General features: G+C 50.6%; 88 protein-coding genes and 29 pseudogenes (2 of these 117 only partly in view). 33 read left to right on the top strand and 84 right to left on the bottom strand.

All coding sequences use genetic code 11. The features are described 5' to 3' along the window. Positions 1–23: pseudogene (locus LU633_RS02305) on the top strand (IS91 family transposase) (it extends 1,177 nt beyond the left edge of the window). Positions 24–493: 470 nt separating this feature from the next. On the opposite strand, the gene LU633_RS02300 reads toward LU633_RS02305, so the two are convergent. Then, positions 494–871, bottom strand: coding sequence for a type II toxin-antitoxin system VapC family toxin (locus LU633_RS02300; RefSeq protein WP_020322906.1), 378 nt, complete (start codon positions 869–871; stop codon positions 494–496). Then, positions 868–1,074 carry a type II toxin-antitoxin system VapB family antitoxin gene (locus LU633_RS02295; RefSeq protein ID WP_020322907.1) on the bottom strand — a complete coding sequence of 69 codons (207 nt, stop codon included), beginning with the start codon at positions 1,072–1,074 and terminating at the stop codon, positions 868–870. Before LU633_RS02295 ends, LU633_RS02300 begins: the two co-directional genes overlap by 4 nt. A 348-nt stretch (positions 1,075–1,422) precedes the next feature. Here LU633_RS02295 and LU633_RS02280 point away from each other — a divergent pair. Both LU633_RS02280 and LU633_RS02270 read left to right on the top strand, forming a co-directional pair. Next, positions 1,423–2,422 (top strand): annotated as a pseudogene (locus tag LU633_RS02280) (IS91 family transposase); the annotation flags it as partial. 513 nt (positions 2,423–2,935) lie between these two features. Further along, a protein-coding gene (locus tag LU633_RS02270; RefSeq protein WP_152664244.1) for an IS1 family transposase occupies positions 2,936–3,633 on the top strand; the annotation gives its coding sequence in 2 pieces (ribosomal slippage) (positions 2,936–3,197 and positions 3,197–3,633; 699 coding nt in all). A 7-nt stretch (positions 3,634–3,640) separates the two neighbouring features. Here the strand turns inward: LU633_RS02270 and LU633_RS02265 are convergent. From LU633_RS02265 to LU633_RS26425, 17 genes and pseudogenes are all read right to left on the bottom strand, one after another. Then, on the bottom strand, positions 3,641–5,491 hold the full coding sequence (locus LU633_RS02265; RefSeq protein WP_233485081.1) for a hypothetical protein: 1,851 nt from the start codon (positions 5,489–5,491) through the stop codon (positions 3,641–3,643). 36 nt (positions 5,492–5,527) lie between these two features. Next, positions 5,528–6,748 carry a hypothetical protein gene (locus LU633_RS02260; RefSeq protein ID WP_051124356.1) on the bottom strand — a complete coding sequence of 407 codons (1,221 nt, stop codon included), beginning with the start codon at positions 6,746–6,748 and terminating at the stop codon, positions 5,528–5,530. Positions 6,749–7,008: 260 nt separating this feature from the next. Further along, positions 7,009–7,915: pseudogene (locus tag LU633_RS02255) on the bottom strand (Rpn family recombination-promoting nuclease/putative transposase). 281 nt (positions 7,916–8,196) lie between these two features. Then, positions 8,197–8,852 (bottom strand): annotated as a pseudogene (locus LU633_RS02250) (transposase). An 8-nt stretch (positions 8,853–8,860) separates the two neighbouring features. Continuing rightward, positions 8,861–8,986 (bottom strand): annotated as a pseudogene (locus tag LU633_RS02245) (hypothetical protein); the annotation flags it as partial. Next, positions 8,980–9,090: pseudogene (locus tag LU633_RS02240) on the bottom strand (IS6 family transposase); the annotation flags it as partial. The pseudogenes LU633_RS02240 and LU633_RS02245, both read right to left, overlap by 7 nt. A gap of 101 nt (positions 9,091–9,191) precedes the next feature. Continuing rightward, positions 9,192–10,241 (bottom strand): type 2 isopentenyl-diphosphate Delta-isomerase, encoded by a 1,050-nt coding sequence (fni, locus tag LU633_RS02235; protein ID WP_020322916.1) that lies wholly within the window; start codon positions 10,239–10,241, stop codon positions 9,192–9,194. After that, positions 10,228–11,178 carry a terpene synthase family protein gene (locus tag LU633_RS02230; protein WP_020322918.1) on the bottom strand — a complete coding sequence of 317 codons (951 nt, stop codon included), beginning with the start codon at positions 11,176–11,178 and terminating at the stop codon, positions 10,228–10,230. Before LU633_RS02230 ends, fni begins: the two co-directional genes overlap by 14 nt. After that, a complete protein-coding gene (locus LU633_RS02225) occupies positions 11,175–12,746 on the bottom strand; it encodes an ent-copalyl diphosphate synthase (protein ID WP_020322919.1) in 1,572 nt (523 codons plus the stop codon). Before LU633_RS02225 ends, LU633_RS02230 begins: the two co-directional genes overlap by 4 nt. A gap of 51 nt (positions 12,747–12,797) precedes the next feature. Next, the gene (locus tag LU633_RS02220; RefSeq protein ID WP_020322920.1) at positions 12,798–13,781 is read right to left on the bottom strand and encodes a polyprenyl synthetase family protein; all 984 of its coding nucleotides are present in this window, start codon (positions 13,779–13,781) and stop codon (positions 12,798–12,800) included. A 147-nt stretch (positions 13,782–13,928) separates the two neighbouring features. Next, entirely contained in the window at positions 13,929–15,242 is a 1,314-nt protein-coding gene (locus LU633_RS02215) for a cytochrome P450 (protein WP_198292516.1), read from the bottom strand. A gap of 64 nt (positions 15,243–15,306) precedes the next feature. After that, on the bottom strand, positions 15,307–16,143 hold the full coding sequence (locus LU633_RS02210) for an SDR family oxidoreductase (protein ID WP_020322922.1): 837 nt from the start codon (positions 16,141–16,143) through the stop codon (positions 15,307–15,309). Then, a complete protein-coding gene (locus tag LU633_RS02205; RefSeq protein WP_020322923.1) occupies positions 16,140–16,409 on the bottom strand; it encodes a ferredoxin in 270 nt (89 codons plus the stop codon). Before LU633_RS02205 ends, LU633_RS02210 begins: the two co-directional genes overlap by 4 nt. A 1-nt stretch (position 16,410) precedes the next feature. Further along, positions 16,411–17,712, bottom strand: coding sequence for a cytochrome P450 (locus tag LU633_RS02200; RefSeq protein ID WP_020322924.1), 1,302 nt, complete (start codon positions 17,710–17,712; stop codon positions 16,411–16,413). Positions 17,713–17,795: 83 nt separating this feature from the next. Continuing rightward, positions 17,796–18,998 carry a cytochrome P450 gene (locus LU633_RS02195; protein WP_020322925.1) on the bottom strand — a complete coding sequence of 401 codons (1,203 nt, stop codon included), beginning with the start codon at positions 18,996–18,998 and terminating at the stop codon, positions 17,796–17,798. Further along, positions 18,991–20,250, bottom strand: a complete 1,260-nt coding sequence (locus tag LU633_RS02190; protein ID WP_020322926.1) for a cytochrome P450 family protein — start codon at positions 20,248–20,250, stop codon at positions 18,991–18,993. Before LU633_RS02190 ends, LU633_RS02195 begins: the two co-directional genes overlap by 8 nt. A 281-nt stretch (positions 20,251–20,531) precedes the next feature. Next, positions 20,532–20,784, bottom strand: a pseudogene (locus tag LU633_RS26425) (transposase); the annotation flags it as partial. Between the two features lie 228 nt (positions 20,785–21,012). Between LU633_RS26425 and LU633_RS02185 the strand changes: the two are divergent. Beyond that, positions 21,013–21,240: an FAD-dependent oxidoreductase gene (locus LU633_RS02185; RefSeq protein ID WP_071598894.1), complete on the top strand. Its 228-nt coding sequence runs from the start codon at positions 21,013–21,015 to the stop codon at positions 21,238–21,240. 382 nt (positions 21,241–21,622) lie between these two features. Beyond that, positions 21,623–22,180: pseudogene (locus LU633_RS02180) on the top strand (IS110 family transposase); the annotation flags it as partial. A 282-nt stretch (positions 22,181–22,462) separates the two neighbouring features. Here LU633_RS02180 and LU633_RS02175 read toward each other — a convergent pair. The 4 genes and pseudogenes from LU633_RS02175 to LU633_RS02160 all read right to left on the bottom strand — a co-directional run bounded on the left by LU633_RS02175 (position 22,463) and on the right by LU633_RS02160 (position 25,235). Further along, positions 22,463–22,753, bottom strand: a complete 291-nt coding sequence (locus LU633_RS02175; protein ID WP_232426838.1) for a transcription termination/antitermination NusG family protein — start codon at positions 22,751–22,753, stop codon at positions 22,463–22,465. Positions 22,754–22,775: 22 nt separating this feature from the next. Beyond that, positions 22,776–23,980, bottom strand: a pseudogene (locus tag LU633_RS02170) (IS256 family transposase). Positions 23,981–24,105: 125 nt separating this feature from the next. After that, positions 24,106–24,537 carry a hypothetical protein gene (locus tag LU633_RS02165; protein WP_020322931.1) on the bottom strand — a complete coding sequence of 144 codons (432 nt, stop codon included), beginning with the start codon at positions 24,535–24,537 and terminating at the stop codon, positions 24,106–24,108. Then, the gene (locus LU633_RS02160; protein WP_020322933.1) at positions 24,534–25,235 is read right to left on the bottom strand and encodes a hypothetical protein; all 702 of its coding nucleotides are present in this window, start codon (positions 25,233–25,235) and stop codon (positions 24,534–24,536) included. The genes LU633_RS02165 and LU633_RS02160 overlap by 4 nt, the downstream gene beginning before the upstream one ends. A 169-nt stretch (positions 25,236–25,404) precedes the next feature. On the opposite strand from LU633_RS02160, the pseudogene LU633_RS02155 reads away from it, so the two are divergent. The 3 genes and pseudogenes from LU633_RS02155 to LU633_RS02145 form a co-directional block, all read left to right on the top strand. Continuing rightward, positions 25,405–25,826: pseudogene (locus LU633_RS02155) on the top strand (helix-turn-helix domain-containing protein); the annotation flags it as partial. Between the two features lie 116 nt (positions 25,827–25,942). Then, complete coding sequence (locus LU633_RS02150) at positions 25,943–26,131, top strand: hypothetical protein (RefSeq protein WP_020322936.1); 189 nt, start codon at positions 25,943–25,945, stop codon at positions 26,129–26,131. 8 nt (positions 26,132–26,139) lie between these two features. Then, the gene (locus LU633_RS02145; protein ID WP_046372110.1) at positions 26,140–27,339 is read left to right on the top strand and encodes an IS91 family transposase; all 1,200 of its coding nucleotides are present in this window, start codon (positions 26,140–26,142) and stop codon (positions 27,337–27,339) included. Here the strand turns inward: LU633_RS02145 and LU633_RS02140 are convergent. Beyond that, entirely contained in the window at positions 27,252–28,922 is a 1,671-nt protein-coding gene (locus tag LU633_RS02140; protein WP_046372164.1) for a putative adhesin, read from the bottom strand. The genes LU633_RS02145 and LU633_RS02140 overlap by 88 nt on opposite strands. Before the next feature lie 62 nt (positions 28,923–28,984). Continuing rightward, positions 28,985–29,500: a hypothetical protein gene (locus LU633_RS02135; RefSeq protein ID WP_046372163.1), complete on the bottom strand. Its 516-nt coding sequence runs from the start codon at positions 29,498–29,500 to the stop codon at positions 28,985–28,987. A gap of 35 nt (positions 29,501–29,535) precedes the next feature. Between LU633_RS02135 and LU633_RS02130 the strand changes: the two genes are divergently transcribed. Further along, positions 29,536–30,756 carry an ISL3 family transposase gene (locus LU633_RS02130; RefSeq protein WP_046371806.1) on the top strand — a complete coding sequence of 407 codons (1,221 nt, stop codon included), beginning with the start codon at positions 29,536–29,538 and terminating at the stop codon, positions 30,754–30,756. Here LU633_RS02130 and LU633_RS02125 read toward each other — a convergent pair. From LU633_RS02125 to LU633_RS02115, 3 genes and pseudogenes are all read right to left on the bottom strand, one after another. Next, positions 30,707–31,276 (bottom strand): hypothetical protein, encoded by a 570-nt coding sequence (locus tag LU633_RS02125; RefSeq protein WP_152664243.1) that lies wholly within the window; start codon positions 31,274–31,276, stop codon positions 30,707–30,709. The genes LU633_RS02130 and LU633_RS02125 overlap by 50 nt on opposite strands. 476 nt (positions 31,277–31,752) lie before the next feature. Further along, complete coding sequence (locus LU633_RS02120) at positions 31,753–33,222, bottom strand: hypothetical protein (RefSeq protein WP_051124358.1); 1,470 nt, start codon at positions 33,220–33,222, stop codon at positions 31,753–31,755. A 507-nt stretch (positions 33,223–33,729) separates the two neighbouring features. After that, positions 33,730–34,426 (bottom strand): annotated as a pseudogene (locus tag LU633_RS02115) (IS6 family transposase). A 489-nt stretch (positions 34,427–34,915) separates the two neighbouring features. Here LU633_RS02115 and LU633_RS02110 point away from each other — a divergent pair. Continuing rightward, positions 34,916–36,124 carry an IS256 family transposase gene (locus tag LU633_RS02110; RefSeq protein ID WP_046372161.1) on the top strand — a complete coding sequence of 403 codons (1,209 nt, stop codon included), beginning with the start codon at positions 34,916–34,918 and terminating at the stop codon, positions 36,122–36,124. Between the two features lie 174 nt (positions 36,125–36,298). Here the strand turns inward: LU633_RS02110 and LU633_RS02105 are convergent. The 3 genes and pseudogenes from LU633_RS02105 to LU633_RS02095 all read right to left on the bottom strand — a co-directional run bounded on the left by LU633_RS02105 (position 36,299) and on the right by LU633_RS02095 (position 38,275). Next, a pseudogene (locus LU633_RS02105) lies at positions 36,299–37,112 on the bottom strand (DUF4225 domain-containing protein). Positions 37,113–37,406: 294 nt separating this feature from the next. Beyond that, the gene (locus LU633_RS02100; protein WP_051124360.1) at positions 37,407–37,850 is read right to left on the bottom strand and encodes a trehalase family glycosidase; all 444 of its coding nucleotides are present in this window, start codon (positions 37,848–37,850) and stop codon (positions 37,407–37,409) included. A gap of 125 nt (positions 37,851–37,975) precedes the next feature. Beyond that, entirely contained in the window at positions 37,976–38,275 is a 300-nt protein-coding gene (locus tag LU633_RS02095; protein ID WP_071598895.1) for a trehalase family glycosidase, read from the bottom strand. Positions 38,276–39,181: 906 nt separating this feature from the next. Between LU633_RS02095 and LU633_RS02090 the strand changes: the two are divergent. After that, positions 39,182–40,389 (top strand): annotated as a pseudogene (locus LU633_RS02090) (MFS transporter). A 120-nt stretch (positions 40,390–40,509) separates the two neighbouring features. Next, positions 40,510–41,406 (top strand): LysR family transcriptional regulator, encoded by an 897-nt coding sequence (locus LU633_RS02085; protein ID WP_020322952.1) that lies wholly within the window; start codon positions 40,510–40,512, stop codon positions 41,404–41,406. 32 nt (positions 41,407–41,438) lie between these two features. Here the strand turns inward: LU633_RS02085 and LU633_RS02080 are convergent, their stop codons facing one another. The 3 genes and pseudogenes from LU633_RS02080 to LU633_RS02070 all read right to left on the bottom strand — a co-directional run bounded on the left by LU633_RS02080 (position 41,439) and on the right by LU633_RS02070 (position 45,689). Continuing rightward, entirely contained in the window at positions 41,439–42,218 is a 780-nt protein-coding gene (locus tag LU633_RS02080) for an L-threonylcarbamoyladenylate synthase (protein WP_020322953.1), read from the bottom strand. A gap of 364 nt (positions 42,219–42,582) precedes the next feature. Further along, positions 42,583–44,691 (bottom strand): annotated as a pseudogene (locus LU633_RS02075) (EAL domain-containing protein); the annotation flags it as partial. A gap of 300 nt (positions 44,692–44,991) precedes the next feature. Beyond that, positions 44,992–45,689 (bottom strand): IS1 family transposase gene (locus LU633_RS02070; protein ID WP_233481984.1). Its coding sequence is split into 2 segments (ribosomal slippage): positions 44,992–45,440 and positions 45,440–45,689, totalling 699 coding nucleotides; the frame shifts between segments, so codons are not numbered across the junction. A gap of 677 nt (positions 45,690–46,366) precedes the next feature. Here LU633_RS02070 and sbmA point away from each other — a divergent pair. Next, positions 46,367–47,566, top strand: coding sequence for a peptide antibiotic transporter SbmA (gene sbmA, locus LU633_RS02065; RefSeq protein ID WP_020322954.1), 1,200 nt, complete (start codon positions 46,367–46,369; stop codon positions 47,564–47,566). 58 nt (positions 47,567–47,624) lie between these two features. Here the strand turns inward: sbmA and LU633_RS02060 are convergent, their stop codons facing one another. Next, on the bottom strand, positions 47,625–47,777 hold the full coding sequence (locus LU633_RS02060; protein ID WP_020322955.1) for a DAK2 domain-containing protein: 153 nt from the start codon (positions 47,775–47,777) through the stop codon (positions 47,625–47,627). On the opposite strand from LU633_RS02060, the gene LU633_RS02055 reads away from it, so the two are divergent. Further along, on the top strand, positions 47,770–47,940 hold the full coding sequence (locus LU633_RS02055; RefSeq protein WP_232426839.1) for a hypothetical protein: 171 nt from the start codon (positions 47,770–47,772) through the stop codon (positions 47,938–47,940). The genes LU633_RS02060 and LU633_RS02055 overlap by 8 nt on opposite strands. Before the next feature lie 9 nt (positions 47,941–47,949). Here the strand turns inward: LU633_RS02055 and LU633_RS02050 are convergent, their stop codons facing one another. The 4 genes and pseudogenes from LU633_RS02050 to gltP form a co-directional block, all read right to left on the bottom strand. Then, positions 47,950–48,843, bottom strand: a complete 894-nt coding sequence (locus LU633_RS02050) for a dihydroxyacetone kinase subunit DhaK (RefSeq protein ID WP_051124364.1) — start codon at positions 48,841–48,843, stop codon at positions 47,950–47,952. Next, positions 48,837–49,025: a hypothetical protein gene (locus LU633_RS02045; protein WP_051124365.1), complete on the bottom strand. Its 189-nt coding sequence runs from the start codon at positions 49,023–49,025 to the stop codon at positions 48,837–48,839. The genes LU633_RS02050 and LU633_RS02045 overlap by 7 nt, the downstream gene beginning before the upstream one ends. 600 nt (positions 49,026–49,625) lie before the next feature. Then, a pseudogene (locus LU633_RS25875) lies at positions 49,626–51,065 on the bottom strand (methyl-accepting chemotaxis protein). A 291-nt stretch (positions 51,066–51,356) separates the two neighbouring features. Continuing rightward, positions 51,357–52,655: a glutamate/aspartate:proton symporter GltP gene (gene gltP, locus LU633_RS02030; protein WP_020322961.1), complete on the bottom strand. Its 1,299-nt coding sequence runs from the start codon at positions 52,653–52,655 to the stop codon at positions 51,357–51,359. Between the two features lie 496 nt (positions 52,656–53,151). Here gltP and acs point away from each other — a divergent pair, with 496 nt between their 5' ends. Beyond that, entirely contained in the window at positions 53,152–55,107 is a 1,956-nt protein-coding gene (acs, locus tag LU633_RS02025) for an acetate--CoA ligase (RefSeq protein WP_020322963.1), read from the top strand. 63 nt (positions 55,108–55,170) lie between these two features. On the opposite strand, the gene LU633_RS02020 is transcribed toward acs, so the two are convergent. From LU633_RS02020 to LU633_RS02010, 3 genes and pseudogenes are all read right to left on the bottom strand, one after another. Then, positions 55,171–55,716 (bottom strand): YfaZ family outer membrane protein, encoded by a 546-nt coding sequence (locus LU633_RS02020; protein WP_040465519.1) that lies wholly within the window; start codon positions 55,714–55,716, stop codon positions 55,171–55,173. A 301-nt stretch (positions 55,717–56,017) separates the two neighbouring features. Continuing rightward, positions 56,018–56,257, bottom strand: a pseudogene (locus tag LU633_RS02015) (LrgB family protein); the annotation flags it as partial. 24 nt (positions 56,258–56,281) lie between these two features. Next, positions 56,282–56,555 (bottom strand): annotated as a pseudogene (locus tag LU633_RS02010) (CidA/LrgA family protein); the annotation flags it as partial. Positions 56,556–56,657: 102 nt separating this feature from the next. Between LU633_RS02010 and LU633_RS02005 the strand changes: the two are divergent. Further along, positions 56,658–57,562 (top strand): annotated as a pseudogene (locus tag LU633_RS02005) (LysR family transcriptional regulator). Between the two features lie 63 nt (positions 57,563–57,625). Here the strand turns inward: LU633_RS02005 and LU633_RS02000 are convergent. The 4 genes and pseudogenes from LU633_RS02000 to soxR form a co-directional block, all read right to left on the bottom strand. Further along, positions 57,626–59,275, bottom strand: coding sequence for a Na+/H+ antiporter (locus tag LU633_RS02000; protein WP_020322968.1), 1,650 nt, complete (start codon positions 59,273–59,275; stop codon positions 57,626–57,628). 171 nt (positions 59,276–59,446) lie between these two features. Further along, entirely contained in the window at positions 59,447–60,796 is a 1,350-nt protein-coding gene (locus LU633_RS01995) for an NCS2 family permease (protein ID WP_020322969.1), read from the bottom strand. A gap of 223 nt (positions 60,797–61,019) precedes the next feature. After that, positions 61,020–61,682, bottom strand: coding sequence for a glutathione S-transferase family protein (locus tag LU633_RS01990; RefSeq protein ID WP_020322971.1), 663 nt, complete (start codon positions 61,680–61,682; stop codon positions 61,020–61,022). A gap of 43 nt (positions 61,683–61,725) precedes the next feature. Then, positions 61,726–62,172: pseudogene (gene soxR, locus LU633_RS01985) on the bottom strand (redox-sensitive transcriptional activator SoxR). A 144-nt stretch (positions 62,173–62,316) separates the two neighbouring features. On the opposite strand from soxR, the pseudogene soxS reads away from it, so the two are divergent. Next, a pseudogene (gene soxS / locus LU633_RS01980) lies at positions 62,317–62,643 on the top strand (superoxide response transcriptional regulator SoxS); the annotation flags it as partial. A gap of 303 nt (positions 62,644–62,946) precedes the next feature. Beyond that, a pseudogene (locus LU633_RS01975) lies at positions 62,947–63,202 on the top strand (YjcB family protein). Between the two features lie 51 nt (positions 63,203–63,253). Here LU633_RS01975 and LU633_RS01970 read toward each other — a convergent pair. Both LU633_RS01970 and LU633_RS01965 read right to left on the bottom strand, forming a co-directional pair. Continuing rightward, the gene (locus tag LU633_RS01970; RefSeq protein WP_020322975.1) at positions 63,254–64,207 is read right to left on the bottom strand and encodes an ATP-grasp fold amidoligase family protein; all 954 of its coding nucleotides are present in this window, start codon (positions 64,205–64,207) and stop codon (positions 63,254–63,256) included. Further along, a complete protein-coding gene (locus LU633_RS01965) occupies positions 64,201–65,472 on the bottom strand; it encodes an MATE family efflux transporter (protein ID WP_040465459.1) in 1,272 nt (423 codons plus the stop codon). Before LU633_RS01965 ends, LU633_RS01970 begins: the two co-directional genes overlap by 7 nt. 514 nt (positions 65,473–65,986) lie before the next feature. Here LU633_RS01965 and LU633_RS01960 point away from each other — a divergent pair. The 5 genes and pseudogenes from LU633_RS01960 (at position 65,987) to LU633_RS25690 (ending at position 71,050) form a co-directional block, all read left to right on the top strand. Further along, complete coding sequence (locus tag LU633_RS01960; protein ID WP_020322977.1) at positions 65,987–66,382, top strand: IS3 family transposase; 396 nt, start codon at positions 65,987–65,989, stop codon at positions 66,380–66,382. Positions 66,383–68,044: 1,662 nt separating this feature from the next. Beyond that, on the top strand, positions 68,045–68,185 hold the full coding sequence (locus LU633_RS01955; protein WP_161796965.1) for a hypothetical protein: 141 nt from the start codon (positions 68,045–68,047) through the stop codon (positions 68,183–68,185). A gap of 8 nt (positions 68,186–68,193) precedes the next feature. Further along, positions 68,194–69,408: an IS91 family transposase gene (locus LU633_RS01950; protein WP_046371879.1), complete on the top strand. Its 1,215-nt coding sequence runs from the start codon at positions 68,194–68,196 to the stop codon at positions 69,406–69,408. Between the two features lie 1,029 nt (positions 69,409–70,437). Further along, positions 70,438–70,847: pseudogene (locus LU633_RS01945) on the top strand (DUF535 family protein). Beyond that, positions 70,745–71,050 carry a DUF535 family protein gene (locus LU633_RS25690; RefSeq protein WP_407647025.1) on the top strand — a complete coding sequence of 102 codons (306 nt, stop codon included), beginning with the start codon at positions 70,745–70,747 and terminating at the stop codon, positions 71,048–71,050. The pseudogene LU633_RS01945 and the gene LU633_RS25690 overlap by 103 nt, the downstream one beginning before the upstream one ends. On the opposite strand, the gene LU633_RS01935 is transcribed toward LU633_RS25690, so the two are convergent. The 5 genes and pseudogenes from LU633_RS01935 to LU633_RS01915 form a co-directional block, all read right to left on the bottom strand. After that, on the bottom strand, positions 71,047–71,493 hold the full coding sequence (locus LU633_RS01935; RefSeq protein WP_020322979.1) for a DUF3828 domain-containing protein: 447 nt from the start codon (positions 71,491–71,493) through the stop codon (positions 71,047–71,049). The two genes, LU633_RS25690 and LU633_RS01935, sit on opposite strands and share 4 nt — an antisense overlap. A 132-nt stretch (positions 71,494–71,625) precedes the next feature. Continuing rightward, complete coding sequence (locus LU633_RS01930) at positions 71,626–71,778, bottom strand: alpha/beta fold hydrolase (protein ID WP_161796994.1); 153 nt, start codon at positions 71,776–71,778, stop codon at positions 71,626–71,628. Further along, positions 71,771–72,259, bottom strand: coding sequence for a hypothetical protein (locus LU633_RS01925; protein WP_051124368.1), 489 nt, complete (start codon positions 72,257–72,259; stop codon positions 71,771–71,773). Before LU633_RS01925 ends, LU633_RS01930 begins: the two co-directional genes overlap by 8 nt. Before the next feature lie 95 nt (positions 72,260–72,354). Then, a complete protein-coding gene (locus LU633_RS01920) occupies positions 72,355–72,552 on the bottom strand; it encodes an amidohydrolase (protein WP_020322980.1) in 198 nt (65 codons plus the stop codon). A 155-nt stretch (positions 72,553–72,707) separates the two neighbouring features. Continuing rightward, positions 72,708–73,355: pseudogene (locus LU633_RS01915) on the bottom strand (IS6 family transposase). 428 nt (positions 73,356–73,783) lie between these two features. Here LU633_RS01915 and LU633_RS01910 point away from each other — a divergent pair. The 3 genes and pseudogenes from LU633_RS01910 to LU633_RS01900 form a co-directional block, all read left to right on the top strand. Beyond that, positions 73,784–74,773 (top strand): annotated as a pseudogene (locus LU633_RS01910) (IS256 family transposase); the annotation flags it as partial. A 103-nt stretch (positions 74,774–74,876) separates the two neighbouring features. Beyond that, the gene (locus LU633_RS01905; protein ID WP_046371791.1) at positions 74,877–75,917 is read left to right on the top strand and encodes an IS481 family transposase; all 1,041 of its coding nucleotides are present in this window, start codon (positions 74,877–74,879) and stop codon (positions 75,915–75,917) included. A gap of 58 nt (positions 75,918–75,975) precedes the next feature. After that, positions 75,976–76,200: pseudogene (locus LU633_RS01900) on the top strand (transposase); the annotation flags it as partial. A gap of 235 nt (positions 76,201–76,435) precedes the next feature. Here the strand turns inward: LU633_RS01900 and LU633_RS26060 are convergent. The 6 genes from LU633_RS26060 to ssb1 form a co-directional block, all read right to left on the bottom strand. Next, positions 76,436–76,522: a hypothetical protein gene (locus tag LU633_RS26060; RefSeq protein WP_407647024.1), complete on the bottom strand. Its 87-nt coding sequence runs from the start codon at positions 76,520–76,522 to the stop codon at positions 76,436–76,438. 53 nt (positions 76,523–76,575) lie between these two features. Continuing rightward, entirely contained in the window at positions 76,576–77,898 is a 1,323-nt protein-coding gene (locus tag LU633_RS01895) for an IS4 family transposase (protein WP_046371900.1), read from the bottom strand. Between the two features lie 84 nt (positions 77,899–77,982). Next, on the bottom strand, positions 77,983–79,191 hold the full coding sequence (locus LU633_RS01890; RefSeq protein WP_046371917.1) for an IS256 family transposase: 1,209 nt from the start codon (positions 79,189–79,191) through the stop codon (positions 77,983–77,985). A 110-nt stretch (positions 79,192–79,301) separates the two neighbouring features. Next, the gene (locus LU633_RS25685) at positions 79,302–79,895 is read right to left on the bottom strand and encodes a reverse transcriptase domain-containing protein (RefSeq protein ID WP_198292518.1); all 594 of its coding nucleotides are present in this window, start codon (positions 79,893–79,895) and stop codon (positions 79,302–79,304) included. Beyond that, the gene (locus LU633_RS25680; RefSeq protein ID WP_020322983.1) at positions 79,828–80,412 is read right to left on the bottom strand and encodes a reverse transcriptase domain-containing protein; all 585 of its coding nucleotides are present in this window, start codon (positions 80,410–80,412) and stop codon (positions 79,828–79,830) included. The genes LU633_RS25685 and LU633_RS25680 overlap by 68 nt, the downstream gene beginning before the upstream one ends. A gap of 563 nt (positions 80,413–80,975) precedes the next feature. After that, entirely contained in the window at positions 80,976–81,512 is a 537-nt protein-coding gene (ssb1, locus tag LU633_RS01880) for a single-stranded DNA-binding protein SSB1 (RefSeq protein WP_020322984.1), read from the bottom strand. A 302-nt stretch (positions 81,513–81,814) separates the two neighbouring features. Here ssb1 and uvrA point away from each other — a divergent pair, with 302 nt between their 5' ends. Both uvrA and LU633_RS01870 read left to right on the top strand, forming a co-directional pair. Then, positions 81,815–84,640, top strand: coding sequence for an excinuclease ABC subunit UvrA (gene uvrA / locus LU633_RS01875; protein WP_020322985.1), 2,826 nt, complete (start codon positions 81,815–81,817; stop codon positions 84,638–84,640). Positions 84,641–85,002: 362 nt separating this feature from the next. Next, on the top strand, positions 85,003–86,055 hold the full coding sequence (locus LU633_RS01870) for an NAD(P)-dependent alcohol dehydrogenase (RefSeq protein ID WP_020322986.1): 1,053 nt from the start codon (positions 85,003–85,005) through the stop codon (positions 86,053–86,055). 277 nt (positions 86,056–86,332) lie between these two features. On the opposite strand, the pseudogene LU633_RS01865 reads toward LU633_RS01870, so the two are convergent. The 10 genes and pseudogenes from LU633_RS01865 to dnaB all read right to left on the bottom strand — a co-directional run bounded on the left by LU633_RS01865 (position 86,333) and on the right by dnaB (position 96,065). After that, a pseudogene (locus LU633_RS01865) lies at positions 86,333–86,633 on the bottom strand (MmcQ/YjbR family DNA-binding protein). A 37-nt stretch (positions 86,634–86,670) separates the two neighbouring features. Next, positions 86,671–87,083 (bottom strand): annotated as a pseudogene (locus LU633_RS01860) (secondary thiamine-phosphate synthase enzyme YjbQ). Between the two features lie 300 nt (positions 87,084–87,383). Continuing rightward, positions 87,384–88,577, bottom strand: a complete 1,194-nt coding sequence (locus LU633_RS01855) for an amino acid aminotransferase (RefSeq protein ID WP_020322990.1) — start codon at positions 88,575–88,577, stop codon at positions 87,384–87,386. Between the two features lie 58 nt (positions 88,578–88,635). Continuing rightward, positions 88,636–89,242 (bottom strand): annotated as a pseudogene (locus LU633_RS01850) (YitT family protein). Positions 89,243–89,526: 284 nt separating this feature from the next. Continuing rightward, the gene (gene tnpA / locus LU633_RS01845) at positions 89,527–89,964 is read right to left on the bottom strand and encodes an IS200/IS605 family transposase (RefSeq protein ID WP_046372172.1); all 438 of its coding nucleotides are present in this window, start codon (positions 89,962–89,964) and stop codon (positions 89,527–89,529) included. Positions 89,965–90,133: 169 nt separating this feature from the next. Beyond that, a pseudogene (locus LU633_RS01840) lies at positions 90,134–90,539 on the bottom strand (Lrp/AsnC family transcriptional regulator). 471 nt (positions 90,540–91,010) lie between these two features. Then, the gene (locus LU633_RS01835; RefSeq protein ID WP_020322992.1) at positions 91,011–92,930 is read right to left on the bottom strand and encodes a S8 family serine peptidase; all 1,920 of its coding nucleotides are present in this window, start codon (positions 92,928–92,930) and stop codon (positions 91,011–91,013) included. Between the two features lie 151 nt (positions 92,931–93,081). Beyond that, a complete protein-coding gene (locus LU633_RS01830; RefSeq protein WP_020322993.1) occupies positions 93,082–93,582 on the bottom strand; it encodes an exochitinase in 501 nt (166 codons plus the stop codon). A gap of 277 nt (positions 93,583–93,859) precedes the next feature. Further along, positions 93,860–94,557 (bottom strand): IS1 family transposase gene (locus tag LU633_RS01825; RefSeq protein WP_233481983.1). Its coding sequence is split into 2 segments (ribosomal slippage): positions 93,860–94,308 and positions 94,308–94,557, totalling 699 coding nucleotides; the frame shifts between segments, so codons are not numbered across the junction. 92 nt (positions 94,558–94,649) lie between these two features. After that, positions 94,650–96,065 (bottom strand): replicative DNA helicase, encoded by a 1,416-nt coding sequence (gene dnaB / locus LU633_RS01820; protein ID WP_020322994.1) that lies wholly within the window; start codon positions 96,063–96,065, stop codon positions 94,650–94,652. Positions 96,066–96,166: 101 nt separating this feature from the next. On the opposite strand from dnaB, the gene LU633_RS01815 reads away from it, so the two are divergent. Beyond that, positions 96,167–97,147, top strand: coding sequence for a quinone oxidoreductase (locus LU633_RS01815; protein ID WP_020322995.1), 981 nt, complete (start codon positions 96,167–96,169; stop codon positions 97,145–97,147). A gap of 243 nt (positions 97,148–97,390) precedes the next feature. On the opposite strand, the gene pspG is transcribed toward LU633_RS01815, so the two are convergent. The 3 genes from pspG to dusA form a co-directional block, all read right to left on the bottom strand. After that, positions 97,391–97,603, bottom strand: a complete 213-nt coding sequence (pspG, locus tag LU633_RS01810) for an envelope stress response protein PspG (RefSeq protein ID WP_040465462.1) — start codon at positions 97,601–97,603, stop codon at positions 97,391–97,393. Positions 97,604–98,321: 718 nt separating this feature from the next. Then, positions 98,322–99,019 (bottom strand): IS1 family transposase gene (locus LU633_RS01805; protein ID WP_233481982.1). Its coding sequence is split into 2 segments (ribosomal slippage): positions 98,322–98,758 and positions 98,758–99,019, totalling 699 coding nucleotides; the frame shifts between segments, so codons are not numbered across the junction. 659 nt (positions 99,020–99,678) lie between these two features. Next, positions 99,679–100,728: a tRNA dihydrouridine(20/20a) synthase DusA gene (gene dusA / locus LU633_RS01800; RefSeq protein ID WP_020322999.1), complete on the bottom strand. Its 1,050-nt coding sequence runs from the start codon at positions 100,726–100,728 to the stop codon at positions 99,679–99,681. Between the two features lie 89 nt (positions 100,729–100,817). Between dusA and LU633_RS01795 the strand changes: the two genes are divergently transcribed. The 3 genes from LU633_RS01795 to LU633_RS01785 all read left to right on the top strand — a co-directional run bounded on the left by LU633_RS01795 (position 100,818) and on the right by LU633_RS01785 (position 102,747). Continuing rightward, on the top strand, positions 100,818–101,915 hold the full coding sequence (locus LU633_RS01795) for a tyrosine-type recombinase/integrase (protein WP_020323000.1): 1,098 nt from the start codon (positions 100,818–100,820) through the stop codon (positions 101,913–101,915). A gap of 65 nt (positions 101,916–101,980) precedes the next feature. Then, the gene (locus LU633_RS01790) at positions 101,981–102,427 is read left to right on the top strand and encodes an STM2901 family protein (protein WP_020323001.1); all 447 of its coding nucleotides are present in this window, start codon (positions 101,981–101,983) and stop codon (positions 102,425–102,427) included. Further along, positions 102,421–102,747 (top strand): DUF1493 family protein, encoded by a 327-nt coding sequence (locus LU633_RS01785; protein ID WP_016191793.1) that lies wholly within the window; start codon positions 102,421–102,423, stop codon positions 102,745–102,747. Before LU633_RS01790 ends, LU633_RS01785 begins: the two co-directional genes overlap by 7 nt. A gap of 29 nt (positions 102,748–102,776) precedes the next feature. Here LU633_RS01785 and LU633_RS01780 read toward each other — a convergent pair whose 3' ends face one another. Continuing rightward, positions 102,777–104,048 carry a phage tailspike protein gene (locus LU633_RS01780; RefSeq protein ID WP_052734726.1) on the bottom strand — a complete coding sequence of 424 codons (1,272 nt, stop codon included), beginning with the start codon at positions 104,046–104,048 and terminating at the stop codon, positions 102,777–102,779. A 145-nt stretch (positions 104,049–104,193) separates the two neighbouring features. After that, positions 104,194–104,340, bottom strand: a complete 147-nt coding sequence (locus tag LU633_RS01775) for a hypothetical protein (RefSeq protein WP_198292519.1) — start codon at positions 104,338–104,340, stop codon at positions 104,194–104,196. 55 nt (positions 104,341–104,395) lie between these two features. On the opposite strand from LU633_RS01775, the gene LU633_RS01770 reads away from it, so the two are divergent. Continuing rightward, entirely contained in the window at positions 104,396–105,193 is a 798-nt protein-coding gene (locus LU633_RS01770) for a BRO-N domain-containing protein (RefSeq protein ID WP_020323008.1), read from the top strand. A 714-nt stretch (positions 105,194–105,907) separates the two neighbouring features. Here the strand turns inward: LU633_RS01770 and LU633_RS01765 are convergent. The 10 genes in view from LU633_RS01765 to LU633_RS01720 are tightly spaced (at most 41 nt apart) and all read right to left on the bottom strand, a layout consistent with a single transcriptional unit that may run on beyond the window. Then, complete coding sequence (locus tag LU633_RS01765; protein ID WP_020323010.1) at positions 105,908–108,034, bottom strand: hypothetical protein; 2,127 nt, start codon at positions 108,032–108,034, stop codon at positions 105,908–105,910. After that, positions 108,034–109,323: a phage DNA ejection protein gene (locus LU633_RS01760; protein WP_020323011.1), complete on the bottom strand. Its 1,290-nt coding sequence runs from the start codon at positions 109,321–109,323 to the stop codon at positions 108,034–108,036. The genes LU633_RS01765 and LU633_RS01760 overlap by 1 nt, the downstream gene beginning before the upstream one ends. Continuing rightward, positions 109,323–109,907, bottom strand: coding sequence for a hypothetical protein (locus tag LU633_RS01755; protein WP_020323012.1), 585 nt, complete (start codon positions 109,905–109,907; stop codon positions 109,323–109,325). Before LU633_RS01755 ends, LU633_RS01760 begins: the two co-directional genes overlap by 1 nt. A gap of 1 nt (position 109,908) precedes the next feature. Next, the gene (locus LU633_RS01750) at positions 109,909–110,271 is read right to left on the bottom strand and encodes a hypothetical protein (protein WP_020323013.1); all 363 of its coding nucleotides are present in this window, start codon (positions 110,269–110,271) and stop codon (positions 109,909–109,911) included. A 2-nt stretch (positions 110,272–110,273) separates the two neighbouring features. After that, a complete protein-coding gene (locus tag LU633_RS01745) occupies positions 110,274–110,768 on the bottom strand; it encodes a hypothetical protein (RefSeq protein WP_046372156.1) in 495 nt (164 codons plus the stop codon). After that, positions 110,761–112,530, bottom strand: coding sequence for a packaged DNA stabilization protein (locus LU633_RS01740; RefSeq protein ID WP_407647023.1), 1,770 nt, complete (start codon positions 112,528–112,530; stop codon positions 110,761–110,763). Before LU633_RS01740 ends, LU633_RS01745 begins: the two co-directional genes overlap by 8 nt. Then, positions 112,508–112,993, bottom strand: a complete 486-nt coding sequence (locus LU633_RS01735; RefSeq protein ID WP_046372155.1) for a packaged DNA stabilization gp4 family protein — start codon at positions 112,991–112,993, stop codon at positions 112,508–112,510. The genes LU633_RS01740 and LU633_RS01735 overlap by 23 nt, the downstream gene beginning before the upstream one ends. Next, complete coding sequence (locus tag LU633_RS01730; protein WP_233485080.1) at positions 112,977–113,297, bottom strand: hypothetical protein; 321 nt, start codon at positions 113,295–113,297, stop codon at positions 112,977–112,979. Before LU633_RS01730 ends, LU633_RS01735 begins: the two co-directional genes overlap by 17 nt. 41 nt (positions 113,298–113,338) lie before the next feature. Beyond that, positions 113,339–114,634, bottom strand: coding sequence for a P22 phage major capsid protein family protein (locus LU633_RS01725; RefSeq protein ID WP_016193240.1), 1,296 nt, complete (start codon positions 114,632–114,634; stop codon positions 113,339–113,341). A gap of 11 nt (positions 114,635–114,645) precedes the next feature. Then, positions 114,646–115,343, bottom strand: partial view of a scaffolding protein gene (locus tag LU633_RS01720; protein WP_016193239.1) — the 3' portion only. 211 nt of this gene lie beyond the right edge of the window; 698 of the gene's 909 nt are visible here — the last part of the coding sequence; the start codon falls outside the window, past its right edge; its stop codon occupies positions 114,646–114,648.

Here is a 115,343-nt window from a genome sequence, read left to right as displayed (position 1 = left end):
TGATGAGGTACATCCCGGACTGATGCAGGGAAGATCCGCTTCGCGCACGCTGGCAGCCTGAAAAACAACCTGGAAAAGCACAAATCTTCACCAGGTTGCGGGGAGCAGACAGACCCTGCATCATACGAATCTAATGATGGTTGAATTTTAGTCAGTTCATTCCAGCGCAGAAATAGTTTCAATTTCCTATACGTGAACGTGATGCCCATGTGGCGTTACCGCATCACGGACCTGCTGCGCCGGGAATATTACCGCCTGGAGATACCTGTAGTGACGCACAATGATGATCGCCCAGACGCGCAATAAATACCCTTTCCCAAACCACATTACGTGAGAATGAAATCCCGTTTCAAATCACTGTATCTGAGAATCAAACCACATTAGCTGATTCTGAGCCACATTGCGGATTCGCTCACGCACTCTCTTTGAGAATACGCAGACCGCCAAAAAACAGGGCTGTTTTCTGGCGGTTTCCAGAGTGGTTTAAATTCTGTCAATGAACAGGCTGATAACTCACATTAAGACGTTTAGCCAGCTTCTCAAGTCGTTTATCCAGCGTCCAGAGCTTCGCTCCTGGTGTTATCAGGGTCGATGCCAGTAACGTAATATCAACCAGTCCACATCCAAGCCCGTACAGCTTTTCGTTTTCAATAAACGTCATAACTTCGGTAATATTAGCCTGATGGCACTGTGGTAACAGCCCCAGATCGCCAAGCGTTCGCAGTCTTGGAGCCGGTGGGGTTCCACAGGCTATCTCTGCCAGTATCATCGGGTGAATCAGAACCTGCTCCCCACTAAGCAGCTGAATCAACCCGTCATTTCTGTTTCTGAAATGGTCAACCCAGACAGACGTATCAACCAAAATAGTCATTTTGCGGATGGCTCCTCGCGGCGGCGAGGAACCATCTGCATTTCAGGTGATGAACCACCGAGCGAAGCCAGTCTTTTTGCTGCCTGCACCCGAACAAATGTTTTCACTGCTTCACGGAAAATATCAGCCTTATCCATACCGGGATCGGCCATTTCCAGCGCCTGCGCATACAGCACATCATCAATTGTGACTGTCGTTCTCATAATATCACCTCGTGAGACTCATATTTTGATGTTATTTTGAATCAAAATAAGCATCATCGCAACCAACAAGAAAAGATAAATGGCATAGAGCAATCTTGCGTTGATTTCCACAATGAGTTTTCTTGCGATGATTCAGATAGAAACGGTACCGATCTGTAACCATCAGAAAACCGGCCGTTTTTCTGATGGTCTGCTCATTCTCACAGAGGGTGCGCGGGCAAATCCGCAATGTGGCTCAGAATCAGCTAATGTGGTTTGATTCTCAGATACAGTGATTTGAAACGGGATTTCATTCTCACGTAATGTGGTTTGAAAAGGGACATTTATTGCACGCCGGAGTGATCATCATTGCGTGTCACTACAGCTAACCAGTGCTGGACGTCCTTCCTCGACGCCTGCGGTCTGCGCGATATCGAAGTGGAAGTCATCACTAAAATGCTCGCCTGCGGCACCCGCATCAGCGGCGTGAAGGAATATGGCTACGATAATCCCGGTTGTCAGCATGTTAAATACATCACCAACGTCTGCCACAGCAGGGTCTGTCCCTCCTGCGGTAAAAAGCCACCGACCTGTGGATATCGGCATTTTCTGCGTCATCCATACGTACGGAAGACGACTCAACTGGCATCCCCACGTTCATGTCTCTGTCACCTGCGGCGGCATCAATGCGCACGGAAAGTGGAAAAAAATCAGCTTCCGTAAGGATGCTATGCGCGCCCGCTGGATGTGGAATATCCGCCAGTTACTCCTGAGCATCTGGTCCGAAGGCGTCGCAATCCCCCCTTCGTTGCCACATATCAGCACCTAATCACAGTGGCGCAGCCTGATACTGACCGCCGGGAGCGATTACTGGCATGTGTACATGTCAAAAAAGACGGCGGGTGGAAAAAAACACCGTGAAATACCTGGGCCGCTACCTGAAAAAGCCACCGATAGCGGGTTCCCGGCTGGCGCACTATGCGGGCGGAGCCACGCTGAGCTTCCGCCACCATGACCACAACACCAGTGAGCAGGCGACGGAAACGCTGACGCGGCGTGACATAGTGGCACGGCTGAAACAGCACATCCCGGAGAAGTTCTTCCGGATGGTGCGTTATTTTGGCTTTCTGGCCAACAGGGTGTGCGGAGAAAAGCTGCCGGTGGTCTGCAGCGCGCCGGGGATGGAAAAGCCGGAGCCGGTGGCAAAGGTGTGCTACGCGCAGATGAGTAAGCAGTTCCTGCGGCGAGACCCGTTCGAATGTGTGCTGTGCGGCGGGCGAATGGCGTACCACCGTGCGGTTACGGGTCTGAATGTGCAGGGCTGAAAATCCACGCGCGGGAGATAAACCTGATGAGGTACATCCCGGCCCGACGCAGGGAAGAAGGTAGTGTGGCTGGCAATCCAGGCGGCCTCGCAAAAATGGACAATGCCGCTGAGAGACTGGCGCATGGCAATGAGCCGCTTTATTATCGAGTTCGGTGACCGCCTGGACGGCCACTACTGAGAAAAGGCATTTACACAGAATCGTGTACAGGGTCGAGAAACTCGTCAGCAAGCAAACTCCACCCGTCCCTGTCATCAAAAACCTTCTCCTGTGACAATATCCCAACTCCCTGAATCATCAATGGGTAATAGCTATAGTAACCATTTCACAGATGAGCAATTGTTACTCAGATCCAGTTCAAAAAAGCCAGATGTCGCATTTTGCAGCTTCGCTCCCACTAGGCCGAATTACAGTGGGTAAGGGGACGTTGCGATCTTCAGCGATCCATGCACCAACGCCATATAGGGTCAGTTATTTAGTCGTCCTGTATAAATATCAGAAGACGGTCGTGACGCAGACTTGCTGATCACGTATGCTTTGCGCTTTGGATGTAACATATGGCTAAAGTTGATGCCGTCTGCCCTCAGTGCAATGAAACTCATGCTGTACGATGTAACGGACATTCAGCATCCGGTGCCCAACGTTACATCTGCAAGCATTGTTCAAAGACCTTTCTGCTCAACTTTAGCTACTCCGGTGCCAAACCAGACACACACCAGACCATTGTTAATATGGCCATGAATGGTTACGGATGTCGCGATACCGCACGGGTTCTCGGTATCAGCCTCAATACGGTTCTGCGGCACTTAAAAAAATTTCGCCAAAGCAGGTAGCTGAGAATATCGACCCCGACACGGAGGTTGTTATCTGCTGTGAAGCCGGTGAACAATGGTCTTACGTGCGGTGTAAAAGCAATCCCCGATGGTTGTTCTATGCTTATGACCGTATCCGCAAACGTGCTCTGGCCCACGTCTTCGGCCCGAGAAATGCCCCGACCCTGCGACGATTGCTGGCCCTGTTAAGCAAATTTAACATTGCCTTTTATATGACAGATGCCTGGCCGGTTTATAAAGTTCTGTTAAGTGCAACAGGCCACGTGGTGAGCAAGAAATATACCCAACGGACAGAACGACATAATCTTAATCTTCGTACACATATCAAACGACTGACCCGCAGAACAATTTGCTTTTCGAAGTCAGAGGAAATGCACGATAAGATCATCGGTTGGTATCTTACTCTTCATCATTATCAATAAATCTGCGTCACGACCGAATTTTTGAATCTTCCCAGTGTTGTAATATTTTTTTACATTCATCGCGAGATCTCTTTTTCATAATAACACTAGAAAGTTCTATATCCGGTGAAGGAGAACGGGCAGAACACAGTTTGCTGGCCCCGGCACCTCTCTTGGCCCGGCCGCCTGTATAAGTAATATCATTGTCTGCCCGGTTACTTTCTGTCCATACCTCTCTGATGTTCCTGATTTTTTCCACCTTGGCGTGCAGGGGTTCAAGAACTCCATTTTTCTTACAGATAAATTTTTGCACTCCCGGCATACCGGTTTCGGGATTGACCCGCACGTAAACATTCCTGCCATCATGCAGCCTGTCGACGGCTTTTATCGGCACCGCCAGATCCGTGCCCGGCAGTTTCCCCTTAATCAACTCGCCTGATGTCGCCTGTGGGAGACGGGCAAGCCAGCCCTCACTGGCCATCTTTTGCGCCAGTACGGGCGTTTTTTTACTACCGGACAGCAGGGCAGCAACTCTTTTCGCAAAGTCCCTGCCAGGTCGCGCTGCTGCTGCCAGCAACTGGAAACCGGGGTCTGCAGCTTTCAGAGCGCCGTTCCCTAACGAGGCCAGCTCGGCGGTCGTTGGCATACTGGCGCTGGCGCCCCGGAGCGCATTTTTCCCCACTGCAACAACGCCTGTGCGGCCTGCAAAGAGAGCCTCTCTTGCCGCCACCATCCCAAACCTGGCACTCAGACTGACGGCTTCTCCGATCACTGGCAGGAAAGCAATGATATCTGTCAGGCACGAAGGCACCGCCAGGGCAGCATCATGGTTGATGCTGCCGTCAATACAGTCATAAAATGGAATGAAATGTTTAACCGTATGCCAGATTTTTTCAATTTCCGCTAGGTCATTTCCTGACTCATATAAGGAATTATAAAGTTTATTCCGGTGGACACCGCTCAGATGATCAATCAGTTGTGTCATATTACCACCCGCTGCAATCTGATCGGCGACCTCTATTTTACAGGTTATTTTTTCCCGGGAACCCGGCGTAAGATTCACAATTCTGCCGTCGATGGCGTTGAGAAGTTTCAAATCATTCCTGTCAAAAAGGTCATAATAGGTGTAACGATTTATATGATGATCGACCCGGTATATTTCGTAGCTTCCATCCGACTTGTTGGAGTTTTTCAGCGCATATATCTGTTCTGTTTCTCCCCGACGCGCGGCAAAAAAATCCTTGTTTTTCAGAGATATATTGGTGTTCATGTTCAGCAGTGCCAATCTGCTGCCGCTGTACCTGTTTGTTTTCATCTCAAAAAGGACCCTGTGCAGGATAGTATCGGCTGAAGAAATAAATGCCCGATCATCTTCGTGCAACGTGCTTAATGCTGAGAGGATCACATATCTGTCGATATCCTTAAATTTTTCAGCCACGTCAGTCGTCAGGGTATTGTATTCATCACTCAGACTGTCCGGTGCTCTCCTGCAGGGTTTTGACATGCCCAGCATATAAGACTCTTTTGCCTTTTTATCTTCTCTTTCCCGCCGAGGCTCCGGGCTGAGGATAGCATCGCCTATGGTAGGTAAGGCCGGAAAAAGGACATGGCACTCTGCTACAATCTTATCGGCCAGCTTGCCCTTACTGCGCCATTTTTTTGTTGCTGAAAGATAGTCATCGTATTTCTTTTTTATCTCCTGCCGTAGCTCAGTAACTGTTTCTCTGAACTGGACATAGCTGTTAACAGCCGCAGCAACATTATCCCCGGCCAGTTTACTGTTTCCGGGTGACTCAGAGGCAGTGAAAAACAGGGCGGGTGAGCCATAATAAACAATATTATCTTCCGTCACCCCTTCGCGAACGGCTAACTCCCACATTGACTCACCGACCGTCATCGCTTCTTCAGCGGTAAATTATTCATCTGACAGGTTTTTCAGAAAAAGGGAGCCGGTAAAGAGGTTGGCAAATTCACCGCTCCCGAGTTCCAGTGCGCTGACTGATTTTTCATTGCCGTAAGATTTATCTTCAGTGAATTTAAGAAAGGGCATATCTGCCCACAGGGCGGAATACCACATTGCATTAAAGACTCCCCTCTGTTTTTCGGGCATTTTTGTATAACTTATCTGACGGTTTTTAAACAATTCCTGTAAATCTAACAGGTGGAGGATACTGCTGACCGTGTAATAAGACGGATAAGGATCTGCTTCCATCCTGTCCAGAATATATTCTGTGGGTGTCTTTCCCAGAACGTTGCTGAACAGCCACTGACGAACCACGGCCTCTGCCCGTGCGAAGGAAAGTTCTTCGTCATTCTGTCCACCATACAGTCTGTTTGCAGCAAGCATCTTTCTGGCCAGATCCCTGAGCTGCTCCCTGTTACCCGCAATACCTGTCTCACCGCCGTACAGATAGCCGGCCACTTCGGACAACATGCGTTCTTTGCTGACCCTTCCCCTGTCCAGCAGACCCTGAGCGCGGAGCAGTTTTGTAACCTCGCTGTTTGCACGTTTTGTGGCAGTGGGGAACGCCATTTTTGCTTTATGGGACCTTTTTCTGCTCTTCATCTGTCGGGGACCGGTCGGGCCGCCCGTTACGTTTTCATCCGGCAGATGGCGACGGAAATGGGCATGTTCCGTTTCGTCATAAGAAGGAAGCGGTATGTGCAAGCGAAGAGGCCGGTCATCAGGAATGGTGTCCTGTTCCGTCTGATTTACTTTAATGGCAGGGTGAGGTGTGCTGTCCGGCGACGGGCGGTTTCCCAGGGCACCGTTATTAACGTTCGCGGCCCGACCGAATTTATATCCTGCCAACATTCCGATACCGAACACGCCACCTATCACCGCCCCGCCAAGCAGGGTATATATCCCGCATTTCTTAAGCCACCCGCCTTTAAAGGCGGGCATAACGGGATCATTGTTGCCGGAATGTCCAAGGCTTTGGGCAGCCTGATACAGTCTTTTGCCTTCTTCAAGCTTGTCCTTCAGCTCTTTATCCTGCAGGTCGTTCGTGCTGTTGCTGACGAAGTTTAAACGACTCAACAGGGGAGCTGACTCCACGCTGCCGTCATTCACGTTATATTTGACGTCGCTCTGACGTGGTACTGCAGAGGATATTGCAACTGTACTGATGGGCATTGCACAACTTCTTGTGAAAATAAAAAAAAGATGTGTTTGAATTATTATGTGTTTGTAAGCGTCACATCCAGACCGTATTGACGCTTATGCAGATGTGAGATCGACTTTCCACGGCAGCAGAACGCGCAGACGGTTTAGAACGTAGCACGCCTGCGGCGCTGCTACGTTCATCAGAGATGGCTGGCAGGCAGAGCCTGAAGGAATACCGCCCTGCCCTGCCAGTTTACGCTGATGGCCCGGCAGGGCGTGTCAGGAAAGGATTAGTGGCGGATCTGTGGCAGGTCGTCTTCAGTCAGACCGGTCATTTTCATGACGGTATTACGGTCAATGCCGTTCTGCAGCATGGTATGGGCAACTTCCAGCTTGCCTTCATTGCGACCTTCCTGCCTAGCTGGATACCCTTCTCGATGCCCTTCTGTTCAAGTTGTTGTGCGATGGTCATAAGTGCGTCTCCGTGTTGCGGCACACGCTGTGCCAGTTCGCGTACAAAGGCGTCGGCTGTTTCGCCTGCCTGTACTACATAGTGTACCAGAGAAATCACCTGCGATGAAGACAGATATCCCGCCAGCAAAATGGGCGCCAGCCGATCAACCAGTTCTGCCAGGTCCCGCTGATGAATATGTTTCTGCAGTAAGGTCAGGGCGGCCATGCTACGGTGGCCAGCAATTTCATCATCCGGAATGACCGTAACGTCTACCAGCGGGAAAGCGCTGCTGTAGAGTTTACCGGCCAGCACCGGATCGTCAAACTCATCCAGCCAGCGGGTGCTGTTCTATACGGGCTGCGCTTACCCGTATAGAACAGCACCGGTATCACCAGTGGCAGTTTTTTATGCCCTGCCTCCAGGTGGCGCTGCATGGCGGCCACCGCATAGCGTATCAGGCGGAAAGCCATATGTTTGTCCGGCGTTGACTGGTGCTCGACCAGAACATGAATATATCCGTCGCCGGCTGTGGTTTTCAGGCTGTAGAGGACGTCGCTGAAATACTGGCGGAGATCATCCTCAACGAACGAGCCGGATTCCAGCTTCAGCGTGCTGAGATCGCAGACTGCACGCAGCTCTGCGGGCAAGTGGATTTCCATAAAGTCCCGGGCAATGTCCGGTTGCGTCAGGAACTGCCTGAACGTGGCATCGTGGGGAGTGGGTGTGCTGTTTTTCTTTTTCATCAGCCCTGGCTCTGAAAAATGACCCTAAGATGTTATCACAGCCCGGAAAAAGCTGACATTGGCGGTGAACGGAATTGCCATTCCTTCAGGGGACTGTGCCGGGGTGGTTCACGTATAGGAAATTGAAACTATTTCTGCGCTGGAATGAACTGACTAAAATTCAACCATCATTAGATTCGTATGCTGCAGGGTCTGTCTGCTCCCCGCAACCTGGTGAAGATTTGTGCTTTTCCAGGTTGTTTTTCAGGCTGCCAGCGTGCGCGAAGGGGATCTTTCCTGCGTCAGGCCGGGATGTACCTCATCAGGCTTATCTCCCGGGCGTGGGTTTTCAGCCCCTGTACGCTCAGGCCTGTCACCGCGCGGCGGTACTCCATACGCCCGCCGCACAACACGCATTCAAACGGATCGCGCCGCAGGAACTGCTTACTCATCTGCGCGTAGCACACCTTCACCGCTGCCGCGGTTTTTTCCATCCCCGGCACCCTGTAAACCTGCGGCAGTTTTTCGCCGCATACCCGGTTGGCCAGAAAACCAAGATAACGCACCATCCAGAAGTGCTTCTCCGGGATATGCTACTTCAGGCGTCTCACCATCTCATGCTGCGTCAGTTTCTCAGTAGCCTGCTCACCCGTATTGTGGTCGTGATAACGGAAGTTCAGCGTGGCGCCGCCAGCGTAGTGCACCAGCCGGGAATCGGCTAAAGCTGCGCGGCAATCCACAGGTCAGTGGCTTTCTTACCGCAGGACGGACAGGCCCTGCTGTGGCAGGCGTTGGTGATATACCTGACGTGAGGATACTGCGCGTTGCCGCAGGCAAGCATTTTAGTGACGGCTTCGACTTCTATATCACGCAGGCCTGCAGCATCCAGGAAGGATGTCCGGCACTGGTTAGCAGTGAACAGCTTTTTGAGTGGGCGGGGACTGAAACCGGAAACCACGGAGCAGATTAATTCCCGGTTTCCTGGAGGTGGGTGAGCGCGGCAGTATCGTTGCGATGCTCCAGTATGGCGCTGGCGACCATTGCCGGAGGCGAGTCCATAGGCTTCATTAGCTTAATCCAGTCCCATTCACGCCACGTTCAGCCAGCATCTCCTGTCGTTCACGGTATTTGCAGTACCAGCGTACCGCCCACAGAATAATGTCACGACTGAAATGTCGGCCTTTTAATACGGTCATGGGTAGTGCTACTGATGAAAATATCAGCAAAGTTTATCAGCACAGCGATCTTTGCAACTGTGCCCTGGTTTCTCCCTGAAGGAGCTGTCTTGAATTCGGCGTTACACGGGGATAATGCCGGGAGGAGGCAACAGCCGAGCCTGTCGCAGCGCCGCGAGGTTACACGATCCCGTGCAGAAACAGGCGATTCTGAGCTGGCGAATGAGGATGTTGAAATGTTCGATCACCGCCTCGGTTGACCGGGTGGCGGCCTGAAGAACGCCCGCCGCCTGACCCACGATATCGGCGCCCAGCCGAATGGCTTTCGCCGCACTCACGCCGTTGTGAACGCCCCCGGAAGCGACGATCGTCGTCTCCGGCAACGCCTGCCGAACCTGTTGTAACGCGGTGGCGCCAGGGATGCCCCAGTCGGCAAACGCCATGGCCACCGCGCAGTCGGCGGGGTGGCGCGAGCGTTCTGCTTCCACTGCTGCCCAGTGGGTGCCGCCAGCGCCCGCAATATCGATGGCCTGTACGCCGGCATCGACCAGCATTCGTGCTACCTGCGCGGAAAGGCCAGTCCCGACTTCTTTCACCATCACCGGGACGCCGATGTGGACCGCCGCACGTGCAATGCAACCCAGTACCCCGCGCCAGTCACGATCTCCCTCCGGTTGGACAGCCTCCTGCAAGGGATTGAGGTGGATGATGAGGCCGTTGGCTTCCAGCGTTTCCACCGCGCGGCGAGCGAGCGTTAGCCCATCAGATTCCAGCAGTTGAGCTGCGCCGATATTGGCGAGTAACGGGACATCTGGCGCTATACGGCGCAATTCTCGCGTCAGCCCCTGACGGTGGTCGGTCCGCAGGCTCACTCGCTGTGAACCGACGCCCATGGCGATACGTAACGACTGCGCTGCTTCCGCCAGATGGCGGTTGATAGCCTCGGCGCGTTTAGCTCCTCCGGTCATGGAGCTGATCAGCAGAGGCGCTCGTAATTCAATACCCAGCAAAGCGCTGCTCAGATCGATCTCCTCGAGATTCAGTTCCGGCAGTGCGCAGTGTTCAAACTGTACGAAATCCCAGCCTGCGGTGGTGTGCGAGGTTGTCTTCTGCCTCAGGACGATATCCAGGTGGTCGTCCTTGCGTTGACTTAGAGTATCACTCGGTTTCATTCCCACTCCCTGTTACTGCCCCTGATGCGTGGCGCGTATCGCATGAGGGGGCGGTCGTTGCTGTGTCATCAATCCGGTAGCGCAGGGTCGATGTTGCGTAATATTGATCACTAACCGTTAGCATGGTTTCCATCAGTCGTACCCAGACAGGATCGAAATTCGCCGTCTCCAATAGCGGCCTCAGCATCCTTTCGTAGCCAGTGATCTCGGTCTGGAGAAACTCGACAGCGTCCAGCGTGGGATAGCGGCGCTCGAGCTGTACCGCCAGATTATCGGCTTCGCCCAAGGTGCGATCATTGGCGAGACCATGCAGATCGTTCTGCAGTCGGCCGATGGCGCAGAGAAAGCTCAGGGCGTTCTGAAAGGCTGGTTCGGTCCGCCAGCGGGGCATATCCAGTCCCCACAGCAGCGACAGGCACCCAAACACATTTTGGTAGCCGATGGAATCGACGCCGTTTCGGAGATGCTCGGAATAGGACCAGCGATCTGGGTCGCTCGCGAGGCGCTTGCCGTTACGCAACGCCGTGCTGTACGCCTGAGTGTCAGCCAGCAGCTGCGAATAATCGTGTTTATGGCTGGCCAGTTGTGCCAGACGATGGCGCAGGAAGGAACAGCCTACGGACGGTGTAGGTGCGTCCGGCATCCGGCCGACGAGGATACCTTCGACGACGGCATAGTCGTCGGGTGACATCACGCCGCGATCGTGACAGTCATCAATCCAGAATAGCAGAGCCATCTCTTGATAGAACGCAAGCTCTCGCGCTTCGTCGTCTGGATCGCGTCCGGTACGCGCGCTAATTGCGGCCAGTTCGGGCCGAATATGGCGGAGAATAAACTGTCCTCCCCGGACGGCCTCCACCGCATGTTCGTCAAGAAAGCCGAACAGCGTCTCACCCCAAACTTTCACCTGCTGGCAGGCGTCATCGTGCGAGGTCATATTCGTTCTCCCGGCGTTTCTGTTCGTGTGTCACTGACGTCAGAGTGGGAGGGGTTCCAGTTCAGCGCCAGCCAGAGTCCGGTCAGTTCAGTGACCCGCACCACGCGCTGCGGGCAGTACAGCTCTTTACCGATCCACAGCGGCGTGATGGGAAGCTGGTTCGACTGATAGCGCACCAGCAGCCACTCCCGCGCCCGTGCGACTGCCGACACCAGCTTCTCTCGTAGGGGGGCGTTTACCCTGTCGTTCATGACGTGCAGCGCGAAGAGTGCATAAGCGGTTTCTTCCTGCGTCGGTGCGGCCCCGGCACCCCAGCCGCCCGACAGGTGTTGCGCCTCCAGAATTTTGTACAGCACATCATTATCCCGCCACGACGGCATGCCGTGTGCCAGTGCGGCGACGGCGTGTGACGTAGGGTACAGCCAGGAGGCGTGCCACTTTTCGTTTTTCCATACGCCATCGGCGCTTTTGCTGTTCTCTATATAGGCCCGTGCGTCGGGCGCGGTTGTGCCGAGCAGACTCAGTGCGTGCACGGCATGGATCGTCGTCGAAAGCGACGGATTGCGTTCGCCGGGAAACGTCACGAACAGGTCGCCTTTTTCGAACTGGTGCAATGGATAGCAAGTGAGCGAGTGACCTGAAAGCTGTACGACCGCTGCAGCGATAGCGGTATCGTCAGCATCCGACGCAAAGGATAGTGCTGGCCCAAGCCCGAGCGGGGTAAGGATTGCCTGGATGTTGGTAGCGATGTTTTGCACCACGGTTGATAGCCCGGGATGAGAAAACAGGCCCGCGAGGTGAAGCGAGTACAGCGACCAGCACGGTTCGAAAACGTCGATGGGCCAGACGTTCGGCACCACGCCATCAATGCCGACGCCGGTCGCGCGCGAGGCATTGTGTAGATAGCGCGTGGCGTGTTCGGGAAGACAGGCCGGGTTTTCGGCACAGGCGCGTCCCAGCCAGACGGCGGTCGCGGATGGGCTGATGCCGATGCTGCCGAATACGTCGGGTGTGACCTCGGTCGAAGACCGTCCCCAGGATTCCCAGGAGTGAAGCAGAGGATGTCCGGACGGCACTGCCGTTAGCGATTCCACTTTCCCCAGCCGTGCGGCTTCCGCCTCATAGAGCGCGCCATAGCGTGGGTAGGCGAGATGGGGAAAAAGTGCGGCCGCCTGACGACATAACTGCGGCAGGATCAGTTCAGCGCCGATAGGCGCGTCGTCCGGAATTGTATCGGCATATAGATCCCTCTCCTGAGCCAGGTAGACGGCGGCGGCGGCGAGGGCAGCGGCGGCACCCTCTGGCTGAGGCTGTGCCTCATGCAGTGCCAGTATCGCCGCTACAGTCGGCACCTGACGATGCAGCGGAAAATCCGGGCTGCCCCATCCGCCGTCCTCGTGCTGTTGTTTAATTAGCCAGCGATATATGCCAGCTCGGTCGGGGGGGTTGGGATGAAAGCGTAACAGCTGCGCGGTGTCGTACACCGAGGGGCCGACGTAGCCGCCGTCGTCCATGTCGGAGAGCAGCGTGTTCAGTTCGGTCAGGATATTTTCAGCTAAAGCGTGCATGTTCAGTTCTCCTTCCTGGGCCACCCGTCAACGACGAGCATGTTCCGGAAATCAGGACAGTTGTTTGGCTACCAGTGCGATCAGCAGCGCCAGTTTTTCGGCACGCGGCCCCAGCGGCGCAATCGCCGTTTCGGCTTCGTGAAACAAATCTGAAGCCAGCGAGCGAGCGGCGTTTATCCCCATCAGGGATGCGCAGGTGGGTTTCTGCGCCGCTGCGTCTTTGCCTGCAGTTTTCCCCAGTGTGGCGGTGTCTGCGGTGGCATCGAGAATGTCGTCAGTGATCTGTAACGCCAGGCCGATGGCAGCGCTGTAGCGGTCCAGCGCGTCGTAAAGTTCGCGGTGTTCGGTGTCGTCGATTACCGTGCAGAACGCACCCATGCGTACCGACGCGCGAACCAGCGCGCCGCTTTTCATAGCGTGCATTTTTATGATGTGTTCCAGCGGCACGCTTTTGCCGACGATTGCCAAATCTATTGCCTGACCGCCTGCGGCTCCCTCGGTGGAAACGGCGCGTGCCAGCTCCTGAATTAGCGCGATGCGGTTTTCGGCGGGGATCGCCAGCTGCGTCAGAGTAAGAAAGGCGTGGGCCTGCAATGCATCCCCGACCAGGATTGCCGTCGCTTCGTCGAACTTCACATGTACTGTGGGCAGGCCCCGGCGCAGTACGTCGTCATCCATTGCGGGTAAATCATCATGAACAAGCGTGCAGGCGTGCATCATTTCGATAGCGGCACCGATCTCGTCCAGAAGGGACGCAGGCGTGTCGTTCAGCGCACCCACCGCTTTGGTCAGCAGTGCGCGGGTGCGCTTACCTCCCTGCAGCGTGGCATAACGCATCGCCTCGGACAGGCAGGTGCCATCGTCGTTGGCTGCGGGTAACAGTCGCGCCAGCGCCTGTTCGATGCGCTTGGTATTGGTTTTTATCCATACGTTCACGTTCTGCGTATGAAGGGAATGACGTCCGCGGGTGCCAGTTTCAGGGGCTCCGAGTGCGGACTTAAGGGCTTTGTGCCTGTTGGTGAGGATATTCATCATCTTCGATCCCATAGTTTCCGTGTCATCAATCAAGAACGTAGGTCAGTCCGTCTGGACACTGTCGACTCATTTTCCCAGGATAGCCGTCTCGATAGCAGGCTTCCCTCGCTATGTGTTGGCGGTCATCGTGACTCAGCCGCCCCTGAATCATATCGATAGGCTCCGGCCCGCATCTTTCGAAAAAGCGACGCGGATACCCATCGAGGGATGTGCAGTCGGATAGTAGTGAGTGCCCTGATCGGGGTCGTTCAAGAGTTGCGGTCGCCGCCCTGCCCGTCGCAAGGTCAGCGCCAGCGCCACGCTGAACTGCATCAGTTCCAGCCATGCCAGGTGATAGCCGATGCAGACATGAGGCCCTGTACCGAACTGCAGCGCGTCGATGGATTTGATCGACTCCGTCTTGTTCAGCCAGCGTTCCAGCCGGAATTCATCAGGCTGTTCGTGCATCCGGGAAGAGTGCGACAGGTGCAGAAGTGGAATGCACAAATTTGTGCCAGCCCGGATGCGGCGACCGGCGATATCGAGATCCTGCACGGCGCGTCTGGGCAAGAGCGTGGTGGGCGGATGCAGGCGCACCGTCTCCCGAAATATCGCCTCCGCGACCGGATATTTCGCCAGGTCGGTGTGCCGGGTGGGGATCTGTCCTTGTCTCTCCGCCTCCTCGCATAGTGACTCCCATACGTCGGGGCGACGCGCCAGTTCAATGGTGATCCATGCCATCGTCGATGCTGTGGTGTCATGGCCCGCCAGCACCAGCAGGCGCAGGTTGGCAATCAGCGTATCGTCGGGCTGCTGCTGTTCGTTCTGGTCAAACGATGTCACCAGTGCGCAGAACAGGCCTGGCTCATCAGGATGTGCGCGTGCATGCCGGATGTATTCCCGCAGCTGTCCGTCAATCCAGTCGCGCGCCGTGCGCCCGCGCCGTAGGGGCGTGCCGGGCAGGTTGATGGGGGGCGCGATAAGCAACCGGATTAGTTTTCGATATTGGCAATGCCATTGGGGAAGGTCGCGCGAAGGGATACCCAGCAGGCGGAAAATCAGCGTTAGCATCAGGTCGCTCGATTCGCGCAGAATCGGGATTTCCTCCAGCGCACACCACTGTTGAATGCGCTGGAGGATGAGGGGAGCGAAGGTTTCTCCGATAGCCGCCTGCGTCAGTCCCTTCGGTAGAAAGGTCGGCTTGATGGCGTCGCGGGCATGCCGGTGCATTACGCCGTCCTGCGCTACTACTGATCCGCCGAGCATATCTTTCGCCATTTCTTCAATCAGAGTCGATGAAGCATCTTTGTTTCTAAGCAGCGCGAACACGTCCGGGTGGGTGCTGGTCACAAAGTGCCCTGCAGGGCCGAAATCGAGCCAGAAATGGTCGCCGCAGGTCTTTTCTCCGTGGTGCAGCAGACCGGGCAGATTGCGTACGATGGCGGGGAGATGCCCCAGCACGGGAAAAGCGCCTGCCATCATTGGAATACCCTGTTCCGGACGGGGTCTGCGTTTGAACGGATTTAGTAGCATGTCGTCATCTCCATTACGAACGAGGAAGGTCGTGGCCTGGACTGGCGGGTGCGGGACGGAGAATATTGCCCCCGTCAGCGTAGGTCGGTACGTGTGACAACATACCTCCGTCGACGCGTATCACCTGACCGGTGATGAATGCGGCGTCATCGGAAAGGAGAAAAACCACCAGTGCCGCAACGTCTTCCGGAAGACCCGTACGTGGCAGTAACTGGTGCCGCATCAGGTGCTGTCGCATGGTATCGTTCAGCTTGGCAGCCAGACGTTCGGTGATAATCAGTCCCGGTGCCACAGCGTTGCAGCGTATGCCGCTCTGGCCGTACTGGGTCGCCAGTGACGCGGTTAGCATGTTTATACCGGCCTTCGATGCGGAGTAGGAGGTCAATGTCGTATCGCCGCTTAACCCCTGACAGGAAGTCATATTGATGATGGCACCGCCTCCTCGGGCGACCATGTGAGGGAGAGCCTGACGGCAGCACAGTAGCGTGCCGCGAAGATTGGTTGCGATAATCTGATCCCAGATGGCGAGATCCACCTCCAGAATATTGACATCGCGTGGCGTGAGATTCATGGCGCTGGCGTTATTGACCAACAGATCGACACAGCCGAAGTGATGTTCTGTCTGGGTGAACAGCGCAGCGACGCTACGTTCATCCGAGATATCCACGGACAGGGCGATCGCTTCGCCGCCCGCGGCGCGGATGTTCTCAGCCCAGGCCTCGGCGCTGTCGCCGTTGATGTCCGCCACCACCACATGCCCCCCTTCGTTGGCGATCGCGGCCGCACAGGCTTTTCCGATCCCCGCTCCGGCTCCGGTGACTACTGCGGTTTTACCGTTGAATTTACTCAATCGGGCACTCCTTGTCTTTGTACGTCAATGATATCCTCCTCGTGGATACCGAGAGGCTGTTCAGTCTCGTCGTCGTCGAGGATATGTATCGCCGCAACCGGGCATTGGCTGGCTGCCAACAACACCTTCTTGCGTAGCTCTTCCGGCACTTCGCCGGTATAAGCTTCTGCGATGCCATCTTCATCACGCTGCCGGAACATGCCAGGCAGCGTCAGCACGCACTGTCCTGTCGTTCCGCATAAGTCAGGGTTGACCTTCAATTTCATATTATCTCCCTGACGTATCCAGGCGGACCGGCAGAGAGCGGAAGGTCCTCAGGAAAGCGGAAGGTTCTCGCACGGGATCTCCGGCCAGCACAAGGTGTGGGAATCTTGCGTTGATGACGGGCAGGCACTCGGCTAACTGCACTCTGGCCAGCTGGGCACCGAGGCAGAAATGAATACCGTGACCGAAGCTCAGCAGGACGTGGCCGTAGGTGGACATACCTGGCGCGGTGCCGTGAAAACGTGACGGGTCGAAGCGGTCCGGATCGGGAAAGGCTGCCGGATCTCGGTTGCCTGAGGCGAGGAGTACGCGTACGTCGGCCCCTTCGGGGATGGTGACGTCGCCGATGGTGATGTCGTACTGCGCGATGCGCGGAATGGAACTGAACATGGCGGGGGCATCGTAGCGCAGCACTTCCTCGATAAAGGCTTTGACCGACGCCGCATCTCCCTCAAGCCAGCGGCGCTGTTCAGGAAACGCCAGCATGTCGAGAATGGCGTGATCGATCATCGCGGCAGTGGTGGCAAATCCGCCCAGCAGTATGCCCCACAACATGCTGATTAGCTCTGTGTCCGACAGTTTGTCGTCGTCATCGTCATGCGTGGATACCAGTACCGATACCAAGTCTGACTGCGGTTCGCGACGCTTTTTCTCTATCAGCCCTTCGAAATAGCGCTCTACCTCCAGACTTGCCGCATCCGATGCTGCGAGCTGTTCGTCGCTGGCGTGCGGGTTGAGGCCCTCCAGAATGGTACGGATACTGGCGGCAAGTTCGAAAATATCCGCCTGCGTCATGCCGAACAGCTCTGCGAAAATCAGCATGGGCAAGACGACGGAGAACACCTCATGCAGGTTGACGACGTGGCCTTTTTCCAGCGAGGAGGCGATATTGCCCAGCCGCGTCTGAGTCACTTGCACGATGCTTGGTCGCAGACTGTCGATCTGCCGCACCGTGAAGTCGCGAGAAATGAGCCGACGCAGGCGCGTGTGCGTCGGCGGCTCCTTCATGGCCAGCGTGGAGGCGAGCAGGTTCAGCGACCGGCTGATGGCCGCCCGAGGAAAAAGACGGGCCAAATCACCCGCTGATGGGCCGCGAAAGGTGTCTCCGGTTGCTTTAAGCGCCCAGTAAATATCGGCGTGGCGACTCAGCAGGAAAATTCCGGAGGCTGAACGATGGACAGGATCGTGCTCGCGCAGCCAGCGCATGTATTCATAGGGGTTCGAGTTGTTTTCCGGTGCTGCAAGTGCAGCGAATGCATCCCGGTAGTCGGTTGCAGACGGTGTCGAATGCTCTTGAGTGCTCATAAGTGATCTCACGCCTTTTCTGTAGGCATATGCTGGGAAACCGGACAAATTAATAACGGCCTAAAAGGCTTTAATTTTGGGCGTTACAGATACACGGGAAACTTCTCGAATCCGCCCGTGATGATTTCTTTGCGCAGCGTGAGCTGGTCAGAAGGAACCGCCAGACGTAGCTGAGGGAACCGCTGGAAAATATTGCCGAACACAATGCGCAATTCCAGCCGTGCCAGCGCTACCCCGACGCAGTAGTGCGGTCCATGGGAAAAGGCGAGATGAGGTTTTTTTTCTCGTCTTATATCAAACACTTCGGGGTTTTTGAATTGACGCATGTCGAAGGATGTTGCTGGCAGGCCGACCAGGACTTTGCTTTCTGCCGGGATGTGCACGCCCGCAATCATCACGTCCGTGCGCGGATAGCGCATGATACCGTCCCAGCCCGCGCCTGGGGGATACATACGCAGGATTTCTTCCACGGCTTGATCCACGATCGACGGATCGTCAATCAGCTGTTGACGTTGAGCGGGATGTTCAAAAAAGGCCAGAAGTCCGAATTCGATCTGCGCCACAGTGCTTTCATGGCCAGCCACCAGCATGCCCGCCGCCAGCCCCAGAGCTTCTTCTTCAGTGACATTTCCCTGATCGACCGCCGTCATGAGATCTGTGAGGAGATCGTCGTCGGACGTTTCCCGTTTAGCATGCATATTTCTGCGGATGTACTCGCGGAGTGCTTCCCATGCCACGCGGGAGTCGTCGCGCGCACCTGTTTCGTGCTGATGGGTCATGGCCTCGTCAGAGAGTCTTGCGAAGTAGGTATGGTCTTCGAACGGCACGCCCATCAACGCGCAGATCACCATCGCCGGAAGGGAGAATGACAGGTGTTTGCGCAGGTCTACTGGCTGCGGGCTGGACGCCATCTCGTCAAACAGACGAAAGGCGATGACTTCGATCTGTTGCGTCAGCATTTGTACGCGGCGAGGGCTGAAAGCCGGTCCGACAATGGCGCGCAGACGGCTGTGCTCGACGCCTTCGTGGGAAACCAGCCAGCCGGGAGAGCCCAGAATCACGGAGTCCGGTGTGAATTCGGCGGGCGGCATGCCAGCTGGACGAAAACGCTCGTCGGTCAGGATAGTCCTAGCTTCGTTGTACCCGGTGACCCACCAGCCTTCATGACCCGATGGAAAACGAACGCGGTGGATTGGACCGCGTGAGCGTAGCGCCAGCATCTCCGGTGACGGTTCGATATGGTTCACGCGCCACATCGGCAGCTGCACTGGGTTATTTTCAAACATGGATTCCCTCAATTTTCTGTGATGTGTTGCTGAAAGAGGCAGGTAAGGTCGACGGGCAACGGATGACGTAGGACGGCATATAGCCGATGTCCTCGTCGGCCGTCGCCAGCGTGAAATCGGTGAAATGTGTGAATAAGGCAGGAAGCGCGATCATTAGTTCCAGCCGTGCCAGCGCGGTGCCAAGACAAAAATGGGGCCCTTGCCCGAAAGATAAATGACGGTTTTTCTGGCGGGTAATATCGAACTGGCTGGCACTCGGACCGAACTCGTCCGGGTCACGATTAGCAGCGTGGAATGCCATCAGGATGGAGTCTCCCCGGCGGATGTGACGACCGCCGATATCCATATTTTCCATCGCATAACGGAAGGGGAGATAGGCGACGCTGCTGCCCCAGCGCAAAATTTCCTCGATAGCCTGTTCCCATAAGATGTCGCCGTTACGCAGCAACTGTAGCTGATCGGGATGGGTGAGTAATGCCCGCACGCCGTTGCCGATAACGCCGGAGACGGTGACAAACCCGGCCGAGAGAACCATGAACAGCATGTCGAGCAGCTCGGTATCAGACGTCAGCTCGCTGTCGTCGCGAGCAAGTATCAGCGCAGACGCCAGATCGTCTCTGAGATTAAGGCGTTTGGTTTCGACAAGCTGCTCGAAAAAACGAGGAATGCGTTCCCTTGTTGCACGGGCTTCTTCCGGCGTCGCCACGGTGCTGGCGAGACTGTTTGTTAAAGCGACGATTTCGGCTCGCTGGGGGGCCGGCAGGCCAAACAGTTCGGCTATAACGTTGGTGGGGAACGGGATGGCGAAACTGGCCATGAGATCGACCCGTGAGCCCTGCTGTTTCATCGCGTCAATCAGTTCGGTGACTAGCTGTTCTATGCACGGGCGCATCAGTGCAATGCGCTGCTGCGTGAAATTCTTCGACAGGACGCCCCTCAGTCGTTGGTGATTGGGACCATGGGCTGTGACCATATTATCGAGGCGGCACATGCCGATAAGGGGGTGATTTTCGGGAATTTCGCCCTCTTGCAAGGCGCGCCAGTGACGCCAGTCCCTGGTGAATCTCGGGTCGGCAAGTATTTGCCTGAGGGTGTGATGATGACTGATTACCCAGGTGTCGATGCTGCCAGGGAGTGAGACGCGTGCGATAGGACCATTTTGCAAAAGCCGGGTAGAGGCCGAGTCCAGATCTGCCGGATTTGATGAAATAGCGATGATGTCACTCCCGCTAAATCCACTTTCATTACGCATGCATTGATCCTGTGTATCGAAGAAAGACCTAAGCAATATTCAAAAAATTATTTAATAAATTTCATGTTTACGGGCGCTTACTTCGTCAGTACTTTACAGATATAAAAAATAAAATCAAAAAAAACATTAGAAATTCTGTATATAAAATTAAGAAAAATGCGCTGTAAAACATTTTTAAATGTGTGTGGGGGGGCTTGCGAAAGTTTGAAGCTCTGTCGCATTAAGTCGCTGTCAGGAATATTCTGTTTAACTGACCGTGTCTCTGAACCGAAAAGTCTGCAGCGCTTGCGGTTGGCCAGACAGCCGGAGTAACGCAGCATCTTAACATGCCGCGCCGAAACGTGGCCGATATAGTGCCCGAGCATCTCTTCCTGACTTAGAGCCTGGCGTCTATGCTTCCCCTTACGGTGATCGAGCTAGTGGTGGTCGCTTCAGTAGCGCCCCAGATATTTCACGTTGTGCCTGGTGCCCTTTTTCTTCCTGGCGAAGTGTACCCTTCCAGTAACGGCCATACTGTGCCTTCGGGTAACGCCTGCTACTCTCTGTCGCCCAACAGGCGGAAACGGCATCCCGCCAGATTGGCTCTGTTGCAAATAGACGATGGTGATCAGTTTACCTGTCTTCTCAGGGAGTTTAGTGTCCAGGATTCCCGGGGCGATTCACTTTTGAGATTTATCTTTTTTTTCATTCTGCATTATTTCTCTAAAGTTATACTTATGAATATCTGAGAAGATAAAATGATAATGAAGTCAATGTTTTTAGATGATTTATCGACAAATATTGACATGTTTTACGACTATCACCCCCTTTCTGCAGCAGAGCGTAGCGGAAGGAAGCATAGGTTTTTCCCCCGCCAGGTTCACACCTTCCCGGGTTGCTATTATTGGGGGCGGTATCAGCGGTCTTATCGCGGCAACTGAACTCCTGCGCGCTGGAGTAAGTGATGTAACCCTGTTCGAGACCCATGATCGCCTGGGGGGAAGGGACTGATCACAGTTGTTTGATCCACATTATTCCCATCTGATTGCTGAGATGGGGGCAATGCGCTTCCCTGCGAAAGCAACCGGACTGTTCATTATCTGAACAGGTCGACATATCCACATCGGCTTCTTTTCCCGATCCCCGTCATCTCTGGCGGAAGGGGGATATGCCCTCTCCTTCCTTGTATGTAATAGACATATGATGGTTAGCTACCATCACATGAAGCGGAGTGAGCTTGTCCCCTCCCGGAATGGCGAGAACCTTGATTGGCAGAAAAAGCCCTCCGCTTCACCTTTCACGCCAGCATTAACATTCAACGGTTGCCAGGAGCGATGACTCTGCATGTACAAGGGTAATAGGCGTGATGGTTCAGTGAAAGGAGAAAACATCTATGTTTCAGCTCGGTATCGATGTCAGCAAGAAAACCCTGGATTTATGTCTGCTGCGGGAAGGTGTCAAAGGCAAGGTAAAAACCCGCAAGCTTAAAAACGATTTCAATGCAGCCGATGCCGTGATCGGCTGGCTCAGCAAACAGCACTGTGAACCTGCCAATGTCCATATCATCATGGAGGCCACCGGGGTTTATCATGAATCGCTTGCATACGGCCTCTACAAGGCCGGAGCTAAAGTTTCGCTCGCCAACCCACATCGCAGCAGAGAATTTGCGCGTGGCATGGACATTCTGACAAAAAACGACCAGGTTGATGCTTATATGCTCGCCTGCTACGGTGCACTTAAGGTGCCGGAACCGTGGGTCCCCCCGCCTGAGAATGTCCGCCATCTCAGCGCACTTCTCCGCCGACGTGATGCACCTGTCACCGACAGCACCCGCGAAAAAAACAGGCTGGAAAAATGTCGGGCAACGGACACACCTCTTGCTGTCACTGAATCCATCGAAAATGTGCTTCGTAACCTGAGCGCAGAGCCTGAGCATCTGGACGCTCTGATCTAACTCAGAGGCCACACCGCGCCACCTGAGTATTAGGGGTTTGAAGTCCAACGAAACGAAAAGGTACGTTAAGAGCATAACCGTATGATTTTATGTCTATAAAGTCGTGGAGTTGTAGATAAGATTTATGTTGATTTGATTACCGGATTTATTAACGCTGAAAGTGCCGAAAACCGCATGGTTACTGGTATCAAAGGAAAGAGTAAAGAAAACGGCTGTTTTATTTACTCGTCAGATCTGCTCAAAAAATACACTTAGCGTACAGTTTCGTATGGTTGGGCTTCAAACCCCTTGGAGTGGAGACCTTATCAAAGACAGTTCTTGCACTTTAGCCAGCAAATCTGAGTCAATATTCCGGCATTCTATAGCATCTTCATTAGGATTGAGAGCTACCATACGGGAGCATTCAATGGCTGTTATTACTGATTTTGGGATAGTACATGGTGTTGCTCCAAAACTGACGAAACCATGCGCACCCGGAATGGATGTAATAGTAGATGTATGAGTGATGTTGATATCGAAGCAAAGGAAAAGGTAGTTGGGAAACAAAATTTTGTCTTCGAGCCTGTACACGATTCTGTGTAAATGCCTTTTCTCAGTAGTGTCCGTCCGGGCGGTCACCGAACCCGATAATAAAACGGCTCATCGCCATACTCCAGTCCCTCAGTGGCATCCTCCATTTCTGTGATGCGGCCTGGATTGCCAGCCACACCTCCTTTTTCACTGCGTCGTCAGTCGGGAACACCTTCCGTTTCTTGATGGCATCCCGGATCACGCTGTTCAGCGACTCGGTGGCGCTGGTCGTGTCGAGCGTCTTGCGGATGTCTGCCGGGTAAGCGAAGAACGTCGACAGGCTGGCCCGGTTTGCCTGCCAGCTCCGGCTTATCTGCGGGTAGCGGCTGTCCCGGGCACCGGCGAACGCTTCCCGCGCCTGCTGACCTGCTTCTTCCATGGGGGCCTGACAGATGGCTTTCAGGTCACGGGTGACGGCTTTGTAGTCCTCCCAGGAGACGAACCGCAGACTGTTGCACACCATATGCACGACGCACAGCTGGACGCGGGCCTGCGGATACACCGCGTTGATAGCGTCCGGGAAGCCCTTCAGACCATCAACACAGGCGATGAGGATATCGTTCAGGCCACTGTTTTTCAGCCCCACCAGCACGTTCAACCAGAACTTCGCGCCCTCGTTTTCGACCAGCCACATACCCGGCAGTTCTTTCTGTCCTCCGATGTTGATACCCGGGGCAAGGAACACGGATTTATTGATGACGCGACTGTCCTGCCGGACCTTCAGGACGATACAGTCAGGGTAAACGATGGGACAAACGGCATCCAGTGGCCGGTTTTGCCATCCGGTGACCTGCTCCATGACGGCATCAGCTACCTTTGAGACCAGCGCTGGCGAGACATCGGCGTCATACAGCTCTTTGAACGCGGCGCTCTCGCGGGTGGTCATCCCTTTGGCGTACAACGATAAGATCGGGTTATCCATCCCGGTGCTCCGGGTCTGGTTTTTCTTCACCCGTTGTGGTTCAAAGGAGCCATCACGATCGCGCGGTGTACGCAGCTCCGGCGGTCCATCGCCGGTGGTCACTGTCTTTGTGGAATAGCCGTTGCAGGCGTTGGTCGCCGGTCTGGGCTGATTTTTATCGCCGCCCAGATGGTGGGACATCTCGGCGTTGAGCGCCGCCCCGGCACTGATTTTTTCAGCAGGCGCTCAAACTGACTGATATCGTCAGGGGTTTTGAGATTTTTGGCCGGTTCGTTAGCCAGGGCCTGCGACTGTTTTTCGTCCATAAATCAACCTGCTTTTGATGCTGGATTGAACATATCAAAATCAGGCAATTACACAAATCTATGTACTGGCTCTTTCAATTTCCTATACGTCAAGAAGATCCTTTCCATTCCAGAGATATATTAATTTAATCAGCATGCTCACGTCGATAAATTTCGACACTAACCAAATCTAATTTAGACAAGCTGTAAAACGACACAACATCTTTATTCCGTGGAGATCGCCAACATTCAGCTTCTGTTTGACATTGTTTTTGCTGTTCATATCCTTCGGCTATCAGGTATTCACGAATTTTACTGGTATCGGTCGTGCCATTGAACTGAATGCCATAGACAAAAGCTTGTGGGCCACTGATATTGCTATAACTGAACTCGTAATTGTCAGAGATACGAGGGATTCTTTTCAATAAATCTGGCGTGTAATACTCGTACTCTCGAGTATCCATCTGGGTATAATGGGCGCTACTGGAAAACCCCATCTGTATATGCGGACATACGATAGCCAGCGCAAAAACACCAATGACAGCAACACTGAGCAGAATAATTATATTTCGTCTCATAACCCCATCCTGTTGTTACCAGAGCCTAAGACAACAAAAGTCTTATCGTGCTGAGGCAGAATGACGTTTCCAGACAGAAAATCGTTATAGGGGACTACCGTTCGCATAAAAGGCGGCAGCATCCCTTTACGAGGGCGAGAGTGCGGGAATTTTTCCGGATCGGGGAACAGTAGAGGCTGAAATGTTTCGTTCTTCCAGCTACCTATTTTGCCGTAGTCCCAGCGTTTTAGGGCTTCCTCCTTGCTAACAGGCCGGAGCTGAGGAAAAGGATTCTGAATCGATACTACCCGATAAAAACCCAGCAAATCAGAGACCAAATCCTCACCGCTGAAACCGCTGTCCGTCACTAAATTATTGGGAAACGATCCCTGAAACGCTTCAAATTTGCGAGCCATCGTCATCATCATCGCCAAGGCAATGCTCTTCTGTTCCCAGTGAGCTCTGCCGCGCCGTATCCGCCAAGTCATCACTTTTCCTGACCGAAGTTGCCCCCTTAGACCAGTCATTCCCTGTGCATACCTGACATCATAAAATTCCTTCCCTGATGATTCACCTTGAGCAATTAATCTCAAAAGCTCTCGGATATCCGTGCCCTGAGCATGCCCCAAATCCACCCATCCCAGAACTTCCGTATAAACAATACCTCTGTTTCCATAAGGTGCCTGAGCACCATCAATAATTTCTGATCGCTTACTCATCCTGAATATCCTATCTCGTATTGATCACTGTGACCTAATTTACCATAACATCCCTTTGCCGCACCCCCTGTGTAGCACCAATATAGTAGTGTCACTTTTCTCCCATTTAGAGATGTCACTTTTTACGGCATAAAGGATCACATCTTTCTGCCGTCGTAAGGACATCCGGATATTAGTGACCAAGTCAGATAAAGAGTTAAACCGTGTTAACGTTATTCAGGCCGTTGTCGAAAAGCGTCTGCGTCGCCGTGACGCTGCTGTTCAGCTAAAGCTAACTGAACGTCAGGTTCAGCGGCTGGTAAATCGTTTCAGAGATTCGGGTGCTTCCGGCCTTGCCAGTCTGCGCCGGGGTTCTCCCGGTAACCACAAACTGCCTGCATCACTTAAGTTAAGGGTTCTGGCATTACTGCATGAAAATTACAGTGATTTTGGCCCCACGCTGGCCGCTGAAAACTCAGGGAACGCCACGATATTACCGTTTCTGTTGAAACGCTCAGAAAATGGATGATAGATGACTGTCTCTGGCTTCCGTATTCCAGACGTAAACCACGAGTTTACCAGCCGCACTACCGCCGTGACTGCCTCGACGAACAGGGCAGGCTGACGGCCGCAAATTGAAAACCGTGCCGTCAGCCTGACCCGGAGTTGCCATTCACTGGTTCGAATATGTATGATCTGGCTACATATTTTGCTCAGAGACCACCACCATGATGACACGTAAAAGTATCGACACCGTCCTGCTCTCCGTTGCCGCTGATAAGCTTTCCCAGCGTGAATGGGACTGGATTAAGCTGATGAAGCCCATGGCTCCACCTCCGGCAATGGTCGCCAGCGCCATACTTGAGCATCGTCACGATGCAGCAGCACTCACCCGACTACAGGAAGCCGGAAATTAATCTGTCCCGTGGTTTCTGATTTCAGCCCCCGTCCGCTCAAAAAGCTCTTCACCACCAACCAGTGCTGGGCTTCCTTTCTGGATACCGGCGGCCTGCGTGATATCGAAGTTGAAGCCGTCACAAAAATGCTGGCCTGCGGCACCCGCATCAGCGGCGTGAAAGAGTATGCCTGCGACAACGCGCAGTGTCCTCACGTCAGGTACATTACCAACGCCTGTCACAGCCGTGCCTGTCCGTCCTGCGGTAAAAAGGCCACAGACCTGTGGATTGCCGCGCAGCTTAACCGCCTGCCGGACTGCGACTGGCAGCATCTGGTCTTCACCCTGCCCGACACGCTGTGGGCCCTGTTTGAAGCCAACCGCTGGCTGCTCAACGACCTCTGCCGCCTGGCCGTCGACAACCTGCTGTATGCGGCAGGAAAACGCGGGCTGGATATCGGTATATTCTGCGCCATTCATACGTACGGCCGCCGCCTTAACTGGCATCCCCATGTCCACGTCTCCGTCACCTGCGGCGGTATTGATGAGCACGGAAAGTGGCGAAAAATCAGCTTCCGTAAGGACGCCATGCGCACCCGATGGATGTGGAATGTCCGGCAGCGCCTGCTGGATGCCTGGTCAGAAGGCATTGCGCTTCCTGTGGAGCTGATGCATATCACCACAGACTCACAGTGGCGGACGCTGATACTGACTGCAGGCGGACAATGCTGGTACGTATACATGTCGAAAAAGACGGCGGGAAGTAAAAACACCGTAAGATACCTGGGCCGGTATCTGAAAAAGCCCCCGATAGCCGGTTCCCGGCTGGCGCACTACGCCGGCGGCGCCACGCTGAACTTCCGCTATCACGACCACAATACGGGTCAGCAGGCCACGGAAAGGCTGACGCAGCATGAAATGGTAAGACGTCTGAAGCAGCATATCCCGGAGAAACACTTCAGGATGGTGCGCTATTTTGGTTTTCTGTCCAACCGGGTGTGCGGTGAAAGACTGCCGCAGGTATACAGCGCGCTGGGTATGGATAAACCGGATCCGGCGGTGAAGATATGTTACGCGCAGCTGAGTAAGCAGTTCCTGCGGCGAGACCCGTTCGAATGCGTGCTGTGCGGCGGGCGAATGGTTTACCGTCGTGCGGTAGCTGGTCTGAATGTGCAGGGGCTGAAAATCCACGCACGGGATATCAGTCTGATGAGGTATATCCCGGCCTGACGCAGGGAAATTAGCTCATAAATAAAATAACCATCAAAGTTAATATCGTTCTCACAGTTAGAGCTATTAATACTTCTTTTTTTTCCTTTTGATTGTTTAGCGAAATCTTCTTCCGTAAATTTAATTTCATATCCGCTACCAAGTTTAACATCCTTTACTGATTGCCGTAGTACTCCTGGTGTTTTCTCTTCTCTGCAGGCTAAAAAAATTATCTTTTTATATGGTTTAAATGATTTATTGTTTTTGATTAAATTCATCAAATCCCGTAATGTTGGTTCTCTATAACGAGGGCTGTCTACTTTTTCATTAACTGTAATGACATCCATTTTTTCTTTGTTTTTATTAATCCTGTTAGATAGTAAAGATAACTGCACTTCCTCATTTGGTACTTTCTCATAATGGCTAAATTTATAATTCATAACTATTTCATCATTTGATATACTACCTCCTGGTTTATAGGATATAAGTTCTTTATTAGTTAATTTACTATAGATAAGCGGGTTCTTTTTTCCAGCCAACAGATTTTCCATTGGCAATAGATTTTCTACTTCGGGTGGTTCAAGTAATATTTCACCATGAGGCCCAAGAAATAACAGTTCTTGATTATCTGAAAGCGTTAATTGTGTTGAATCTTTAGTAAACCAACCATGGGCACTTAAAACAGCTGTATCCGCAGGCGAGTCCTTTACATAGTGAAGCGTAAATCGGTTATCGGAGACTGAATCCAATATATAAGAGTGGCTTCCCCGTAAACTTATCATTTTGTTTACTGCTATTAACTTCCTTCTCTGGTGCTCATCGGGCACATTCTTGCCAACATTAGCCATTTTTTCTAACACTCCTTTTTCTTGAATATATTTCCTCATGCTTTTGTCAAATTCTATTTTATTAAAAACACCATGTTCATTGGTAAAATCTGACATTTTAGGTTTAATGAGTTTAGGTCCCATCCCTCTGTAAGGTAAATTATTATCTTTAGCAAAAGCAGCGTGCTTCACTTTGTTTTTAAAGATAGCAGGGATCACCTTTTCAGATAATTTATTAATATTCTGATAATTCACTACTGCGTCTTTTATTAGATTTTGAGATCTTATTGGTGTACCAAACCGGGCTTGAGAGTTAAGAGACATAAAAGCGGATATCATTGCTTCTTTCATTAGTTCATTTGCATTTTTATCACCTTTTACGCTTGCGATACCAGCTTCTGTAAATGAAACCATTTCGTCCATCGCTGAAATAACAAATCCTAAGTACGCCGCCGTACTGGAAATTCCCGCCGCTGGAGCAATTATGAAACTTGCTACTGAAAAAAATATTTTTAGTACTCCAAATATTTTTTCTCTTTCCTGAGCATCCATTTCTTCTATTGAGAAATTCAACGCATCGATATCTCTTTCTAAACGCTCCATTAGTTGATTAACAAGTCTGGTTGGCATTTCTTTAATATTGAAAATTTGTTCTGAGTGGGTTAGGATCTCAACAGGCGAATATCCCAATAGTGCTTCATTGTTTATTGGATTGCTAAACGGTTTGGTTTTATCATCATATTCTGCCCTCTCTTTAATAGGTAGTTTACTTAACACCCACTCCTTAAATGCTGGATTATGAGGTGTTGATGTATATATTCCAGTATGGGGATGACCATTTATATAGAATATAGATTCAAAGCTATCCAGATTAAAAAATGTCGGCTCATCGACACTAAACAGCACACCTTTTGAAGCATTTTTCGCTGGTATAAAAAAACACCATTTAATTTTATACCATAAAAGAAAAACTCCCTTGCCTGTACCTCTCCATTAAGGAAGCCTGTAACATAAGAGGCATATTTATTATCTTTATTGGCGGGTGACAGATAATGCAAGCAACGATAGTCTATCATCTTACGATAATGTGTAGTCATTGCCTTTTCATTACCATCCTCGTTCTTATAATCAGATATCTCTTTCATCATTTTATTTTGCAAGTGCGTTTTTTTTAAAAATTCGATTAATGATTTAATTGAAGGGTCATAGGTAAGATACGGAATCTCTCCAAGCTCCATAACATACATATTTGTCACAATATCTCTAAGAGAAACATATACCGGAAAAGTCTGTACTGCGTTATTAAAAACACTGTATCTATGGGGGTCTTCCCCTGTTGTGGTGGCTAAGGGCATTATGATGGCAGTCTTGATTTTCTGAGGAGTCTGCCATGGACGAAAAGTCCCTCTATGCCCATATCCTTAACCTGTCCGCACCGTGGCAGGTAAAATCCCTTTCTCTTGATGAAAAATCTGGTTCAGTGACTGTGATTGTCGGCATTGTCGGGCACACTCAACTGACCTGTCCAACATGCGGTAAATCCTGCCCCATACATGACCACCGGCGTCGCAAATGGCGTCACCTCGATACCTGTCAATTCACCACGCTGGTTGAAGCTGATGTACCCCGCATTGACTGCCCCGAGCACGGTTGCCAGACACTGCCGGTTCCGTGGGCGGGGCCAGGCAGCCGCTACACCCTGTTGTTCGAAGCCTTTGTTCTTTCATGGCTGAAAATTAGCACCGTGGATGCTGTCAGAAAGCAGCTCAAACTCAGTTGGAATGCCGTGGACGGCATCATGATGCGCGCAGTAAAACGAGGCCTGGCCCGGATAAAACAACCCTTATCGGCCCGTCATCTCTGCGTGGATGAAGTCGGGTTCAAAAAAGGACACCAGTACGTCACCGTTATCTCTGACAGGCAGGGACGCGCTTTGCAACTGACCGACGATCGCGGTGTAGAAAGTCTTGCCAGTTATCTGCGTAGCCTGAGAGATCACCAGCTTGAAGAGATAAAAACGCTGTCTATGGACATGAACACGGCCTATATCAGTGCTGCACGCATCCATCTCCCCAATGCCGTGGATAAAATCGCCTTCGATCACTTCCATGTGGCAAAAATGTTGTGCGCCATCGTTGATAAAACCCGTCAGGCTGAGATGAAACAGATCCCGTCGTCAGACAGGAAAGACGCCCACCGCTCACGCTACTTATGGTTTTACAGCAAACAAAATCGCTTTGGGCGCCGCGCTGAGAGGTTAGAAGTTGCCCGGCTGGTGTTACCGCAAACGAACCAGTGCTGGGTAATGAAAGAGCTTGCCCGCGATCTGTGGCACCGCCGCTATGACGACCATAGCCGTAAGTTGTGGCAGGAATGGATGGCGATGGCTAAAGACACCGGCATACCACTCATGGTCAGCATTGCCCGCATGGTGGCAAAGCGGCTTTACGGCATTCTGAATGCGATGAAAAACCGGGTATCGAACGGCAATGCGGAGTCTCTGAACAGTAAAATACGGTTGCTGAGGATCAAGTCACGGGGCTTCAGGAATAAAGAACGGTTCAAGCTGGGCGTAATGTTCCACTACGGGAAGCTGAACATGGCGTTCTGAGTCTCCCACCATGATCGGGGAAGTCCCATCTATGGACATGGCGAGTAGCATGAATAATGCTATACGGTTTCAAACCCAGTTTTTTACCGCTTATTTTCTCAAATTCTTTAATCCCATTATCTATAAAATTATCTATATATGAGTTAGGATCAAAAATTGGAGGGAACAGGTTTTCAATCATACTTAGCACCTCCCCTCCGGATTGTACCAGCTGTCTATACTCTACAAACTTCCTTATTTTAGATTGACTACTTAATTCAGGTAAAGAATCAGCCAGATTCCAGAGTTTTTTAATCAACTTCACACTCAATTTATATGATTTGCTTACCCCGTGCGTCATATGAAAATCAGTAGCGAACTCGGTAAGCAATGAAATATGCTCCATAAGTAAATGGATTTTTTTATCATCCTCTGCATAACCAGCTACTTTATCTAATGATGCATATATTTTTTCTGAAATAGATTTCACCTCACGTTTAAATGAAACATTTTTTATATTATTAATGACAAAGTTTAACATCTCAGGTATATCATCAACCGTTGATGTAATAAAGATCATATTTGCATAGATTTTATCTATTAACTTTATATATTGAGCAGGAAAGGTCCCTCTCCTGAATAAAGTCCAGAATGATATGATTGTATCACGACCTTCTGAGAATTGATTATCACTAATTGTATTTTTGTTATTTAGCAGGAAAATAATAATATCATCCAGACTTAAAAGTAAAGCCCTGAGATTTTCACTACCTTTAACCTTCCCTGATGAATTTTTATTATTAGTGAATATTTCCTGAAAGATCTCTTTAATTTTTGCATCTCGTATTTATTTGAGTATTGAGTCTATAAAAAATGGAATGTTTTCCTCATTGAAATCCAGGGTGATTTCTTCTTGTTGTCGATTATCTCGCTTCATTCTTATAGCCGATGTTAAAGTAACATTACTATCTGCAAAAATAAAATCAAGATCACTTACTTCAAGAGAATTAATTAACTCTATAGCTTGATTATATTCTTCATTTCCAATCCCTTCCTTCCTATAACCACACCTTTTTCAATATCATCAACGCTTCCTTCCGGATTGTGTGTGGACAATTTATCCCACAGCAATTTTCCCGCAATGCCCGCCCCGGTCAGGGCCGCAGTGGCTCCGGCTGCAATGACCGGTTTATTTTTCAGGGCCTGCATATAAGACGTTGCCACGGGCACCGCTACTGCCCCCGTCATCACCAGGGGAAGCAAAGCATCCCCGCCACTCCGGCTTGTTGCTGCCGAGGATACCTGTGTTTCCGTTATGTCTGTGTGAACAGGTATGCTATCAGCCCCTTTCGTCAACGGTTCAGGATAATCGGTGGCATCACATTTTGTATTGAAATACGTGCTGGTAATAATATTTTCGTTTGTTTGCTGGCGGCTCTCAGTTTTACTGGTCGCACAATATAACAGGTCTGAAAGACCGCTTTCCTGCCGGAGTTTCTCCACAGCCAGATAATGTGTCTGTTCAGGTACAGAGATACGGGTATTTTTCCCGGACGCAGGAGCGGGCCTGTTCTGTACCGTCGCATGGGTGTAAGCCTCAGGACGGGCAGTTGAATTTGACGAGAATGCGGTGAGCCGTGGTGCTGAGGTGCCGGAAGCTGTGGCATCACATACATCTTCGGTCATTTCCATCTGCGTATCGACCTCAAAAGCGGGAGCGGGTTGTGATGTGCCGGTATTTTCCGGGATTGCTGTGCCGGATGGGAGACTGCCCGCCATATTTCCCAGCGCTGTCCAGTAATGACTGGCGCGGATAAAAATATTAGCCATAAAGGCCGGGACCTTCAGAACACCGCGCTGCGGGGGCCCTTCGTCTTTCATCCAGCGTCCTGCCACAATGGCCGTTATCGCAAGGGCTGTAAACAGGTGGGTGGATGTGTGATTTTCTTCGTTTCCCAGAAACTGCTGCAGAAAAGTCTCATCTGTCCACCCGGTAACGGTATCCCTGAGAAAGGATGCCAGCCGGGATACAATATTAATATTCTCAGGAAGGTAACAGGATGCCAGCCCGAGAGTATGCAGTACTGCAGTATCAATATTCCGTCGTTCAGTCACTGCGGTATACAGACTGTTTGCTGCGATAACGAGACTAGTCGGGGTGCCGGGAAGTATTTTAGAAAGGCAGGCAGAAAGCATTCTGCTCTCCCCGTATTCTCCCAGGGTACGAACAAGCTGCTGAACGCCGCGGCGACAGTCTTCCGTGAACGGAACCCGGGAATCTGCGGCTTCTCCGGCAGAAGATGACGGGGCAGTCTGATGTTCTTCATGAATGTCAAAGGCTTCAGCCCCCTCAAACCAGGCCTCTTCCATTTCAATGTGGTCGATGGCGTCAAACCAGATATCCTGGTCTTCCGGATTTGAACTATCCCTGGATACCCAGGATATATTGTTTGATGAGGTGGGGTTTGGTGGGTTTACAGGGGGCATAGGATTCCTTTCGTATTCGTAACTGGCTTTTAACCCCCTTTTTTATCATCATCAAAAAAAATTTCTGTTAGAAAATGACTTTATTTCTGTAGAGTGCCTGAATTCGGCATATCTGGGAACAACTGTACCTGTAGTGACGCACAATGATGATCACTACACCTACCCGGCAACTGGCGCCAGTCAGCGGTGAGGTATACCGGGAGCATCCCGATCAGATGAACCGACGACTGGTGGAACTCGATGACAAACATCAGTGCTGAAGGACAGCCCCTGGGCTGGTGATGAAATGAGAAATATGGAAAAAACGGGCACCTGGCATGGTGTGCTCTGGTCGCTACAATTTCAAGAAAAGTAACGGGGAACTTGATGTTGACGCCATGTCGTTGATGCTGGAAGCGCACGTGAAGCAACATTTCTGGCACGATACAGATAAGTGATCCCGTACTCGTCATTTTGGCTCTGTCGCGTTAACGGAGTGAAGATGATGAAATCTGCGCTGCCTGTTTTTCAGGCAGCCAGCAGATAAAATGGTTCTGCAGACGACAATCCTTCACCAACTGGATGATGAAGCTGTCCTTTACGGATCATGTTTACCAGTTCAATACCCGCAAGTATGGTCTGTGCCCGCCTGAATGATTTGAATCCCGGCATCGCCCGCGTCCGTCGTTTGATGTTCCGGTGAGCCTGCTCCACAAGGTTGTTCAGATATTTGTTCTGCCTGATAGTGATACTTTCCTCTGCGGGTTTGTCGGCATTGAGTGTGGTCCGCGCTGCCGTACTGGCACCAACTTTTATCGATGGTTATCATTTCCGGCTCACCGTGGTGGCGAACGGCCTTACGAAAGAAACACAGTGCTGCGGCGGCATCCCGTCTGGCAGTCAGCAGGAAATCAATGCTCTACCCTGTAATATCGACGGCCTGCTACAGGTATTTCCACTGCCCTCTGACTCTGATGTAGGTTTCGTCCATTCACCAGCGGCGACCCGTCGGGCGTTCAGGCAGTCGGAACGCCTTATCCAGCACCGGCACCAGGCGGATGACCCGGCGGTGAAGCGTGGAGTGATCAACAATAATGCCCCGCTCAACCATCATCTCTTCGAGGTTGCACAGGCTGAGTGAGTACGCCAGGTACCAGCGGACACACCGGGCGATAACATCAGTGGGGTAATGGAGGCGTCGGAAAGATTTTCGGATCAGGGACATAGTCGGCAACATTATAAAAAAACAGCATGTTACCTGCCCCCGGCTTAATGCGACAGAACCGATTATTTTGTATACTCGTCATGAGTAATCTATAATTATATCGATGAAAGGTGTAAACACTATGAAAATGAGTGAATATACGCTATTGAAGTCAGGATTAAACCATGCATACCTACAAAAATCGAATAACAAGCGCCGGGTTGATTAGGATAAGGAAGTTGATGAAATGACTATGGATTTTAGTAAAGATCGTCTTCTGGTATCGGGTTTTACGATGAAGGAATTACAGAAACTTCAGAATAATATCGATAACTTTGGCGGAACATTTGACGAAGTTATCAGCGATTTAGCCAAAAGATTTAAAATTTTTCTGTGGGTCCTTTGTTGTTGTGTTGCGTGTTTTTTGTTCCTTATTTATGAGACTGTAATTAAAATTGTGTAATTGCCTGTTTTTGATATGTTCACTCCAACAATGGAGACAGGCAAATTATGGACGAGAAGAAACTTAAGGCCCTTGCTGCTGAACTGGCCAAAGGCCTCAAAACTGAGGCCGGCCTTAATCAGTTTTCCCGCATGCTCACGAAGCTGACCGTTGAAACGGCACTCAATGCAGAACTGACTGACCACCTCGGGCATGAGAAAAATGCCCCTAAAACCGGCACCAATACCCGCAACGGCTACTCTTCGAAAACGCTGCTGTGCAACGACGGTGAAATCGGGCTAAACACGCCGCGCGACCGGGAAAATACCTTTGAACCTCAGCTGATTAAGAAGAATCAGACGCGTATCACGCAGATGGACAGCCAGATTTTATCCTTGTATGCCAAAGGCATGACCACGCGGGAAATCGTCGATACGTTCAAAGAGATGTACGATGCTGATGTGTCACCGCCCCTGATATCAAAAGTCACGGATGCCGTTAAAGAGCAGGTCGCCGAATGGCAGAATCGCCAGCTGGATGCGCTCTATCCCATTGTTTATCTGGACTGTATTGTTGTTAAGGTTCGTCAGAATGGCAGCGTGATTAACAAAGCGGTGTTCCTGGCACCGGGCATCAATACCGAAGGCCGGAAAGAGCTTCCGGGGATGTGGCTGGCTGAAAATGAAGGTGCAAAGTTCTGGCTGAACGTGCTGACGGAACTTAAAAATCGCGGCCTTCAGGACATCCTGATTGCCTGCGTGGATGGCCTGAAGGGCTTCCCGGATGCGATAAACAGCGTCTATCTGCAGACTCACATCCAGCTGTGCATCATCCACATGGTGCGTAACCGCCTGAAATACGTGGCGTGGAAGGACTACAAAGCGGTCACGGGCGGGCTGAAAACCGTTTATCAGGCACCAACAGAAGCGGCCGCACGGATGGCGCTGGCTGCGTTCGCCGAAGAATGGGATGACAAATATCCACAAATCAGCAAAAGCTGGCGTGCGCACGGGGAAAACCTCAATACGTTCTTCGGCTATCCGTCTGACATCCGAAAAGCTATCTACACCACGAATGCCATTGAGTCGCTGAACAGCGTGATCCGTGCCGCCATTAAGAAACGCAAGGTATTCCCGACGGATGACTCAGTGCGAAAGGTTATTTACCTGGCAATCCAGTCGGCATCGAAAAAATGGAGTATGCCGATCCAGAACTGTCGGCTGGCGATGAGCCGCTTTATTATTGAGTTCGGTGACCGCCTGAGCGTTCACCTTTGACGTGGTGGCAGTTACACAGAATTATTTACAGGGTCTTATTTATTCAAAGATTGATGACATCGGATATGCTTTTGGTGGTGGTATATCGTTACTTTTTGCTGTATGCATAATTGGATTTTCTCAACCACCAATCATTTCATTTAAATGCTGGCGGTTTTGTCGGGTAAATAAAATTTAGTTATTGTCTGTGCTGATAAGATCAAATATCACTTTGGCCTTAACCCCATATCCGGCTATCTTCATAGTTAGTTTTGGTTTACTCATGGTATTTACTTTCCTGTAAAAGTCACCAGGCAGGTAACGGAAAAGCCGCCATGCCTCCGGTCTTCTGGATAACCCAACTATACTGTAAATACTGGACGCCAGTGATATAGAGTTGTAGACCGCCAGTCCAGACTCAGGTTTGAAACCCATGAATTTTGCTATTTCCATCGTCTGATCTGCAATTATACTCTCTGATTTTGAATCGGAGATTTTCGACAGGTTTATTGTCTCTTTCGATATTTGATTTATTCCATCGGTAATAAGAATTGCGCCAGAAAGTATTCCAAGAGGGGTTCCTGTAGCTATCATCACCCCACCGCCGAAAATAGCCATTCCGGAAACAACAATCTTAACGGCACTGATTACATACCCGATAATTTTGTTATTTTCCCGGACGAACTCCACTTTGGCATAAAGTTTCGCCGCTTTCGTGCGCAGCATTCGACCCTGTTCTTCAAGATTTTCGGTCTCTGCCCTGAGGCTTTTTACACAGGCCATGCATTCTTCATCAGACTTTGCGCGTCATGCGGCTGCAAACTGCTGCTCAACAACCTCTTTTATTTCCTGGACAAACCTCATCCGGGTCAGACCATCCCGAAGATGGAAGGAGGACAACGTATTCGCTGTATTAATCAGCTTTCTGGCCTCGAGATTAACCATTTTTTTCGGCCCAGGCTTTATTTCTTCCGCCAGAGCGCATCATATCAAGCAATGCCGCATCCATTTTTTTCTCCCTGTATATTATTACATCGCCGATGATACCTCTTTATTTTCAACTGTAAACCGCCGTTTCAGCCGGAAATAAGTGGTTCTTGATATGCCTGTTTTTTCCGATACCACTTTAAATGGCAGTCCCTGTCAGATCAGCGCTGCGTTTGAGAAACGAACAATATTGTACGGTTGCGTTATGTTATCGCAGTAGTGTGTACTCCCGCGCTATACGCCGTTTTTCCGTGAATTTTTTCTAATCAGATAACCTAAATGCGATACAGATTAGTCGATAATTTAAAAGCGATAGCTACTTCCTATAAATCAATACTTTACGAGTGAAGTCGGTTAAATAATACGCTAAAAGTAGAATAATTTTCGATATCCAAACTGACCCCTGTATTGGCACCCAGCCGTTTGGCCTGTCCCATTGTTCACCGCTCTCCTTGACTGTGGAAAGCAGCCCACAGGGCGCGATCAGGTGTGAACGAAGCGCAGCAGCCGTGTCTGTCGCCTGTTCAAGGCTGGACATGCCGACATACAGCGGCGTCACCGCAGCAGCGGAGAACACCGCTTTTTGCCGCTCGCACCAGTTATAATCGCGATAAGGACGCGCGTCATTATCCCACAGATATTTATCGACGCTTGTACGACGACGCACCGCTTTCTGCTGAAACTGCTCTGCCGTGTGAGCATCATTGCGTCGTGCAGCGAGGCGCGCAATGGTTGGTTTCCAGCTTGTAGAGAAACGCATTCATGTCAATCGGGCACGATACGAGTGGTATGGATACTCTCAAGGCCGCGCTGAGTTTCTCACCGTTTCCACATCGTCAACCCAGGATTCATCACGCGGCGTGTCGCGATCATCACAATAAAGGTTCAGTACCGAGCCGCCTTCCAGCATAACCACATGGCGATACGCCTCATTGGGCACAAAGCGGTCGGCACCATCCAGAAAGCATATTCACACTTAAGCTGTTTTAAATAGCGGCGCACCGCGTTAACGCCACCCTTCTCAAAAAGCTCCACCATCAGGGCAAACACCGACTGCTGCGGGTGGCTGAGATAGTAGGTACGACTACCGTTCGGAATATGGCCCCAAGTATCAATTATCCACGCGAAGTTGTCCGCCATCTTTCTCAACAGGGAGGGTTGCCCTCCTGCGGCAACCCCTAACATACTGAAGCAGGAATCCCAGTAATACGCCTCACCAAAGCACCCTCAGGGCACCACGTAAGGTTCGGGCAGAGGTAATAACGAAGAGAATTCAGCCTGTTTTTCAGGTTGACGCGTTAATATCAGCCACAGCGAATCTATATGTTCCGCTATATTTTTTTCCGGGATCGGAAACATAGCGGCTGTCATGCACTTTCGGCAGATTAAAATGCTCAAGAACGAAATGTAGCAAATTAAAATCGTGCTGCTCACGCTGAATATAATAACGATATAAAATACGTTCAGGTTCATATTTAGGCGCGCAGTCAGCAAAGATCCGGGAAGCCTGAACGGCCTCAAAGAGATCCTGATAGCGGCCAGCGGGGGGTCAGAATATCGGAAGCAGGAAGGCCACGGATATTTTCAGGTCCCGCTCCAGCCACGCATTCCCACCTTGTTTCATCATCTTGATACCAGGCTTCATACTCGGTCAGGTTAATGTCAGCAGTCAGGTCGTTTCGTTCAGAAGCGATAAGAACCTCCAGATGCCAATAACATTCGATAATATCAACGTACAGATTTCAGAATAAGCGCTCAGTATAGTATCGTCATCTCACAATGCAACCCAATGATTTTATTGCTGGAGATGATATAATACTTCAGAAAATTAATATCTGAGACCGGGAAATGTCAGGTGGTAAGTTTTTTTAATTTCCAATTAACGTGCTTAATAAAATTCATTGCTCTGCGACAGTTATTTCTTAACGAAAAATATTTCACTTACCATTTACATTGATTTTAAACAGTCCGATACTTGCGCCGCCAGATGCGGCGAGCAGACTGCCCGGGCTGGGAAAAATAAGGTTATCTTATGTCGTGTTATTATCATAAGGAACTCTCGTAGCATCGATAGTAAATAAACCCGTGGCGTTGCACCCGGAAAATCTCACTGAAGAAGATGACAGTTTAGTTTTACCCGCTAATACAGATAATACGTCCATAAATAAAAGTTATATTACCCGTGGCACCCACAGATTTATGCATACCACTCTCGCGCTGTTCTGCGTCGGGTTTTCCACCTTTGCTGTACTTTATTGCATTCAGCCTATCCTTCCGGTTTTTTCAAGCAGCTTCCATCTCAACCCCGCACAAAGCAGCCTTTCCCTTTCAGTGACAACCGTGATGATGGTACTGGGTTTGCTGATCACCGGTCCGCTGTCAGACGCCATCGGGCGTAAATCGGTCATGTCCGTCTCACTGCTGCTGGCAGCGCTTTTCACGCTGATATAAGCGGCGATGCGCGCCCTGGCCGGGCTGGCACTCAGCGGCGTGGCAGCGGTGGCCATGACCTAGCTCAGTGAAGAGGTCCATCCGGTGTTTCTATCCTTTTCGATGGACTTGAATATCAGTGGCAACTCAATTGGCGGGCTGACGGGCCGCCTGTCCAGAGGAATACTGGGCGGACCATTTCTCGTGGAATGTGTCACTTATGATAGTCGGCCTGTTTGCACTTGCCGCCGCAGAGGCTGTTTTTCCGTTTATTATCGGCTTCGCAATATTTTCGGTCCAGTTCGCTGCGGCCACGTAACTTCCTGATCAACTTTATGTTTCAGTGGCGGGATATGGGTCCACCCATGCTATTCATAGTCGGCTTCATTTTGATGGGCAGCTTCGTTTTCTGGCTGCCCCTTTTTCTCTCAGCCAGACCGTCGTCGGTTTGCTGTCGGTGGTCTATCTGACTGGTACGTACAATTCAACGCGTGCTGGCGAGATGACTGCCCGTCATGGTCGTGGCTACTGATGGGCACACTCTGTTTGATGCTGCCCGGCCTGCTTACCACCCAGTTCACTACCTTGATTCTGGTGCTGCCAGGACTGATGCTGTTTGCTACGTTTTTTTGCCGCCCATTCGGTTGCCAGTAGCTGGGTCGGCCAGCGTGCCAGAGGAGAGGCGTCTTCACTTTATCTGTTCTTTTACTATCTGGGGTTCCAGCGTCGCAGGCACGCTGGGCGACACCTTCTGGGCTGGTTCCGGCTGGTCTGGCGTATCGGCTTTTATTGCCGTGATGCTGGCAGCGGCCCTGCTGCTCGCTAATCAGCTACGTAAGATCCCGGTACTGGTGAAGAAAGTTCGATGAACCTGCAGAGCGGCACAGGATGCTGCTCTGTATCTGCACCACGCGAATGATTTACTTCCCTTTGATCAACCCTTACTCTGTCGCCTTTCCGATCACCTGACGTTCCCGCCCGGAGCCGCCATGAGCGACCTAGAAAATCTGCACGCGATGATTATTTTCGCCAAAGTGGTGGAAACGCTGAGTTATACCGAAGCAGCCAGGTTACTGGGGCTGTCCAAGTCATCGGTCAGTAAAACGATTTCCGCACTTGAGGTGCGCTTTGGCACAACGCTTTTGCAACGCACTACCCGCAAGATCGTCGTGACCGATGTGGGCATGACATGGTATCACTATTGCGCACGTATTCTCAGCGAGGTGAAAAATGCCGACCTGTTTATCCGCCAGTTGCACGAAGAGTCCACCGGCAGCCTGCGTCTGGTTGCACCAGTAACCTTCGGCTGCCAGTGCATTGTCCCGGTGCTGAGTAAGTTTATTGCCAGCAACCTGCACGTCAGTGTCGATCTTGATCTCACTGATCGGCAGGTCAATCTGGTCGACGACAATATTGACCTGGCCATCGTGGTGCGCCGCGAGCGCCCGGAACACAGTTACTGCCAGCCGCTGATCGATATCAGCTGGGGGCTATATGCCTCACCTGATTATCTGGGAAAAATGCCTGCTATCAGCAGTCCCGATGATCTGCCGTGCCATGATTTCATTCTGTTTCGCGGCCCGGCTCACACCCTCTTCCTGCCGTTTCGTAAAGAAAAACAAAAACGGAATATCGACGTGCGCAGCCGCTTTCGCGCCAACAACAGCACCGCGCTGGTGAATTCCGCCATTGCCTGTATCGGCATTGCCTACCTCCCTGACTACAGCGCGCAGGAGGCGGTTAAAGCAGGCAAGCTGGTTCGCATCCTGCCAGAATGGCAGATGGATCTTTTTCAGTCGTGGATTTTAAGCAGGGACGACAGCATTGTTTCGCCGCGCATCAGGCTGTTTGTTGAAGCCTTGCAGAAGGCGTTACAGCAGAAATAACAGAGGGCGGAACAGCTTCCGCCCTCTGTTTATTAATAGTAATTACCGTGGCGGTAATCCCAGGTGGTAAAGGTGTCTGACAGTATTGACATGATTTTGTCCATGTCCAGACCTTTACGGATCAGCACCGGGCAAGGCGTAATATCACGCTGGCCTTTCTGCTCGGGTACCAGCTTACCGCTCTCATCAACCATCGCCACCATCACACCCTGCTCGTAACGGGTTTTCTCGGACTCATTAGGCTGGATAGATTTCACGTAGTCATTCGCTTCAATAATCAGATCAGCCTGCGATTCAATGCGCTCACCGATGCCTTCAACCAGACCGCGGTTACCTTTCCCTGAGGGATTGGCCGAGCTGGCAAAGGAAAATTTACCGTGCTTCTCCCACAGCTCTTTTGCTAGTTTTTCACCGGGGATACCAAATTTAATAACAAAGCAGCTGGTCTGGCGGCGATCCATCATCAGATCTTTAGAACCATCCTCAGGGATACGCGCAACGGCCTCTTCTTTCCACGGCAGAATGCAGCCCAGCAGCACATCCTTGTCCCAGTGCTGCTGATACAGGGATTCGATTTCAGGATTCAGCTGCGCCAGCTCTTTCAACTGCTCCAGTGAGCCACACAGCACCACGCCCGGCTTGTTGCGGTTACGCTGCTTGGCATCAAATTTGCGCTCCAGCCCTTTTGCATCCGAAGTCATAATGATATAGCCTACTTTCGTTGGACAAACAATCATGCCGCCGTCGGCTGACAGGATATTAACCGCTTCTGGCTGTAAGCCACCGTTCCAGTGAATCGTCTTGTTACTCATAATTGTACCTTGCCTTAAAGGATTAACGTATGGTTCAGGGGTCAGACTGCCAGCCCTTGATAGCCAATGGCAACCATCCTAACCTGATAGCTTTTTTAAGCAACAATAAAGCTTCACATAACTTAATTGTTTCCTACATGAAACAAATGTTGCCGCTGGTTTAAAATCGGGCGCTTTTCTTTTTACTTTGTGAACCACGCAATAAAGCATCCAGCATGCTTTAATAACTAAAAGTGCAGAGACTGCCTGAACGCATGATGGGGCCAGCTGCGTGATTTCGTCTGGCACCACAGGAAGCGGCGCATAGCGAAATGAATATGTCACTGTCCGCACGGGAGAAAGATATGGGGGCGCGTCGGTTCTGTTACTTCTCCGACACTGGATTTTCCGCCACGGGGGGCACTGATACCACCGGGCTGAACAGGCGAAGTCGGTTTTCCGCCGGATGTGGACGACCAAAGTAATATCCCTGAAACAGCGTGCAGCCTTCGCTTTTCAATTGTTCATACTGTTCGCTGTTCTCCACTCCTTCAGCGGTAATCTGAATATCCAGGCTGCGGCTCATGCCGGTAATCGTGCGAATAATCGCCAGCGCCTCACGGCTGTCCTTCATATCATTAATAAAGGACTTATCTATTTTGATCTTATCGAAGGGAAAGGAACGCAGATAACTGAGCGAAGAGTAACCGGTGCCAAAGTCATCCAGCACGATACGCACGCCCATTTTCTTCAATTCCTGCAGAGTACAGATATTATACAGCAAGACTGATTCGGTAATTTCCACTTCCAGTCGGTGAGGCGGCAACCCGGAATTTCTTAACGCTTCTTCCACGACCGACACCAGAGAACTGTTCTTAAATTGCAACGGCGAGAGATTAACCGCCACACTCTGCTGTTCCGGCCAGGCTTCGGCCTCGCGGCAGGCCTCAAACAGGGCATAAGCGCCCAGTGCGTGGATCAGACCGGTTTCCTCAGCAACGGGGATAAAATTGATCGGCATGATTATCCCCCTGACCGGATGATGCCAGCGCATCAGCGCTTCATAACTGATAATCTCACGGCCACGATCTTCGGTAATCGGCTGATAGTAAAGCTTAAGATGGTGGTCCGTTATCGCTTCGCGCAGGTCTGTTTCGATCATCCGCCGCTTGCTGGCTGCCTCGCCCATTGCCTAGGTGAAATGCTCAAGCCGGTTACGTCCGTTACGCTTGCCTTAATAAAGTGCCATATCCGCGCGCCGTAACAGTTCATCCAGCGCGGCATATTGCTGGCGCCAATCGCGATACCAACGCTTAGTCCAACTGAAAGGGCGAGCCCATCAATATGGAAAGGCGGCTGAATAACATCAATTAACTTTTGTGCAAGATTTTCAGCCTGCGTGGCGCTGTCAAGCGCGGGCAAAACGACAGAAAACTCATCCCCTCCGAGCCGTGCCAGCGTATCCTGTTCATGGACGACACTACATAATCGGCGGGAAACGGCCCGAAGCAGGCCATCACCCACCTGATGGCCCAGCGCATCATTCACGTTCTTGAAGTTATCCAAATCCAGACAAAGCACCGCCGTAAGCTGGTTCGAATCCAGGTCATGGCGCAGGGCTTCTTTCAGAAGCTGATTGAACAACGCACGGTTAGGCAGGCCAGTAAGATTGTCATAATGTGCCATGTGATGAATGCGCGCATCGGCAGTGCGCTGATCTGTCACATCGTCGGCAATCAACAGGATATAGTCGCTGCGCACATCATTGCCACGAATGATAGACACCGAAACATGAATGATTTTCTCGCCCCCGCAGGTGGCCAGCAGCTGTTCTCCCTGGGTAATACCGCCGCTGCGCTGTTGCCTCCAGCTGCGCAAAATAGCGCCCCACTTCAGGCGTGGTGCAGTCGGTCAGTTTTTTCCCTCTGCTTTGTGCTTGCCGGATACCCAATAATTTTTCCGCTTTGCTGTTAACCAGCAACATTTCCTGAGACACCAGATCTTCCACAATCACGCAAGAAGGGATATTGACAATGATGGTATCAAGAAAGCCAGAAAGCGAGGCCATGCGTGTACTGTTCTGTTCGGCACGTTCTTTTGCCAGCAAAATTTCCTGTTCGTATTCGTGAAATTCGGTGCAATCGCGGGTGATTTTTGCATACCCAATCAGCTGGCCATCATCATTATGCACCGCATCAATCACCACATACGCCCAGAAAGCACTGCCATCTTTACGATAACGCCAGCCTTCAACTTCATAGCGGCCCGTGCCTTGCGCGATGTGCAATCCATGCTGCGTCAGACCTCTGGCCTGATCTTCAGCGCTATAAAAACAGGCGAAGTTTTTGCCGATAATCTCGTGGGGCTTATAGCCTTTAGTTCGTTCTGCACCGGCATTCCAGTTTGCTACAGTGCCGTCCGGTTCCAGCATATAAATGGCGTAATCAACCACGCTTTGCACAAGTAAGCGGTACATCTCATCACGTTTGTTTTTCATTTTTTCCGCCTTAGGGGGGCTGTCACCACGCAAAAGATGGCTGTTACGTATAAAGAACCCCTTATGGGTCGTTGCTATCACAACCTTTCAACAGCAGGTTGTGCGATTTCCTGGACGGCCGCAGGATCAAAAAAATCATTAACGGATAACGCTTCTTCGGTTATCGGCCTGTTGGAAATAATATTCAGGATTAATTTTTCGAAGAAACGGTGAGAAGAGGAAAATAGTGCTGTATTCAGACGCTAATGATTAGCATCCGTCGAAAAAATTACTGAAAAATTTGGTCGTGACGCAGATTTATTGATAATGATGAAGAGTAAGATACCAACCGATGATCTTATCGTGCATTTCCTCTGACTTCGAAAAGCAAATTGTTCTGCGGGTCAGTCGTTTGATATGTGTGCGAAGATTAAGATTATGCCGTTCTGTCCGTTGGGTATATTTCTTGCTCACCACGTGGCCTGTTGCACTTAACCGAACTTTATAAACCGGCCACGCATCTGTCATATAAAAGGCAAGGTTAAATTTGCTTAACAGGGCCAGCAATCGTCGCAGGGTCGGGGCATTTCTCGGGCCGAAGACGTGGGCCAGAGCACGTTTGCGGATACGGTCATAAGCATAGAACAACCACCGGGGATTGCTTTTACACCGCACGTAAGGCCATTGTTCACCGGCTTCACAGCAGATAACAACCTCCGTTTCGGGGTCGATATTCTCAGCTACCTGCTTTGGGGAAATTTTTTTACGTGCCGCAGAACCGTATTGAGGCTGATACCGAGAACCCGTGGGGTATCGCGACATCCGTAACCATTCATGGCCATATTAACAATGGTCTGGTGTGTGTCTGGTTTGGCACCGGAGTAGCTAAAATTGAGCAGAAAGGTCTTTGAACAATGCTTGCAGATGTAACGTTGGGCGCCGGATGCTGAATGTCCGTTACATCGTACAGCATGAGTTTCATTGCACTGAGGGCAGACGACATCAACTTTAGCCATATATTACATCCAAAGCGCAAAGCATACGTGATCAGCAAGTCTGCGTCACGACCAAAAATTTGGATTTAATATCTCTTCAGCACTGTAAATACAGCATCACTTATTTTGCTCACTGATACCCCAGCTATTAGAATTATTATTTTTCAGTTATAAGGATTTAACTTATGGTGACGTAACGTTGCTGACGATTTAACTTCAGGCATAGTGGTTTCCTTAACTGAGTATTTATCTGGCCACCAGATCATATTTTAGAAACAAGATAATATTATATTCTTCATATAGTTAATCTTATTTATACTCATCATAAATTATCGCCATCTGATATATAAGACTCTCATCTGGCTACACCGCCGCCAATTGGTTCAGGCCACCGCTTTTTCTGGATGCAAATAAGAGACAACTCACCGTTGAAGAAAGAGATCATACTCAATACGCTGGGGTTTCACACCATCTGTTTTTAATCACTAACCAAAAATATTATCACCTGTGCAAACACCGATTAATGGCCGCGTTAGTTTGTCTCACCGACATATCAGACCAATTGACTATGCCATGCACTTGTCAGAAAAAAACATAAATGTTACAAACAGTCCCAAATGACACCTGTTGATACAACCGCATCAAGATCATTAACACTTTATCGCGTTATATGAATACGTTATCGGTGTGGAGCGACTATGTTTAAATCCTTTTTCCCAAGACCTGGGTTGTTTTTTGGCAGCGCTGCCGTCTGGTGCTTGATGGCCGTATTGTTGTGGTTTGAAGGCGGCAAAACCTGGTTATCCCATTTTTCAGCGTTTACACATCCTGCGCCGCTCCCGAACAATGCCCTGCGTTTTATCGCACCAGGGGAAATGGCTTTCTACCTGTATTATTTTGCCGCCTTTTTACTGTTTGCCGGTTTCTGGCGGTGGTTTAGTCCTCATCCCTGGCAACGCTGGTCAGTCGCAGGTTCAGCGCTGATTATTTTTGCCACCTGGTTTTCGGTTCAGGTAGGCGTGGCGGTCAACGCCTGGTACGATCCTTTTTATAATCTGGTTCAACAGGCGATGGGCCACCCCAACACCGTGAAGATTGATGCTTTCTACACTCAGCTGAAAGAATTTCTAAGTATTGCGCTGACAGGCGTGGTGATTGATGTACTGAATATGTTCTTTATCAGCCACTACGTTTTCCGCTGGCGTACGGCAATGAACCATTACTATATGGCGCACTGGCCTGAACTACGTGGGGTTGAAGGTGCCTCCCAACGAGTCCAGGAAGACACCATGCGTTTCTCTTCCACACTTGAGGATATGGGCGTTAGCTTTATTAATGCGATCATGACCCTGATTGCCTTTTTACCCGTACTGGTTACCCTGTCGGTGCATGTCAAAAGCGTGCCGATCCTTGGGACAATTCCTTATGCCCTGGTCATTGCTGCCGTGCTCTGGTCATTACTGGGTACCGGCATGCTGGCAGCAATTGGTATCAGACTACCCGGACTGTCATTTCGGAATCAGCGGGTGGAAGCGGCTTACCGAAAAGAACTGGTCTATGGCGAAGACGATGCACGGCGGGCCACTCCCCCGACCGTGAAAGACCTGTTCAACAACGTGCGTAAAAATTACTTCCGCCTGTATTTCCACTATCTCTACTTCAATATCGCCCGAATTCTTTATCTGCAGCTCGACGTCGTGTTCAGCATTATTGTGTTGCTCCCCTCCATTATCACTGGCGCCATTACACTGGGGCTGATGACGCAGATTACTAATGTGTTCGATCAGGTGCGCGGCTCTTTTCAATATTTGATTAACTCGTGGTCAACGCTGGTAGAACTGCTGTCCATTTATAAACGTTTACGTACCTTTGAGCAGCGGATAAACACTACCGTGTAACATCACCGTCAGCACACACGTATTGAAAGGAGCATTATCCTGCCATCGAATCACCACGCTACAGCGCGGTAAACGCTGGCATCAGCGCATCGATCATTGTCCGGTGCCCTGGTCTGGCACCACCGTAGTATTGCATACGTTCCAGCCCCCAGCAGAACCCTTCCGCCAGCGATACGCCCTGCTGCAACGTCTGGCCCGCCGCCGTGAACATAATCGACAAAAGTACACCACCTGGCCCGCCCATCACCAACCCGCATCAGCAACTGGTGCAGGTCATTGAGGAGCAGCGTTTTGTCCCGCAGCGCCTGCTGTATTTTTCCCGCGCCAGGAGCGAAAGTGAACCCCGCATCACCATCCGCGACTTTGGCATCTAACTGATTCAACTAGTTTTCCAGTACCAATGAGGTTCGGCGGATGGTCTCCACGACATTGGCAACGCTGCTGTTTTCCGACGGCATACCACGCGGCAGAATCGGGATCTTTTTTCCTTCAGTCACCTGGGCGAATTGCAAAGCAATCGGCATTTGCCAACCGCTGGCCTCGACAGGTGAGCACAGCATCTCCTTAAAATAATCGGATAAAGCCAGTATGGAGAGCGAGAACCCTTTCATGTCCAAAGCGCTGACCAGGGTTGCCGGAGCAATGAGCTGCTGTACGTTATGGCCTAAGGGCGAATGCAATACTTCACGCGCCAGTACCCCCATTTCCAGTGACGAAAAACCACCAAGATTGTTGATCAGCAGCACGACTTCACGATCTTTGTCATGTGCCTGCAGTTTTTCACTTAACAGGGTGACAATCTGCTGACTGCTTTGTGTGCCCAGCGTTGTGACTCCCGGCTCACCGTGAATGCCCATACCGGGTTCACTTCGCCCTGGTTTCACCTGTTGATCACCCGGCAGATGACAGGATGAGAAAGCAACGCCGATGCTGGATGTCGCCTCAATTACCGCTCTGGCCGCGTTCGCCACCTCCTGCAATGATTTTACCTCCGCCGCAGCATAACCGACAATTTTGTGTACCAGTGCCGTTCCGGCGATACCACGGGGCTGAGGATTATCCGACAAAACGATATCATCGCTTACCGTGACCCATTCCACGCTATAGCCAAGTGCTCTGGCTTTTTCCGCCGCCAGTCCAAAATTAAGGCTATCGCCCGTGTAATTTTTCACGATCAGCAGACATCCTTTATCGCCGCTGACGTTAATGATGGCGGTAAGAATCGCATCCACGCCGGGTGAAGCAAAAATATCGCCACACACTGCGGTGGTCAGCATCCCTTTTCCCACAAACCCGGTATGAGCCGGCTCATGCCCGGGCCTCCCACGGAAATCAGTGCAACCTCCTGTTTATTCCAGTCGTTGCGCACAACAATACGCATAGCCGGCCTGACATTCAGCAGGCTGATATTATGGTAGCGACTGCTGAGAATCGCGCCTTCAATGGCTTCATTAACCAAATGACTTTTCTTATTTCATAAAAAATGGACTCATGATGCTGGCTCTCAGTCGTTACAGGGATAAAAATAGGAATAACATTTACTTCAGATGTATTTATCATAGCGGGTGACGCGGACTTACTGCGGCCCGCTGGGAAAAATGTGATGGGGTTTTCAATATATTTAAATTAAGACAATATCTGAACAGAAACTGCAACAGGCATAACATTAATTATATTTAATTTACCTGAATGCCCGATAAAAAATATGATTTCTACTCACAGCAGCATGTTATGAAAAACCTTAAAAGAAAGCAGGGTTAACAGGGCGATTAAAACAGCATTTATCTTATTTTAACATTATATTGCCATAAGTAATTGCAGGAATAATGACATTTATTATAAAGTCGAATCACTGCTTAAAATGAATGTAATGAATAAGGTTATTTCGCCTGAGCATTCCGATAAAAACTTTAATATTAAGGAAAAATAAATAAAAACAGCATTATTTTAGCACCAAAAATAGTTATATTTTTTGCTTACGTCACCACCAGGGCGTTACTCCAGGCAGGTCGCAAGACCTGCTTTTTTTTATTTTTCATCCATCATCAAAACACGATAATTAACGAAATACATTAATAGTGTCCACCAGCCGCGTCGCCTGATTAGCCATCAGCACCGATACCTATATGCCCTCTTCCATTCGTGCTGTATTTTTATGCGTGATGCTATCAAGTTCTTCTATTGCTACGCTGACTTCACCCAACGCACGGCCCTGCCCGGCTGTGGCGGTACTGATTTGTGCAATCAGTGAGGTCACATTTTTTACTTCACTGGCAATATTTTCCACGGTTGAACCCGCATCATTAACGTGACGGCTACCTGATTGCACTTTGCTGACACGGGTGTCGATCAGCTGCTTAATCTCATTGGCCGCTGCAGCACTCCGCCGGGCCAGACCACGCACTTCCCCTGCCACCACGGCAAAGCCTTTGCCCTGTTCCACAGCTCTGGCAGCCTCTACGGCAGCATTTAATGCCAGAATATTGGTTTGAAATGCGATGGTATCGATAACATCGGTAATATTGGTAATTTTCTTCGGATTTTCAGTAAGTTTGGCCATTACATTTACCATGTCCTGCATCATCCTGCCGCCCTCCATTGCCGCATCGCGGGTGCAGGCAGAGAGACTGTTCATCTGCTGTGCTGTGTCGGTGTTACTTTTCACCACGGCGGTCATTTCATTCATGGTTGAGGCCGTTCGCTGCACATTGGCCGCGGCCTGTTCCGCATGGTGACTCAGTTCGCTGTTACCCCTGGCAATTGCGTCACTGGCCTTGAGTACACTGACGGCCTGTCCGCTGATATCATCCACCAACCAGCGAAACATCAGACCCAGCTGCGCTATCGCACGCAGAGTGGTCTCCATCTCATCGACTCTGTCTGGTCAACAGTGTGCCTTTCACCTGTTGCAACCTGTAACTCAAGCAATGCAGACACGGCCAACAGCGCTATCATCAGCCCGACAATTATCATTCCAAGGGCTGTACCCGTTATCCCCATGGCGCAGCCGCATGGTTTTAGCTAGGGTAGCCCGGCGCATTATACCTGTGCGTACCAGCCCCCTTTGTGAAAACGCCAGTCTTTTCGTTTACCCTCTTTAAAATCGCGATACAACACCTCGACCTGCTGAATCTCCTGCTGACCGGGCCGGGTGCGAACGGACATATATCCCTGAATCGTACCGCTGCGTATCACCGGTACGGCATTCGCCCGCACCCAATAATGATCACCATTCTTGCGGCGGTTTTTTTACCAGAGCGGACCAGGGCTCCCCCTGCTGCAATGTCGACCATATATCCGCAAAAGCTTCCCCGGGCATGTCCGGGTGGCGCATGATATTGTGAGGCTGACCATTCAGCTCGTTCTGTGTGAAACCGCTGATGGCGATGAAGGCATCATTTGCGTAGGTGATATGGCTGTTAATGTCGGTGGTAGATATCAATGTGGCCTGTTCGTCAAACACACACTCCTGTTGTGTAACGGGTAAATTGGTGCGCATTTTAAGCGTCCTTGATGCGATTGCCTGAATTGACAGCACATGAATAATTCATGGTTCTACAGTTTTCGGCGAATATGCAACGATTTTTAGAGCAGTACCCAGTTAATATCTCAATAGCCTTAAGTCAGAAATAACAAGGCCTGTGACTATTTATCAGGCAGAAAAGACAAAAATACCCTTGAAACAATCAAGTCATTATTAATTTAACTTTAATGAGGCTTTGTGCTTTGCGAGGAGAGGATCCCGGCTCACGCCGGGATCGGTATAACCGGGGGTAAGTTTCAGAAAGAATCAGGAAGCGGTGCGCCTGAGCTTCGCTTCGTAAGCTCTCGCCTTGTCATTATCAAACTGATTTTCCCACTTGGCGATAACCAACACTGCTAGCGCATTACCCACCACGTTGAGTGCAGTACGGGCCATATCCATAATACGGTCAACGCCAGCGATAAATGCCAGCCCTTCCAGCGGAATACCGACGCTACCCAGCGTCGCCAGCAGGACAACAAAGGAAACACCTGGTACGCCAGCAATCCCTTTTGACGTCACCATCAACGTCAGGACCAGCACGATTTCCTGGCTAATTGAAAGGTTAATGCCATACAGCTGGGCAATGAAAATCGCCGCGATGCTCTGATAAAGTGTGGAACCGTCAAGATTAAATGAGTAGCCGGTAGGCACAACAAAGCTGGTAATGGAAATTGGCGCACCATAGGCTTCCATCTTCTCCATAATACGCGGCAGTACCGTTTCCGAGCTGGACGTGGAGTAGGACAGGATCAACTCATCTTTCAGAATGTGCATCAGGGTGGTGATTCGCAGATTGCATATACGGGCTACGATACCCAGCACCACAAAGGCGAACAACAGGATAGCGGCATAAACCAGCAGCACCAGCTTGGCCAGCGGCCATAGTGAGGCGAAGCCAAAGTTGGCAATGGTCACTGCTATCAGCGCAAACACCCCAACCGGCGCATAACGCATAATCATATGCGTCACCTTGAACATGGTTTCAGAGGTGGAGCGGAATACATTCAGCAAGGGTTCACGCTGTTCAGACGGCAGAGAAGACAGCGCAAGGCCAAACAGCACGGAGAAAAAGATAATCGGCAGCATGTCGCCCCTGGCCAGCGTCGCAAAAATATTCTGCGGGATCAGCGACAAAATGGTGGCAACCAGGCTGTGTGTACCGCTCTCAACCTGAACAGTGGTGGCTTCATATTTAGAGATGTCCACCGTTGCCAGCGTTGACATATCAATGCCGTAACCAGGCTGGAACACATTTGCCAGGGTAATCCCTATTACAATGGCAATGGTGGTAATCACTTCGAAATAGATGATAGTTTTGAGGCCAATACGCCCGAGTTTTTTTGCGTCACCTACGCCGGCGATACCGACAACAAGCGTAGAGATGACAATGGGTACCACAATCATCTTGATCAGATGAATAAAGATATCACCGGCAGGACTCAGAATGTTAGTGATTAACCATTCACGTTCAGAAGGTTCATTATGCAGTATCGCCCCAACGACAATCCCCAGCACCAATGCCGTCAATATTTGCCAGGCAAGGCTAAATTTTACAGCTTTCATCATATTCTTTTCCTTTATAAAATCCGTTTCCCGCATAATGAATTACTCTCAGGGAGGGCAGGCCGAAACCGGCTAATTCGCGGATAATGGATGGTTAATGACTAATTTTAAGTCTCCTGTATCTACCATTTTATCAGGCAAAAATGCAAGCCCATGTAATGTAAAGCTTAAATAGTCTTTATTCACAGGATAAAAATCCAGAATTCTTAACAAGGACTAATTTTTAGTTATAATTGGCAATATTTTACTTTTATTTCGCATATTTATGCAATAAGTGCTTTACTTTCCTGCTCACAAATAAGATTTGATTGATTTTTGATCTGCTGTATTTCTGTGCATTACCAGCGGCTGCATGAAAATAGCAAACGCTCTCCTCCCGAAGATAGCTCGCGTGTTGCATGACGTGATCCGAGACGCAAAAAGGAAACAAAGGCAGCCTGCTCGCTGTATTTAACCTTTGACTGACATATCATCAACAACTTCAAGGAGATCTGCCATGAGTCTACTACACCGTCATCCTGTCCCCGCCAATATTGCGGAAAACACGCTGGTCAATGCACAACAGTACGCATCCATGTATCAACAGTCCGTTCAGGACCCCGATGGGTTTTGGGGCGAACAGGGAAAAATTCTCGACTGGATCAAACCTTACTCCACGGTGAAAAATACCTCTTTTGCACCGGGTAATATTGCTATCCGCTGGTTTGAGGACGGTACGCTAAATCTTGCCGCTAACTGCCTCGATCGACATTTGCTTGCTCGCGGTGAATGTCCCGCACTCATTTGGGAAGGTGACGATGCCAACGAAAGCAAAACCCTGACCTTTCGCGAACTGCATCACGACGTCTGTCGCTTTGCCAACGCCCTGATCTCAATAGGCATTGGTAAAGGTGACGTGGTGGCTATTTATATGCCGATGGTGCCGGAAGCCGCCGTGGCGATGCTGGCCTGCGCGCGTATTGGCGCAGTTCACTCCGTGATCTTCGGCGGCTTTTCGCCAGAGGCGGTGGCCGGACGGATTATTGACTCCAGCGCGAAGCTGGTCATAACAGCGGATGAAGGCGTACGCGCAGGGCGAACTATTCCGCTGAAAAAGAATGTCGATGACGCGCTGGCGAACCCGGACGTAAAAACCATTACCAACGTGGTCGTGTTTCGCCGCACCGGAAACGAAACGGGCTGGCAGTCCGGCAGGGACATCTGGTGGCACGAGCTACTGAACAGTGCCAGCACCGACCACCAGCCAGAGGAGATGAACGCCGAAGACCCGCTGTTTATCCTGTATACCTCCGGCTCCACGGGAAAACCCAAAGGAGTGCTGCATACCACGGGCGGCTACCTGGTGTATGCTGCCGTGACATTTAAATATGTCTTTGATTATCATCCTGAAGATATTTACTGGTGCACGGCTGATGTCGGCTGGATCACCGGTCACAGCTATCTCCTCTATGGACCGCTGGCCTGTGGTGCCACCACGTTAATGTTTGAAGGCGTGCCCAACTGGCCAAAACCAAGCCGCATGGCCGAAGTGGTGGATAAACACCGCGTTACCCTGCTTTATACCGCACCTACTGCTATCCGTGCGCTTATGGCAGAAGGCGATAAAGCCATTGCCGGAACAGACCGCTCCAGCCTGCGTATCATGGGTTCCGTTGGCGAGCCCATTAATCCTGAAGCCTGGAAGTGGTACTACAATAAAATCGGTAACGGTCGTTGCCCGATCGTGGATACCTGGTGGCAGACGGAAACCGGTGGCTTTATGATCGCACCGCTACCTGGTGCAACGGAGCTGAAGGCAGGCTCGGCCACCCGGCCCTTTTTCGGCGTTCAGCCTGCGTTAGTCGATAACGAAGGTCATCCGCTGGAGGGTGCCAACGAAGGTAATCTGGTGATTGCCGATTCCTGGCCGGGACAGGCACGCACGCTGTTTGGCGATCATGAGCGCTTTGAACAAACCTACTTTTCAACCTTCAGTAATATGTACTTCAGTGGCGACGGCGCACGACGTGACGAAGAGGGGTATTACTGGATCACCGGGCGTGTGGATGATGTGCTGAATGTTTCCGGCCACCGTCTGGGGACGGCTGAAATTGAGTCCGCGCTGATTTCTCACCGCAAAATTGCGGAAGCCGCAGTAGTCGGCATTCCTCACGCTATTAAAGGACAGGCAATTTACGCCTACATCACGCTGAACAGCGGTGAAGAACCTTCACCTGAGCTGTACACTGAAGTTCGTCACTGGGTGAGAAAAGAAATTGGCGCGATTGCCACCCCGGATGTGCTGCACTGGACCGATTCGTTGCCCAAAACCCGCTCGGGAAAAATTATGCGCCGCATTCTGCGAAAAATCGCGGCGGGTGAGACCAGTAACCTCGGAGATACCTCCACGCTTGCTGACCCGGGCGTTGTAGAAAAACTGCTGGAAGAAAAACAGGCCATCAACCTGTCCTGACAGCAAATGCGGCAGTCACACCGAAAAAAAAGATCAGGGCGGAATCATCATCCGCCCTGAGCCTTAGAAATGTAGCGACGCGCCCACGTAAGGGCCATCTGCCAGCACGTTATCTTTACGCCCGTTTTTACCGTTCAGCGCCATATACTGATAACCCACATGCACGTCGACCAGTGAAATCGGCTGGAAACTGACGCCTGCAGAAGCTTCCTGATAATTATCAATATGGCTGGAGAACGTATCCGGCGAATAATAATACTGACCGTAAACATTAAACATATTCGTGACCGGCACGCTGGTACCCAGACCAACGGCAACAGCGTAACCATCTTTGCTGTTGCGTGGATTAGTGGAAATTACCTTCGCGCCTGGCGTCAAAAACACATCGCCTAACACCACGTTGTAGCCCATCCCGACGCTGCCCATGCTACCGTCATGGTCACTGCGCAACCAGTTACCGGTCAGTGCAAACCCCGGAGAAGTGTTACCCAACCCGGCATGCAGATTGGTGTATTGACGGCCCACATCCACGCCACCTTCAATTGCCTGCGCCGATCCTGCCAGCACCAGCAGCGCCAGAACGCCTGCGGTAGTTGCCACTGCTTTCATTTTATTCTCCTGATAAATAAACTCACGCCTTTCTTTCATCGGCGACCAGGCCGAGAGTAAACCATCACCAGACGGAATAACATGAGATCAGGACTTATTTACTTAATCTTATAATTGCGGAGATAACATAATATCGCTCAGGCGTCTACTCACAGAATATGGCCAATAAACGGAGCCATTACTACTGCCACCACACCGGAAAACATCATGGACAGACTGGCCCCCCCCTTGTATGTAATAGCAATGTGGTGGTTAGCTACCACCACATGAAGCGGAGTGAGCCAGTCCCCTTCCTAAAGGTATAAACCGGTACGGCAAAGGCCAGTGTCGCCGGGCCAGGCAGCCACAATAGCCAGCGGCTTTCACTGATATAGTTTTGCCAGGAAATATGCGCTATCACCAACAACGCCACCAGCACCCTCGTCGTCATTACCAGCGGCATGAAGATAAGACGATGCCAGCAGCGATAAAGCCGTTTATTGAGGCAATAGATCAGCAGCGTGGCAAAAAGGCACCGCACGCCGATACTCAGGCCATTCATGGGTATTGTCCTGCTTACGCGCGGCAGCTGTGAATAGTTGACTATCGCGACCACCGCAGGAATAGCATTTCTGCCATCAGCCAGCGCGAGCGTCCCTAACCCAGTTAAACGGTAACGCACCCGTGACAATCATCGTCAGCAACAGGAGCAGCCCGACAACATTGGCGGGCAGCGGCAAATGCAGCCAGTCAACCAACTGTTGGGTAAAGACAAAAAAAGCAATATAAAACATAGCCTGTAGCGGAACCTGAACACGTTGCAGCAGGCTGCAACGCTGTGAGCGCATCAACGATAGCATCATTATTTTTCCTGGATAAGTGCATAAGCAGAGTATAAAGCGGTAACCGGGCGTGAAAAAAATGACTTAATATCATTCAAACTCTGCAAAACAGGAATAGTTATGGACGTCCGGGCGCTACGTTATTTTGTGGAAGTAGTTCGCCAGCAGAGCTTTACCCGTGCGGCAGAACAGCTTTATGTTACCCAACCCACTATCAGCAAGATGCCAAAGCAGCTGGAAGATGAGCTGGGCTGTACGCTGCTTATCCGCTAGGGGCCTGACAGACACCGGCCAGGCGCTGTACCCGCGCGGCATGACGATTCTGCAAGAGTTTAAGCAACTGGAAGCTGAAATCAGTGACATCAACGAGTTAAAGAATGGCGAACTGCGGCTGGGCATTCCCCCTATGGTAGGGATGCAAATTGCCAATTCGATTTCCGCATTCCGCCAGCGCAACCCCGGTGTGGTACTGAGAATTTCCGAATTTAGCGGGCTGACCGTGCAAAGGCAGTGCTGTCAGGAAGTCTGGACATTGCTTTGACCGCATTATCCATGGCTGACGATCTGCCGCCCAATGCCCTTCCGCTAATGAGTCATCCTTCATGTGTGATGGTACCGCGCACCACGGAATGGCTACGACGCAGTCATATTCCCATTGCCGAATTGGTTGGGCAGCTAATTCTGATTTACAACGAAGAGTTTTCTCTGAATCGTCAGCTCATGCGCGCTTTTCAAGCCAGCGGGTTTACGCCACAGATTGCCGTGCGAAGCGGGCAGTGTTTCTGGCGGCGATGGTACAGGCGAGAATGGGCGTGGCGATTTTACCAGAACCGATCTGCCAGCGACTGGGCAAAGGCAAGCTGCTGTGGCTTCCGCTGGAATCGGATTTGATATGGAAGCTGGGTCTGATCTGGCGTGAAGGAAGCTATCTTTCCAAAAGTGCTCAGGCATGGATTGCCTGCTACCGCGAGTTCTGGCCGGGAGAAACATCCACGCTAAAGCACTTAAAAACCCACTCTCCCTGATAACAACGTTGAGCGTCCTGTTTGCTTTGCCGGATAAATAAAGGGAAAGCAAACAGGCTGATATTACGCTTCTTTTTCGATAAGTAACGTCTCAAGCAGATCGAGTTCGTGCTGCATCTTCTGCATGGTTTCGTTGCTTATTTTTTTTGTGGCGCGCAAATGATATAATTCACCTCGCTCGGCCCGCAGTGCGGTTAAGCGGAACCGCCGTTCGAGGTTTTCAGCACTCAGGGCCTGTTCAAGGTCGTCTTTGCCCTCCACCCGGCGATACATAGTGCCGATGACTCGTGAACCGATCTCTTTCACCAGTTCAGGATCGATGTTTTCTTCGGTATCCGCCATCAGTCGTTCTTCCATTTTATGCAGACTTTCAATGGCGGTTTCGGCCATGACCGCCCTGGCCATCTGGACTTCATGGCGGTGAGCGGTTTTATCAACGCCTTCCACACCGCGCAACAGTACGGGTAATAACATCACACCGACGACCAGGGAAAATAAGATCACGCCGGTTGCCAGAAAGACCAATTCATAACGTGCCGGAAATCCTGCACCATTGGGAAGAAACAGGGGAATAGAAAGCACACCCGCCAGCGTTATCGCCCCACGGACCCCAGCAAAAGAGGCAATCAGGAGTTCGCGCAGTGAATAATGGGTGAATTCCATCGGATGTTTTTTCAGCAATCGCTGGCTGATCAGGCGCATTGTCCACAGCCATACAAAACGCACCGCCATCAGCGCCACGTATATCATGACCACCGAAACTACCAGCATCCAGAAGTCAACATTGGGGTCGGAGTTTGCCTCGGTGACGGAAATCTGCAAAATATCTGGCAATTGTAGCCCCAGCATCAGAAACACCATGCCGTTGAAGACAAATTCCAGCATCTGCCAGACGCTGTTAGCACGTAAACGCATTGCAAGTGGTGCCTGGCGAATGATCCCGGAACGGGTGATGGTCATACCAGCGGCCACCGCTGCCAGAATGCCCGAGAATCCAATATGTTCTGCAATCAGATAAGAGGCAAACGGCAGCAGCAGCAGCAGCACGGTCTGCGTGGCCGGATCGTCACCACTCCAACGACTAAGTAATCGCAGGGAGCGTCCATATAACCAGCAGATGACAGCCCCGGCCAGCAATCCGCCGACCGCGACTTTGACAAACTCCAGTGAAGCACCGGAAACGGTAAAGATCATCGTCCCCATCGCGACGGCCACAGCAAATTTCAATGAAACCAGGCCGGACGCATCGTTCATCAACGCCTCACCTTGCAGGATCGCCATAATTTTCTTAGGGATGCGGCCTTCCCCTACGATACCGGAGAGCGCCACGGCATCGGTTGGCGACAGCACTGCGGCCAAGGCAAATGCAGGTAATAGCGGGATGCCGGGCACCAGCCAGTAAATCAGATAACCAATCCCCACCACGGTGATCAGTACCAGCACCAATGCCAGGCCAATAATTTCCCGACCATGATGCAAGAATTCACTGGTGGGCGTTTTCCAGCCGTCTGCAAATAGCAAAGGCGGGATAAACAGCACCAGAAACAGCTCCGGATCAAAATCCACATGCAATCCAAAGGTAGGCCAGGCAAGCAATGCACCTAACGCTATCTGTACTAATGGCAGTGGGATTTGAAAAGGGATGAGGCGGGCGGCAACGCCTGACAGTGAAACCATCAGCGTAAGTATAAGAATAGTAAAAAATATTTCCATGTTGTCCTTAAAAAAACTCGTCCAGGTGTTTGCTACAAACCCAACCGGGCTAGCGCAGGCGGATAGTAAAACAAAAATATAAACCGTTTAAAAACAGGATGCATAATATCGGAGAGAAAAAAGGGAGATAAAGAGAACAGAGGCCGGACGATCGGCCTCTGGAAGACAGATTTAAATGGCCCAGCCACCTGCATAAAATGTCACAAGCGCCAGGGCAATCACTACCGTGCCAACATTCAGCTTGCGCCACTCGCCCGCACAAACACGACCAATCACCAGCGAACCAAAACCCAGCATAATTCCAGTGACGATATTGCAGGTCAGCACGATGAACACCGCCGCCAGTAGCCCGGACATAGCATCAACAAAATCAGTGAAGTCGATTTTAGACACGTTACTCAACATCAGCAGCCCTACATACATCAGCGCCGGAGCCGTGGCATAACCCGGCACCAGGTAAGCCAGCGGAGAGAGGAACAGGATCAGCAGAAACAGAATACCCACCACGATGGCCGTCAAACCCGTTTTGCCTCCTGCCGCAGCCCCCGCAGCAGACTCAATGTAAACTGCCGCTGGCGCACCGCCCACCAGACCGGAAAAGACGCTGCTCAACGAATCCGTGGTCAATGCCTTACCACCATTAATTATCTGCCCATCTTTATCCAGCAGGTTGGCCTGCCCCGCCACCGCCCGAATGGTTCCGGTGGCGTCAAACACGGCGGTCATCACCAGCGCCAGTACGCTGGGCAGCACGGCAGGTTTCAACGCGCCGAGAATATCCAGGCTGAATACCAGTGAATGTCCCTGAGCATCGGACAGCGAAGGCATGGCAAACAGCCCCTGGTATTTCACGGTGGGATCAAAAATCAAACCGGCTACCGATATTGTAATGATCGTTAACAAAATGCCGCCAGGCACGCGCAGTTTTTCCAGGCCAAAAATGACCGCCAGCCCCGCCAGGGACATCATTACAGGAAAAGAGGCAAAGTTACCCAGCGCTATCGGCAGTCCGGGCGCAGGATTTTTTACTACAAGCTCAACACCGTCCGCGGCAATCAGCAACAGAAACAGACCAATCCCCACACCCGTTCCATGTGCCACGCCCATGGGCAGATTACGCAAAATCCATGCCCGAATACCGGTTGCCGAAATAAGCGTAAACAGCGCCCCCATCAAAAACACCGCGCCCAGCGCCACAGGCACGCTGATATGCTGCCCTAACACCAGACTGAATGCGGTAAATGCGGTAAGGGAAATCGCACAGCCAATCGCCATCGGCAAATTAGCCCACAGCCCAATGATTAACGAACCAAACCCTGCGACCAGGCAGGTGGAAACAAATACGGCAGTCGGTGGAAAACCTGCTTTACCGAGCATCGAAGGAACGACAATCACCGAATAGACCATCGCAAGAAAAGTAGTGAGGCCAGCGATCACCTCCTGGCGAACTGAGCTACCGCGTGCAGAAATGTTAAACCAGGTATCCAGCGAACCGCCTGCCTGATAAGAAGGAGTCGACATGTGAGAAAATCCCCTGAGAATTCTTATGATTTATTAAAAGGCAAACGATTATCCTGCCTTTATCGGTGCATTTTCAACTCCGAACCCTTTACAGAGTGGCGCTACCGCACTCTGGTGACGAGCAGGTATAACAGACCAGACGTTACCCTGTGTGCATGGTGCGCCGTAATAGCACTTTCTTATGAGAACAGGATGGTTTCAGGGGAATGAAAAGCAGTACGCCTTACTCGAGGCTGATTTCTCCGCCCTTATTTATCGCCCGCTGCCAGGCCGCGCGATGCTTCACTTTATCCAGCCATGCTGAAATAGCAGGGCTGTTCGCTGCACCACCACGGCTGGCAAGCGCCTGCAACGGGAAGCTCATTTGTACATCCGCAATGCTGAATGGAGAACCGGCAAACCATTCATTCTGCGCCAGATGCTGTTCGATAAAACCACGATGCGTGGCGAGTTGCTTGTCCAGATAGCCTTTTTGCACGCCTTTGCCAAATGCTCCTCCCACTGGACGCAACAGCCAAGGCACCGGGGGCTTACCAAGACGGCTAAAAATGAGCTTCATCACCAGCAGAGGCATGAGCGATCCTTCCGCATAATGCAGCCAGTAGCGAGCTTGCAGACGGGCCTCTTCATCATCAAGGGTAAATCGATTTTCACTGTCATAGCGTTCCTGAAGGTATTCAAGGATAGCGCCGGACTCCGCAATGGTGCGGTTGCCATCGGTGATAATCGGGGATTTACCCAAAGGATAAATCTGCTTTAGCGCCTGAGGTGCCAGCATGTTGTTTTCACGCTGGTATTGTTTGATTTGATAAGGGAGTTCAAGCTCTTCAAGCATCCACAACACACGCTGCGAGCGGGAGTTATTCAGGTGGTGAACGGTGATCATAACGGGTCCTTGTGTGAATAAAGTGCTTTCAGTATAGACACGGTTACTCTCGTGTAGGCTCCGGCAGGATAGCACCGATACCGCGTTCGCTGAGGCGATCATCAGGGTTACGCAGCGGGCAGTCGGCCATTGACAGGCAGCCACAGCCGATGCAGCCGTCCAGATCGTCTCGCAGACGGGTTAATGTCGTGATGCGATTTTCCAGTTCCTCCCGCCACTTACTGGAAAGCACCGCCCATTCTTCTGGCGGCTTACGCTTACCTGCGGGAAATTGCATCCGGTGCCCACCAATGGTGGCAAGTGGGATGCCGATGCGCTGGGCAATTTTGATAATGGCGACCTACCGGAGGACATCGCGGTGATAACGCCGCTGATTGCCAGCATTTCTGAAGCTGCTAATCAACCCTTTGCTTTCATAGAAATGCAATGCAGAAACAGCTACACCACAGCGTTGGGAAACATCACCGGGTGTCAGTTCACGCTTGTTCAGGGAATGATGTTTTTTTCATCTTTCTGCTTTACCTCAAGTTAACTTGAGGAATTATACTCAGCAGCCGTTGAGAAGATGAAATAAAAACGCATCGTTATTCCATGACCACCAACCCAGCTGTCACAACAGGGGAGAAAACAATGTATGCATGACGACATCATCAACACACTCACCACCTGGATTGACAGCAATCTGGGTAAAGCACTTTCTATCGAAAGCGTAGCCGCTAAATCAGGCTATTCGAAATGGCATTTACAGCGGATGTTTCGCACGGTGACACGTCAGACACTGGGGGAGTATATTCGTGACCGCCGTTTGACGCTCGCCGCGAAAGCATTACGCCAGACTCAGCGTCCGGTTTTTGATATCGCCATGCAGTACGGTTATGAATCGCGGCAGACCTTCTCCAGAGTATTCCGTCGACAGTTTTCAATGACGCCCACAGCCTGTCGTCACTCAATGCGCCACCGCGTCTGCTCACTGATATAAGTCCTGGCGTACTCGGGTTGAACGCAGATCAATGCACCGACTGCACGTTGTTGTCCGACGTCTTATAGAAAAAGCATAACAGTTACTCTTTCCTGTTGAAGTAAAAACCATCCAGTTATGCTGAAAAGCGGTCAATTTTTTCTGACGGATGACACAATGTGACATTAATCACACTTTTATCATTCTGTATTCAATGCAGATGAAGAGTACGCCTGGCAAGATTTGATCCCGATTTTGATGAGATTGCATTGCCAGACCTAATTTATTGCGGAGTTTTTTAAAGATATGGCTACTATAACCGCCAGCCTGGTATTAATGATATGAGGCTGGTCAGTGCAGTAATGATGTTTCTGGCCAGTACTTGCAACCTGAAATGTCGCCTGTATCCACAGGCATCGGGATCGGCATGTCATGCTGGTTTGTCATCGGTCTTTTAGGGATAAGTTTGAGCATGGAAAATATGCTCTATTTCTGGCAGGTTACTAAAGATGTATTTGTGGGCGTAATGAGTCACACGCCAACAGACTACCCCATGCCATAAAAAATTCTCTGCCGTCTGCTTCGGAAGGCGGCAGAGCTCAGCGGCATATCGTTACATCTTTTTCATTGCCACTGGCAAACCCGCCATATGTTCGACTTTCCTTTCAGCCTTCTGGGGCTTGCAGTCCTGCACCCACATATTGCCCATGATTTCGTTCAGCCCTTGATCCAGCCCGGTAACCAGACCCGCGCCAGGGGTAAAGGTAAGCTCGCCAAAGTAAACCTGGCCTTCATTAATGTACCAATCCACGCGCACATAATCGAAATCACTCGCCAGTTTTTTACTCAGTTCCAATGCTTTCTCCAGCGTCGGTAATTCGCTGCTGATATCAAAGCCGGTATCACGTATTTTGTAAAAGCAGTATTTCAGATTATTAACATAAAAACTCATCGACAGGGGAGCGTCCCCCACTCGGTTATAAATCACCTGTAACACATACTCAAAATTACCGTCCTTCTTATTGAACATATGAAATTTATAGTCCACTGCCGCTAATTTACCCTCGCCAATGTATTGCTCAACCAGAATGCGCGGTTTGATATAACGATAATGGATCTCGCGTGCCTCCAATGAAAAGTCACGATTCAGCCAGTCTTTGCATTTTTTTATCAGCATCTTTTTTTGACTGTAATCCGGTTCGTCTAACAAAATTTCCACCATTCCTGAGCCATGATTAGATTTAACAACGGTATTTTTAAGTGATTCAAGTTTAAACAATGTATCAGGCTGTGATGTCTCATGAATAAATGGAATCAGGTACTTACCCCCTATTTTTTTCGCAAAATAGTCTCTGACTAAAATTTTGTCTGAAAGAATGCCATAACGAGCATGATCGCCAGTGACAAATTTACGATAAAGGATTTTCTCGTTAAATAACCTGGGTTGATTAATATTTGGCAATTTTTTAAATTTCCGAAAATAATAGACCCGGTCCTGATAAATCCACGGTATTTTCTTAAAAAAATACAATACGCTTTTTCTCAATTTTATTTTGAATTTCAACATTTTTGCCTCAGTTTGTATGTTTTGTAGTTGAGTGAGGACAGCTGTATTTTAAGAATAACACCATTCTTAAAGAAATAATTCATTACGGTGAGAGATAATAACTCAGTAATCAGAACGCTCCAGGCAGCACCTGTTAAACCCCAGCAGCGTATGAAATACCAATTGGTCATTACGCTAATCGTCACCAAAAACACAATTTTCACCAGCAGATAATTAAAACCACCCTCTTTGATCATATAACGGTAAGCAATAGTTCCCATGGCAGAAAAGCAGGTTGCCACAGACAACAACGTCACAAGACTTACCGATTCTGCATAGTCTTGTCCATAAAGCTTACTAATCAGGTACTTGCCAAATAAGGCCACCACGAGAAGCATCAGCAACGATATTGCCATCACGTAGCCATAAAGTCTTGCAGTCAACTTCTCCGCAATATCCGTGCGCTCCCTGAAAATTTCAGCAAAGCTCGACGTAATAATTGCCGCAGGGATAAAAATCCAGGAGGTCGAAATAGTGTTTGCTGCGGTAAACAACCCAAGCTGGTGCGCAGACCCCACACCGACTAAAAAAAACTGTGCCAGTTTTACCTGAACAGCAATAAATACGCTGGATATTGCCAGCGGTAAACCAGCCTGGAACAAATGGCGCAGGTAGCTACGCTGCCTGCGCTTCGGTGGCGGGCTGATGCTGTTAGCCTGATAAAACATGTTGCGCTTAATCAGGTAAGGCAAAAACGTTACGGAAATGATCGAAAGAGACAGCCAGAGTGGACTGAGTCTGAACCACACGATGCTGTAACTTAAGGCAAAGCTGAACACCATCCCCATTGAATTTGCGAAGGTGTTCATACGTGACGCCAGCCTGGCATTATTATAAACGCTAAAAATGTCCTGAGTAACAAAAATTGCAGATAAAAAAGACGCTACAGCAAAGATTAGAAAATTCTCTCGCATGGTAATCCAGATATAAATTAATATCGGTACGGACAGTGATAATAACAATGTTATGCGTAGCTGTGTAGCGACAGCCATTAGCCTTATTCCTCTGGTTGTGCTCTTACTAATATTCTTGAATAAAATAGTTTCAGTACCGAAAATAGCGATTGTCTGAATAATCGAAAAAAGAGAGGCAGAGAATGCTATTTGTCCGAATATCACTGGGCCAAAGGATTTAGCAACATAAGATGTCACAAATATCACGCTAAAGACTGACACCACTTTTTCAGACATCATCCAAGCGGCGTTTGATAAAACACTGTATCTCATTAGAGCATCCTTTGTAGTACTTAACCTAATGCCGAACTCAGTACATCCGTGTATGGAAGGGAAGCCTTGCTTAAAAAACGGATCTGAAATTTCTTTTTTGTGCAAATAAAACTAAGCCACGATTATTTTAGGAATTTATTGATACAGCGTACCTTATTCAGGAATATTCCGATCAGCACTGGACTTAATTAAACGAAAATGAAAAAACAGAACAGAACTAATAATTATCCTGGCACTGAGATTTATACTCGGGATTATTCTTAATTACCTGTCACCTGTATCTGATGAGATGAAACGAATTTATAACAAAAAACAAAATATCGAAAGTCAGCTGGCACCAGGGTAATTAAAATAGGAGAAATCCCATGATGATATTTCTTCATAATACCTTAACGTAAAGCATTACATTCAAATCGCATACTTAACAAGGCTGACATAATTTACGGATTATTTAGATCCACTAATTAGTGAAATTGTTCTCGTCACATTATAGTTAAGAAAGGTAATAGCATCTATGAGAAAGTCACGATATACCGAAGAGCAAATAACCAGTGCGATTAAAGCATCTGAGTGCGGCGTTAAAGTGAAAGAGATTTGTGAAGAACTGGGAATATCCGAAGCAACTTTTTATAGCTGGAAAAAGAAATACTCTGGGCTTTTCTCTGAAGAAGGAAGAAAAATCAAAAACTTAGAGGATAAGGTTCACACCATGGAACGAGAATTACAAATGCTGACATCTGATAAAGAGATGTTGCAAAGCGTAATGAAAAACTTCTTTACAACAAATGAGAAGCGTCAGGCGGTTAATTTCCTGCAGGAAACTTATGAAATCGGTACCAGACGTAGCTGCCGTTTAATGGATATTAGTCGCAGCGTTTATCACTATCCCTACAATCTGGAAAATCACTAACAGCAGAAGAAATTAATGTCTTCTTTATTAGTAAACTATAAATACTCCGCTTTTTGTACGGGAGTCTGGTTCTACTCCTGGTCGACATATTTTCTGATTTTCTAATCATTAAACCCGAACTCATCAGGGTTCGCGGCAAAAGATCCATCAAAATTAGTCTTTAACATCAAATGAATACAGACGTATCTTTCTCCCACATAGAGAAAGATACGTCTGTTACTTCATTAGTGACGCTGACGATTAGTTTCATCAATCCCTTTTTTTGAGTTAATTTAATACAGAGGAGCAGGCATTTACCTCAGAAAATATTTACATTCTATTCATTGTCGTGCTATTATAAGTACGTTGTTCACTTACTCTCGTGCTCCCATCACCAACCTGTATCATTCGCCAGTGAACGATTAAGAAAAAAACTTAACCTTTCTTTAGCTTTCCCCAACTGATTGAACAATCTTGAGTTAATTACACATGCAGTATTAATGTTTCCGAATTTACTCGCGACCAGTATTAATCAGAATATCGATAAATTTTTTGAGTTACAGGTGGTTTAACAGGTCAGAGGCCATGCCAATTACTTCCTCGGTAGAAATAAGAAATACCGATTGATTGTATTAAAAAAGTGATGAATGGCATTAGCGATTGTTCTTATAGCGGAACAATCACAGACTGTGGCAGCAAGATATCCCCCTGAGGCAATCCATAACAACGGCATCAATCGCAAAAAACGTGGCATAAACCTTAAAAACCGGATGAAGAAAGTCCCAATTTTTGTTTGTCACCAACACCATCAACCTGCTTTGCTTATTTGATGACCGCTATTTTGCAACCACCCTTTTCACTTTTTATTGAGGTATTTAGCACCAAAGCGCTCTCTGACAGCGCTGGCAAGCGATGATACAAATCACCGGATGCCACCCTGTAGCAAAATAAAATCAGACCAGCTGAAGTGCAAATAAAGGCGAATAAAAAGAGATACAGGATCGCCAGAGGATGTCTCACCGCTGGCTTTGGTGGCGATGTGTTCAGATCATCATCAGATATTTCCCGGAAAATACCACGTCCAGCTAATCATCATGTCGGTTACCAAAAAAGTACCGACTTACTGACTAAACGAACCACCATACCGGTTAACTGTGTCGCATTTCACCACATTGCCCTGATGTAAGCTGACCACAGCCAGAAAAATCAGTACCTCACGGTAAACGGCGCTCTACAGGCGCAAACAAAAGATCTATGCTCATTGTCGCGGCAGCCTGCGGCGAGTCTGGAGAGAACATAGCGCCCTTACAGGGCGAGCGTCACGGCTCTGCCGTTCCGAGGGTGTTCATGACCGGCTCACAGCTTTATACTCTGCGGTATGTTAATTTCTCAGGAAATCATTCACATGGCCCGTAGCAAAGCCCCCAGAAAGCGTAAACCCACGCCCTCGTCCCGACGCGCTATACCCGGATATCCTAAGCGTTTTCTGGTGTCCATTCCGCCCCGGAGCGATTATGACGACCCCGACGAGTTTTTTACGACACTCCGCAGGATGCCATTCGTCACTGTGTCCACCTGGGGCCACAGTTTTTCCTCGATACACACTTCGACCCGCCTCTCGTCTGCATCATCCGCGGCTTTGAGCCGCCTGACTCACCCGACGGCGATGTCGTCCTTGAGTCCATGCCAGCCGATGTGTTTATTATCGCCACAGAATCCGGCATGCTGCCGGTGACCTTCGCTCCCTGGGATAAACACACCGACAACTGGGCCGATGACTGTGACGACTGGCACTATAATACCGGTGCCACTGCAGAGCGATAATCCGCCGCATGTATATCCCGCGCCCGGCAAAACTGCTGTTCACCACTGATGACGCCTGGAACCGGTATATGGATAAACACGGGGACACCCTCAGCCCCTGGACCGTACTCTGCGTCGAGCGCATGCTCGCCTGCGGCACTGCTGCCATGGGGGTGAAGCGATACTGCTGCGCCTCCCCGGACTGCACCCACACCCGCTTCTTCTGCCAGACCTGTAAATCAAAAGGCTGCAGCTCCTGCGGACATAAGGCCACGGAGCAGTGGATTACAGAGCAACAGCAAATTCTGCCCGACTGCGACTGGCAGCATATCACCTTCACCATGCCCCATCTGCTGTGGCCCTTTTTCAACAATAACTGGCCTCTGCTCAATGCCCTGTTCCGCGCAGCCACCCGCGCCATGCTCCGCTGGGCCAGAAAACAGGGTGTGGAAGTCGGTATCTTCTGCGCCCTGCACACCTACGGTCGCCAGCTCAACCAGCATCCCCACATTCATCTCTCCGTCACCCGCGGCGGGCTTGATATTAAACACGGCGTATGGCGCGACCTCTTCTTTAAAAAGCATGCCGTGGAGGAAATCTGGCGCGGAGCCGTCATCCGGCTGCTGCGCCACAGCTATGACCTGATTAACCCCGGCAGGCTGCCGGGGCTGGGGCATATCCACGACAAAAAACAGTGGCTGCGCTATCTGCAGGCGCAGTACGGGCGCCGCTGGAAGGTCCACTTCGCGAAGAAGACCCGGGGGGCCTGGCGGAGCGTCAAATATCTGGGCCGGTACCTGAAACGGCCCCCCGTGTCGGCGGCGAAGCTGAGGCACTACAGCGGCGGCGCGGTGGTGCACCACTATTACGACCACCGTACGCAGCAGTACCGGCAGCAGACGCTGACGCAGGAAGATATGATCGGACGTTATATCAGCCATATCCCGGCGAAGCATTTTAAGATGGTGCGTTATTACGGTTTTTTATCAAACCGTAAACGGGGTAGCCTGCTGCCGAAGGTGTATGAAGCCCTGGAGATGGAAGCGCGGAAAAAACCGGAGAAGCCCGGCTTCGCCGCGCTGATGAAAGAATTTCTGCGCACGGATCCGTACAAATGCATTCTGTGCGGCAACCGACTGCGCTTCAGCAGTGCGCAGGCCGGGAGGCACGCGTCGGAGTTGGTGGCAGAAAGACTGCATAACATCGACCGGAAACGATGGCTTCTGGCACAGACTGCGGGATAAGTGCGTCTGAAAAACAGCTTTCAGGTTAAAAACGCGCCGCAAATGCCATTTTATGACCATAACGTTCCCGATGGCACATCATTACTGCATTACAGACACTGCTGCTCATGGTCAGGAAATTTTTAAAACGATGATTCAGTTTCCTAACCATGAACCAATACACGCATGATAAAAATTTTCCAGCAGTACCAGCACGCTTAATAACCCCAGGCCTTTCGCCATAGCAATATTTCCTTACACAATGCGAGACGTAACAGATGCTGGATAAGCAATCTGCCCAAAAAGCACAGCTTCCCGGCAGAGGGAACAGCGATCCATCACAGTCGGGCACAAAGAACGTATCCAGCCTGTATCCTTGCAACGGAGTAACGGAGCAAAAGGCTATTCGTCATCATAATTACGCCACATTTATATATTGTAAGCGTACCCGTTTTATCTGGTGAAAATTCCGGAGCGAAGCTGACAGCATCGCCCGTATTGCTAAAAATCACAGAATAGAGCCAGGCCAGAAGAGAACCGCCAGGACAGACCTGCTGCCAGTCCATTTCTGATGATTATTTTTTGCCACGCGGCCGCTACAAACTACAAAAATTAACCATCACAAAATCACGCGGTTTAGTGACAACACGCGATATCTTCATAATGAAACAAAATAATAACTTGTGTTTAATCTCTTGAAAGTTAAACACCTCGTAAACTGATCGTAATGGTCTTATATTGCCGCAGAGATATTTATCTGGCGTTGAAGATTGAAGTGCTTCACTGGCTTTTTCTTCACCAGGAATTTAACATGTCTCATACCACTCTATTGCCTCAGCAGGAAAGCAGTTTCACTTTTTTCCTCTCCCTGATTTCCGGCAGATTGAAGCCGGGGAAATTGTGGTATGACCGTAAATATCGCATTAAATATCTGGTACGTTCGCTGATCCCATCATGCGTTCAATTCTGACAATCCAACACACCTTGCCCAGTAAGATTCACCGACATTATTTATATGGCGTGATGCCGATGATATAACGTGTACAGTCGGTGATCGATCACTACGGTTTCATTAAGAATCTGTCATGGTTTCGTCCCCAGCAAGCCATGCTGACGACGCAAGGAATGGAAGTATTGCAGTTTACTGGCAGGAATGGTGAACCTTTCAATATCACGCTGGCCTGCACCGGCCGCTGCGAAGGCGAAGTTAATCTTTTTATCAGCGCATCAGGCATAAAACTGGCGATGCTGACGTTTAGCGTCACGCGGCTAAACGTCAGGCACGTGATGGTGATCGGCGGAATCCGGGGGGCTCACAGGGATACCCCCATGAGCTTATCCGCGAAGCGACTAAAGCCTGCTATGGTTTGTTTCCCAAGCGGCTACTGATGGAAACCCTGCAGTTATTCTGTCAGGCAACAGGCGTGGAAGAGATCCAGACCGCCTGCGTTATCGACTGAAGAAAAAGAACCTGTTTCTCGCCAGCTATAATGAATTCTGGGAAACGCTGAATGCCAAACCGCTATCCGCTGCGTTGTATGAAATCCCACTGGAATTTCCACGTAAGCCGCTGGAGAGCATCCTCAGCAAAAAACGGTCAGAATACCGAAAACGCTATGAGCTGCTGGATATATTGAAAGAACAGTTTTTCGGGCACGCCTAATCGACGTGCAGATTTTCTTTGGCAACATCGTCTATCTTCCATACTCCCCGCTCCCGATGGAGAGTGACCAGCAATAGCTGGCGATCTTCGGGGTCGTTACCTAGGGTGACATAAACCGATGCAGTGTCGCCATCAATCGTGAAGCGGCTGACGCTAACATGGTCTATCCACGAATCGCTGTAATCCTGATCCTGCAAAAAATAGTCGTCGTCCATACCGTCAGGGCTTTTGATCAACACATAGATTTTTTGCAGCAACTGCGGCGTAACATACTCGTTCAATACGGGATCGTGCTCATCAATGGGGCTTTCTTCTTTGTTCAGTGCGCTGAGATACCAACTGTAGAAGTTTTTGCTGGTGGTCTGAGGATCACTATTCTGTTCCGCCGCTCCGGCGTGCAAAGCAAGCAGCGCTATGCACAGCGCCAGTAACCATTTTTTCATTAGTACCATCTCTTCCCGATAAATTCTTTTGGTAGCAGACAGGGTGCATCCATACTTTGTATGCTAAAACCCTGCTAATTTACCCTTTCATGTCATTTTTTGAGCGGATTTCTGCATTTTTTTAGTAACTTTTTATCCGGGCGTGTTTTCCAGCCAGCGGGACAGGCATTGCGCCAGTCTGGCTGGCTGTTCCAGCGGTAACATATGGCCTGAACCATCGATGATTTCAAGCGTAGCCTCAGGCAGATGGTCATACAGTATTTGTGACTCCTCCAAGCTACGCACCCTGTCTTCCGCAGCGGCAATAACCAGCACCGGGCGGTGGATCTGGTTCAAGAAGATGGGTGTCACTGTCACGGGCCATCAGCAATTGCCGACAGTATGCATCCTTGCCCATGCCCAGGCTCATTTGATGGATTTGCGATTGCAAATTGGGGTCGTTGGCATGCTTTTCACTCAATGACAGGCGTATCGTTTTCTGCCCAAGGCCAAAAAAGTGGCCATGACTGTTTATCAGCGAGCTTGCCGTAGCCACTTTGAAAGCACGGGCCTGCGGGCTATTCTGCTGGTTGGACGTCGCAATCAGCACTAAGCGTTGCACGCGCTGCTGTGTCTGAGAAAGTACTCTGGCCGCCATTTCTTCCAGTGAGTTGTCCTTGGACAAATCGCCATAAATCAGCGGTCCATAAGCCAAAAGCGCATTACTCATGTTCTGCCACAGCACGGCATCACACATCACGTCGGGCAGTAAAACCATCCCCGCCATCTTGTCTCTCCCCCTAACGTGTTTCCAGCGATAATAGCAGCCTTGCAACAATTCTTTCAGGGGGTTCTTCTGCTGTTTTATTATCGGGCGTCTGGCTATTTGTAAAAAGTCACGCCCGGTTTCGGCCGCTCACCCACCGTCAATGAAAATACATCGAGACGGGAATAATGCCCGGAAACATCAAAATCATAGCGTGCGTGCACCAGTTCATCCGTATCAATTTTTGCCGTAAGCAAACCGCTGACACCGATCATCGGCCCTGCAAGCACCTCACCCAGTTGCCCAATAATCATACTGTTACCGTTAATTAATGCTCTGTCTGGTGCACAGCCAGGAACAGCCTTACCTGATTCCGCTGGCGCTGGCTGAATTTGACACGCCGTGATGACAAAACAGGGTTCTGTCACATTAACGGAGAAAGGACGAAAAAACCTGAACTGCCTGTTTTTCAGGCAACCAACAGATAAAATTGTTCCGCAGGTGATAATCCCTCACTTTGTGGATGCTGATATTGTCCTTTGCGTATGATGTGAATCAATTCGATGCCTGCCAGTATCGTCTGGGCCCGCCGGAATGATTTGAATCCCAGCATGGGACGGGTTCGCCGTTTGATGTTGCGGTGATCCTGCTCAACCAGATTATTAAGATATTTGCTTTGCCTGACGGTGATGCTTTCCTCAGCGGCTTTGTCGGCATTGAGCGTGACCAGGGCGGCGGTATTAGCGCCACTTTTATCAATCGTCACCACCTCAGGTTCGCAGTGGTGGCGGATGGCCTTACGAAAGAAACGCAGCGCCGCTGCAGCATCCCGTCTGACGGTCAGCAGAAAATCGATGGTCTGCCCGCGGTATCGACGGCCCGGTACAGATATTTCCACTGACCTCGGACTGTGATACAGGTTTCATCCATGCGCCAGCGGCACAATACGGATAGCCCGGCGATGGAGCGTGGAATGGTCAACAACAATCCCTCGTTCAGCCATCATTTCCTCCAGATTGCGCAGACTCAGGGCATAAGCCAGATACCAGCGAACACACTGAGAAATAATATCGACGGGATAATGCAGTCGTTTGAAGGCGTCTCGGGTCAGAGGCATCGGCAGGCTACATCAATAAAAACAGTATGTTACTTGACTCCACCTTAATGCGACACAACCAAAATGATTAATTAATCAACCGGGCTGGTGAGCTAAATAAAAAGCATGAAATAAGAGGTAACAAATTGTAGTGGTAAAAGTGCATAAAACAGGGCGGTACAAGCTATTTGATTTTGCCTGTAAAAAATGATGTTACCGTAAAGGAACTGATAACATCGGAACTTCGCGGCCAATTAAACGCTGTTCTGAGAGTACCCTGTAAGGGCACGTCGGGACTCGCCAGCTCATTGACAATGAACTGGCGAAAATATTGAAGGATAAGAATCAGCAAATCGTAGAGTAGGCCTCTGGTTTGAAGGAGCCTGTAATTTAAATTGTGTATCTGCCTGTTTTTGATATCTTCATTTCGATAACGGAGACAGGTAATTATGGACGAAAAAAGACTCAAAGCCCTTGCGGCTGAACTGGCTAAGGGGCTGAAAACCGAAGCCGATCTCAACCAGTTTTCCCGCATGCTGACGAAGCTTACAGTTGAAACTGCGCTCAATGCTGAGCTGACTGACCACATCGGACACGAAAAGAACGCACCCAAAACAGGCTCAAATACCCGCAATGGTTATTCGTCAAAAACGTTGTTGTGCGACGATGGTGAGATTGAAATCAGTACACCACGTGATCGTGAAAGCACCTTCGAACCTCAGCTTATTAAGAAAAATCAGACACGTATTACGCAGATGGACAGTCAGATCCTGTCGTTGTATGCAAAAGGCATGACCACCCGGGAGATTGTCGCCACCTTCAAAGAAATGTACGATGCGGACGTCTCACCCACGCTGATATCGAAAGTCACTGATGCGGTGAAAGAGCAGGTATCTGAGTGGCAAAACCGTCCGCTGGATGCTCTGTATCCCATTGTTTATCTTGACTGTATTGTCGTAAAAGTTCGCCACAGTGGCACTGTAATTAACAAAGCCGTATTCCTTGCTCTGGGTATTAACACCGAAGGCCAGAAAGAATTACTGGGCATGTGGCTCGCAGAAAATGAAGGTGCGAAGTTCTGGCTCAGCGTGCTGACTGAGCTGAAGAATCGAGGTCTCCAGGATATCCTGATTGCCTGCGTGGATGGCCTTAAGGGCTTTCCGGATGCGATAAACAGCGTGTACCCGCAGACGCATATCCAGTTGTGCATTATTCACATGGTACGCAACAGCCTGAAATACGTGTCATGGAAGGACTATAAAGCCGTTACTGGCGGTCTGAAAGCGGTTTATCAGGCTCCGACAGAAGCAGCAGCGCTGATGGCCCTGGATAAGTTCGCTGATGTCTGGGACGACAAATATCCGCAAATCAGCAAAAGCTGGCGTGCACACTGGGAAAATCTCAATACGTTCTTTGGTTATCCACCAGATATACGTAAGGTGTATTAGTCGCGACTTGATCTGACACTGGACCTTGAAAGGTTGAGAGTTACCGGTTTTGATATGGGTGTCTAATCCTTAAACAAAACGCGAGGTAACTCTCATGATTCATACTAACAATCCCATCATCAAACACAAAGCCGGCCTGCTCAATCTCGCCGAAGAACTCGGTAACGTATCAAAAGCCTGCAAGATCATGGGCGTGTCACGCGACACGTTTTACCGTTATCAGGAACTGGCTGCTGAAGGCGGCATCGATGCGCTGATTAACCAGAACCGCCGCGTCCCCAACCTGAAGAACCGCGCCGACGAAGCCACTGAACGCGCTGTTGTTGAATATGCCGTTGAGTTCCCGGCCCACGGGCAACACCGGACCAGTAATGAGCTGCGTAAAAAAGGCGTGTTTATCTCCGGTAGCGGCGTGCGCTCCATCTGGCAACGGCACGACCTGGAGAACTTCCGTAAACGCCTGAAGGCACTTGAGGAAAAGGTCGCCAGAGAAGGCATCGTGCTTACCGACGCTCAAATCGCAGCGCTGGAGAAGAAGGCCCACGATGACGAGGCCAGCGGAGAAATCGAAACTGCTCACCCGGGTTATCTCGGGTCGCAGGACACCTTCTACGTGGGCAATCTGAAAGGTGTGGGTCGTATCTACCAGCAGACGTTCGTGGATACGTACTCGAAAGTGGCACACTGCAAGCTGTATACGAGTAAAACGCCGATCACCGCCGCAGACCTGCTCAATGATCGCGTACTGCCGTTCTACGAGGCTCAGGGACTGCCGATGCTGAGGATCCTGACCGACAGGGGAACGGAGTACTGTGGTAAGGTGGAGCAGCATGATTACCAGCTGTATCTGGCCATCAACGATATCGACCATACAAAAACGAAGGCGATGTCTCCGCAGACGAACGGCATCTGCGAGCGCTTCCATAAAACTATTTTGCAGGATTTTTATCAGGTTACGTTCCGTAAGAAGTTATACGAAGACCTGGAGAGCCTGCAAACGGATCTGGACAACGGGTTGTGGCATTACAATAATGAGCGAACTCATCAGGGAAAAATGTGCTGCGGGCGTACGCCAATGGCCACGTTACTTGATGGTAAACGAGTCTGGGCAGAAAAAAATCTGAACCAGATGTAATCTGACAGACACCTGTATAAATAACCGGTAACTGTCAGATCAGGTCTGAGCTAGTACACGTAAGGCTATCTACACCACGAATGCCATCGAGTCGCTGAACAGCGTTATCCGGGCAGCGATAAAGAAACGCAAAGTGTTCCCGACAGATGACTCAGTGCGCAAGGTGATATATCTGGCAATCCAGTCGGCCTCGAAAAAATGGAGTATGCCGATCCAGAACTGGCGGCTGGCAATGAGTCGCTTTATTATCGAGTTTGGTGACCGCCTGAGCGATCACCTTTAATACGGTGGCAGATACACAGAATTATTTACAGGGTCGTTTGAAGTCATCTCCCCAGCGGCCCCTCGTCAAACCGTGCATGCGGTTTTCCCGCACACGGCTTTCCGACTGTCTTCTTCCTGCCACATTACGGCGTCACAGGGCGTGCATACCGACTGACTTCATTCCCGGTTATCGACAGGCTGTATAATTTGAACAGCCCGTGATACTCGTAGAACCAGTTTGGCGGATGGTCCCTCTATCCCTTAGCCCGCTTTTTGTGTTTCTTCCTTAACATGATGCAAAGTGCCCATGTCGTGTAGTTTGCAATGCTCCTGAAGTGCATCCGGGAATTACACATCCTGAAGTAGTTCCCCCAACCTCTGAGGATAATGCTGGTCACTTAAGGTGACCAGCAACCTTTTTATCCGGATATTTCCTGCTCTTTACCCTCAACTCTCTCGGGTAACTTCGCTCTCTTCTACCCGGTAACACAAGCCATTTCGCCTGTTCATACAGGGTTCTCAGTTCTCCCGGCATTTTTCCCGGCGAAGCCCAGGGCAGGGTTATCAGCATCCGGATTATTTCGCTTATCGCTCCACTGAAGCTCAGCTGGTAAGGCAGGTAATCTCCTTTCAGATGGAACGCCATCTGCACCATCTGATATCGCACCAGGTTATAAGCCAGCAGTACCCCCCATAGCTCCTGTCTCACCAGCTCCGGCAGGCGACTGCGTAATGTCCACCGGCTGTCCAGCATACCCTGCTTTGCTTCCCGGTAGCCCAGTTCTGTTTCCCAGCGGTGGCGATATAGCTCGCTGATATCTTTACCCGGATAGCGATTCGGGTCTGTCAGTGACGTCAGCACCTGCCTCTCTTTACCGTCTACCCTGCGGGTCAGCAGTCTTGCCACCATTTCTTCCGGGACCCCTGGCCATTGCTTCCTGGCTCGTGGACTGGTTTTCAGGCATATCAGTTCATCTCCACGCCCCAAACGGCGAACCACCTGATACTGTACGTGTTTTTTCAACGGCAACAACCAGTGACGGTGTTCTCCTGCTGTCTGCCAGTGATGAAGCAGACCCATCGAATAAAATCCCTTATCGAACAGGGTGATACTGTTATTCGGGGTTTTCTCCGTCAGGTGCTCAGCCAGCCGCATTTCACTGACTTTTTCACTGTCGAATGCACTGGCGGCGATCAGATGGCTGCTCAGCTCCATCAGACAAACCATTCGCACCTGAGGATAGCCGCCTTCGCCGTACTGGCTGCTGTGTTTACTGAAGACGGCTCTGTTTTCCGGCGTATCGGCGGTACGCCAGACCACGCCGTCGACAGCAAACAGATTCAGACCGTGCCATTTTGGATGTGCAGCCTGCTGATTCCAGTGCTGCTGTGTGATATCAAAAAGCTCCCGCACTGCATTTTCACCCAGAGTCTTACGGCGCTGAATGACAGCGCTGCGTGCGGTAAAAGGAGCTCCGGTCCGGTCAGTAATATCCATCAGATTGACGATTTCGGTCATCGGACGATCGCAAAAAATGGACATCCCAACGACAAGCCAAATCATGGATTCGAGGGAAAGTTTACGTTTACGCAAAGTAACGGTATCGGTCAGGGTGAGCGCCTGCTGAATAAGCTCGGGAGGAATAAGGTCGGCGAGACTACGGGCGCGCTCAGGAGTGGCGGCATTGATGATGCCGAGGGCCTGGGAAAGTTCCATTTAAAAAGGGTTCCATGATGAACATAGAACCCTTTTTACCGCATAAACCGACCCTGTAAATAATTCTGTGTATCTGCCACCGTATTAAAGGTGATCGCTCAGGCGGTCACCAAACTCGATAATAAAGCGACTCATTGCCAGCCGCCAGTTCTGGATCGGCATACTCCATTTTTTCGAGGCCGACTGGATTGCCAGATATATCACCTTGCGCACTGAGTCATCTGTCGGGAACACTTTGCGTTTCTTTATCGCTGCCCGGATAACGCTGTTCAGCGACTCGATGGCATTCGTGGTGTAGATAGCCTTACGTATATCTGGTGGATAACCAAAGAACGTATTGAGATTTTCCCAGTGTGCACGCCAGCTTTTGCTGATTTGCGGATATTTGTCGTCCCAGACATCAGCGAACTTATCCAGGGCCATCAGCGCTGCTGCTTCTGTCGGAGCCTGATAAACCGCTTTCAGACCGCCAGTAACGGCTTTATAGTCCTTCCATGACACGTATTTCAGGCTGTTGCGTACCATGTGAATAATGCACAACTGGATATGCGTCTGCGGGTACACGCTGTTTATCGCATCCGGAAAGCCCTTAAGGCCATCCACGCAGGCAATCAGGATATCCTGGAGACCTCGATTCTTCAGCTCAGTCAGCACGCTGAGCCAGAACTTCGCACCTTCATTTTCTGCGAGCCACATGCCCAGTAATTCTTTCTGGCCTTCGGTGTTAATACCCAGAGCAAGGAATACGGCTTTGTTAATTACAGTGCCACTGTGGCGAACTTTTACGACAATACAGTCAAGATAAACAATGGGATACAGAGCATCCAGCGGACGGTTTTGCCACTCAGATACCTGCTCTTTCACCGCATCAGTGACTTTCGATATCAGCGTGGGTGAGACGTCCGCATCGTACATTTCTTTGAAGGTGGCGACAATCTCCCGGGTGGTCATGCCTTTTGCATACAACGACAGGATCTGACTGTCCATCTGCGTAATACGTGTCTGATTTTTCTTAATAAGCTGAGGTTCGAAGGTGCTTTCACGATCACGTGGTGTACTGATTTCAATCTCACCATCGTCGCACAACAACGTTTTTGACGAATAACCATTGCGGGTATTTGAGCCTGTTTTGGGTGCGTTCTTTTCGTGTCCGATGTGGTCAGTCAGCTCAGCATTGAGCGCAGTTTCAACTGTAAGCTTCGTCAGCATGCGGGAAAACTGGTTGAGATCGGCTTCGGTTTTCAGCCCCTTAGCCAGTTCAGCCGCAAGGGCTTTGAGTCTTTTTTCGTCCATAATTACCTGTCTCCGTTATCGAAATGAAGATATCAAAAACAGGCAGATACACAATTTAAATTACAGGCTCCATAAACCGGATCGGTCAACCGATCCTTAAATGATCGGCATTAACCTCTGAGGATTGGATTTATCTTCATTCTGATTAACACCGGCAGATCCCAGTGCTGACCTTTATGTGTGACTTCGCGGATCTTGCGCTTCACGGTTTTCATTGATTTCGGTGAGGGGTAATAGTAGGTTTTCAGCTTTCCGTCCTTTTTGGACGACTGCACTGCGAACCTGTGACCGAGAAACTCAAACGGCGATTTAGTCGCGTTAACGACTTTTGTCTTCTCTGCGTTAAGTGTTAACCCAAGCCGACCCAGTACCCTCTGGGCCTGAGCCAGATAAAACTTCGGTTGCTTTCTGCACAAAATGACAAAGTCATCGGCATAACGCACTAGATGAGCGTCATGCCATCGCTGGTTAAATCCCTGCTTTTCCCAGACATGGTCAAGCCAGTGGAGGTACAGATTTGCCAGTAGTGGCGATATGACGCCTCCTTGCGGAGTGCCTGTATCACTGCTCTTCTGACCAACCTCACCCATAACTCCGGCTTTCAACCACATTTCAATCAGCTTCATGACCGGACGGTCAATGACTCTGATCCTCACTGACAGCAGCAGTTTGTCGTGGGGGATAGTGTCGAAATACGACTTCAAATCGGCATCCACCACCCCAATGACATTTAAAGTTCAGCCATTTATAGATCTCTCTCAGCGCCTGTTGCGCACTTCTGCGCGGTCGGAAGCCATATGAGAAGTCTTTAAAGCCCGCTTCGAACAGCGGTTCTATGACGATCTTTACTGCTGCCTGTACTACACGGTCTGCTATAACGGGTATGCCAAGCGGCCTTTCCTTTCCATCTGACTTCGGGATATAAACCCTCCGTACAGGCTGTGGAGCATACCGTTTCGCAACAAGTTTCTTCTGGATATCCCGCAGGAAATTACCAACGCCGATCTCTTTCTCAACCTGTTCGATTGAGAGCCGGTCAATGCCCGGCGCACCTTTGTTAGCTCTGACCTGAGTCCATGCCATGCCTAAAACCTGATTACTGCATACCTTGTCATACAGAACACCAAACTTACGTTTCGGATCCGCCTTGGCGGCCAGGTATAGCTTGCGTTGCAGTACTCGTACCTTTTCAAATGCCGTGTTTTGAGCTTTCGCAATCACGTAGTACCTCCTGCATCACAAAGCCTGACAGAAGTAGAGGTCCTTCCTTACGGCTGAGTTTTGTTGTCTCAACCGTCATCAGTACTATGGCCTCCTCCGACTCCTCTATCCCGCGTCTATCCGGATTTCGGTGGACGCCTTATACCTTCAATTACGTGGTGGGTTACCCCACGATGGGGAGAGGTCTCGACTGTTCCGCTCGACACTTTCTACACATCCTATCTCCAAAACCCCGGATCCCTGGCCCGACTTCACATGGTTAATTAATCCATCGGACTGCACTGGCCTTCGCCCCCATTCCAGAGGCTCGGCAAAATCACCCTACGCCATACTCTCCCAGCATTGTTGTATGGTTGACATTTACGAGGCGGATTTGAGTTCACTGTCAGTTACGGGCTGTGTATTTGCGCGCGCCCACTGTCTGGGGCTGGGACAACGTTTATCCGGCGCTGTTCCCGCGTTTCAGTCACCTTCCACACGTACGCCATAGCTACACGGTCAAATTAACCAACTACCGTGGCAGGACTCTCACCTGCAAGTAATCGAGCAGCTTTTCAGTCCACTCAAAACGGGATATCGTCGTCAAAATCCATCGGCGGTTCATTGCTGATGGGTGCGCTGTTTTGCTGTGACTGTGGCCGTGACGCCTGACCGCCGCCGCTGAACTGGTTGCCGCCCTGCGGCTGCTGAGGCTGACCCCAGCCGTTATTATTACCCTGGTTATTACCACCAGCCTGCGCACCGCCGCCCTGGCGGCCACCCAGCATCTGCATGGTGCCACCAACGTTAACAACCACTTCTGTGGTGTATTTCTCAACGCCTGCCTGATCGGTCCATTTACGCGTCTGAAGCGCACCCTCAATATAAACCTGAGAACCTTTGCGCAGATATTCGCCCGCCACTTCAGCAAGCTTTCCAAACAGCACCACGCGATGCCATTCTGTTTTCTCTTTAGTTTCACCAGTCTGTTTGTCACGCCAGCTTTCAGAGGTAGCCAGAGTGATATTGGCAACAGCACCGCCATTCGGCATGTAACGGACTTCAGGATCCTGACCCAGGTTGCCTACCAGGATCACTTTATTTATGCCTCTGCTGGCCATGTTCGCCTCTCCGATAAATGTTCTGCGTTAATTCTAAGCCAGAAATTCTAACACTGTATATCACCAAATCCCATCTTCCGATCGCGATCGACCAGGGCAGATCCTGCTGGCAATGTTTCATTTCAGTCATTGAAGGAAGATCGTAGATTTTTCACTAATCCGGCGAAACAACAGCCCTCCTGGTTTCAAACAGATGACAGAACACTGTATATCCAATCAGTTTTTTTTGTGCCATAATGACAGGCTTCATCCTGGCCGTGCCAGACAGGCATGGTGGGTCTGTGTTAATCCGGGAATTGTGAATGGATAAGATCGAAGTTCGGGGTGCACGCACCCATAATTTGAAAAACATTAACCTGATCATCCCTCGCGACAAACTGATTGTGGTCACCGGCCTGTCAGGTTCGGGGAAATCCTCACTGGCGTTTGACACCCTTTATGCAGAAGGTCAGCGCCGCTACGTCGAGTCGCTCTCAGCCTATGCGCGCCAGTTTCTTTCGCTGATGGAGAAACCGGACGTTGATCATATTGAAGGGCTGTCCCCGGCAATTTCAATCGAGCAGAAATCGACGTCACACAATCCGCGTTCTACCGTAGGCACCATCACCGAAATCCACGACTATCTACGCCTGCTGTTTGCCCGTGTGGGTGAACCCCGCTGCCCGGAACACGATGTTACCCTGGCCGCGCAAACCGTTAGTCAGATGGTGGATAACGTGCTGGCACTGACAGAAGGACGCCGCCTGATGCTGCTGGCCCCCATTATCAAAGAACGTAAAGGAGAACACAGCAAAACCCTGGAAAACCTCGCCTCCCAGGGCTATATCCGCGCACGTATTGATGGTGAAGTCTGCGATCTCTCCGATCCGCCAAAACTTGAGCTGCAAAAAAAGCACACCATCGAAGTGGTGGTTGATCGTTTTAAGGTACGGGACGATCTGCAACAGCGCCTTGCTGAATCATTTGAAACCGCGCTGGAACTCTCGGGCGGCACTGTCGTAGTCGCCGATATGGATGATACCAGCGCTGAAGAGCTGGTTTTCTCCGCTAATTTTGCCTGCCCGGTCTGTGGTTACAGCATGAGCGAGCTGGAGCCGCGTCTGTTTTCCTTTAATAATCCGGCTGGCGCCTGCGCAACCTGCGATGGTCTGGGGGTGCAGCAATATTTTGATCCCGAGCGCGTGGTGCAAAACCCAGATCTTTCTCTGGCCGGGGGTGCCATTCGCGGCTGGGATCGCCGTAACTTCTATTACTTTCAGATGCTGTGTTCTCTGTCCGAACATCTGAATTTTGATATCGAAACACCGTTTATTTCGCTGGATGCCAGCACCCGCAAGGTTATCCTTTATGGTTCAGGCAAAGAAAATATCGAGTTTAAGTACATTAATGATCGCGGTGATACCTCTGTTCGCAGGCATCCGTTTGAAGGTGTGCTGCACAACATGGAACGCCGTTATAAAGAAACGGAGTCGGCCGCAGTACGGGAAGATCTGGCAAAATTTATCAGCAATCGTGCCTGCGCCAGCTGTGAAGGCACTCGTCTGCGTCGCGAGGCGCGCCATGTGTTTGTTGAAAATACCAATCTGCCCACCATCTCTGATATGAGTATCGGTCACGCAATGACCTTTTTTCAGGAGATGAAGCTCAGTGGTCAGCGGGCAAAAATCGCGGAGAAAGTGCTGAAAGAGATTGGCGACAGGCTGAAGTTCCTCGTCAACGTCGGCCTGAATTACCTTTCGCTGTCCCGCTCCGCTGAAACGCTTTCAGGCGGTGAAGCACAGCGTATCCGCCTGGCCAGCCAGATCGGTGCGGGTCTGGTTGGGGTGATGTATGTGCTCGATGAGCCTTCTATTGGCCTGCACCAGCGCGATAATGAGCGCCTGCTGGAAACACTGGTGCATTTACGTAATCTTGGTAACACGGTCATTGTGGTTGAGCATGACGAAGATGCGATCCGCGCGGCGGATCACGTTATCGATATTGGCCCCGGCGCCGGTGTGCGCGGCGGTCAGGTGGTAGCAGAAGGCACCGTGGATGACATTATGGCGGTGGATGCCTCGCTGACCGGTCAATTCCTCAGCGGTAAGCGCAGCATCGCCGTTCCACAGGAGCGAGTAAAAGCCGCCCCGAATAAAGTGCTGAAGCTCACTGGTGCAAAGGGTAACAATTTGAAGGATGTCACTCTGACGCTACCGGTTGGCCTGTTCAGCTGTATTACTGGCGTTTCCGGTTCAGGTAAATCAACGCTTATTAACGACACGCTGTTTCCGATTGCGCAAAGACTGTTGAACGGTGCCACCATTATTGAGCCAGCGCCCTATCGCGACATCAGCGGTATGGAGCATTTCGATAAGGTTATCGATATCGATCAAAGCCCGATTGGGCGTACCCCCCGTTCCAACCCAGCGACCTACACCGGTATTTTTACCCCGGTACGCGAGCTGTTTTCGGGGGTTCCTGAATCACGCACGCGTGGCTACACGCCAGGCCGCTTCAGCTTTAACGTGCGTGGTGGTCGCTGCGAAGCTTGCCAGGGCGATGGTATGATTAAAGTGGAAATGCACTTTCTGCCGGATATTTACGTCCCGTGCGATCAGTGCAAGGGCAAACGCTATAACCGTGAAACACTGGAGATTAAGTACAAAGGCAAAAGTATTCACGAAGTGCTGGAGATGACCATTGAAGAGGCACGGGAATTTTTCGATGCCGTTCCTGCGCTGGCGCGTAAGCTGCAAACGATGATGGATGTGGGGCTTTCCTATATCCGCCTGGGGCAGTCAGCCACCACGCTGTCCGGCGGTGAAGCCCAACGCGTGAAGCTGGCGCGAGAGCTGTCGAAGCGTGGCACAGGCCAGACGCTGTATATTCTTGATGAACCTACCACCGGCCTGCACTTTGCAGATATCCAGCAGTTACTGGAAGTCCTGCATCAGCTACGCGATCAGGGCAATACTATCGTGGTGATTGAACACAATCTCGATGTGATCAAAACCGCCGACTGGATTGTCGATCTGGGGCCGGAAGGGGGCAGTGGCGGCGGAGAGATTCTCGCCTCTGGTACGCCGGAAACGGTGGCAAAATGTAAAGCATCACACACGGCCCGCTTCCTGAAACCGCTGCTGAAATAGCATCACTTTATCGGGCTGTCTTGCTGGCGGAGACAACGTTCCGGCCAGTCAGGGCCTGGAATATATCCATTATAACCAAAACCGTTCTGCAACAGGTACTGCGTTTGCCTTTCGAAAATTTTCAGCCGTTTCCAACGCTTTTCCAGCGGCTTCAAACCGAAGTTTGCAATATCAGGCGAGAATTAAACAGATTCCGCTATGTTCCTTTTGCACATGGCTGACTATCCTTATAGTTCCTGTTTTTCGGATGACTGAAGCGGGTGCCCTCGAAGACGCTACCGGGCGATGGTTGAGCGGCGCTTACAGGCAATATACCTTCCGCAGGGCAAGCTTTGTGAACACTATCAATTATTGGAGAAACCATGAATATCACTCATGCCTGGGCAGCACAGGACGCACAGTCTAAGCTGGCACCGTTTGAATATAAACCGCGTGAACTCCGTGAACACGACGTCCAGATTGATGTCCTGTTTTGTGGCGTGTGCCACTCGGACCTCCATCAGGCCCGTAACGAATGGAAAAATACGGTTTTTCCCGTCGTTCCGGGTCATGAAATCGTGGGACGTGTTACCGCAATCGGTAGCCATGTTCACAAATACAACGTGGGCGATCTGGTCGGCGTAGGTTGTCTGGTTGATTCCTGCCGTACCTGTGACAGTTGCAAAGAAGACCTGGAACAGTATTGTGAAAACGGCTTTACCGGCACCTATAACGGTCAGGACCGCATCACTGGTGAGACCACGTACGGCGGCTATTCAACCCAGGTTGTCGTCACGCAAGACTTTGTGTTACGCGTCCCGGAAAATCTCGATCCGGCCGGCGCTGCGCCGTTGCTCTGTGCGGGCATTACCACTTATTCTCCGCTACATCATTGGGGTGCCGGGCCGGGTAAAAAAGTGGGCATTGTCGGTCTGGGTGGGCTGGGACACATGGGGGTTAAAATTGCGCATGCCATGGGTGCGCATGTGGTGTTGTTCACCACGTCTCCTTCCAAAATTGAAGATGGAAAACGCCTGGGGGCGCATGAAGTCGTTATTTCGAAAGATGCGGATCAGATGGCCGCGCATGCGAACAGCTTTGACCTGATTGTAAATACCGTTGCCGTCCCGCACGACCTGAATCCGTTTATCACTCTGCTACGTCGCGATGGCACCCTGACGCTGGTTGGGGTACCGGAGCATGACCATCCGTCACCGCAGGTGTTCAATCTGATATTCAAGCGCCGTAGCGTGGCGGGTTCGCTGATTGGCGGAATCAAAGAAACTCAGGAAATGCTGGATTTTTGCGGCAAGCATAATCTCACTTCCGATATTGAGCTAATCAGAATGGACGAAATTAACGAAGCTTACGAACGTATGCTGAAAAGTGACGCGAAGTATCGTTTTGTTATTGATATCGATACGTTGCGCAATTAAAGGTAATCCCCGGCCTTGATGGCGGGTGAATTGTCCCTGGACTGGCCAGATGTTTTAATGCGGTCAGCCATTGCATCCGGTATCCTTGAATGCCAACGCTATCCGTGCCCTGCATTTGCTGCCAGCAAGCCGTGCAAGCTTTCCGGGGCAGCTTAACCCACGCACAGCGACCGGGGCTGCCTGCTTCGCCGCCCTGTCGTAGTGCGCCACGGCAGAATAATTGGCCACTGGTCGCAAAGTTAAGCAGGGCTGAAACGCTGGCGACAAACGGCTGCCGTTAATGACCGCTTTTGCTGTTCAGCGCCTGCTGCCAGGAGGCATCCACCAGATAGTAAATTTGCGAATCCTTCAGCGAGTCATTCAACAGCACCGTACTCCAGTGCGATTTGTTGAGGTGCTCGCTGGGCTGCGCATCGTGATGTTCCTCACACAATAACTCAGCCAACACGGGCGTGGTTTTCAGTGCCGCCACTGGACGTCCGTTGATCTAACACCTGCGCAAACAGCACTTCATTAACTTTAATCTGCGTGGCTTTCCAGTCGCTGTGGACACGTTGTTCAGCACCCGGTTTATCCATGCAATATGAGAGAAGTTACGATACGTTCATTGTGATGTTATTCCCCTTGCAAAGTGGCAACGATACGCCGCGCCCCACCGCGAACGCGGTGCTCGTCCAGCCAGATACCCTGCCATGTGCCGGGCAGCAAACGCCCCCGGCTGACAGGCAGAGTCAGAGATACGCCAATGGACGAAGATTTAACATGGGCAGGCATATCATCGGCGCCTTCATAATCATGTTCCCAGGGAGCATCTTCCGGTACCTGCCGCAAAAAGTATTGTTCCATATCGCGGCGTACGCTGGGATCGCAGTTTTCATTTAGCGTCAACGAAGCGGAGGTATGCAGCAACAGCATATGCAGCAGGCCCACCTGTACGTCTTCCAGCCGCGCGCGTCGGTAATTTCATCTGTCACCAGATGGAACCCGCGGGGTTTCGGGGTCAACATCATGATTTGCTGATACCACATCGTATTGCTCCTCAGGCCCATGAGTCCTGTTAAGTGTGGAGTAAAAGCTGAAAAGGCAAACCCTTAATACTTGCTGCACGCTGTTGATTCACAGTTAGCGTGCTTTTCAGACGGCTCGACTCTGGAAACAAACGCCAGAAAGAAGCGATGTTATGCAGCACATAACCCGTCTGATAATCTGAAATGATGGATGTCATCCGGCATATCACAGCATAAGGTGCTGAAATTAAAGAAAATCGCACCATGGCTTGCCACAACGAAAAACGGCCCCCGAAGGAGTCGTCTGTTAAACGCCTGGCGTTACATCACTGCGGCAAAAGCTTTCGCCACCTGGTGAACATTTTTGCTGTTCAGGCCGGCCATACACATGCGGCCACTGACGATCAGATAAACACCAAACTCCTCACGCAGCCGCTCCACCTGTGCCGCGCTCAGACCGGTGTAGCTGAACATGCCGCGCTGACTGAGCAGATAGTTGAAGTTTTTCCCCGGCACGGCGGTAGTCAGTACGTCCACCAGCTGCTGGCGCATCGCCAGAATACGCAGACGCATTCCTTCCACTTCAGCCAGCCAGTTTGCTTTCAGTTCAGCATCGTTTAACACGCAGGAAACGATCTGCGCCCCAAAATTCGGCGGGCTGGAGTAGTTACGGCGCACGGTCGCTTTCAGCTGTCCCAACACGCGGGAAGCTTCTTCGGTGTTGTCACACACCACCGACAGGCCGCCAACGCGTTCACCGTAGAGTGAGAAAATTTTCGAAAATGAGTTACTGACCAGCGCGGGCAGCCCGGCTGAGGTGACGGCACGAATAGCGTAGGCATCGTCGTCCATACCTGCACCAAAGCCCTGATAGGCGATATCAAGGAACGGGATCAGCTCCCGCTGTTTCAGCACCTCGATGACCCTGTCCCATTGCTTGTGGTTAAGATCGGCACCGGTTGGGTTATGGCAGCAGGGGTGCAACAGCACAATACTCTTCGCCGGCAGCGTGTTCAGTTTCGCCAGCAGCAGGTCAAACATCACGCCATTGCTGCCTGGGTCATACCACGGATAGCTGTTTACCTGGAAACCCGACCCCGAGAAGATCGCCACATGGTTTTCCCAGGTGGGATCGCTTACCCAGACCTGTGAGTCAGGAAAATACGCTTTCAGAAAGTCAGCGCCCACTTTCAGCGCCCCGGAACCACCCAACGTCTGGACGGTGGCAATTCGCCCGGCTTGCAGGACGGGATGCTGCGGGCCAAACAGCAGCGACGCAATGGCACTGCGGTAAGGTGACAACCCTTCCATTGGCAAATACAGAGAGGCACTGGCTGGCTGTGCATTCAGGCGAGATCCTGCACTGGCTACCGCCTGCAACTGTGGAATTTGCCCCTGTTCGTCGTAATATAGCCCGATGCTCAGATTTATCTTGTGCGGCCTCTCATCCTGCCTGAAGGTTTCCATCAGGGAAAGAATAGGATCGCCGGCATAGGCATCAACGTTTTGAAACACGGTAAACATCTCCATTAAATAATTAAGTCCTGACGCTGCTGCTCGCAACGTCCAGGAGTCAGACGAAATAACGACCAGGGTGGTGGCTCATGGCAATAATCAGGTTAAGGATGACGGCACCAACCATGGACGCAGCCGTCATCGGCACCACAAACAGCGAGGCCAGTACCACGCCGCTGTCAATGCCCATCTGTCACTTTCCAGCACGGATGCCGTAGCGATGCTGTAACCACAACGCCAGAATATTGATACCGTCCGGGCTGGCTTTGTACCGAAGCAATACTATAAACCCAATTCCCATTATCACGTTACCAAACAGCACGTCATAAAACAGATTCAGTGCAGAGAGGTGAATGAAAAATGGATGTAAATGTTTGAACAAAGAAACCAGACCTACAAAGCAGCATGTTTTCAGGGTGAAAACCCGGCCCATCTGGCGAACGGCAAGCCAGTAAAATGGCAGGTTAACCGCAAAAAACGCCCCGCCAAAAGAAACGTGAGTCAGATAACTCAGCAAAAAAGCAATGCCTGCCGTGCTGTCCGTTATCCCTCCCGCGCTTTTCAGCAGCATAGCGCCAAAGGAGACCAGTAGCGTGCCGAGTACTAATCGCCAGCGCGTCTTCAACCAGGGTATGGGGAATTCGGGCAGGTATGATGTTGTCCATAATGTTGATTATCAGAGAAATGATACGCACATCTCCACAAAAATCGCTCCAGTCTGGCTCACCTCTGGCAAAAAGTCATGGCGATGACGTTAAGGCATTGAAAATCGGTTGCTTTAATAATTATTAAACGCATTCAATCCGCCATAAATAGCCATTTATTGCACTATTAGCCACTGTCACTCACAAATCATGTGCATATCGCAGTAAAAAACCACCTGCATAGCAGGTGGCATTGATTTCGCCCCACAGGGGCGCACTAAGTCCAGACTCAGAGAGCCTTCCCTTCACACTTCTTTCAGTGGAAGCTGGCTCTCTTCAACTTCATGTTTTTCCTGATACTTCACGTACTTTATTATCATTTCTTCGTTTATACCTACGGTATCGACACAATAACTTCTTGCCCAAAAATCATTCCCCCACTGCTTGTTCTTACGCAGGCAGGGAAATTTACTGAACAATCGAAGGGCTGTTTTACCCTTTAAGTCGCCTGTTACATGGGAAATCGAAAGCCGTGGAGGCACTTTTACCCGCAAATGGACATGGTCTGTCTGGACATTCAGCTCCACTACTTCTATCCCGGACTGCTCACCTGAGATCCTTATCGGCTTACAGACCTCTTTACCAACATTGTTCCTGAGAATGCGAAACCGGTACCTGGGTGTCCATACGATATGATATTGACAACACCAGTGCACATGAGATGCTTTCTGGAATCTGCTCATGGTTAAATCCCTGGCAGTTATGGGGATAACAGATTCGGATTTTCCCATGAGTAGCATGACTGGCAGAGCCAGCTTATTGCCACCACCTCCACAGGAGGTGGTGTTCATACAGGGATAAAACGCACCTCTCTGACGCAACATCGCACCAGTGAGGTGCAGACCAGTTTGTTCAGACCGGAATCATCACGCCGTTTTCTTTCAGCCGCGCCAGCCCTACTGAGGTTTTAACATGAAAAACGCTTTGATGGTCTGCTACCAGCTGGCTGATCAGCGCACTCAGCGCCGTTAAATCGGCGACAGCAACTTTTAACAAATAATCGGCATCGCCGGTGGTCTTAATAAGCGTCAACGATGGCGGGCTGTTCCGTTACCATTCGGTGAAAGCTCTCAACATAATCGGCAGTGTGGTTAATTAAGCGAACTTCGATCAGACCAATCATTCCCAGGCCAACGGCATCAGGTGACAGCCTGGCGTGATAGCCAAGAATAAGGCTGGCCTGTTCAAGGGCAATGCGCCGTCGCGAGCATTGCGAAGCGGAGAACCCAACAAAATCGCTTAACTCCTGATCGGTCAGTCAGCCATTACTCTCCAGCAGCGTCAGTATGTTAAGATCGTGATCGTCGATCTGAGTCATTATTTATCCGCCAGCAAATCAGAATATCTGGTCGGACAGATAACCGCAGATTTTGCTACCTTGTCCAACACTATTTGGCGGACAGGGGCGCATGCCGTCGAATGCGTGTCTGACAGCGGCGGTTAAACCGATGAGTGGTGAGGTTTGCAACCAATAAGCCCGGCAGGGTAGCCCCTACCGGGTGGGGAATATCTCAGTCTGGATGGCCAGATACGCGTCCTGGGCCTGTCATCATCGCTGGCAGCACCCGTGGCACTCTCCAGCACCGGCTCGACGCCTGCGACCACCATTTAGCCAGATAATGACCGCCCTGTAGCTGGCGCATTCTCCTCCCGTGCAGGGCCTGTGAGTAACCCAAAGAGGATAACGTGGTGCGCTGTCCTGATCCTGGCCTTCCTGTGCCAGCTCATCTTACGCATCTGACGTCGGCACAATCTTCAGCCCAATGGCGTCACCGCCATGAAAAGCACCGCTGATATTGACCGAAATCTGTCCAAGAGTTTCACGAGTGACCTCAGGGAAACGCACCAGAGTCCGCTGTTCAGTCGGCGTGCTCAAGGTTTCCCTTGACGTTGTCAGCCAGCGATAGTGAATACCATTTTGATCCACGCCCGAGGGTAGCAGAGCAGTAAAGGCCAGTTCGCTGCCCGCCACCGCAGTGATTCTCATCTGGGCAACCGGCAGGATATGTTCACCCTCCTGCACCTCATCAGCGCCAAGCGTTTCATCAAGCCATGCAAAGGCTCTCATGATGTCAGGTTGGTACCCCACGCCATCAGAAACACCTTGTGAGCGCCCGGTACGCGCTATTAATTGTCGCATTTCCAGACAATCAAGGTACACACCATATTTGCGCTTGGCATAGGACTGGATCAGTGCCAGAGCGCCCGTCAGCAGCGGCGTAGCACTGGAGGTGCCGTTAAATGTGGCGGTGTAATTGTGATTATTTCCGGGCAGCGTTTGTAAACCGTCATATCCCGTCGTTGTAACATTATGCCCCCAGGCACAAATTGATGAATTGGCATTATTGTAGTTGGAGAAGGCAAGACGTCGCCCGGTGGTACTGGACACCGCACCAGACAGCAACACACCATTATCGCCATAGTCCGGCATCAAACCCGCATCAGGACTGAGATCGTTCCCGCCGTTCCCGGCAGACATCACAACCGTGACCCCCCGGTGAGACAACACATTGATTCGATCCCAAATATTTTTATAGTAACTCCAGGGCAGCAAACGTCCATCCACATTCACCTGAATATTAAGACCCACGATATCTCCCGGCTGGGCATCGCGCACAATCAGGTCAAGATTGCCCGTGTCATAAAAATGCAGCTGGCAGCCATGAGCGATGCCCGTTACGCCAAACGCATTATTTTTAGCGACAATGCAGCCTGCAGAAGCAGTACCATGATTGCAATCCTGGCTTTCATCGCGGCTGGTGACAACATTGATATTGCCCTGCAAATCTTCATGATTGCGATAGACACCGAAATCAAGCAGGCGAACGGTGGCAAAACGGCCAGTTTCTCCCGAGAGCCATGCCTCGCGCACATTCAGGCCAGGTGCACTATTAAGGTAGGTTTGTCGGGGCGTGAAATCAGGTGTGCCAACACTACTGCCTGCACCGACGCGCGCAACATCCTGTGTGAGGCGCGGTGCTGCAATCTCTTCAGCCTGTTCAGGTGGAGGAAGATCGCGCGTATCCGGATTCAGGCTGCAGGCTTCAACGTAGTCCAGTGTTTCCAGTTCATGAGCAATCAGCTTTAATTCGCCAAAGTGGCCGCTGGCAATCAGCTGGTATAAATTGACAAGACGAGGGCTATCACTATCAGGAAAAACAGCAGTGATAGCATTTCGGTTAGCAATGGCAACTTCTGCTAAATGCTGTTTTTTGAATGCCGAGAACAATGGAAGCCGCCTGTCGTCCTCATTGTAAAACTGCGCCGGACCACCTTCCAGAAACTGAATTTCAAGAAAATAATTGCTGATATTGTCACAGGCAGATGAGATATCTTTAATTTTGCTGGTTTCAGGGAGGGTCGTCCCCTGTTTTAATCGGCGTGACTGGGCCGGAATATTCAGCTTGCGGGTAAAAGTCCGTGGCCGATCACCGCTATCCATAATTTCTGCTTTCAGCTCAAAAATACCTGCAACCTGGTCTGAAAATTTAACGGATATATCAGCGCTCTGGACACTTTGTTGTACGACCAGGACATCATCACGAAAAAGGGAGTAGATCACACCGCTAACTGGCAACGTGGAATGTAGCCTGGCATAAATACAACCATCGAATTGCAGGCTACGATAAACCTCAAGAAAATCACTCATTATATTCACCTTGATATAAAATACTTTACTCATGAATAGACATTCATAAATGAAAATCGGGAGAAGAAATAAATCCTCTCCGCAATATCAATAACAGGAAACGTTATAAAGATATATTATTGATACTAATTTGCGGATTAATATTATCAAATCAAATTTTTATCCAGGGCAGGGAATTACCTGTAGCAGGCCCGGTGGTATTCGGCAATCCAGGTTCAACACCCGTAGCAATCCACCATTTGGCCTGATAATTTCCGCCATTGTGGCTGACCCGACTTTGCCCTGGGTATGTTGAGGTACGATTCCACAAAGGATAGTCAGGCTGGTTATTTCCGCTGCCGCCATTCACCGGTAATACGCACACAGGCCAGGAGCTCCGGGCGATATCACCGCGGCCATTCGTGACGGTGAGTGTGATATCCACCCTTGTCACTGTCGTCACTTCCGGCATCAGGATCGACGTTTCTACTTCATTTGGTGCGCTCACCGTCGCCCCTGAACTGGCATGCCAGTGATAGCGTAGAGAATAGTGAGTGGAGCTGGAGGGCTGAACCGCACTGAGCGTTACACGACTGCCAGCAGAGATTTCCAGCGCAATAGTGGCAGACTGAACCCCGGACGATATAGCGTGCTTAACATCATCGCCATTCATAAAAAAACCTCTCGTCAGTTGAATTTATCTTTATGCAATGAGGATGTTTTCCTCAAGGCACGGTAAAAAACCCTGTGAATCAGAACGAGGAAAATATTGCGCAGGAAGAGGAGTAAGATGAAATTAAAAAAAATAAAAAATTAAAAAAAAATAACAATAATGACTCCAGCACGGATTTTATTATTGTTATTAACCTGTATTTACGTAATGAAATTCCATATTATTGCAGACGCTTTCCAGCAGTTATTTACTGCCGGAAGAGGGTGGTGACGCAGATTTATTGATAATGATGAAGAGTAAGATACCAACCGATGATCTTATCGTGCATTTCCTCTGACTTCGAAAAGCAAATTGTTCTGCGGGTCAGTCGTTTGATATGTGTGCGAAGATTAAGATTATGTCGTTCTGTCCGTTGGGTATATTTCTTGCTCACCACGTGGCTTGTTGCACTTAACAGAACTTTATAAACCGGCCAGGCATCTGTCATATAAAAGGCAATGTTAAATTTGCTTAACAGGGCCAGCAATCGTCGCAGGGTCGGGGCATTTCTCGGGCCGAAGACGTGGGCCAGAGCACGTTTGCGGATACGGTCATAAGCATAGAACAACCACCGGGGATTGCTTTTACACCGCACGTAAGACCATTGTTCATCGGTTTCACAGCAGATAACAACCTCCGTTTCGGGGTCGATATTCTCAGCTACCTGCTTTGGCGAAATTTTTTTACGTGCCGCAGAACCGTATTGAGGCTGATACCGGGGACCCGTGCGGTATCGCGACATCCGGAACCATTCATGGCCATATTAACAATGGTCTGGTGTGTGTCTGGTTTGGCACCAGAGTAGCTAAAATTGAGCTGAAAGGTCTTTGAACAATGCTTGCAGATGTAACGTTGGGCACCGGATGCTGAATGTCCGTTACATCGTACAGCATGAGTTTCATTGCACTGAGGGCAGACGACATCAACTTTAGCCATATGTTACATCCAAAGCGCAAAGCATACGTTATCAGCAAGTCTGCGTCACGACCTCGGAAGAGCATATTTAAAAAGAGAATGAATAAAAATAATTATTCATTGTCATATTGTGGCCCGGCATAATTATCGAAACGCGACCACTGACCGTTAAATGTCAGGCGCACCGTGCCGATAGGGCCGTTACGCTGTTTACCCAGGATAATTTCCGCAATGCCTTTCAAATCGCTGTTTTCATGATAAACCTCATCACGATAGATAAACATAATCAGGTCAGCATCCTGTTCGATAGAGCCGGATTCACGCAAATCCGAGTTGACGGGACGTTTATCCGCTCGCTGCTCAAGGGAGCGGTTAAGCTGTGATAGCGCCACTACCGGCACCTGTAGTTCTTTCGCCAGCGCCTTAAGAGAACGAGAAATTTCTGCAATCTCCAGCGTACGGTTATCGGATAGCGAGGGCACCCGCATCAATTGCAGATAGTCGATCATAATCAGGCTCAGACCGCCATGCTCACGGAAAACTCGCCGCGCACGGGAACGCACTTCCGTCGGCGTCAGACCAGAAGAATCATCGATAAACATATTCTTTTTTTCCAGCAAAATGCCCATGGTGCTGGAGATCCTCGCCCAGTCTTCATCATCGAGCTGGCCGGTACGAATGCGGGTTTGATCAACGCGTGACAGCGAAGCCAGCATACGCATCATAAGTTGCTCACCGGGCATCTCCAGACTAAAGATCAGTACCGGTTTATCCTGCAGCATCGCTGCGTTTTCACAAAGATTCATTGCAAAGGTGGTTTTACCCATCGACGGACGCGCGGCCACGATGATCAGATCGGATCGCTGCAAACCCGCGGTCTTTTTATTCAGATCCTGATAGCCGGTATCAACCCCGGTGACGCCATCGTGCGGCGTCTGATAGAGCGATTCAATCCTCGAGATGGTTGCTTCAAGGATCTGATCGACGCTTTTCGGCCCTTCATCTTTGCTTGCGCGATTTTCAGCAATCTGAAACACCCGTGATTCAGCCAGATCGAGCAGATCTTCACTGGTACGGCCCTGCGGATCGTAACCCGCATCGGCGATCTCATTCGCAACCGCGATCATTTCCCGCACCACCGCACGTTCACGCACAATGTCTGCATAGGCACCGATATTAGCTGCACTTGGCGTATTTTTAGATAACTCAGCCAGATAGGCAAAGCCGCCCACCATGCTTAGTTCACCTTTAGTTTCCATTGATTCCGAAAGGGTAATCAGGTCAATAGGCTTGCTTTGCTCCAGCAGGCGCTGCATTTCACTGAAAATTATTCTGTGAGGGCGGCTAAAAAAATCCTGAGCCACTACGCGTTCAGAGACGTTATCCCAGCGTTCATTATCCAGCATCAGCCCGCCCAACACAGATTGCTCCGCTTCCAAAGAATGGGGCGGCAATTTCAGTCCATCCATTTGTCGGTCAACCAACCCACGACTTTCAGCGGATTTGTTGGAGGGTTTATTTCCTGCCATAGTGATGAGATACCAAAAAATCTGAGGGGAAAGGTGCGCAAGTATACCCGTTTGGCCACCTTACGTCCTTACTCAATGACATGCAATCAACAGGAGTGACCATGGCAAAACGAATTCAAATTAGCCAGCACGGCGGCCCGGAAGTCATGCAGGTGACTGATGTAGTAATCCCTGAACCGGCCGCGGGAGAAGTGATTGTCGAAAACAAGGCGATTGGTATTAATTATATCGATACCTATATGCGCAGCGGATTGTATCCGTCGACCTTACCTTGCGGATTAGGCACAGAAGCGGCAGGCGTGGTGAAAAGCATCGGTGAGGGCGTAACCGCGGTCAAGGTCGGCGATCGCGTAGCCTACGCCCAGTCAGCGCCCGGTGCCTACAGCGAATATCATGCGGTGCACAGTGATAAGCTGGTACTGCTCCCCGATGCGATTTCCTTTGAACAGGCGGCAGCGTCGTTTCTGAAAGGGTTGACCGTTTATTATCTATTCCAGCAGACCTATGTCGTTCAGCCAGAGGAAATTTTTCTGTTTCAGGCCGCCGCAGGCGGTGTGGGGCTGATTGCCTGCCAGTGGGCCAAAGCCCTGGGTGCACATTTGATCGGTACGGTCGGCTCCGCTGAAAAAGCAGAGCGGGCAAAGCAGGCAGGAGCCTGGGCTACCATTAATTATCGCGAAGAAAACGTGGCCCAGCGCGTGAGTGAGCTGACCCAGGGTAAAAAAGTGCGGGTGGTTTATGACTCCGTGGGCAAAGAAACCTGGGAAGCATCACTGGACTGCCTGCAACGCCGTGGTTTGATGGTCAGTTTTGGCAATGCTTCTGGCCCGGTTAGCGGCGTCAATCTGGGCATTCTCAATCAGAAGGGGTCGCTGTATGTGACACGTCCTTCACTCAACGGCTATATCACCACGCACGATGCATTAATCAGCGCCAGCAATGCGCTTTTCTCACTGATTGCCAGCGGGGCAATCCGGGTTGATGTGCCGGAACAGCAGAAGTTTGCCTTGAGTGACGTGCAGCAGGCGCATAAAACGCTGGAGAGCCGCGCAACGCAGGGATCGAGTTTGTTGATTCCATGAGGATAAAATAAAAAAGGGCTTCCCGCAGGAAGCCCTTTTTTATTTTTGTTGTAGGTGCTGTTTGTAGGGTCAGCGGCTATGAATTCTTTATAAATTCAATGAAGGCATCATCGCAGAATTCCTAAGTAAAAAATATGTTTAATTTAAAAGGCTATCTGAACACTTTTCGAGGTGTACCTGGTAGTATGCCACGCAGGCAAAGTTATTATTGCCTATTGAAATTAATATAAATTATTAACTTTATCACCTTGACTTTTTCCTCTGATAGTGACGGTAAACTCCCACCAACACTACCGCTAACAATAAATATGGAAATATTTTAATAACAAAAGTAAGCATGCCGCCCACCACCATGAGTGCTGTCGCCACAATTAACGCCGCGATGATGGCTGGCAGCGTAATGCCCATCAGTAACAACATCGCAAAAAAAACCATAACAAACAGGAATTCCATCAGGGTGCTCCTTTATCAGATGTGACAAAGGTATTACAAAATACGTGCCAGAAAGATAAACAATCTAACTTTATGATATGTAGAGATATTGGAAAAGCTCAGGAAACAGTGGTGATGATATTCACCACTTAATAGTGTAATATTATTACTCTGAATCACAGCCGGGTTAATCTATCCTGCTCGCCCGACCAGAAGAACTGGCACAACGCCTCCTGCTAAAAATTACAAGGCTATTTACGTTCATATAACGGCATATCGGCTCTCAGCGCGAGACGACGCCCTGTGGACACTGAACCCATGCAAGCTTCCTGAAGGCTCAGACCCCGAAATTTTGTCACCGCTGCTTAAGCCCAACTAAGATAACCCTTATCGTCAGCGCCATACATTTTCTTTTACCCAAAATAAAGGTGAGATGCGTGTATACCAGGTTAATACCGAAAGAAAACGTGTGTTAATGAATTGCGAAAATTAACACAGGGTTAAATGGCCGCGTGGCCTGAAAGGGATTTTGTCATATTCTGTTCTGTCAAAATCCCGCACGGTTTGAAACAATCGTCATCGTAGGGAAAAGTTCGGATTAAAACTGCTTCCTAGCTGCTTGTTATATATGCCATTTCCTGATATCAGAATAAAAAATTTATTTTCTCGCCTGTACCTTCTAAATTTTGCCTGGCATAATTTCATACGCAGTAGCGGTAGGGAAATTGGTCGTGACGCAGATTTATTGATAATGATGAAGAGTAAGATACCAACCGATGATCTTATCGTGCATTTCCCCTGACTTCGAAAAGCAAATTGTTCTGCGGGTCAGTCGTTTGATATGTGTGCGAAGATTAAGATTATGTCGTTCTGTCCGTTGGGTATATTTCTTGCTCACCACGTGGCTTGTTGCACTTAACAGAACTTTATAAACCAGCCAGGCATCTGTCATATAAAAGGCAATGTTAAATTTGCTTAACAGGGCCAGCAATCGTCGCAGGGTCGGGGCATTTCTCGGGCCGAAGACGTGGGCCAGAGCACGTTTGCGGATACGGTCATAAGCATAGAACAACCACCGGGGATTGCTTTTACACCGCACGTAAGACCATTGTTCACCGGCTTCACAGCAGATAACAACCTCCGTTTCGGGGTCGATATTCTCAGCTACCTGCTTTGGCGAAATTTTTTTAAGTGCCGCAGAACCGTATTGAGGCTGATACCGAGAACCCGTGCGGTATCGCGACATCCGTAACCATTCATGACCATATTAACAATGGTCTGGTGTGTGTCTGGTTTGGCACCGGAGTAACTAAATTTGAGCTGAAAGGTCTTTGAACAATGCTTGCAGATGTAACGTTGGGCACCGGATGCTGAATGTCCGTTACATCGTACAGCATGAGTTTCATTGCACTGAGGGCAGACGACATCAACTTTAGCCATATGTTACATCCAAAGCGCAAAGCATACGTGATCAGCAAGTCTGCGTCACGACCAAGTTTACCATCATTTATACCAGAACAATATGGAAATGCTTTACTTTATCGTTGCGCCCAAAATTGACAGGGCAATAATAAACTCTTCAGGATTGCACGATGAAGAAAGAATGATTTATATAATACACTGCCTGACAAATTAATCTGGAAAAATTTAATTTCCGATTAAGCAAGCAGAGTTGGGGTGGCGGTAGTGCCACCCATCGAACTAATATACCCGCAATACATTAATTTAATCATCTTTTCCATCAGCCACAGGAGATATCAGGTCAATTGTGCCAGTTAATACAGGCTTGATATCAATGGTACAGAGAGTGTATTTAAACAGAAGTTTACGATTTTGCGCTATGGCTGACAGCTATTACAGATACCCGGCAATCACCCAGACGACAAGTTCCTACGGAAAGGCTTTCGCGGGTCAGCTTAACCCGGGCGTCCATGCGCCTGGGCATCAATCCCTTAACATGTGAGACAGGAAACCCCGAAGTGCCGAAATTTCCTGCCACAGCGTTTCCCCTCTTAAATGCTGTCACTTCAATGCAGAGGGTGCTTAAGCACCATTGGATAGTGAAAATATGGCAATCCTGCGTAGTTCGCCACCATCAGCTACGCGCCAGCAGGCATTTTGCCGGCAACCAAAGCCAGCGCCTGTTCCAGCGTGTCGATGCCCGCTCCCGGCTTATGGGCATTTTCGCTCAAATAGCGTCGCCACTGCCGGGCACAGGGGATGCCCTGAAACAGCCCCAGCATATGACGCGTGATGTGACCAAGCCGGGTCCCCTGTGCCAGTTCATATTCGATGTAAGGATACATCGCACGCACCACCGAGACGGGATCCGCAGGTGGCAAAGTGCATCCAAACAGCTCACGGTCGACATTCGCCAGCAGGCTCGGGTTTTGATACGCCTCACGGCCCATCATGACGCCATCCACATGCTGTAAGTGAAGTCTGGCCTCCGCCAGTGACTTAACGCCACCGTTGATTGACATGGTTAAATGCGGAAAATCTTTTTTCAGCTGATAAACACGTGCGTAATCCAGCGGGGGAATTTCGCGGTTTTCTTTCGGACTCAGGCCAGAAAGCCAGGCTTTACGTGCGTGGATAATAAATGTCTTACAGCCGCCTTTTTCAGAAACCTGACGGATAAAGTCACACAGAAATTCGTAGCTGTCCTGTTCGTCAATCCCTATGCGGGTTTTCACCGTCACAGGGATGGTGACTTTCTCACGCATTGCTTTAATACCGTCAGCAACCAACGCGGCCTCGCCCATCAGGCAGGCACCAAAACGCCCGTTCTGTACCCGGTCAGAAGGGCAGCCAACATTAAGGTTAATTTCATTATATCCACGTGCCTCTGCCCGCGCCGCACATTCGGCCAGTGCCGCTGGCTCAAAGCCACCCAGCTGCAGGGCAACCGGTTGCTCTTTTCGGTTCCAGGCCAGATAGTCCCCTTTGCCATGAATAATCGCACCTGTCGTCACCATTTCAGTGTACAGCAGTGCGTGGTGCGTCAGCTGACGATGAAAATAACGACAGTGGCGGTCAGTCCAGTCGATCATCGGTGCAACGCTGAATCGTGAAGGGCTGTATTTTGGCGCTGTGTCGCTGTTTTCGCTGGTTTGGTGCAGGTTGGAAGATTCTTTATTTTCGTGCATTTTTTGTCTTTATGTCGTATTTTTTCTTTATCAGCACCCCCAACAGCACCCCATGAATCAGGGGTGCTGAATGAAGGTAAAGGAAAAGCATGGCCTACTATAGCATAGAAAAACGTCAACGCGCCGATGGGACTTTGCGCTACCGCTGTACAGTGGGCGTAAAAGAAGGCGGGAAATACATCTACAGGGAGAACCGGACATTCAGCAAACAGGCTCATGCCAAAACGTGGGGTGCTGGCAGGGTTGCTGAACTGGAAACAAATGGGGTGCCGACCGCCAACGATTTAAACAAAATGACGGTGGGCGACCTGCTTAAGCGCTACATCAGTGATCCCAACCTCGGCGGCAAAGCTGGCCGCACAAAACGTTATGTACTGGATATGTTGCTGGACTGCGACATAGCCGGAATCCCACTTACAGACCTCTCAACCAGCCACGTTATTGAGCACTGCCGCCAGCGAAACGGCGCAGGTGCGGGCCCTTCCACAGTTAACCACGATGTGAGTTACCTCTCTTCAGTTATCGCGGCCGCCAAGCCCGTCTACGGTATCGACTACACAACTAACCCCGCAACAGATGCAAGACCGTTATTGCTCCGGATGGGGCTGATCGGCAAATCCAGAAGGCGCAGCCGCCGCCCGGTAAGCGACGAGTTAGACAGATTGCTGACAGGGCTGGAAGCCAGGAGCGATCATGTCGCGGCAAAAATACCCTTCGTTGATATCCTGAACTTTTCAATCCTGAGCTGTATGAGGGTGGGCGAAGTGTGCAAAATTCGCTGGGAGGACGTGGACGAAAGGCAAAAGGCCGTACTGGTCAGAGACAGAAAAGATCCGCGCAAAAAATCAGGCAATCACATGCTGGTCCCACTGTTGGGAGAAGCCTGGCACATCGTGCAGCGCCAGCCCAAAACCAGCGAGTTAATTTTCCCCTATAACTCCCGCTCCGTAACGGCGGGTTTTCAACGAGTCAGGAATGCCTTGGGCATTGAAGACTTGCGTTACCACGATCTGCGCCGCGAAGGAGCCAGCCGCCTGTTTGAAGCGGGATTCAGCATAGAAGAAGTGGCCCAGGTTACCGGCCATAGATCGTTAAACGTTCTGTGGCAGGTTTACACAGAACTGTACCCGAAGTCACTGCATGACAAATTTAACGCGGGTTTAATTGACATGAAGTTAAAAAACTGAGCTTGTAATCATCTGCATGTTTGTCCTAGATTGTCCTGAATGTATACAGAACAGGGATGAAAACGATGGACACAGTTGAAGAGCTCAACAACACTTATTTCTATAAAGGCGTGTGCAATCTTTCGGCGGGAGAATTATTCTTCTGGGTTTTCCTCGATGCGGTAGACGAGCAGCTTGGCGTAAGTGACATTGTGGCCGCAGCAAGCATTATTCTGGGGCAACCCACCCGCCCAACACGGGGTAAGTTCGCCGGAGCGACCAAGGGAACTTCCATTGCATCAGAAGCAGCTCGCCGTTATCTCAACATTGAACTGCCATTTCGCCTACCCACATTCACGAATGCGAGCCTCAGAACACTTCGGCCTAAGTTTGTAAATAATCTTGGCGCTTTTGTCGGTCGCGCCGTTCCTGTTGTTGGGTGGGTTATCGCATCCTCCGACGTGGCTGCAATAGCATTCCATGCCACAGTGAACTACAACCGGATAGCCAGAGGGGATGATAAATTATGGTGACGGATAATGATGTCCTTGATTTTTTCAGGAAAGAATTACCCCTGGTGACGACACTGTCATTAAAGAAAATCCCGCTTAATAAGGACGACACTCTACAGGAATACGCGGAAGTCGAAGACCTGGCAGAAACCATCAATAAATACTCAGATAAGTATAACGTCGACGTATCCGCGCTAAACATTGAGAACTATTATCCCTGGTCGATCCCCTGGTTTTTCCGTAGCTGGTTCACGAAAGAACCGGTTAAACAAATCAAGAAACCACTTACAGTTACTATGTTCGCAGAGTCCGCCAAAGCAGGACGCTGGCTTTATGACTGATAGTGATACCGGGGCGCCCCTGGTAAGGGTCATACAACAACGTTGATCATCAGGTTCCGGGGTTCGCCACCGGGACCACGGACAATACCCTCAATAGCGCCATTCTTCACCGCAGCAATCAAATCCGTTGTGAGGTACTTAATTATGTGCTCATCCGGAAAGACATCTGAAACACTGATTTTTGCGGTTGATGCCGCGATTTCTACCAGCGTCTTCCCTCGCAGGTGCAGAACGCGGGAAAAGGCCATTGAAGGAATATCACCTGCAGGTGTATTTGCGCATAGGTTCCAAGGATGCGCACTGCTGGCATCAGAAGTAACGGCCACACACCCCGTCAGTGAAACTGATGAGGTTAAGTCTCCACTGATTGTGCAGGCGCGTGTCTGGCCCCAGCCGGTAACCTCTGACGGGTCATAGTTGTCCGGTATCGTGTCAATTATCACTCCACGAATATCCAGAACGCTACCACCTGAGCAATGGAACGTGAGGGGGCCAAATAGCCGCGGGGCGTCATAATAAGCGATATGAGCTTTAATTGTTGGTCGGGCCAGGTCTGCCGCTGCCCAGCCGTAATAAGATGGCTGCGAGGGTGACGGGTCCGGCACCTTATTGCCGTCAATATAGGGATCATCGTAAGGCATAATCAGTCTGATACACCCTACTATCGATGTCTGAACATCAAGAATAAAAGTCTGGCCGGAATGAAGGTGTATGGTGTTGCTCTTGTTCGCAGGGGTTCGCGTAAGAGCCTCATTCAGGGTTTTAAGCGGTTTTTCTCGCGAACCGATATTATCATCACTGCCGTTAACGGTATCGACATACAGATTGAGCAAATCATCAGACGCTGACGTACCGTAGTAAAGCCCATCGTCGCGGATCTCCAGCAGATTGCCGCTATTCCCGGACAGTTTAACACCCAGCGGATCCGCCTCTGTTCCGTCGCCGTGCAGGGTCTGATCGTGAAACACTTTGAGCACATACGGGCCTGAGCAACGCGGAAAATAGAACGCCTGGGCATCGAACTGGTCATAAACAGCAATCGAATAATCCTGCGTCACTACCAGTTTAACCACCTGCCCGCTGATAACCGGGTAACCACCAGCATTGATGCTGATCGGCTGCGCTATAGGCGTCAGCGTGCCGTTCTCGCCCTCCTGGTAAACTGTTACGCGGTTTGTCTCAGCTGTAGGATCAGTATCCAGTTTGCCGACATAGATTTTACCGTTAAAAACGGTGCTGAACTGGCGCGGCATGGTGTAAAGCTCAACAGGGAGCGTGAGCGGTACGGCGTTATCGGTCATTTTAAATTTCCTTACTATTGACAGGATGTAATAAATTTGGGCTTGTAATTTTTTGCAAGTTTGAATTGACAACACTTAAAGCAGGGCCTTATGCTGAATATGCACCAGCAAAATCTGGTGCCGGGATTTGCACCCCGGTCAGCACTTAGGCGATATCAGACGCGCCAGCGTCTTTTTTATTGTCTGCGGCCCCCTGCACCTTTATTATTTCAATGGTGGGGCGTGCAGGGGAGCCGTAAGGCTCGCCGGTTTCCTTTGTGCCCGGTAGTGCAAACCCTGTACGTCTCACCACCCGAAGCTTTGCACCTGACGGTGGTGATTAACCTATGCACACAGGATCTATCGCCATGACTACATTCACCTTCCAGAACCACGCCCTCAAAGCTCACACCATCGCAGGTCAAACCTGGTTCGAGTCAGCCGACATTGCCGCAGCGCTGGACTACGCCAATCCCCGGTCCGTTACAGGTATTTATGCCAATTACAAAAACGAATTCACTGAAGGTATGACCAAGGTACTCGAATCAAGTACCTTGGGTTTTGTAGGGGTACGCCCCGAGGTACTCGAATCAAGTACCTCGGCGAATTTAAAGGCTCGTAAGCGCGTTTTCTCCCTGCGTGGCGTTCATCTGATAGCGATGCTGGCCCGCACGCCGGTAGCGGAAGACTTCCGTAAATGGGTGCTTGATCTGATTGAAAAGGAAGAGAAGCGCGGGAGCTTAGCGCCGGTAGTTAAGCGCCGCGGGGCCTATACGAAGCGCAACGCCGATTTGCCTGCTGGCGTCTACCATAACCAGAGCAAATATAACCCCTACCGGGCTACTGTCTGGGATGGCAAAACATCCGTGCATGTGGGCAGCTACCCTACCGTTGATGATGCTGTGGCCGCGATAGAACATTTCCAGCATACCGGCGTTGTTCAGCGTCTGCAGACGGCGCGGACGGCTCCGCACATCAGCATAGCGCCGCTGGCAGAGGCTGGCACGCCGACAGCGTACAAAGCCGACAGCGTAGACTTTGTTAATCACGTAAAGGTGCTGCTTGAAGCGGCCCAGCTGCTGGCGCTGTACCCGTTCGGCAAAGATCTGTCGTGGGACCTGATCGCCTTCGCTCAGGAAGAGGCACAACGAACCGCGGCCCACTAACTCCACAAAAGCAAAAACCCCCGAACTGGTGAGGAACGGGGGTTTTTGCTTTACTGCTTCGCGGCATGCGCGTCTCAACGTTAAGTAGTATTACTAAAACTACAAAAAACTGCAAGTTGATCGTAGCCCCACGCGCATACTGTCGCTAAACTACGTCCTGTTGTGGCGAACGCTACCGCGTATTCTGTTCAAATGACGAATTTTTCCCGTTGAAACGAGTGGTGTCGTCAAGGCTCTGGCACGGAATGCGGCATGCGCGTCTCAGCGTTGCACGTCCGGCTTCGGGAAAATGGAAGAGCTGAGCCGAACGGCTGCATTCCCTGTTATAGGGAAAACGGATGACCGATTCCAGACAACTGCTCCGGCAGATTATCAAAATCGTCATTGCTGTTCTACAGCTGATCCTGTTATTAATCTAATATCAGGAAACGTACCTAAGGCGCGGCGGAAACCACCCGTTGCGCCTTTAATAAAGCCAAAGCTTAAGAGGTAATTATGTTTAGGTATATATTTCCTGTTATAGTATTTGCGTTAATCTTCAAAGTATTTCCTACTTTAGGAATAATAGTATCAGCCGTAACATTTGGAACTTGCGCAGTTATATTTTCAATGCTAATCATTGTAAAACTGGTCAAAATAATCAAATCCCTGACTAAAATAAAATGCAAAGTATATCAGGAAGATGCTCAGGGTCGGGCAACCCGGATTGAATAATTAGTCTGCGTCACCACCGGCCAAAAACGCTATAATCCCCGTTCTGGAAACGTTTTTTAATTCAGAGTCAGAAAGGGTCGCCTCCCACTTTTTAAAGTTCTTTGATTGAGCTATTTTTCTTTCAATAGCCTGTCGTGCTTCAATACGATCCAAAGGCAATGATTGGGACCTGAATAGCATGCTTTTAAACTCAGGTGACGATAGCAACTCATCCGCAGCTTTAATCCTGCTTTTCCGGCCAGCGGAGAGAACGCCTGATATCACACTTGCAACCCCCACACCGGGTAAACCGGATAGCGAACTTACACCTTCAGCTACCGCAGCTTTTTTAGCTATTTTGGCGATTCCATATAGCTTAGCAAGCCCGCCATCTTCTTTAAGGAAGTTCTTCACCTGTTGGTCTACCAGGCTGCTTGCGTATTGCTTACCTGTATTCAAGCGATTCATTGCTTTTGCGGCCTGGTAGATGGAATTAAGCCGTTTAGATGCTTCCGGGCCTATCGCCTTATGGAGTGAAGACAAATTAGAACTGTTTCTTTGCATGCCGTTGTACCATTTTACGAAGCCGTCCACGCCTAATTGCTGCCCTGGCGATTTAGCATAGCTGGTAAAGGCTTTATTCAGAGATGTTAATGCAACTTCTTTCCGCATATCTTGCGGAATAGCTCGCATTAGTTGGCTAAAATCAGTTCCGTTACCCTGAGCCATACTTACTATAGCTCTTTCAACTTTAGGTATTGCGGATTGTTGTAATTTTTTCCCTAAGACAAACTGAGCATTATCCTCTACTCCCTTCCGGGTTTTCACTAACTCTTTACCCAAGCCCCATAACTCTCCGGCACCGTATTTCTCAGCAATTTTTTGCTGGTCTTCAGTTATGGCAGCATAAAGTCCCTTCAATACACCCGTTTCCTCATCCTTATAATATCCTTCTTTTGTACCGATAGCTTGACCGACCTGTTTTCTAACGTTATCCAGTCGACCATACGTTGGCAGGGTGTTAGGGTCCAGCCTCAGCATAGTGCGCTTCAAAATAGGTGATAATTCGTCAAGACCGCCTAGATCATCCGCATGGTTTTCAAGGTATTTGAGTGCATTATTAGCTTCAATATTGTCACGAATGGGGATTTTCTGAGCAACTTTATCATAGATATTATCAGCCTGAGATTGCAGGCTCGCAACAGTATGGTCGAAATTGGCAGCAAGTCTTTCAGATACGGCCTGTTTATCAAGGTCGCCCCCGAATGAGGTGATTAGGTCGTCAGCTTTCTTTCCAAGCTCCGAAATAAACCGCTTATGACCTTCATTAATTTCAGTCCCCGGCAAAGTCGCTACTGCATTATCAAGCGCTCTGACAGCTGGGTTATTTGAAACCATTCCGGGAGTGGTGTAGCTCTCAAGTCCAAGTTCTTTAACTGCGTTAACAGCCTGCTGGTCCGGCATAACCTCATTAGCAAAATTACGTACTGCCTTATCCCCACCTAATATGGCGTTATCCATTGCTTTAGAGGCTTTGGCTAACGTTGAATCAGTAGATCCTTTCCCCAGACCAGCTATAGATTTATACAGATCTGTGGCGTTCTGACTTATTTTATTGCCGACCTTACCAACCGCGGGGCCTACCAGTTCAGCTACTGGTCCGGCTACAGCGCCAATAGTTGCACCTGTAGCCACATCGCTACCGGTACCGTTAGCTACGATCCCGCCTTCAGTGGCCCCCAGCCCCGCAGCGGTCGCCAGCCTGGCTGCACCCTTAGGTACCTGAGAGATAAGCCCACCCCCGCTTAGAAAGGGTGCAGCTTGTCCCGCAAACTCTCCAACATCCTGAGCGATTGAGGGTTTAGCGGCAAATTTCTGCTGAACTGACGTTATAGCCGCCTGTTCTTCAGGTGTAAGGTCGTTGAACAGGCCAACGCCTTTACCAACATCCATCAGCCCATTAAGTACCCCGAACATAAAACGGTCAAAACCGTTAGCTTTGTTAACTACGTTATCCTGGCGGGCGATTTCTGCAGGCGATATTTGTGGTTGCGACTGAGAGTTAGAGTCATCAAATTGGTCGAAAAAATTACCCGGTTGTGATGCCGGTTTATCCGGTTCGTCAAACTGATCAAAAAAATTTGCCATTACTCAAATCCTTCCGGCAGATAGCCGTATTTGGCTTTGAACTGTCCCGCCAGTGCAGGGTTGCTCTGAAGGGCCTGGAGCGCGCTGTTTGGAGCTGTATTAGCACCGTTAGCAGGTTGCGGGCCGCCCGCTGGTGAAGAACTTTCTTCATAAGTCGGTACATAGCCATTCAGCGCACCACCCGCTTTCTGTGCCAAGAAGCGTAGCTGTTTGCGCACGGCATCGGGCGAGCCGATAATACCGTTGTCTGTAACACGCAGTCCGGTTCCCAGCTGATAGGCGGCATCAAGCTCTTTATTCGAGGTGCTGCCTTTGAACGCCTTGAGGCGTTCGGAACCGATAAGGCCCTGTAACTGTTTTATCTTGCTGATTTTGTCAGCGCTGCTGTTACGAAACGTTCCGGCCAGCCACCCTTTCTCACGTGTGTTAACGGTCCCGACAATACGATCTAAATCGGGATCGTCTGCCAGTTCCTGCGCCAGCTGCTGCGCCTGATACAGGTCATTTTTAGCCGCTGTGACCTGCGTCTGACGCTGTTCAATCTCCTGCTTATTAGCATCAATTTTTTGCTGCGCGGCCTGCCGTTTGAGGTCATTATCAGCAGCTTTATACTGGTTCTCCAGCTGCCGTTGCTGGAAGTTCAGCTTTTTCAGCTGCATATCGTCCGCATGGAACTGCGCCGCCTGGTTCAGACCGGCCCAGCCACGGGCGCTGGCGTCCGCAACCTGATCGCGCTTAATCTGTCGGTCTGCCCTGTTCCCCTGCTCAGCGTAATAATCTTTTACCCCCAGGGCGCTCATGCCCACCTCATCAATCAGCTGTTGCGTGCCTTTGGGGTTCTGCTGGTACTGCTGCCAGAGCTGCTCTGGCGAGCTGCCAACGCTTGCCAGCGTGGATTTATGCTTCATGGCGGCCTGCGCCAGTGCAGCAGGATCGCCACTTTGCGAAGCTAAGCGAAGATCACGCGCCGCATTGCCCAGCGCCAGCCGGTGATTATCGTCGCGGATGCCGATCCCTTTTTGCACCGCCTCCATTTGCTCAGGATATTTTGCAATGATGCTTTCCATCGCATCCGGATCACCTGAGGAATACGCCTGTTGCCAGTCCTGCCGGAACTGCTGAGCCTTTGCAGCGGCCGCCTGCTGCTGCTGGCGCTGCAGGTTCAGACCCGCGAGTTGAGCCTGCCCCAGCTGGTTCTGCGTTTCTTTCAGCGCCTCACTGCGGAAATCAGGCACCATCGATTCGTAAAAATTGACCGGTCCGCCGCCCAGCCCCTGTAACATAGCCATCAGAAGAAGCTCCCGAACAGGCCCGTAAAGCTGTTTGCGCTGGCCGCCGTCTGCCAGGGGATCGCCGCCTTGCCGGCCTTAAGCTGGCCCGCCTGGGTCTGAAGCTGCGTCATGCCGTTGGCGTAGTCGCCCGTGAAATTAGCCATTGAGCCTGCGCTGTTCAGTCCGATGCCGGTCAGCCCCATCAGATTATTGTACTGACTGCTCAGATACTGCTGGCCGAGCTGAGGCGCGATTGATGCCAGGCCGTTACTGGTCGCCGTGGACCCCAGGCCCCCCGTAGCCTCGGCGCTCGCCAGCTGCTGATATCGGGCCTGATTTGCAAGTCCGGCATATTCTGAAGAGTTGTAATAGTCGTTCAGGGTTCCGGCGCGGTCATTCACGAGTGACTGCAGCCCCTGAAGTCCTGAGCTGCCCGCATCATAGAAAGGCTGGTACAGACTCATCTGCTTTTCATAAGCGTCGTTCCAGGTGCTCTGCGCCTTATCATTTGCAGCGATTTGCTGTTTCGCGGCTTTGTTGGCACCAATACCACCAAGAACGCTGCTTACTGCATTACCTGAGCCGCTGATTGCTCCACCCATACTATTTTCTCCAGAGAATGTGGCAGACCGTGGGCCCGCCGTTAATCAGATTGAGGGTTTGCAGGCCGTGATCCACAAATCCGAGTTTTTTCGCCAGGTTGAGTGCCCCGTTACCCTGTTTAATAATCAGCCGGATCGGCGTATCGCCAAGCATGCTGATCACTTCCAGTGATGCCCTGCGGCTTATATGCCGCCTGCCGGGTTTTGCTGCGATGTGCGCATCAATGAAACCGTGCTGCCGGATAAGCGCTATCAACACGCAACCGTCATACAGCAGGTAATCGCCATCAATCAAAGGCCAGTCGTCCAGCCCCCACAGGCGGAACAATGCCTGCCCGGTAAGAGCATCAATTTTTTGCAGCATGGTTATTCCCCGATCAGTCCGTGGGCGCGGAGCGCATCCTCCAGCGCCTTGATGCGCTGGCGGGCCTCTTTCAGGCCACCGGGTGCTGAGTCGGGATCGAAATCAGCGTCGGCGTTGAACGCCCCGCTGCTGGCGCTGCCGGTTGCGGGAGTAAAACCGGTCACGCGGCCACCGACGACCTGAATGCCGTTAACCGTGAAGGATGTCGCACCGAGGGAGCCGCCAACGCTCTGCGCATCGGTGGCGCTTTTTGACACGTAATCACCGTTAATTTGCTTCAGCGCCTCACCCTGGCTGGCAATAGTCTTGTCCTGCTCTTCGTTCTGCTCCTGTGCCGTGTTGGCATCCCGGCCAGCTGAATTGGCCTTGTTCGCAATATTCACCATGCTGTTGCTCTGCTGCAGGACATACAGCTGATATGCCCGGGAGAAATTGGAAGGGAGCATTTGCGCATTGATTGGTGTGGGGAGTACCTGCACATCATCATTTTTAGCCATAACCCGCCCTTAACTGACAGTAAGCCAGCGCGGCTGGCGTACTGGTGACAAAGCGCAGGCGAAATCCGATGTTTTTACGACACCGACCGATCCTGCGCCAGATGATCCGCTGGTCGTAGCGGTAGAGGCTGTTGGAGGTGATTAACTGCTCACGCCCGTAATTACTGCCGTCCGTCGTCACCGAGATAAAGCAGCGCTCTGCTTCCAGCGCCAGCCCTGCGGCGGATTCAATCTCAAAGTCAAACAGCAGGGAGTTGTCCGCTTTCGCCAGCGGGGTATAAAGGACCAGCTCAGCGGCTTCGTCATATTGAGACGCGAGCGCAGGATCCAGTCTGCCGGTTACGCCCTCATTTTTGTCGCCCAGCGTGACGGCTGACCCGTCCCACATCAGATCAATCCCACGGTAAACAGCGTCATACAGGCCACTTTTCAGAATGCACCATTGCGGCCCGTCACCCGAGGCACTCCCATCGAAGCAGAGCGTATGCCGGGGCAGGTGCACGATCAGCAGTTCGTGGCCGTCAAATCTGACCGACTCCAGCACGCCGGACGCCAGTTCGTCAGCGCTGTAACCGCTTATCAGTTTTTCGACGGTCGGCGTTGCAATCGCTTTTTTGCTGCCACTGTCGATGAGGTACACGGACGGTGCGCCTGTAGCCGGGTGACTGAGCACAGCGAACGAATCGCCGTAATGGCATTTACAGTAAGTCCCTGCGATGCCGGTATTCACCATCAGCGACGGCTGTGCAATGTAAACCGCATCGCTGGTGCTGGAACTGCCGGACAGCGAGAAATATTCTGTCGTGGCCGAGCCGAAACAAACCACCATATCCCGCCAGCTGCCCACCCCCTGAATGCCGTCTGGCATTGACTCAGCCCGGTAAAATGGTCGGTACTGGTCCGGGTGTGTTTCGTCCTCAAGATCCGTTATGCCGAAGGTGTCCGTACCATCTTTGACCCAGATATAGCGGCTCCGGTTGTGGCAGATATCGCGGACGGTCCCGATCTCATACTGCGCATAATCGAGCGAAATCTCGTTAACGGTCAGATCGACAGACACCGCCGTAGCGTCAGTGCCGCCGCCGTTAAATGTCCAGCTCAGGGTAACAATGCTGCCGCTGGTTTTGCTGCCGGTTACCAACACCTCAGAAAGCCATGGGCCGCTTTCAGGCTTTTCCTGAGTCTGTTCGCTGCCCCACTGGCTTTCTGTGACTGTCAGCGCCTCGCCGGTAGTGCCGTCTGATTTTGTTGGCGTAAGCGTGATCGTTATTTTACCGTCCTGCGACTCTGCCGGGACATAAAACGCATCGCTGCCGCTGGCGGTGTGCGTCCACGCGCTGAGCGTTTTCTCGTAACCCTCCTGTGATATGACCGTTTCCGGCCAGTTATCGAGCGCTGTAAGCGTCTTATCATCGTAGCTGTAAAGCAGCAACTGGCCGTCAGCCGCCACGCCCTGGCTGCTGTAGCTGTGTGCCATGCTGACCCGCCCGCTGCCGGGTATGGTGACTTCAAGATCGGAGCCCCTGGCGTACAGCTTCGCACCGGCCACGCGAAACAGCTCACTTTGTTTTGTATTGTACTCCGCGCCGCGGGAAGTGCCGTCCACCTCCGCAGCTTTCGCTATGCCAGGAAACGAGCGCATGTAACCCGCAGCGTTCAGCACCGGTTGCGGCACGGCCAGCATATTTACGGGCAGGAGATCGACGTAGTCAGCGATAAACGGGTTCTTCCCTTTACCCTTAATTATCGGAAGCTGGATCATCGGCATGGTGTCGTTTCCTGTGAAAATATCGCGATGTGTGACGGTTACCGCTGCCGGTTGGCATCCGGTTGGGATAACTGAGATGAGGCGTTCGCCGCTTCGCCAGCCACTTGACGATCCGCTCTTTGCCATAACTGCCTTTGGCAACCAGTCCGGCGGGAGCCTCCTGTCCGTAGTCAGTCAGCATGCGAATTGCCAGACAGACCAGCACGGCGTTGATGCAAAAATCAGGCAGGTTGTGGGCATCCTCCGGTAATGGTGATACACCGCTTTCCGAAAAGGCATACCCCACATCAATACCGCGCCGTTCGTCATCCATAAGCCATTCGGACATCATCAGATCGAGGTCGTCGAGGCCATCTTCCAGCGACTGAGGGTCAACATCCGTCAGCGTGGCATTGCTGGCGAGCGACGCCTTACGCAGTGCTGCCAGCACAATATCGCCCTTAGTCGTCAGTCTCATCGGCGGCCGCCTTTGGTTTACGTCCGCGTTTTTTTGGCGTCTCGTCCTCCGATTCGCCAATCAGATCATCGCCATCCGTTTCGGTTTCTTCCTGCTCCTGCTCCTGCTCCTGCTCCTGCTCCTGCTCCTGCTCCTGCTCCTGCTCCTGCTCCTGCTCTGGCAGAGGTTCAAGTAGTTTTGACGGATGATCAAGCCAGCCCTCCGCCAGATATTTCGCTAAATCCTCGCGCCCGATTACCTTCACGTGCGCCGTGGTGTTCCAGACCCGGGTTTTACCGCCAGCTTTATAAATCATCGTTTTCATGAAATTACCTCATTTAAAAAGGGGCCAAAGCCCCTCAGTTGTTACGCTGCCTGATTAGCCAGGCCCACGCCGATCGATTCCGGACGGGTCGCATTGACCGAGTACCACAGCGCAATACGGCATTTGCCCGCCAGCGTGCTGATATCGCCCTGGGTGGCAAAAATGCCGTTCAGGCCAACGTCAGGGATGCTGAATGATTTGGTCTTCATGCCGGAGAAAAGCTCGTGGGTGGTAGGGATCGGCTGCGAGACAATGCGGATACTGTCGTTTGACCAGAACACATTGGTTGTCGCATCGGCCACGTTCAGGATATTCACCGCCATTGCGTTAGCCAGACCGGTATTAACGTTCGCATAGGCCCTCTGTGCTGCGGAGAGGCTGGCGTCATCCAGTGCAATCGGCTTAGGCGTGATCTCAACGGTGTTCTCGTCCAGAACGCGAACAACTGAAAACGTCGCGTCGTCCGTCAGCACGTTTTTCGCCATCTGCGCGAGGTATTTCACGCCCGCAAAGCTGATTTTGTCACCGCGCTTAAGGCCGGTTGTCGCCGACAGCTTCACCTGTGCGAAACGGTTATCGACGTTCTCGCGTTCACCATCGGCATCTTCAACCCATGCCAGCGGCTTAAACGACTGGGCGCCGGAAACCGTTAGGCCCGACGCGCCGGACGCTTTGAGCACAGGCATTTTTGGCGAACGCAGCACATCATCAAAACCCGCAACCTGTTTCTGGATAGTGCCTTTTTTATAGGCGTCCTCCGTCATGCGGCCATAAATATCGCGCCCCACCAGGTCATAGCCCGCCTTCTTGTAATCCTTAACGTTAAAGAAGTAGCTCAGGCCGCGGTTGCGGCTCAGTTCGCGGGCAAACATGATCGCCTCAGCGTCGGCGACAAAATCCCAGCCGCCGCCAGGCTTGTTGCTGATGTCCTCCGGATTGGTAACGACCAGCGAGCCCATATCGGCGGACACCTGAGCGATTTTCTGCTCAACGTTGTTAGCCAGCTTCTCAGCCGCGGCTTTGATGCGGCGGCGATAGCTGGTTTCATCCCGCAGGTCATCCGCCCGCAGCGAGAAGAAATCATTATCCGGTACGCCCATATTCACCTTGACCGCCAGCTCAAGCAGATCCGTCTCCTTGCCGGTCAGGTCCCAACCCTCCTGGGTCGGAGATTCCATTTGCAGCGGCATCCAGTGGGTGTTATTGCTGCGCTGCATATCGCCAGCAGGCGGCGTGTAAACTTCAGCTTTCTGCGCCATTGGTGTGAGATTTGTGATTGTCTCGATCACCTCATCGACACCGTATGACACGATTTGACCTTCGTTTAATGAAGCCATTATTTTGATCCTTAAGAGAGTAATTTTTTAATTTTGCGGTAGGTTTCAACGTCGCCTTTAGTTGCCGCTGCATTCATCTGCTTTTGCAGCACATCGCGATTTGCCGCCGCAACGTCACCGCTTACGGGCTCGTCAACGGGTGGCGCTTTTGACACCTCTTTACCGCGTGGCTTAATCGTCAGGCGCTCTGACAGGCGCGTCAGCTCAATCAGGGCCTGTTGTGAGCTCATTGTCAGCAATCCGCGCAGCTTTTCCGGGTTTGCACCCAGGTGGTAGAACATCGCCGCCGATTTTTCAGGGAAGAGGCTCATGATCTCCGCATCCAGTCCGGGGGGGAGGATGCTTCTCACGACATCTTCTTTTTCTTCAAAATCTGGCAGGTTCAGCTTCTCAGCGGCGTCATAGTGCGCTTTCGCCGCTGCTGCGAATTGTGACGACTGGCGGGTAAACTCCTGCGTTTTACGGCCCTGTTCAGCAACGGCGTTACTTCTCGCGTCCTGGGCTTTCAGCATCCACTCGTTCTGGGCTGCCTGAAAAGCGGCCATGGCGCGGTTAGTATCGAAGCCGTATTTTTCCAGCGCCGTATCTGACAGAAAGTCATTAAAATCAGGCTGGGATGGCAGCTCAGGTGTTACCCGCAGATTCTCCGGCACCTCACCACGCGTAACCGCTTCCGCTGCCTGCTCCAGTTCGCGCTGACGCTTGCGGG

It is taken from the genome of Erwinia tracheiphila, assembly GCF_021365465.1.
Lineage (GTDB): Bacteria > Pseudomonadota > Gammaproteobacteria > Enterobacterales > Enterobacteriaceae > Erwinia > Erwinia tracheiphila.
This window is presented reverse-complemented; position numbering and strand designations above follow the sequence as displayed.

Excerpts from the sequence above, each read along its gene's own strand:
- LU633_RS02300 (WP_020322906.1), bottom strand. The coding sequence starts at position 871 with ATGACTATTTTGGTTGATACGTCTGTCTGGGTTGACCATTTCAGAAAC.
- LU633_RS02295 (WP_020322907.1), bottom strand. The coding sequence starts at position 1,074 with ATGAGAACGACAGTCACAATTGATGATGTGCTGTATGCGCAGGCGCTG.
- LU633_RS02265 (WP_233485081.1), bottom strand. The coding sequence starts at position 5,491 with ATGTGGGAGTTAGCCGTTCGCGAAGGGGTGACGGAAGATAATATTGTT.
- LU633_RS02260 (WP_051124356.1), bottom strand. The coding sequence starts at position 6,748 with ATGCCCATCAGTACAGTTGCAATATCCTCTGCAGTACCACGTCAGAGC.
- fni (WP_020322916.1), bottom strand. The coding sequence starts at position 10,241 with ATGAAACCGAGTGATACTCTAAGTCAACGCAAGGACGACCACCTGGAT.
- LU633_RS02230 (WP_020322918.1), bottom strand. The coding sequence starts at position 11,178 with ATGACCTCGCACGATGACGCCTGCCAGCAGGTGAAAGTTTGGGGTGAG.
- LU633_RS02225 (WP_020322919.1), bottom strand. The coding sequence starts at position 12,746 with ATGCACGCTTTAGCTGAAAATATCCTGACCGAACTGAACACGCTGCTC.
- LU633_RS02220 (WP_020322920.1), bottom strand. The coding sequence starts at position 13,781 with ATGATGAATATCCTCACCAACAGGCACAAAGCCCTTAAGTCCGCACTC.
- LU633_RS02215 (WP_198292516.1), bottom strand. The coding sequence starts at position 15,242 with ATGATGGCAGGCGCTTTTCCCGTGCTGGGGCATCTCCCCGCCATCGTA.
- LU633_RS02205 (WP_020322923.1), bottom strand. The coding sequence starts at position 16,409 with ATGAAATTGAAGGTCAACCCTGACTTATGCGGAACGACAGGACAGTGC.
- LU633_RS02200 (WP_020322924.1), bottom strand. The coding sequence starts at position 17,712 with ATGAGCACTCAAGAGCATTCGACACCGTCTGCAACCGACTACCGGGAT.
- LU633_RS02195 (WP_020322925.1), bottom strand. The coding sequence starts at position 18,998 with ATGTTTGAAAATAACCCAGTGCAGCTGCCGATGTGGCGCGTGAACCAT.
- LU633_RS02190 (WP_020322926.1), bottom strand. The coding sequence starts at position 20,250 with ATGCGTAATGAAAGTGGATTTAGCGGGAGTGACATCATCGCTATTTCA.
- LU633_RS02185 (WP_071598894.1), top strand. The coding sequence starts at position 21,013 with ATGATTTATCGACAAATATTGACATGTTTTACGACTATCACCCCCTTT.
- LU633_RS02165 (WP_020322931.1), bottom strand. The coding sequence starts at position 24,537 with ATGAGACGAAATATAATTATTCTGCTCAGTGTTGCTGTCATTGGTGTT.
- LU633_RS02160 (WP_020322933.1), bottom strand. The coding sequence starts at position 25,235 with ATGAGTAAGCGATCAGAAATTATTGATGGTGCTCAGGCACCTTATGGA.
- LU633_RS02150 (WP_020322936.1), top strand. The coding sequence starts at position 25,943 with ATGATGACACGTAAAAGTATCGACACCGTCCTGCTCTCCGTTGCCGCT.
- LU633_RS02135 (WP_046372163.1), bottom strand. The coding sequence starts at position 29,500 with ATGCCCTTAGCCACCACAACAGGGGAAGACCCCCATAGATACAGTGTT.
- LU633_RS02130 (WP_046371806.1), top strand. The coding sequence starts at position 29,536 with ATGGACGAAAAGTCCCTCTATGCCCATATCCTTAACCTGTCCGCACCG.
- LU633_RS02125 (WP_152664243.1), bottom strand. The coding sequence starts at position 31,276 with ATGTTAAACTTTGTCATTAATAATATAAAAAATGTTTCATTTAAACGT.
- LU633_RS02120 (WP_051124358.1), bottom strand. The coding sequence starts at position 33,222 with ATGCCCCCTGTAAACCCACCAAACCCCACCTCATCAAACAATATATCC.
- LU633_RS02110 (WP_046372161.1), top strand. The coding sequence starts at position 34,916 with ATGGACGAGAAGAAACTTAAGGCCCTTGCTGCTGAACTGGCCAAAGGC.
- LU633_RS02100 (WP_051124360.1), bottom strand. The coding sequence starts at position 37,850 with ATGCGTTTCTCTACAAGCTGGAAACCAACCATTGCGCGCCTCGCTGCA.
- LU633_RS02095 (WP_071598895.1), bottom strand. The coding sequence starts at position 38,275 with ATGTTAGGGGTTGCCGCAGGAGGGCAACCCTCCCTGTTGAGAAAGATG.
- LU633_RS02085 (WP_020322952.1), top strand. The coding sequence starts at position 40,510 with ATGAGCGACCTAGAAAATCTGCACGCGATGATTATTTTCGCCAAAGTG.
- LU633_RS02080 (WP_020322953.1), bottom strand. The coding sequence starts at position 42,218 with ATGAGTAACAAGACGATTCACTGGAACGGTGGCTTACAGCCAGAAGCG.
- sbmA (WP_020322954.1), top strand. The coding sequence starts at position 46,367 with ATGTTTAAATCCTTTTTCCCAAGACCTGGGTTGTTTTTTGGCAGCGCT.
- LU633_RS02060 (WP_020322955.1), bottom strand. The coding sequence starts at position 47,777 with ATGTTCACGGCGGCGGGCCAGACGTTGCAGCAGGGCGTATCGCTGGCG.
- LU633_RS02050 (WP_051124364.1), bottom strand. The coding sequence starts at position 48,843 with ATGCTGACCACCGCAGTGTGTGGCGATATTTTTGCTTCACCCGGCGTG.
- gltP (WP_020322961.1), bottom strand. The coding sequence starts at position 52,655 with ATGAAAGCTGTAAAATTTAGCCTTGCCTGGCAAATATTGACGGCATTG.
- acs (WP_020322963.1), top strand. The coding sequence starts at position 53,152 with ATGAGTCTACTACACCGTCATCCTGTCCCCGCCAATATTGCGGAAAAC.
- LU633_RS02020 (WP_040465519.1), bottom strand. The coding sequence starts at position 55,716 with ATGAAAGCAGTGGCAACTACCGCAGGCGTTCTGGCGCTGCTGGTGCTG.
- LU633_RS02000 (WP_020322968.1), bottom strand. The coding sequence starts at position 59,275 with ATGGAAATATTTTTTACTATTCTTATACTTACGCTGATGGTTTCACTG.
- LU633_RS01995 (WP_020322969.1), bottom strand. The coding sequence starts at position 60,796 with ATGTCGACTCCTTCTTATCAGGCAGGCGGTTCGCTGGATACCTGGTTT.
- LU633_RS01990 (WP_020322971.1), bottom strand. The coding sequence starts at position 61,682 with ATGATCACCGTTCACCACCTGAATAACTCCCGCTCGCAGCGTGTGTTG.
- LU633_RS01970 (WP_020322975.1), bottom strand. The coding sequence starts at position 64,207 with ATGTTGAAATTCAAAATAAAATTGAGAAAAAGCGTATTGTATTTTTTT.
- LU633_RS01965 (WP_040465459.1), bottom strand. The coding sequence starts at position 65,472 with ATGAGATACAGTGTTTTATCAAACGCCGCTTGGATGATGTCTGAAAAA.
- LU633_RS01960 (WP_020322977.1), top strand. The coding sequence starts at position 65,987 with ATGAGAAAGTCACGATATACCGAAGAGCAAATAACCAGTGCGATTAAA.
- LU633_RS01955 (WP_161796965.1), top strand. The coding sequence starts at position 68,045 with ATGCCAGCCGATGTGTTTATTATCGCCACAGAATCCGGCATGCTGCCG.
- LU633_RS01950 (WP_046371879.1), top strand. The coding sequence starts at position 68,194 with ATGTATATCCCGCGCCCGGCAAAACTGCTGTTCACCACTGATGACGCC.
- LU633_RS01935 (WP_020322979.1), bottom strand. The coding sequence starts at position 71,493 with ATGAAAAAATGGTTACTGGCGCTGTGCATAGCGCTGCTTGCTTTGCAC.
- LU633_RS01925 (WP_051124368.1), bottom strand. The coding sequence starts at position 72,259 with ATGGCGGGGATGGTTTTACTGCCCGACGTGATGTGTGATGCCGTGCTG.
- LU633_RS01920 (WP_020322980.1), bottom strand. The coding sequence starts at position 72,552 with ATGATTATTGGGCAACTGGGTGAGGTGCTTGCAGGGCCGATGATCGGT.
- LU633_RS01905 (WP_046371791.1), top strand. The coding sequence starts at position 74,877 with ATGATTCATACTAACAATCCCATCATCAAACACAAAGCCGGCCTGCTC.
- LU633_RS26060 (WP_407647024.1), bottom strand. The coding sequence starts at position 76,522 with ATGCACTTCAGGAGCATTGCAAACTACACGACATGGGCACTTTGCATC.
- LU633_RS01895 (WP_046371900.1), bottom strand. The coding sequence starts at position 77,898 with ATGGAACTTTCCCAGGCCCTCGGCATCATCAATGCCGCCACTCCTGAG.
- LU633_RS01890 (WP_046371917.1), bottom strand. The coding sequence starts at position 79,191 with ATGGACGAAAAAAGACTCAAAGCCCTTGCGGCTGAACTGGCTAAGGGG.
- ssb1 (WP_020322984.1), bottom strand. The coding sequence starts at position 81,512 with ATGGCCAGCAGAGGCATAAATAAAGTGATCCTGGTAGGCAACCTGGGT.
- uvrA (WP_020322985.1), top strand. The coding sequence starts at position 81,815 with ATGGATAAGATCGAAGTTCGGGGTGCACGCACCCATAATTTGAAAAAC.
- LU633_RS01870 (WP_020322986.1), top strand. The coding sequence starts at position 85,003 with ATGAATATCACTCATGCCTGGGCAGCACAGGACGCACAGTCTAAGCTG.
- tnpA (WP_046372172.1), bottom strand. The coding sequence starts at position 89,964 with ATGAGCAGATTCCAGAAAGCATCTCATGTGCACTGGTGTTGTCAATAT.
- LU633_RS01835 (WP_020322992.1), bottom strand. The coding sequence starts at position 92,930 with ATGAGTGATTTTCTTGAGGTTTATCGTAGCCTGCAATTCGATGGTTGT.
- LU633_RS01830 (WP_020322993.1), bottom strand. The coding sequence starts at position 93,582 with ATGAATGGCGATGATGTTAAGCACGCTATATCGTCCGGGGTTCAGTCT.
- dnaB (WP_020322994.1), bottom strand. The coding sequence starts at position 96,065 with ATGGCAGGAAATAAACCCTCCAACAAATCCGCTGAAAGTCGTGGGTTG.
- LU633_RS01815 (WP_020322995.1), top strand. The coding sequence starts at position 96,167 with ATGGCAAAACGAATTCAAATTAGCCAGCACGGCGGCCCGGAAGTCATG.
- dusA (WP_020322999.1), bottom strand. The coding sequence starts at position 100,728 with ATGCACGAAAATAAAGAATCTTCCAACCTGCACCAAACCAGCGAAAAC.
- LU633_RS01795 (WP_020323000.1), top strand. The coding sequence starts at position 100,818 with ATGGCCTACTATAGCATAGAAAAACGTCAACGCGCCGATGGGACTTTG.
- LU633_RS01790 (WP_020323001.1), top strand. The coding sequence starts at position 101,981 with ATGGACACAGTTGAAGAGCTCAACAACACTTATTTCTATAAAGGCGTG.
- LU633_RS01785 (WP_016191793.1), top strand. The coding sequence starts at position 102,421 with ATGGTGACGGATAATGATGTCCTTGATTTTTTCAGGAAAGAATTACCC.
- LU633_RS01780 (WP_052734726.1), bottom strand. The coding sequence starts at position 104,048 with ATGACCGATAACGCCGTACCGCTCACGCTCCCTGTTGAGCTTTACACC.
- LU633_RS01770 (WP_020323008.1), top strand. The coding sequence starts at position 104,396 with ATGACTACATTCACCTTCCAGAACCACGCCCTCAAAGCTCACACCATC.
- LU633_RS01765 (WP_020323010.1), bottom strand. The coding sequence starts at position 108,034 with ATGGCAAATTTTTTTGATCAGTTTGACGAACCGGATAAACCGGCATCA.
- LU633_RS01760 (WP_020323011.1), bottom strand. The coding sequence starts at position 109,323 with ATGGCTATGTTACAGGGGCTGGGCGGCGGACCGGTCAATTTTTACGAA.
- LU633_RS01755 (WP_020323012.1), bottom strand. The coding sequence starts at position 109,907 with ATGGGTGGAGCAATCAGCGGCTCAGGTAATGCAGTAAGCAGCGTTCTT.
- LU633_RS01750 (WP_020323013.1), bottom strand. The coding sequence starts at position 110,271 with ATGCTGCAAAAAATTGATGCTCTTACCGGGCAGGCATTGTTCCGCCTG.
- LU633_RS01745 (WP_046372156.1), bottom strand. The coding sequence starts at position 110,768 with ATGGCTAAAAATGATGATGTGCAGGTACTCCCCACACCAATCAATGCG.
- LU633_RS01740 (WP_407647023.1), bottom strand. The coding sequence starts at position 112,530 with ATGATCCAGCTTCCGATAATTAAGGGTAAAGGGAAGAACCCGTTTATC.
- LU633_RS01735 (WP_046372155.1), bottom strand. The coding sequence starts at position 112,993 with ATGAGACTGACGACTAAGGGCGATATTGTGCTGGCAGCACTGCGTAAG.
- LU633_RS01730 (WP_233485080.1), bottom strand. The coding sequence starts at position 113,297 with ATGAAAACGATGATTTATAAAGCTGGCGGTAAAACCCGGGTCTGGAAC.
- LU633_RS01725 (WP_016193240.1), bottom strand. The coding sequence starts at position 114,634 with ATGGCTTCATTAAACGAAGGTCAAATCGTGTCATACGGTGTCGATGAG.